We start from the raw sequence: 111,921 nt of genomic DNA on the forward strand, positions 1-111,921 counted from the left end.
CGATGCGGACGCCGAAGCTCCAGCGGCAAGGACGGGCACCATCTATGGCTCCGATGTCGAATCCGAAGTGGCGCTGAAGACCGTCGACTTTCCGCTGAAGGGATCAGGCTTGGCCTTCGGCCCATCCATGTCGCTCGACGAGGTGGAGGAAAACGTCCGCACCAATGGCTCGGTCCTGACGGAGGGCAATACGCAGGTTGCTTCGCTCTTCTACGTCGACCCGCAACGCTTCGCTTCGGATGCAGGGGATCTCGATCTGATCCAGGGGCTGTCCGCCCGGATCGTCGAGGAGAACATGAGCGTTTCGGCCTACGAGAACATCACCAAGCAGAGCACCGAATATGCCGACGACGTCATCCCCGTGCGCCGACCGACGCCGATCGCAACCGTGATGGTGAATGCCGGCTACGCCAAGGCGCAAGCCGAGGATGCCGGAAACTATATCGCAGAAGCACTCGGCGCCAAGGAACTGGCCGCCGGCGACGTCCTGCGCATCGGCATCATTCAGAAGGGTGAAGAGGCGCGCATCGTGCGCGCCACCATCTACTCGCGCAACCGTCACGTGCTCACCATGGCCGTCGACGACCGGGGCCATTTCGTTCCGGGTGCCGAGCCGCCGAAACTCGATGCCGTCGCGACCGCCTTCGACGACAACGGCACGCCGGTCGTCACCAGCGGCCATGATCTGCCGCGCGTCTACGACGGTATCTATCGAGCCGCCCTCTCTTACGGCATGAATTCCGACATGGTGGCCCTGGTCGTCAAGCTGCTGGCAAGCAATGTCGATTTCCAGGCGCAGTTGAAGCCGACGGACTCGCTCGAGGCGTTCTTCTCGGTCACCGACGAAAGCGGGCTCGCGACGGATGACTCCGAACTTCTCTATGTGAATGCCAAGTTCGGCGACGCCGAAACCCGGTTCTACCGCTTCCAGGATCCGGACGACAATTCGATCGACTACTTCGACAAGGACGGCAAGAGCATCCGCCAGTTCCTCTTGCGCAATCCCGTTCCGAACGGCCATTTCCGTTCCGGTTTCGGTATGCGCCGCCACCCGATCCTCGGCTTCTCCCGCATGCATACGGGTGTTGACTGGTCGGCGCCGCGTGGCACGCCGATCATCGCCGCCGGCAATGGTACGGTCGAGAAAGCCGGCTGGGACTCCGGCGGCTACGGCAACCAGACGCTGATCCGCCATGCCAACGGCTACGTCTCGTCCTACAATCACCAGAGCGCGATCTCCAAGAGCGTCAAGCCGGGCGCCAAGGTCGTCCAGGGCCAGGTGATCGGCTGGGTCGGCACGACCGGACTTTCGACCGGCCCGCATCTCCACTACGAGCTGATCGTCAACGGCAACAAGGTGGACCCCCTGCGCATCCGCTTGCCCGGCGGCAAGTCGCTCAAAGGGGAAGCGTTGGCGACGTTCGAAAAGGAGCGCGAACGGATCGATGAACTCCTCGGCAAGGACGAGGGCAACGAAGTGGCGAGCAAGTAACGCGCATCGCCGCACGGTCCACGCAAAAAGGCCGCCTTCCGGCGGCCTCTTCTTTCTTGATCCTCTTCCTTATGCGGCTTCCTTCGCGGCGGAGGTCCCCCGCTTGAAGTTCAGCCGGTCGGAGCCGGCGATGACCTTCACCACCGAGCCGTCCGGGAACTCGCCCTGCAGCATCTTTTCGGCCAACGGATCCTGAACATATTTCTGGATCGCCCGCTTCAAAGGCCGAGCGCCGTAGGCGGGGTCATAGCCCTTGTCAGCCAGGAAGGCACGCGCATCGTCTTCCAGGTCGATGGTGATCTTGCGATCGGCAAGCAGCTTGCGCAGCCTTTCGAGCTGGATGTCGACAATCGCGCCCATTTCCGAGCGGTGCAGGCGGTGGAACAGGATGATCTCGTCGACGCGGTTCAGGAATTCAGGACGGAAGGCGGCTCTCACCACGTCCATCACCTGGTCGCGAACCGCATCGCTGTCCTCGTTCTCGCCGAGCGCGGTCAGGTATTCCGCACCGAGGTTCGAGGTCATGATGATCATCGTGTTCTTGAAGTCGACCGTGCGACCCTGACCATCGGTCAACCGTCCGTCGTCAAGCACCTGCAAAAGCACGTTGAAGACATCCGGGTGAGCCTTCTCTATCTCGTCGAAGAGAACGACCTGGTAGGGCCGGCGGCGAACGGATTCGGTCAGTGCGCCGCCCTCCTCGTAGCCGACATAGCCCGGAGGCGCACCGATCAGTCTGGCCACGGAGTGCTTCTCCATGTACTCCGACATGTCGATTCGCATCAGCGCCGTCTCGTCATCGAAGAGGAACCGGGCAAGCGCCTTGGTCAGCTCCGTCTTGCCGACGCCGGTAGGCCCAAGGAAGATGAACGAGCCGATCGGCCGGTTCGGATCCTGGAGCCCGGCGCGCGAACGCCGGACCGCCCGCGACACGGCCTGCACCGCATCGCCCTGGCCGACGACCCATTTTGCCAGTTCGTCCTCCATCCTGAGCAGCTTCTCGCGCTCGCCTTCGAGCATCTTGTCGACGGGAATGCCGGTCCAGCGCGAAACGATATGGGCGATGTTGTCGGGGGTGACGACCTCCTGCACCATCGCATCGGCGCTCGAACCGTCCTGGCTTTCCGCTTCGGCAAGCGCCTTCTCGAGCGTCGGGATCACACCGTAGGCAAGCTCACCCGCGCGCTGAAACTCACCTTTGCGCTGAACGATCTGAAGCTCGTTGCGCGCCTCGTCGAGCTGTTTCTTGAGATCGGCAGCTTGCCCGAGTTTCTGCTTTTCAGCCTGCCAGCGCGCCGTCAGCGCGGCAGCCTCCTCTTCAAGAGAAGCCAGGTCGAGCTCAAGCTTCGCGAGACGATCCCTGGAGGACGCGTCGGTCTCTTTCTTCAGGGCCTCGCGCTCGATCTTCAACTGAATGACACGCCGGTCGAGTTCGTCGAGTTCCTCCGGCTTGGAGTCGACCTGCATCCTGAGGCGCGACGCCGCCTCGTCCATCAGATCGATCGCCTTGTCCGGCAGGAAACGGTCGGTGATGTAGCGGTTGGAAAGCGTTGCGGCGGCCACCAGCGCGGAATCCGAGATCCGCACCTTGTGGTGCTGTTCGTACTTCTCCTTGAGACCGCGCAGGATCGAGATCGTATCCTCGACCGTCGGCTCGTCCACCATCACCGGTTGGAAACGGCGGGCAAGGGCGGCATCCTTCTCGACATGCTTGCGATACTCGTCGAGCGTCGTCGCGCCGACGCAGTGCAGTTCGCCGCGAGCAAGCGCGGGCTTCAAGAGGTTTGAGGCATCCATCGCCCCGTCCGCTTTGCCAGCGCCGACGAGCGTGTGCATCTCGTCGATGAAGAGAATGATTTCACCGTTTTCCGATTGGACCTCGTTGAGCACCGCCTTCAGCCGCTCCTCGAATTCACCGCGGAATTTTGCGCCGGCGATCAGCGCGCCCATATCGAGCGCCATCAGCCGCTTATCCTTGAGGCTCTCGGGCACGTCACCGTTGACGATGCGTAGCGCCAGGCCTTCGGCGATCGCCGTCTTGCCGACGCCCGGCTCACCGATCAGCACCGGGTTGTTCTTGGTCCGGCGCGAAAGTACCTGGATCGTGCGACGGATTTCGTCGTCGCGGCCGATCACCGGGTCGAGCTTGCCCTCCCGCGCTTCCGCGGTCAGATCGCGCGCGTATTTCTTCAGCGAATCGAAGCCCTGCTCGGCATTGGCGCTGTCAGCGGTTCGACCCTTACGGATTTCGTTGATGACCTGGTTGAGCTTGGTCGGTGTGACGCCCGCCTTCGACAGGATCGACGCGGTTGCAGCCGAGCTTTCGATCGCCAGCGCCAGGAGCAGGCGCTCGACGGTCACGAAGCTGTCGCCGGCCTTCTTCGCGGCCTGTTCGGCTGCGGTGAAAACCTTGGCGAGCGGCTGCGACAGGTAGACGGAACCATTGCCGCCGGAAACTTTCGGGAGCTTGGCCAGAGCGGCAGCCGTGCCAGCTCGCGCCTCGCGTGCATCACCGCCGGCGCGTTCGATCAAAGATGCGGCCATGCCCTGATCATCGTCGAGCAAGACTTTGAGGACGTGCTCGGGCGTGAACTGCTGGTGTCCTTCTGCCAGTGCATAGGTCTGCGCCGATTGCAGGAAACCACGGACACGCTCCGAATATTTCTCAATATTCATTCTCTACCTCCATAGCCCGGCGAGCCCATCTTCGTGGCACTGGCCGGTGTTTCAGGATCAGGCTCCCGCATTCGGCAAGCCTGTCATTCCAGCGCCGCGCGTCTTATCAGACGCGCAAAGGTCGCTGACACTTTGAAATGCTGCATAATTTTATCCTTAGATCGATTTCGATCTAAGGAATTATGCAGTGAGAGCTCGTCCTCGCATTGCGCGTGATCAAGTCCTCGAACCGGAATATGGGACAGCATTTTCAGAAATTAAAGGGCCATGACGGAAGCCGCTTGGGATTGTCGACGGGTACATGGAGCGACCAGATTCCGGCAAAAAGCATCGCGGCCCGGCGCGCAAGCAGCTGACATAAAAAAACCCGGCCGCCAAGCAGCCGGGTTTTCAACAATCCGTGGGCAGACGCCCGTGGGCGCAACCGTGAACGAGCTTATTCCGAGGTAGCAAGCGCCGGCGCATCGCCGGAAGCTTCTCCGCCCGCCGATGCTTCGTCCTGCGTGCGGCGCGGCTGACGGCGCGGGCGGCTCGCGCTGCGACGGCGAGAGGCCGGGCGGCTGGACGCGGACGCAGGCGTTTCCTCCTCCATTGCAACTTCGGCAGGTGTGCCTTCGATCACCGGCTGCGGACCGGAACCGTCGATAACCGGCTGAGGCGCACTCACCGAGGGCGAGGCAGCAACAGAGGCGGGCGTTTCCTCGGCATAGACCTGATCCAGATCGTCCTGATCGCGATCGATCACGTCCCTTTCCTGATAGTCCTGGCGCTCTTCACGCTGGAACCGATCCTGCATCTGCGCCTGCGCCGCCGCGATGATGCGGTTGTAGTGCTCGGCGTGCTGCAGGTAGTTTTCGGCCATGACGCGGTCGCCGGAGCTCTGGGCGTCGCGCGCAAGGGCGGCGTACTTCTCGGCGATGTGCTGGGCCGTACCGCGAATCTTCACGTCGGGGCCGGAGCTGTCGTAAGTCCGCGTAAGCGGATTGGATCCCTTACGATTGTGATTGTTGTTTCCGTTATTGTTGTTATTCCGCCCACGGCCGCGCTTGTTTTGCTGTCCTGGCCTCATAGTACATTCACCCGAATTTTCTTGATAATGATGATCATATGGTTCCGCATCCCGGCCGGATCTGTCCGCGCCCGAGAAAACACGCGCCGCAACAGACCGCATATCGCGATCTCGGCGCCGGCTGACGTCAAATTAACAGGTACCCGCACGAGGCACTGTCGAACCCTAGCAACTCTTTCTTGAGAGCAATCCCCGTGGCCAGGTCATACCGGAGCGAATCTTTGGTCGATGACCTTACTGCCCAGTGCGCGGGGGCAAACTAGCCCGCTTCCTTTAGGATTCCAAGCCCTTTCTTTGCCCTTCGAGAAAAGAGATGCGCCGATGCAGCATTTTTTCAACGATCACTGCCGCATTCTCTGTCCGCTTGAACACGAGGACCCGGTCGTTGCCGCCAAGATCCTTCGCGCTGTCGTGCAAACGCAACCCTTGCGCCGCGAAAAGCGCCGTTACCGCCTGCTTTTGATCGAAACCGATTTCCAAGCCTATTACGCCGTCTGCTTCAAGATGACGATCAGCGTGAAGGGCGATGGCACGATAGGCATTCAGCCCGTCGTCTCCGCCATCGAGAGCAGCGGCCGGATCATGGTATTTCACTTCCGGCTCAAGCTCATCAACGACTCTGGACCGGATATAAGGCGGATTTGAGACGATTACGTCGAACCGCCCCTCCACCTTCCCGAACCAGTTGCTCCGAAGCGTCTGGAACCGTCCAGCTAGACCATTGCGCTCCGCGTTGTCGCGCGCAGTTGCCAAGGCATCTTCGGATATATCGGTACCAAGGCCGCGCGCTTCAAGTATCTGAGCGAGGAGAGCGAGACAGATCGCCCCTGTTCCAGTGCCGAGATCGACGATCCGGCAGGCGCCCTTGCTGGCGACAATCCGCCGCATATGCGGGACCATGCAATCGACCAGCGTCTCCGTGTCCGGTCGCGGTTCGAGCGTGTCCTTCGAGAGCTTGAAGGTCAGTCCGTAGAACTCTCTTTCGCCCAGGATACGGTAGACCGGCTCTCGCGCTGCGCGACGGTCGATGGCGGCACGGACGCGCGCCGCGACGGTGTCGTCGACCGCCTCCCCTCCTTGCGCCATCAAGGCGGCGAGCGAAAGCCCGAGCAGCCCCGAAATCAGATGCCGCGCATCGAGCGCCGCAGTCTCGATACCGGCGGCCTTCAACCTGTCGCGGCTTTCTGCAAGAAGGCGGTCAAGCGTCTCGGACATTACGGCTCAGCCCTGCTGCTCGCCGAGAAGCGCGAGTTGGCTCGCCTGATAATCCGCCAGCAGCGCATCCACAACCTCGTCGATCTCTCCTTCCATCATCCGGTCGAGCTTGTAGACCGTCAGGTTGATGCGATGATCCGTGATGCGCCCTTGCGGGAAATTATAGGTGCGAATGCGCTCCGAGCGATCGCCGGAACCCACCTGGCTCTTGCGATCCGCCGACCGCTCGCTGTCGGCACGCTGGCGCTCCATGTCAAAGAGCCGCGAGCGCAGCACCTGCATCGCCTTGGCGCGGTTCTGATGCTGCGATTTCTCCGAACTCGTGACGACGATGCCTGTCGGAATATGGGTGATACGGACCGCCGAGTCGGTCGTGTTGACGTGCTGGCCGCCAGCGCCCGAAGACCGCATCGTATCGATGCGGATATCCTCGGGGCGGATTTCGATATCGATCTCCTCAGCCTCGGGCAGTACCGCAACGGTCGCAGCGGAGGTATGGATGCGACCGCTCGCCTCGGTCTCCGGCACGCGCTGCACCCGGTGGACGCCGGATTCGAACTTCAATCGCGAGAAAACACCACGACCCGACACGGTGGCGATGATTTCCTTGTAACCGCCGGCCTCGCCTTCGCTCGCTGATAGGACCTCGACGCGCCAGCCCTTTGTCGAAGCATAGCGTTCGTACATTCGGAAGAGGTCGCCGGCAAAGAGTGCCGCCTCCGAGCCGCCCGTGCCGGCGCGGATTTCAAGGATCGCACTTTTTTCGTCAGCCGCGTCCTTCGGCAGGAGCAGGATCTGAATTTCCTGCTCGAGCGCCTCGATCTGCTCCTCGACCTCGGGCTTTTCCATCTCCGCGAGGTCGCGCATCTCCTTATCCGTCGTCCGGTCGGAGAGCATTGCGTCGATGTCGGCAAGCTCGGCCGTCGCCTTCTCGTAGGCACGGATCTTCGTCACGACCGGTTGCAACTCGGAATATTCCGAGGCCAGTTTCACATAGACGTCCGCCGCCGGTCCGGCCGACATGCGAGCTTCGATTTCACCGAACCTGCGCTCCAGTTCGCGCATCTTTTCAACGGGAAGCTTTGCCAAATGTAACTCCAAATGCGTTCGCCCCGCCCGGTTCCATCCGGGCGTGCCTACTGCATGATTCCTTAGATCGGAAGCGATTTAAGGACAAAATCATGCAGCAACTCAAAGCTCTACAGCGACCTTCGCGCGTCTGATTAGACGCGCGGCGCTGTAAGGACGCTTCAATCTTGTCTAAACCGGTATGCCGTTCGCCGCTGCGAAATCGACAAGGAGCTGCCGAACCGACGTTTGGCACTTCACGTCGTCGAGCGCAGCTTCCAGGATCTCGGCCAACTTGCCGGCATCGAGGGCCAAAAGCATCGCCTTGACCGGCCCGACTGCGGTCGGCGACATCGACACCGAGCGGAAACCGAGGCCGAGCAGCGCCATCGCCGACAACGGCTTGCTCGCCATTTCGCCGCAGAGCGTGACCGGCGTGTCGTTGCGCTCGCCGGCCCTGACGATATCGCGCAGGATACGCAGGAATGGCCGGTCGAGAATGTCGAAACGATCGGACACGCGGGCGTTGCCGCGGTCGACGGCCATCGCGAACTGGAAGAGATCATTCGAGCCGACCGAAACGAAATCCACCTCGGCCATCAGTTCGTCGAGCTGCCACATCAGCGCCGGAACTTCCAGCATCGCACCGAACTGCAGCTTGCGCGGCAACTGCTCGCCAAGCTTCGACTGGCGCTCGATCTCCTTCTGCAAAAGTTCGCGCGCGATCTTGAGCTCGGAGACTTCCGTCACCATCGGCAGCATCAGCTTGAGCTCGGCGCCGGCCGCCGCCCTCAGCATCGCCCTCAACTGCGTGCGCAGCAGCCCGGGCCGGTCGAGGGAAAGCCGGATCGCGCGCCAGCCGAGCGCCGGGTTTTCCTCTTCCGCCGCGCGGAAATAGGGTACGACCTTGTCACCACCGATGTCGAGCGTGCGGAAGGTTACCGGCTTGCCACCCGTCTGCTTCAGCACGCTGCGATAGAAGGCCTCCTGTTCCTCTGCCTTCGGCATGGTCGAAGCGATCATGAATTGCAGCTCTGTGCGGAAAAGGCCGATGCCTTCGGCTCCCGCCTCGTTCAGATGCGGCAGATCGACAAGCAGGCCGGCGTTCATCTGCAGCGTGATGCGCTCGCCATCCTTCGTCAGCGGCTCGACATCTTTCAGCGCGCGAAACTGGGCTTGCCGGCGGGCACGGAACCGCACCTTCTCCTCATAGGCCCGCTGCAGGTCGGCCAATGGCCGCAAATGCACCTTCGCATCGTCGCCGTCGACGATGATCGCGTCACGGTTTTCCGCAAGCGCCACGGCACCTGCCGCCTGGCCCACGACAGGAATCCCCATGGCGCGGGCGACAATCACCACGTGGCTCGTGACCGCGCCCTCTTCAAGGACCAGGCCGCGCACTCTCTCTCGCGGATAGTCGAGCAGCTCGGCCGCACCCATAGCGCGGGCGACGATGATCGCGTCGTTGGGGAAATCGGCTGCCGAAAGCCGGGCGCCGTAGCCGGAAAGCTGGCGCAACAGCCGGTTGGCAAGGTCGTCGAAATCGTGCATGCGCTCGCGGAGATAGGGATCCGTGAGCCGGATCATTCGCGCCTTGGTTTCGCTCTGGACGCGTTCGACGGCCGCTTCCGCCGTCAGACCGTTGCGGATCGCTTCCTCAAGCTTCCTCACCCAGCCGCGGTCGTGAGCGAACATCCGATAGGTTTCCAGCACCGCCCGATGCTCGCCCTCCATCGACACGTCACGGCGCGACAGCATATCGTCGATCGAGATGCGGAGTGACCCGAGCGCCTCTGCGAGGCGCTGCAGTTCCTGTTCGGTGTCCTCGTTGAGCAGGTTCGTGACGACGATTCTCGGCTCGTGCAGCACGACGTAACCGAGGCCTATGCCTTCGCCAAAGCTGTTGCCTTCGATCGAGACCGGGCGCGAAAGATCGAGTTCGAGCCCCGGCTTGGTGATCTTCTTCAATTCGCCGGTCGCCACCATCTCGGCGAGAACCATCGCCGTCGTTTCCAGCGCCTCGACCTCGTCCTCGCGATAGTTGCGCATCGCCTTGTTCTGGACGACGAGAACGCCGAGCGCGCGTCCCGTGCGCAGAATCGGCACGCCGAGGAAGGAGTGGTAGATCTCTTCGCCCGTCTCCGGCAGGTAGGTGAAGGCCGGATGCGACTGCGCATCGGAAAGATTGAGCGGTCGCGCCGAGGCGGCGATCGTACCGACGAGACCTTGCCCCATCTTCAACTGCGCCAGGTGGACCGCGGTCTTGTTCAGACCTTCGGTGGCGTAAAGTTCGAGCACGCCATCCGAACGCAGCACGTAGACGGAGCACACTTCCGCGACCATGTTCTGTGCGATCTGGCGCACGATCCGGTCCAGGCGCTCCTGCGGCTCAAGCGGTTCCGCCATGAGCTCGCGCAACCGCTTGAGGAGAACGCGCGGACCTGCGGAAAGGTCTCTCATCGCGTAAGGTCTCCAGAATAAGAATTACCGACGACATACATCCGGACCCACGGCCCTTCGAGCCGCGAATCCCAAATCGAAATGTCTACTGTTTAACTCTTATCCAGACCGTAGGCGGAATGCAAAGTGCGAACCGCCAATTCAGCGTATGGACCGTCGATCAGGATGGATATCTTGATCTCCGACGTGGTGATCGCCTTGATGTTGATTCCCTTGTCGGCAAGCGCCCGGAAGGCGGATGCGGCGACGCCGGCATGGCTGCGCATGCCGATGCCGATCACCGAGACCTTGACGAGGCCGGATTCCGACTGCGCGACGTCGTAGCCGATCTTTTCCTTGTTGTCGGAAAGCACCTTCAACGCCTTGTCGACATCGCCGGAGGGAACGGTGAAGGTCATGTCCGTCTTCGAGCCGTCTTCCGAGATGTTCTGTACGATCATGTCGACGTTGATATGGGCTTCCGCCAGCGGACCGAAGATTGCGGCGGAAACGCCCGGCCGGTCTGCCAGACGGCGCAGCGAAATCTGGGCTTCATCCTTGGCATAGGCAATGCCGGTTACGACTTCCTGTTCCACGATCTCATCCTCATCACAAATCAGCGTTCCGGGCGGGTTCAGAAGGTCACCCATGCCCGGCGCATCGGGATCCTCGAAAGAAGAGCGCACGAAGGTGCGAACCTTGTGCACCATGGCGAGCTCGACCGAGCGCACCTGCAGCACTTTCGCGCCGAGCGAGGCCATTTCCAGCATTTCCTCGAAGGCGATTTTCTTCAGCCGGCGCGCCTTGGGCTCGATCCGCGGGTCGGTCGTGTAGACGCCATCGACATCCGTGTAGATGTCGCAGCGGTCGGCCCTGACGGCGGCGGCGATCGCGACCGCCGAAGTGTCGGACCCACCGCGCCCGAGCGTCGCCATCCGATTGTCCGGACCGAGGCCCTGGAAGCCGGCGATCACCGCCACCTGGCCCTCGCCCATGCGGCGAATGATGTCGGCGCCTTCGATGTCGAGGATGCGGGCAGCGCCGTGGGCGCTGTCGGTCTTGATCGGAATCTGCCAACCCTGCCAGGAGCGCGCGTTGATGTTCATCGATTGCAGCGCGATCGCGAGCAGCCCGGAGGTCACCTGCTCGCCGGAGGCGACGACGGCATCGTATTCACGCGCGTCGTAGAACGGGGCGTTCGAACCGGCGACCTTCGGCATGTTTTCCACCCAGCCGACCAGTTCGTTGGTCTTGCCGGACATGGCGGAAACGACGACGGCAACCTCGTGGCCGGCATCGACTTCACGTTTCACATGGCGGGCGACATTGTAGATGCGTTCCAAATTTGCGACGGACGTTCCGCCGAATTTCATCACGATGCGTGCCATTTCGCCTCTACCGGTACCGATGTTTGCGCGCGAGCGCGCGACAGGGAAAGCGTCCCCGCCGGCGCCTGACGATCAAAAAGCTTGGGACTTCTCGGACATCGGCCAGTCACCGCTTCGGGGAGCGGAAAGTCGCGGCGTCTCTTAGCGGATCAACGGACGACGTGCAATGGCAAGGCGACGGAATGGCGAGGTTCCAGGAGGTGTTGGAACCGGCCCCCCGACCCCTCGTCGCGCCCAGGTTGAAAATCTTTGTCGGCGGTGCTAACAAGGCGCCGCAACTCAATTGATGAAGGGAGGGCTGCGCGTGATCACTTATTTCCGGCACCACCGCCAGCGTGGCCCCGTCTCAGCCCTGCAAACGCGTTTGCAGGGCTGACCAGAGACTGAATCTCATTCTCATCGCTTCCTGGTCTGCCCAGTCGTCGTGCGGCGCCGAACGATATGGTTCGTGGCACCGCTCATCGTCACCAAACCGAGCCGTGTGGCCCCAAGTAACGCGCTGACGTTCGTATCCGGCCACCCACTTTCCTCTCCAGCATTGCCGGAAGCGGGAGCACAGCTCGGCCAGTCCAGAGAACGACAATGGCCTTGATCAATGTAAAGAACCTCGGCGTCACCTTGGGCGCGCCGCTCTTCTCGAACCTCAACCTTTCGGTCGCAGCCGGCGACCGCATCGGCATCGTCGCCGCCAACGGCCGGGGAAAGTCCACGCTTTTGAAATGCATCGCGGGCGGGCTTGATCCGACCGCAGGCGAAATCACGCGCTCGCGTGGCCTCACTGTCGGCCACGTCGAGCAGGCGGTACCGGCCGCAATCTTGGACAAGCCATTCTACGAAGCCGTCCGCCAGGCGTTGCCGGAAGAACAGGCGGAAACCGAAGGCTGGCGGGTCGACGTCATGCTGGATTCGCTCGAAGTCCCGCCGGAGCTTCGCGAACGGCCGATCGCACAGCTCAGCGGCGGCTGGCAGCGGCTTGCGCTTCTCGCCCGCGTCTCGGTCACCGATCCGGACGCGCTGCTGCTCGACGAACCGACGAACCATCTCGACCTCTCCAAGATCATGCAGCTGGAAAATTGGCTCAACAGCCTGCCCCGCGATGTTCCGGTGCTGATCTCCAGCCATGACCGCGCCTTTCTCGATGCAACGACGAACCGCACGCTGTTTCTGCGGCCTGACCAGTCTCAGGTGTTTTCGCTGCCCTATTCGCGCGCCCGCGGCGCCTTGGACGAGATCGATGCCTCGGACGAGCGGCGCTATCAGAAGGAGATGAAGACCGCCCAGCAGCTGCGCCGGCAAGCGGCCAAGCTCAACAATATCGGCATCAACTCCGGCAGCGATCTCCTGACCGTCAAGACGAAGCAGCTGCGGCAACGGGCGGAGCGTCTGGAAGACGCGGCGCGGCCGGGCTTTCAAGAACGATCATCCGGGGCGATCCGGCTTGCCAACCGCGGCACGCATGCCAAGACGCTGGTGACGCTCGACGATGTGTCCGTGGAAACGCCTGACGGACGCCTGCTCTTCAAGACGGGCAAGCTCTGGATCTGCCAGGGCGACCGCATCGTGCTGCTCGGGCGCAACGGCGCCGGAAAATCGCGCCTCATCAACCTGATCAGGACGGCGATATCCGAACCGGGCCACGCATCGGAAAGCATCAAGACAACGCCGTCTCTCGTGCTCGGCTACAGTGACCAGGATCTCGCTGGCCTGCCGGATGAGGACACTCCCCTTGCGGCCCTCGGTCGGCGTTTCGAGATCGGCGGTCAAAGGGCGCGCGCCCTGCTGGCGGGCGCCGGCCTCGGCATCGACCTCCAGATGCGCCCGATCGGTGTTCTTTCAGGTGGCCAGAAGTCAAGGCTGGCCATGCTTGTCCTGAGGCTCACAAATCCGAATTTCTACCTGCTCGACGAGCCGACCAACCATCTCGACATCGAAGGACAGGAAGCGCTGGAATCGGAACTAATGGCCAACCAGGCGACCTGCCTCCTCGTCTCGCACGATCGCAGCTTCGTGCGCTCCGTCGGTAATCGCTTCTGGCTGGTCGAAAACCGACGGCTCGTCGAGGTCGAAGGACCGGAGGACTTCTTTGCCTCCGCGGCAGCAACTCCGATGTAAAGCACAAAACCTCGGCGGCGATCCTATCCTGCTTAGTCTGTTTCTAGCTCTTCGTCGCCGATCGGGGCGCCTCGAGGGCGTGCGTGACGGTTGAGGGCGCCCCTTGACATCGCCCTTCGATCGTCCGACTTCACGATCAGAATGAAAAACTGTCGAGCGGGTCGAACCTTATCCGCCGACTGCGAGGAGGCTCTGATGAGCGAGACGGCACGTACCACGATCGACCAGAGCGAAGTGGACCGGTTTTCCGCGATGGCCGCGGAATGGTGGGATCCGACCGGCAAGTTCCGTCCGCTGCACAAGTTCAATCCGGTGCGCCTTGCCTATATCCGCGACAAGGTATCGGAACATCTCGGCCGTGACCCCAAGGCTCCGCAGCCGCTCAAAGGCCTGCGGCTGCTCGATATCGGCTGCGGCGGCGGGCTTCTCTCCGAGCCGATGGCGCGCATGGGCGCAGATGTCCTCGGCGCCGACGCATCGGAAAAGAATATCGGCATCGCCAAGACCCACGCGGCCGGGAGCGGCGTTTCCGTCGACTACCGCGCAGTCACCGCGGAGGCGCTTGCCGAAGCCGGCGAAAGCTTCGACGTCGTCCTCAACATGGAGGTGGTGGAACATGTCGCCGACGTCGATTTCTTCGTCACCACCTGCGCCCACATGGTGCGTCCGGGTGGGCTGATGTTCATAGCCACCATCAACCGCACGGTGAAAGCCGCCGCGCTCGCGATCTTCGCCGCGGAAAACCTGTTGCGCTGGCTCCCACGCGGCACCCACCAATACGAGAAGCTGGTTCGTCCGGAGGAGCTGGAAAGGCCGCTGGAGGCGAGCGGCCTGGAAATCACCGACCGCACAGGCGTGTTCTTCAACCCGCTCGCCAATCAATGGAACCTGTCGAAGGATATGGACGTCAACTACATGATCGTCGCCAGACGGCCACGCTGAGTATTGAACCCTCGCATTCCAGAGCGCCGTGCGTTTAAGCGAACGCACAAAGGACGCTCTAGCACTTTGATTCTAGAGCATCTTATCCGCTTTCAGTGATTCCACTTGAAAACGGGAGGCTCTAGACGAAAACCGCTACGCACTTTCCGGAATTACTTGAGCCGGAGGCTCAGTTCGCATCATCCGGCAGCACCGGCAGGGGTGCGATCTCGATACCTTCCTCCAGAAGCGCGATCGCCTCGTCTGCGCTTGCCTTGCCGATCAGCCCGCGCTGCTCGGCCTCGCCATAGTGGATCTTGCGCGCTTCTTCCGGAAAACGTTCGCCGACGTCCTCGGCATTCTCGCGGATCGAGTTGACCAGTTCGCGGATCTTGGCGATCGTTTCCTTCTGGGCCCGATCCATCACCAGCGCGCGCGTCGCCTCCTTCTTGCGCGCGGTCGATACCGAAGGCGCCATCAGCTGCTTGCTGACGGAGTGAGAGCCGCAGGTCGGACAGGCGACCAGACGCCGCTCGACCTGGGAATCGAAGTCGCCGCTCGACGCGAACCAGCCTTCGAAGTCATGGCCATCGTCACACGAAAGGTTGTAACGGATCACGCTGCAACGCCCCCTTTCCCGGTCGGCGTCACCTCGTCCAGCACGAAACTGCGGGCATTCTTGAGATTGGGTATTTTCGCACGTGCGCCGTGAACTGCGGCGGTGTCGATATCGGCAACGATAATCTCCTCACCAGCCGGGCCCGCCTCGGCGAGCACGCGACCCCACGGGTCGACAATCATCGAATGACCGAAGGTTTCACGACCATCCTCGTGCTTTCCGGCCTGCGCAGCGGCGACGACGAAGAGGCCGTTTTCGATGGCGCGGGCGCGCAGCAGAACCTCCCAGTGCGCCTCGCCGGTCTGCTTGGTGAAGGCCGCAGGTATCGACATGATCTCGGCACCGGCAACGGCCTGCTGACGGAAGAGCTCGGGGAAGCGGACGTCGTAGCAGATGGAAAAGCCCAGCTTGCCGAAGCCAAGATCGGCGATGCGCGCTGTCGCGCCTGGTTGGTACGCTGCACTCTCTCGCCAGCTTTCGCCATTCTCCAGATCCACGTCGAACATATGGATCTTGTCGTAGTCGCAGATCTTCACCCCCTCCGGCCCGAAGAGGAAGCCGCGGTTGGCGATTTTGCCGTCGGAAAGCGCTATCGGCGTCGAGCCGATATGGAGATAGACGCCGAGCTCGCCGGCAAGGGTCGCGGCCTCGCGCACGACGATGTCGTTCGCCTCGTCCTTCAGCACGGATCGAAGTCCTGTCCGATCGCGCTGGATGGCACCGGTCATTTCCGGGGTCTGGATGTAGGTCGCGCCTTGAGCGGCCGCCTCACGCACGAGCTTCGCCATCGTCTCCACGTTTCTTGCGGGATCGACGCCGGAGCACATCTGGACGGCAGCAGCTTTGAAACTCATCTTCTTCTCTCCGTAGCCATCCGCGCGCGCAGGGCCTCACACGTTCGCAATGGCTGCGCGCCGAACCTTCAGGCGACGAGCAGGGCGTCGAGCTTGCCGGCGCGGTCGAGCGCATGCAGGTCGTCGCAGCCACCGACGTGGAGGTCGTTGATGAAGATCTGCGGGAAAGTCGTGCCGCCGTTGGACTTTTCGATCATCGTCTGGCGCAGACCCGGATCATAGGTCGCATCATGTTCGACAAAGTTGACGCCTTTGGTTTCGAGAAGTTTCTTCGCTGCCGAGCAATAGCCACAGAACTGACGCGTATAAATGACGACCGAAGCCATATTGTTGAACCGCTCCTTCACCGGCACGACGCCGGACACTTGATTGTCATATAGGACCGGACATGGCTCTTGCAAAGGTCAAAACCGTGACGTCTCCAGCCCCCGCCCGCTTCAGCGCACGGGTGGCGGCCGAGACGGTTGCACCGGTCGTATATACATCGTCGACGAGTATAATTCTTTTCCCGCTGAGACCCTGTCTGCCGCTTTCAGGGACGACAAAAGCGCCGCGGACATTCTCCTCACGCGCGCGGGCTCCGAGTCCGACTTGCCGGCTGGTGCGTTTGATGCGGCGAAGCACGTCTGGTCGGTAGGGTTTTCCCGCACGCCCCGCGATGACACGGGCGAGCTCGGCCGCCTGGTTGAACTTTCGCCGCCACAGGCGAAATGCATGGAGCGGAACCGGCACGATCATGTCGGCAGCGGCGACCGCGCCGTCGCTCGCGCGGATCATCCATTCACCCATCATCGGCGCAAGATCGGTGCGGTCGCGGTATTTCAAACCGTGGACGAGATCGCGCACAACACCGTCGTGGATCGCCACCGAGCGAAGCCGGTCGAAGACGGGCGGATCAGCGATGGCTTCGGGGGAGACGGAACCCGGCCCGGGATCAAAGGCAAAGGGCAGCCCGAGGATCTCGCAATAGGGGCGCTCGATCAGCCGCAGACCGGACCAGCAGGCCGGGCATACGGCATGATGATCGCCGGTCAGCCGTCCGCAGCCGCAGCAGACTGGCGGATAGACGATGCCGACCGCTTCGCGCCCGAAGCGGCGCAACAGCGCCGCCCAACGCGAGGCCAGATTTCGCCATCCTTCCGGCTCCATATGGTTGACTTTGTCCACGTCAGGGTTTCTTTGCATCCGTGATTTCGGAGAGAGTACCGTGGAAATCATCTTTGACCAGAGCCTCGTCGAGGCGCGCCGCCACAGGGCCCTCATCAACGGCGACCAGAAGGCAACCTTCCTGCTCGATATCGTGGCGCGGGAGCTCGCCGAGCGCGTCAGTGTCGTTGAAAGGCATTTCGACCGGGCAATGGAGTTGCATGGCTACACCGGTCCCACGGCGCGCTGCCTTGCCGCGACGGGCAAGGTCGGAACCATCGAGCGGGTGGAAACGGAGGACGGCTTCGGTTCCGGCGACCGACCCGTTACGGTCGCCCCACTGGAGCGGATTCCCGCCGCACCGGAGTCGCTCAATCTCCTCGTGTCGCCGCTTTCGCTGCATCTGACCAACGATACGCCAGGCGTCTTCATCCAGGCCCGTCGTGTATTGAAGCCGGATGGCCTCTTCCTTGCCGCGATCCCGGGCAACGGCACATTGCAGGAGCTTCGCGATTCGCTTCTTACGGCCGAGGCCGAACTGACGGGTGGGGCGAGCCCAAGGGTCATTCCCTTTGCCGACGTTCGTGAAATGGGTGCCCTCCTGCAGCGGGCGGGTTTTGCCCTGCCGGTCGCGGATGCCGAAACCTACACGGTCCGCTACGATTCACTTTTCGGCTTGCTGAGGGACCTCAGAGCCATGGGCATGGCCAACCCGCTGGCAGCCCGCAGTCGCGTGCCGGTTTCCCGGCGGTTCTTCCTGAGGGCGGCCGAGATCTATGCGGAACGCTTCTCCGATCCCGATGGCCGCATCCGCGCGACGTTCTCGATCATCTATGTTTCCGGTTGGGCGCCGCACGAGAGCCAACAAAAACCGTTGAAACCCGGCTCCGCGAAGCAAAGGCTGTCCGAAGCGCTCGGCGTCAACGAACATCCGTTGAAAGAAAAATAGGCGACACGACAGCGCCGTGCGTCTTCAGACGCGCAAAGGTCGATGTAGCACTTTAAATTGCTGCATGTTTGTATTCGTTAAATCGGCTAGCGCATCCGCCCGAAAATCGGAATCGATTTTCGGAAAGCACGATGCGTAGAATCAAAGACTTACAGCGTCCTTTGTGCGTCCCGAAGGACGCACGGCGCTGTAAGGATACAGGCAGTGGACGCCGGCGTTCCGGCGCCTTCGGTGCATCCTCACCCCCAGGCCGACTCCGCCGTGTCCGCCACAAGATCGAAGAGACCGAGCAGCGCGTCGGAGAAACTCTCCAGACCGACGATGAGACCGACGGAAATAAGCGCGGCGACGAGGCCGTATTCCACGACTGTGGCGCCGTCTCTGCTGCGAATGAAGCCTGCGAACCTGGCCATGCGCCCTTCCCCCGTTTCGACCACCCGGAACGGAAAACGCCGGCCCTGCCGCGGCGTGCGTCTTTTCACACGCACAAAGGTTGCCGCAGCAGGCCTGGCATTTCGTTCAACTCAGCATCCGCTCTTGCTGCCATCCGCATCGATGATGCAGACGGCGCCCGGCATTTCCTGCAGCACGCTGCGGCGTACGGTGTAGCGCTTGCTCGTGCCGTTCGAAGGAATCGAGCCGGTCGAAATATTGTCGTATTCCATCGGCGTATTGGCCAGCACGCGCTTGTCCGCCTTTGACGACAGCATCGGCGTGAGGATCATCGTCAGCGCAATCACCGCCGTTCCGAACAGCAGCGACAGATTGAGCACGCCTGTCCGGCGGGCCTGGCTCGCCGCCAGATCCTTGTCCTGAACTGTCCTCCAGAAATCTTCGTCCACCATCCCAGCCTCGCAAACACGTAAAGAGCGGCGGGCGAAGCACCCTTCCCAAGCCTCGACCTGACCACACCTGCTCGAAACCGGTGCCATTCCAAAACGGAAGGCACCGAAACTGATGGCCCTATCATGGCGCGAGGGTGATAAACTTTTGATTAATAAAGTTCGAGATTTCCGGTAGATTCGCGTCTTCACGGGGAAAACAATGCGGCCAAGCGCAATGGCATGCGGCCGTTTCGGATCAGAGTAAGTCCATCAGAAACGGGATCAGCGGCTCGTCCGCCGGAGGCATCGGATAGTCGCGCAGCGCTTTCGGCCGCACCCACTTGATCGTCTGGCCCTCGCGTCCCTCGGCAAAGCCCTCGTATCGCCGGCATACATAGAGCGGCATCAGCAGGTGGAAATCGTCATAGCTGTGGCTCGCGAAGGTGAGCGGCGCAAGGCATGCGACCTTGGTACGGATGCCGAGTTCCTCCTCCAGCTCGCGGATCAGCGTCGCCTCGGGCGTTTCACCAGGCTCCACCTTGCCGCCCGGAAACTCCCAAAGCCCGGCAAGCGACTTCCCCTCCGGACGCTGCGCCAGGAGAATGCGGCCATCGGAATCGACCAGAGCGCAGGCCGCAACCAGAACGATCTTCTTTCCCTGCACATCCATGCGTCAGGCCCCCGGCGTGCGATAAAGGTAACGATAGACCTCGGCGAAGCCGGCCTTGCGGTAAAGTTCGACCGCCGCTTCGTTTTCGGCCTCCACCTGCAGCCAGGCCTTCTTCGCACCCTTAAGGCGCGCCCAGCGCAGTGATGCATCAAGCAACGCCGAACCGACGCCCTTTCGGCGCACACCTTCGGCGACCGCGAACTGCATGATACCGGCCAGATCGTTGTCCTGGACGACCAGCGACACGGCGGTCGGGCCGATCTCGAGGTCTTCGAACAGGAAGAGACCGCACTCCGGCCTGATGGCATTGATGATTTCGGTGAGCGCCGGCTTGGTCCGCGGCTCCTCCCTGCCGATCAGGATGCGCGCATCGACGAAACGACCGATATCCTTGATGGGGAGGTGGTCTATGCCGTCGCCGAATTCGCGCTCGGCCAGGTCCGCCGTCAGCACCAGGCTGTGTCCGAATGCGTCCCAGCCCTCATTGTCCATATAGGCGATCAGTTGCGGCGGCGTCAGCGGCGTCTGGCGAACGGTGAGTGGACGGCCGTAATCGGCGAAGCGCTTGCCTGCTTTTTCGAGCCGGAGGGGAATGTCGCGGTAATCCGACGGATCAAGTGGGTTGACCGAGTTCAGGCGTTTGGACGCATGTCCCGCCGTAAGGCGGATCAGCCAGCTGCCGTCATAGTGAACGCTCGCGGCCGGCCAGGCGCGGAAGCCGACAGCTTCCAGGCGGCGCACACTCGGAAGATCAACCATGGTCGTTTCCCCAACCGCCGCGTCCGTCATCGGCGGCTGCCCGTCATTCGATGTCATTCGTTCGCAACCTCGGATCGAAGGAACTACAGCGCTGTGCGTCTTTTTAGACGCGCGAAGGACGCTGTAGCACTTTGAATTGCTGCATGTTTTGTCCTTAAATCGGTTACGGTTTAAGGAAACATGCAGTAAAGCGTCAGCTTCTGTAGTCGCCGTTGATCTCGACATATTCCTTGGTCAGATCACAGGTATAGACGGTCGCACGGCCCGAACCGAGGCCTATGTCGACGCGGATCGGAATGTCTTCGCCTTTCATGACGGCACTTGCCGCCGCCTCCGAATAGTCCGGATCCCGCTCGCCCTCGACGGCAACGCGCACATCGCCGAACCAGATCGCGAGCCGGTCTCGTTCGGCCATCTCTCCGGACTTTCCTACGGCCATGACCACCCGACCCCAGTTCGCATCCTCGCCGGCAACTGCCGTCTTGACGAGCGGCGAATTGGCGATCGACAGCGCAATGCGCTTGGCCGCGGCATCGTTTTCGGCACCTTCGACGGTCACCGCGACCATCTTGCGGGCGCCCTCGCCGTCGCGCACCACCTGCAGAGCCAGATCGTGCAGCAGATCGTTGAGGGCGGCACGGAAGGCGTCGAGACGCGGATCGCCGGCGTCCACGACCTTCGCCTGGCCGTCCTTCGCCGCCGCGCTGGTTGCAAACAGCATCAGCGTGTCGGAGGTGGAGGTGTCGCTGTCGACCGTGACGGAGTTGAAGGTCGGGCCGACGCCGGCGGAAAGCAGGGCCTGAAGTGCCGGCGGCGCGATGTCCGCGTCCGTCACCACGAAGGAAAGCATCGTGGCCATATCGGGCGCGATCATGCCGGCGCCCTTGGCGATGCCGTTGATCGTCACCGTAACGCCGCCGATCTCGGCACTGCGGGTCGCGACCTTCGTATAGGTATCCGTGGTCATGATCGCCTTGGCGGCCTCGAACCAGAAATCTTCCTCGGCGGAAACGGCAAGACCATCAAGGACGCCGGCGAATTTGGTCGCATCGAGCGGTTCGCCGATCACGCCGGTCGACGCGAGGAAGATCTCGCTCTCGCTGCATCCGACGGCCTTGGCCGCGGACTGCGCGGTAAGTTCGGTAGCCTCCCGCCCCTTCTTGCCCGTGAACGCATTGGCATTGCCCGAATTGACGACGACGGCGCGTGCAACGCCTCCCGACAGATTCCTGCGGCAGAAATCGACCGGCGCCGACGGGCATTTCGATCGTGTGAAGACGCCAGCGACCGCAGCGGGCTCGTCGAAGATCATCATCAGCACGTCTGTGCGGTTCTTGTACTTGATCCCTGCCGCGGCCGTAGCCATCCGCACACCTCGAAGCGGCGGCATTTCGGCGAAGGTTTTCGGAGCGAGCGGAGAAACTGAGCCGGACATGGGATGAACCTGCTTTGGAGAAGCCTGGATACTGTTGCGACAAATGCCCGAACGGCATCGCGCCGTCGGGCATCGACAATGCGTGAAGCCGGATGTCGCTCGACCTTCGGCCTGGCGGCATCCGGCAAAAGCCTACTTCGTTTCCTGCGGCTTGTTGGCCTCGTCATAGGCCTTCTTGAGCGCCGGATCCAAAATTTCGACGCCGGTTTCCTTTTTCGCGGAAGCCAGAAGCTCAAGATATTTGTCACGCATGACGAGCTGACGAACCTGCGGCTCGACCTGTTCCAGCGTCGGCGGCGCCTGCGGCCGCTTGTCCTCGACGAGGATGACGTGGAAGCCGAACTGGGTCTTCACCGGGGTCTTGGTGTAGGTGCCCTTTTCGAGGGCGAAAGCGGCCGCCTCGAATTCCGGCACCATCCGGCCCTTGGCGAAGTAGCCCAGATCGCCGCCGTCGTCCTTGTTCGGATCGGACGACTTGGCCTTGGCGAGCTCGACGAAGCTCTTGCCGGCGTCGAGCTCCTGGATCACGGCCTTGGCCTCATCCTCGGTCTTCACCAGGATATGGCGTGCCTTGATCTCTTCCTGTGCCGGGATCGCGGCAATTTCCTTGTCGTAGCGTGCCTTGACGTCTTCCTTCGTCACCGCATCCACGACATGCTTCTTGAAGAACGCGTTGTGCAGCTCGCGCTCGGTAAGGTAGGCGATACGCTGCTTGAAGACGGCGTCGTCCTGGAGGCCTTCCTTCTCAGCGTTCTTTGCCAGAAGCTTGACGTCGATGACAGCCGAAAGCGCGGCAGCGCGTTTCTGCTCTTCCGGCATCTGCTGAAGCTGGGGATCAAGACCACCGAGAGCGAGATTGAGCTCGGATTGGCGGACCTCCTGCTCGCCTACCTTGGCGATTACCGGATCGGTTTCTTCGGCGCGCGCTCCGTTGACAGCGATCGCCGCGACGAAAACCGCAGCCACCAAAGTCTTGTATCTGGACATTTCACTAACCTCTCACCATTGGCCGCCGGCGCGATTGCCTCTGGCCGTTGCGGCTGCACAACACCAGAATGTGGCCGTTCTGCAGCCATCCGGCAGTGCAAGTGCGTTGACATAATCCGACCCCCCTCTTATCTGTCACGCAACCTCGCGTCCAGAACAGTTTCCGGGCGTTTCATGGCATTATGTGGTTTTTCAAGCCCAACCTGAAACCCTAGGCGACAAATAAAGAAAGGGCCATTCATATGGTCAGTCTCGGCGGCCTTGCCCGCAAGTTGTTTGGTTCCGCCAATGAGCGCCGCGTCCGTAGTTACAATGGCCGGGTGGACGCCATCAACGCTCTCGAAACCGAAATGAAGGCGCTCAGCGACGAAGCGCTGGCGGCAAAGACCACGGAATTTCGCCAGCAATTGGCCGAAGGCAAGACGCTCGACGACCTCCTCGTGCCGGCCTTCGCCGTCGCGCGCGAAGCCGCGCGCCGCGTCCTCGGCCTGCGTCCCTTCGACGTCCAGCTCATCGGCGGCATGATCCTGCACGAGCGCGCCATTTCCGAGATGAAAACCGGCGAAGGCAAGACGCTTGTCGCGACACTGCCCGTTTATCTCAATGCGCTTGCCGGCAAGGGCGTGCATGTGGTCACCGTCAACGACTACCTTGCCCAACGTGACGCCGGCATGATGGGCCGCGTCTACGGCTTCCTCGGCCTGACGACCGGCGTCATCATTCACGGCCTCACCGACGAGCAGCGCCGCGATGCCTATGCCTGCGACGTCACTTACGCGACCAACAACGAACTCGGCTTCGACTATCTGCGCGACAACATGAAGTATGAGCGCTCGCAGATGGTGCAGCGCGGTCACTTCTTCGCGATCGTCGACGAAGTCGACTCCATCCTGGTCGACGAGGCGCGCACGCCGCTGATCATTTCCGGTCCGCTCGACGACCGCTCCGACCTCTACAATACGATCAACGATTTCATTCCGCTGCTTGCGCCGGAAGACTACGAAATCGATGAGAAGCAGCGCTCTGCCAACTTCTCGGAGGAAGGCACCGAGAAGCTCGAAAACATGCTGCGGCAGGCGGGGCTCTTGAAGGGCGAGTCGCTTTACGACATCGAGAACGTCGCGATCGTCCACCACGTCAACAATGCGCTGAAGGCCCACAAGCTCTTCACGCGCGACAAGGACTACATCGTGCGCAACGGCGAGATCGTCATCATCGACGAGTTTACCGGCCGCATGATGCCGGGGCGCCGCTATTCCGAAGGCCAGCACCAGGCCCTGGAGGCCAAGGAAAAGGTGCAGATCCAGCCCGAGAACCAGACGCTCGCCTCGATCACCTTCCAGAACTACTTCCGCATGTACGAGAAGCTTGCCGGCATGACCGGTACGGCAGCGACGGAAGCAGAGGAATTCGGCAACATCTACGGCCTCGAAGTAATCGAAGTTCCGACCAACCTGCCGATCAAGCGCGCCGATGAGGACGACGAGGTCTATCGGACGGCGGGCGAGAAATACAAGGCGATCATAGACGAGATCAAATCTGCCCACGAGCGTGGCCAACCGATGCTGGTCGGCACCACCTCCATCGAGAAGTCCGAGCTTCTCGCCGAGATGCTGAAGAAGAGCGGCTTCTCCAGGTTCCAGGTCTTGAACGCCCGTTACCACGAACAGGAAGCCTATATCGTCGCCCAGGCCGGCGTCCCTGGCGCCGTGACGATCGCCACCAACATGGCCGGCCGCGGCACCGACATCCAGCTCGGCGGCAACCCCGACATGCGCATCCAGCAGGAACTGGCCGAGATGGAGCCGGGTCCGGAGCGCGAGGCACGCGAAAAGGCGATCCGCGAAGAAGTGCAGAAGCTCAAGGAGACGGCACTCGCGGCCGGCGGGCTCTATGTTCTCGCCACAGAACGCCATGAGAGCCGCCGCATCGACAACCAGCTGCGCGGCCGCTCGGGCCGTCAGGGCGATCCCGGGCGTTCGAAGTTCTACCTGTCGCTGCAGGACGACCTGATGCGCATCTTCGGGTCCGACCGCATGGACGGCATGTTGCAGAAGCTGGGCCTGAAGGAAGGCGAAGCAATCGTCCATCCGTGGATCAACAAGGCGCTCGAGCGGGCACAGAAAAAGGTCGAGGCGCGCAACTTCGACATCCGCAAGAATCTGTTGAAATATGACGACGTGCTCAATGATCAGCGCAAGGTCATCTTCGAACAGCGCATCGAGCTGATGGATGCGGAGAGTGTCACCGAGACAGTCACCGACATGCGCAACGAAGTGATCGAGGATGTCGTCAGCAAGCGGATTCCCGAGCGCGCCTATGCCGAACAGTGGGATGTCGAGGGCCTGAAGGGAGACGTCCAGCAGTATCTCAACCTCGACCTGCCGGTCACCGAGTGGGCGGCCGAAGAAGGCATCGCCGAGGACGATATTATCGAACGCGTCACCGTTGCCGCCGACAAGGCTGCGGCCGACCGGGCGGAACGCTTCGGCCCCGACATCATGCAATATGTCGAGCGCTCCGTCGTGCTGCAGACGCTCGACCATCTCTGGCGCGAACACATCGTCAACCTCGACCATCTTCGTTCGGTCATCGGCTTCCGCGGCTACGCCCAACGCGATCCGCTGCAGGAATACAAGTCCGAGGCGTTCGAACTGTTCCAGGGCCTGCTCGGCAATCTCCGCCAGGCCGTAACCGCACAGTTGATGCGCGTCGAACTGGTTCGCGAGGCGCAGGAAGCACCCCAGCCGCTGCCGCCAATGGAAGGCCATCACATCGATCCGCTGACCGGCGAGGACGACTTCGCCCAGTCTGGTGCGCCGCTGCTGGCCGTTGCGCAGGCCAACCGCAATCCGGCGGACCCCTCGACTTGGGGTAAAGTATCGCGCAATGAGCCCTGCCCTTGCGGCTCGGGCAAGAAATACAAGCATTGCCACGGAATCTACGAGGCGTGACCGGATGCCGGTCTACTGCACGTGTCCTTAAGTCGGAGCCGATTTAAGGACACACATGCAGCCATTCGAAGTGCTACAGCGTCGTTTTGGCGTCTGCCGCATCAGCCTTCGCGTTCGTTCGCGAGGGCGATCAGGTTCTCAAGCGCCCGTATTCCCATCCGGTTGATGTGCCGCCGGCCGAGCGCCACATTGATTCTGAGCGCGAGTTCGGCGGCATCCGCACCCTTCAAATCCGCCAGGCGCTCGATGCCGATCTCTTCCAGATAATCGATCATGCGCGGGCCTATCGAAAAGGCCCGCAGCATGAGCTGCCGCTCACCCTCGCTCAACGGCATGCACCACCTCCTTACCGAAACGTCCCGCTGAACCGTTTGTTAACGCTGATCTGGCAGAAGTGAAGCCCTGTATTGCGTAATGTCAGGGTGTCCTCGTGTTCATGGCGGTATGTCAATCGGCCGGACGAATGCTGCCGTCGGCGCTGAGGCACCGCCTGTCTCCGCTGCTGGGCCGGTTTGCATCGGTCGCGTCCGGCGTCGACCCCAAAAGCCGTGCGCAACGCACAGCCCTGATCGCTTTCGCGATCCGCATCTTCAGTGCAGCCATTGCCCTCGTCTCGCAGATCGTTCTCGCTCGTCTGATGGGCGAGTTCGAATACGGCGTCTTCGTCTTCGTCTGGGTCCTCGCCATCCTGTTCGGCAACCTGTCCTGTCTCGGCCTGCACGCGGCCGTGATCCGCTTCGTACCGGAATATCAAACGGCAGGCGCCATGGCCGAAATCCGTGGGCTGACGACGGTGGCGCGTATCTTTGCACTGCTGTCGGCGACGGCACTCGCCATGGTCGGCGCCATCGGTCTCTGGTTCTTTGCGGACATGATCGAGCACTATCATCTCGTCGCCCTTTATCTCGGCCTTGTCGCCCTGCCGATGATTGCGCTCGGCGACGTGATGGACGGCACGGCCCGCGCGCACAGCTGGCCGCTCGCGGCGATGAGCCCCACCTTCATAGTCCGGCCGCTGCTCATCCTAGCCTTCATGGTGCTGGCCACCGCCGCCGGCTTGCCCAATTCGGCGAAGACCGCAATGGTCGCCGCGTTAGCGGCCACCTACGTCACGACGCTCGGGCAATTTCTCGCAATGACGCGGCGGTTACGCAGACGTTACGTTCGCGGGCCGATGAAGATCGACCTCGGACCATGGCTGCGCCTTTCCGTGCCGATATTTCTCGTCGAAGGTTTCAGTTTCCTGCTGACCAATTCCGACGTCGTGATCGTCGGGCTCTACCTGCCGCCAGACGACGTGGCGATCTACTTCGCCGCTGCTAAGACCATGGCTCTCGTCCATTTCGTCATGTTCGCCGTGAAGGCGGCGGCGGGCCCGCGCTTTTCCGAGGCGATGGCTTCCGGCGAAAGCCGCCAACTCGCCGAAATCGCAACCGAAAGCGCACACTGGTCCTTCTGGCCCTCGCTCGCGATGGGCAGCACGGTGCTTGTCGCCGGTCGTTTCCTGCTGTCGCTGTTCGGCCCGGCCTTTACCGCGGGCGCGCCGTTGATGGCGATCCTGTTTGCCGGGATTCTGGCCAAGGCCTTCGTCGGCCCCGTCGAAACTCTGCTGACCATGACCGGCCGGCAGAAGCTCTGTGCGATCCTTTACGCGACCGCGCTCGCCGTCAACATCGCGCTGAACATTGTCCTCATCCCGGCCTTCGGCCTGATCGGCGCAGCGTTCGCTACCGCCGGCGCGATGTTCTTCGAGGCGGCACTTCTGCACCTTGCTGCAAGACGCACTTTCGCCATCCCTCTCCTCGCTTTCGCGGGCGCAGGAAGCGGCAACGACAAGAACGAGGCGATCCGTCCATGATCGGCAATACACCCTTTCCCGGAGACACGAACGGCAGGGCGAGCCGCCTGCTCGGTGGATTGGCCCAGCCCGGCTTCGATGCGTCGCGACCAGAACAGACCGTCAGCGTGGGGCGGCCTGGCCGCTACCTTTCGATCTATTCCGCAAGGGCCGGCTACGAACTGCAGCGAGAGCTCGATTTTCTCTCCAACCGCGCGATAGAACCGAACATATTCTTCACGGGCCGCTTCCTGGCGCCGGCGATGCCGCGACTCGAGGACCGGATCATCCGGCTCGCCGTGATCCGGGACAACAGTGAGCGCCGCAGCCGAATGCGCTTCCTCATGCCGTTTTCGATCGAGAAGCCGGGTTTCGCGATCGGCGCGTCCATCATTCGTGCCTGGTCCAACCCGTTTGGCCCGCTGGGCGTGCCGCTGCTCGATGCAGAAGATGCGGCCGAAACGATCAGTAATCTTTACGAAGCGCTGGCCACGCCCTCGTCCGGCCTGCCGCCGGTGCTCGTGCTCCCGGATGTGAGGCTCAAGGGCCGGTTCGCACAGCTCGCACGCGCCGTGGCGATCAGCGAAAACCTGCCGCTCACCGTGACCGACACCTTTGAACGGCCGATGCTCGAAAGCCTGCTCGACGGCCCGACCTATTTGCGCAAGGCAATCAAGCGCGCGCATTTCAAGGAATTGCGGCGCCAGTGGAAGAACCTCGAAAAGCACGGACGCCTGATCTACAACGTCGCGCGCCAGCCGGAGGAGATCCGGGTGCGCATGGAGGAGTTCCTGGCGCTGGAGGCTTCCGGCTGGAAGGGACGAGAACGCAGTGCCATGGTCACGGATCGCTTCCGTGCCGCCTTTGCCCGCGAGGCGATCACCAATCTCGCCGAAACGGACAGCGTCCGCATCCACACACTCGATCTCGACGGCAAGGCGATCGCCGCCATGGTCGTTCTGCTCATGGCCGGCGAGGCCTATACGTGGAAGACCGCCTATGACGAGCGATATGCGTTATATTCCCCGGGCAAGCTGCTGCTCGCCGAACTGACGGAATGGCACCTCGACGACGCCAACATCGCCCGCTCCGATTCCTGCGCGGTGCCCGACCATCCGATGATAGGCCGCTTCTGGCAGGAGCGCGAGGAGATGGGAACGCTCGTCATCGGCTTGCAGTCAATCCGTGACCGCGACGTCCGCCAGGTTGCAGCCCAGCTCCACCTCTATCGCAATACCCGAAACATGGCGCGGCTGCTGCGCGAGAAGATACGGGCGCTTGCCGGCCGCTAGAGCGTCCTTTGTGCGTCCTGAAGGACGCACGGCGCTGTAATGCCGCCGCTACCTGCGAAGCGCTTCGGCAGCCGCCCGGTCGCGCAAGAGACGGCGGATCACCTTTCCCGAGGTCGTCAGCGGCAGGCTGTCGACGAACTCGATCTCGCGCGGGTATTCGTGCATGGAGAGCCTGGTTTTCACCCAATCGCGAATCCCCGCCGCGGCCTCCTCATCGGCGGAGACGCCCGGCTTCAGCACCACATAGGCCTTGACGATCTCCGTGCGGACCGGATCGGGCTTGCCGACGACCGCCGCCAGTTGAACGTCGGGATGGCCCGCCAGACAATCCTCGATCTCGCCCGGACCGATGCGGTAACCGGACGAGGTGATGACGTCGTCATCACGGCCGAAGAAGGTGAAGTAACCGTCCGCGTCCATCACGCCCTGGTCCCCGGTCGTCATCCAGTCACCGATGAACTTCGTTTCCGTCGCCCGCTCGTTGCGCCAATAGCCGAGGAACATCACCGGATCCGGGCGCTGCACAGCCACCTGCCCGACCGTGCCCGGCGGCAGGATCGTCCCTTCGCCGTCAATGATCGCCACCCTGTGACCGGGTGCCGCCTTACCCATGGAGCCCGGCTTCAAGACACCGAGATCCGCGGCCGAGGAGACGACGATATTGCACTCCGTCTGGCCGTAGAACTCGCTGACTTCGATCCCGAGCGCTGCCTTTGCCCATTCGAAGGTCTCCCGCCCGAGCGCCTCGCCTGCGGAGCCGATCGTCCGCAGCTTGAGAGCATAATGGTCACGCGGCCGGTCGACGCCCTTCAGGAGCCGAAGCGCCGTCGGCGGAATGAAAGCGTTGCGCACCTCCATCTCTTCCAGGATCCGGAAGGCCATATGCGGATCGAATTTCTGCGCCGGTGAGGAAACAACCGGTACGCCGAGCAGCAGCGACGGCAGCAGCGCGTTCAGAAGCCCGCCAGCCCAGGCCCAGTCGGCCGGAGTCCACATCCGGTCGCCCGGCTGCGGCAGGAAGTGATGATGGAACTGGAAGCCCGGCAGGTGACCGAGCAGGACGCGATGGCCGTGCAGTGCCCCCTTCGGCGGGCCCGTTGTGCCGGAGGTGTAGATCATCAGCGCCGGATCGTCCGGCGTCGTATCGGCGGCCGCAAAACGCTTCCCGCTGTTTGCGAGCCGGTCGAAACGAACCGTGCCTGATTCATCCTCTTCATCCGCCAACACGATGAGACCGAGTTCCGGGAGTTTGTCCCGGATCGCCGCAAGCCGCTGGTAGCCAAACCGGTTGGTGACGATCGCAGTCGCTCCCGCATCCAGTAGCCGGTATTCGAGTGCGTCGACACCGAACAGCAAAGCGAGCGGCAAGGCGATCGCGCCGAGCTTGTAGGTCGCAGCATGCGCGATCGCGGCCTCGAACCCCTGTGGCAGGAAGATGGCGACACGATCACCGCGCTTGACGCCATAGTCTGCCAATCCCGCCGCAAAAGCGGACGAGCGCGCCGCAAACGCACCATAGGTCAGAGACAGATGCCCACCGTCAGGCCTGAAATGCTGAAGGCAGACACGCTCCGGCTCCCGCTCGGCCCAGGCATCGCTGACGGCGACGCCGATGTTGAACTTCTCCGGAATCCACCAACGGAAATCGCGGTAGAGTTCATCGTAGTTTTCGATCTTCGGGAGCATAGGCGACCGCAACAGAGTTTTCCGCCATGCAGCTAGCATTTTCGCACCCGCCTGTTCAATGGAGGTGCGGCTACGGAACCTCTCCGATCGTCTGGGGGGGTGTGGTGGTGCCCCATGCCGGGGTCGAACCAGCACTCCTTTCGGAACTCGATTTTGAGTCGAGCGCGTCTACCAATTCCGCCAATGGGGCTCAGGCTGTGATGTCAGCGGTTTGCGATTTACACGATCGATTTCGCGCCGGTCAACCGCGAAAATGCATTTCGCCATCCGGCGATCACAAAAGCGTGCAACCGGTGTGTCGTGCGGGCAATTTACAGCGCCGCTGATCCTTCCTAAGAAGGCGTCGGTAATTGCCGGCCGGCCGCCAAGCCGTCCACCCTGTCGCTCGACCGCGAGGTATCCATGACCGCAGCTTCCGTCGCCCAACGCCAGCATCTGGTTGGCGCCGTTCTCGTCACGCTCGGCATGGCGGCAACTGTCGGCGGCGCGCTCGGCTTCGAGCATATCGGCGGCTACATCCCCTGTGCGCTCTGCCTGCTGCAGCGCAATCCCTATTACTACGGCATTCCGCTCGGCCTTCTGGCCATCATGTCGAGCGCTCTCAAGTTGCCGGTCTGGATCACGCGAACGCTGCTTCTGCTCGTCGGCATCGTGATGCTCGTCGGCGCGGGCATGGGCGTCTATCACTCGGGCGTCGAATGGCATTTCTGGGAGGGACCGTCGACCTGCGCGACAGCCGCCCAAGGCGTCTCGTCCGATGTCGGGGACCTGCTCGGCGATCTCGATGCGAAGCATGCCCCCTCCTGCACGGATGCGGCACTCCGCGTGCTCGGACTCTCCTTTGCAGGCTGGAACGTGATCGCAAGCCTTATGCTGGCTGCGATCGCATTGCGCGGCGCCGCCAAGGCTTGACCATCACGGCTGCAGTTCGACATCCCAGTAGAGATAGTCCATCCAGCTTTCGTGCAGATGGTTCGGCGGGAAGAGCCGGCCGTTGTTGTGCAGGTCCTGCACTGTCGGCTGGTACGGCCTCTGATGCGGGAACATGTTGGCCTGCCGCGGCAGCTTGCTGCCCTTGCGCAGGTTGCAGGGCGAACAGGCGGCCACGACATTTTCCCAGGTCGTCAGGCCGCCGTGGGCGCGCGGCACCACATGGTCGAAGGTCAAATCGTCAGGCGATCCGCAATACTGGCACTCGAACTTGTCACGGAGGAAGACGTTGAACCGGGTGAACGCCGGATGGCGCGACGGCTGCACGTAACTCTTGAGACAAACGACGCTCGGCAGCCGCATCGAAAAGCTGGGCGAAGAGACGGAATGTTCGTATTCGGCGAGGATCGTGACGCGGTCAAGGAAGACGGCCTTGATCGCGTCCTGCCAGGACCAGAGCGACAAGGGGTAATAACTCAGCGGCCGGTAGTCGGCGTTCAAAACGAGCGCCGGCAGGGCTTGCGGTGAGACTGCAATCGTCAAGCGTATTCTCCTGATCGATTCGGCATCTGCACCTTCTATATTAGTCGTGTTGCGACAGGATTGTGAAGCCACAAAGAAAAACGGCGCGAAGGATTCGCTTTTTTCTTCAAGGCGTCACCGGCAGCGCATCACGCCGCATTTCCTGTGCATAATAGGCCCAGAACAGCCGCGCGGCGACGCTGCGCCACGGTGACCAGGAGGTCGCAAGCGAATCAATCTCGCTCGCCGTCGGGCGCAGGTCGAACTCCAGCGCATGGCCGATGGCGTTCTGCAGCGCAACGTCGCCGGACGGAAAGACGTCCGGATGGCCGGCGCAGAAAAGCAGGTAGACCTCCGCCGTCCAGCGACCGACCCCCTTGATTGCCGTCAATTCGTGGATCGCCACGGCGGCCTCGGCGTTGCAGATGGCGTCAAGGTCGATCTCCCCGGCAACCGCAGCGGCCGCGACGCGCCGCAACGTGTCGGCCTTGGCGCGGGAGAGGCCGAATTGCCGGCAATCTTCGTCGCCGAGAGAAAGGACTGCGCCCGGACTGATCTCGCCGAGAGCGGCCTCCATGCGCCGCCAGATCGCGGCAGCGCTCGCCTTCGAGACCATTTGCGACACGATGATGTTCGCGATACCGCGATAGCCCGGATCCGTTCGCCTGAGTGGCACTGGACCCGCCTTGGCGACCACGTGCTCGAGACGGGCGTCGAGCATTATCAGACCGGCAAGCCCAGCCTCGATATCCTCGTGTGTCCGGATGATCCGCATGCGCCCTCCACTGCATGTTTCCCTAAATCGTAAGCGATTTAACGACAAAAACATGCAGCAATTCAAAGTGCTACAGCGTCCTTTCCGCGTCTGACAAAACGCACGGCGCTGTAGAAAGCGGATGACCTTTATACCGCTTCCATGCCAAAGGGAAACGATGACCATTTCGCCAGAGCAACCCGTTTTTCGTTTCGCGCCGAGCCCGAACGGCCTGCTGCACCTCGGTCATGCTCTGTCCGCCATCCTCAATCATGACATGGCGGCCTCCGCCAATGGACGCTTTCTGCTGCGGATCGAGGATATCGACCGTACACGTTGCCGCCCGGAGCTGGAACAGGCGATTTTCGACGATCTCGGCTGGCTGGGTCTCAGTTGGCAGCACCCGGTACGCCGACAATCCGAGCACCTCGACCTTTATACCGAGATACTTCGGCGCCTGCGGGCAATGGGTGTCGTCTATCCATCCATCATGACCCGCGGAGAGATCAGAGCAGCGGTCGCCGCCGCGGAAGCCGAGGGGTCGGCCTGGCCGCGCGATCCGGACGGAACGCCACTTTATCCGGGCCGCGAGCGCGACCTATCGCTCGGCGAGCAAGCCGCACTTATCGCCGGCGATCGGCCCTTTGCCTGGCGTCTCGACGTCGCGAAGGCGATCGATCTCGTGCCCAGGCCTTTGACGTGGCAGGAAGCCGGCGCAGGCCCCGCCGGGGAAACGGGCCAGATCCCGGCAGATCCCGCAAGCTGGGGCGATGTGATCCTGTCGCGTTCCGACGCGCCATCGAGCTACCATCTCTCCGTCGTCGTCGACGACGCGCTCCAGGGCGTCACCCATGTCGTGCGCGGGCGGGATCTCTACCATGCGACTTCGGTCCATCGCCTGCTCCAGCGGCTTCTCGATCTGCCGGAACCGGTCTACCACCATCACCGCCTTATCCTCGGGCCGGACGGCAGGAAGCTGTCGAAGAGCAGCAAGGACACCGGAATCGCGGCTTTCCGCGCTGCCGGAAAGACGCCAGCGGACATTCGCGAGATGGTGCTATGAACCGTTCTCGCCGGAGACGGGGCGATCGTCGCTCTCGCGCTGGCCCGAGAAACTGCGGATGACGAGGCGCTTGACGCGGAATTTCATGATGGCGGCATTGATCTCGGCGCCGATGATGAAGATCGCGCCGATCATGTACAGAAACACCAGGACGATCACGACCGAGGCGAGACCGGCATAGGTGGTCACATAGCTGGAGAAAGCCGTGAGATAATAGGCAAAGACATAGGCTCCGAGCGACCAGAACACCAGAGTGAGAACGATCCCGGGAAGGACATCGGCAATCTTACGGTGACCGTCCGGAAGCCAGAGATGCGAAACCAGCAGCCCGCCGGTGAGCATCACCAGGGCCAGCGTCAGGCCCCAATCGTCGACCGTTGCGAAGACGGAATCGAGCCAAGGCAGCCATTGGTCGGCATTGCGCACCGCAAGCGGCACCGCAACGAGCAGAATGCTGATGACCGCAAGGATCAACACGCCGGCGATCACGAAGCCGAGGCTCGCGAGCCGCGTCACGTACCACGAGCGGCTCTCCGCGACCCGATAGGCGCGGTTGAGCGCGATCCTGAGCGCCTCTACGCCGTTGGAGGCAAAATAGGCGGCCGCGAGCACGGAAACAGTGAGCACGCCGCCGCGCGGAATTGTCAGAACCCGCACAACCTCATCGGCCACTGGTTGGGCGATCGATTCCGGCCAGGCATCGAAAATCAGATGGACGGCCGTCTCCGCAAACTGGTCGGCGCCGAGGAAGCTGCCGAGTGCCGTGCCGAAGATCAGGAACGGAAAGACGGCCATCAGCGAGGACAGCGCAACGTGGCTAGCCATCGCCCAGCCGTCGTCCTCGCTGAAATGCCAGAGCGCATCGAACAGGACCTTCCAGATGATGCGAACGACGGCCGGCATGCCTTCTCCGAGCTTGCGGTATCCACGGGGCCGGCGGGCGCCCGTGTAACACACGCAATTCAATTGTATCCCACCGATGAATATGGGAAACGGGGGATGGATTTCTACAGGAATCGACCGGATGCCCGATCGCCCCACCATCATTGTCACAGGCTGTTCTTCCGGCATCGGCGCCTATTGTGCCCGCGCGTTGAAGGCGGACGGCTGGCGCGTCTTCGCGACCGTTCGCCGGCCCGAAGATCAGACGGACCTGGAGGCCGAAGGCATCGAGACCTTCATCATGGACTACACCAGGCCGGAAACGATCGTCGCACTGGCGGAGGCGGTGATGGCCCGTTCGGGCGGGCGCATCGACGCCCTCTTCAACAATGGTGCCTATGGCCAGGCGGGTGCCGTCGAGGACCTGCCGGCCGAGGCGCTCAGGCTGCAGCTCGAAACCAATGTCGTCGGCTGGCACGAGCTGACGCGCCGCGTGATACCGGCAATGCGCGCCCGCGGCCACGGCCGCATCGTCCAATGCTCGTCGATCCTCGGCATTGTCCCCTACCGCTGGCGCGGTGCGTACAATGCCTCGAAATTCGCGATCGAGGGACTGTCGCTGACCTTGAGAATGGAGCTTGCCGGCAGCGGCGTCGAGGTCAGCCTGATCGAGCCCGGGCCGATCGCGTCGAAGTTCACGGCCAATGCCATCCCCTATATCGAGCGCTTCATCGATCTTAAGAATTCCGTCCACCGCACGGAGTATGAGCGGCAGATGCGACGCCTGCGCGGCGAAAGCAAACCGGCAGCGGGCAAGCTCGGGCCGGACGCCGTTTATGCTGTTTTGAAACACGCACTGACGTCACGCAGGCCGCGACCGCACTATATAGTAACAAGACCTGCCAAGCAGGGTGCGCTGCTGAAGAAGCTCCTGCCGGCGGCCCTATTTTATCGCATTATCGGCCGCCTCGGCTGACCGAAACGGGAGGATATGCATCATGTCCACTTTCTTCACCGGCCTGACCCTGCTCGTCATGGGCCTCGTCGTCATCGTCCTGATCCGCGGCCTCCTCAACATGGCCACAGGCGGCAGCGGCAATACCTCGAACAAGCTGATGCAGGCGCGCATCGTTCTCCAGGCGATCGCTATACTGCTGATCATGCTGACGCTGTGGATTACCGGCGGCGGACGGCCGGGCTGAGAACAGGCGACTAAACCATGGTAAGGCTCAACAAGATCTACACGAGAACAGGCGACGACGGCACGACCGGACTTGTTTCCGGCCCACGCCGCGCGAAATGCGACCTGCGCGTCGAAGCCTACGGCACGGTCGACGAGACGAACGCTTTGGTCGGCCTTGCACGCCTGCATACCGGCGGCATGCCCGATCTCGACGCGATGCTGATGCGCATCCAGAACGACCTCTTCGACCTCGGAGCGGACCTTGCAACACCCGATACCGGCGAGAAGCTGGACTATGAACCGCTGAGGATTGCCGCCGCCCAGGTCGCAAGGCTCGAGGGCGAGATCGACCGCCTCAATGCCGATCTCGAACCCCTGCGGTCCTTCGTTCTTCCGGCAGGCAGTCCGGCTTCCGCGGCCCTGCACGTTGCCCGCACCGTCGCACGACGCGCCGAACGCCAGATCGTGGCCCTTGCTGCCGGCGAGATCGTCAGCCGCGACGCGATCGCCTATATCAATCGGGTCTCGGACTTCCTTTTCGTGGCCGCTCGCTGGGCAAATGACAAGGGACGTTCCGATGTGCTTTGGGTTCCGGGCAAGAACAGATAACGTTCGTCAGGAATCGCGCTCGGGGGCCGCATGTTCATACCGCTTCACGACAGCAACACGCTTAAGCACATCAGCATGCAGTATGTGACGATCGCACTGATCGCCACGAACATCGCGGTCTGGCTGATTACCGGCCCGATCGCCACGGAAGCATTCGCGAACGCGGCCGTCCTCGGGCTCGGCTACATCCCGGCTGTGATCTTCGACTACGCCGATCTCGATCCGTCGCTCGTCATCGTTCCCGACCAATTCACGTTCGTCACCTATTCGTTCCTGCACGGCGACTTCACGCATCTGGCGATGAACATGCTGTTTCTCTGGGTTTTCGGCGACAATGTCGAGGACGCGCTCGGGCATTTTCGCTTCCTCGTCTTCTACCTGCTGTGCGCCGCCGCGGGCGCGCTTGCGCACGGACTGCTCGATCCTCACTCGGAAGCGCCGCTGATCGGCGCCTCGGGCGCCATCTCGGGCGTTGTCGCCGCCTATTTCCTGCTGCATCCGAAGGTGCGGGTGTGGGTTCTCGTGCTCTTCCGCATTCCGTTGCCGCTGCCTGCAGCGATCCCGCTGGCTTTCTGGATCGGCCAGCAATTCTTCATGCTGGTGGTCGACTCCGGCAGCGGCGTCTCCTGGAGTGCTCATGTCGGCGGCATTGTTGCGGGGCTTCTGCTGGTGGTCGTTTTGCGACGCCGCGGCGTTCCGCTTTTCGATCGCACGATCGTCACTCCGCGTGCCGTCGAGCATCGTGCGGAGCGACCCGAAGCGGTCGACGCAAGCACGGCAAGCGCCCAAAAACCGCCTACTCCATGGGGGCGCCCGACCTGAGGGGTGATGCTGGCGCGCAATGTCCGCGCCAATATGGATCGCAATTTCAATATGTTGTTCGTTTCGTAGGCGGGAAAGTCCGAGTCATTCGACGTTCCCCGCTTCGACCCTTGCTAGGCGCCTACCTGACGTGTACGTAAACGTCACTCGGAATCTCGAGGTTATATCGATTTAGCATCGCGGGCGGCGATTGTAATTGGAGAAAAAACGCGTATCGATGTCGCCAACCGACAATCAGGCAGCTCTGTTAAGGGGCATTTTCCTGCGAAAGCTCTTGGAGGGAATGAATCCATGAAAATCCTAGTCACGGTGAAGCGTGTGGTCGACTACAACGTCAAGATCCGGGTGAAGGCGGACGGGTCGGGCGTCGAGCTGGCCAATGTCAAGATGTCGATGAACCCGTTCGACGAGATCTCGGTCGAAGAGGCGCTGCGCTTGAAGGAAGCCGGCAAGGCGAGCGAAGTGGTGGTCGTCTCGGTCGGCCCGGCCAAGGCCGAGGAGACGCTGCGGACCGCGCTCGCCATGGGCGCCGATCGGGCGATCCTGGTCGAGACCGAGGACCAGGTCGAGCCGCTCACTGTGGCCAAGATCGTCAAGGGTGTGGCGCAAGCGGAACAGCCGGGGCTGATCATCGTCGGCAAGCAGGCGATCGACGACGATTCGAACCAGACCGGCCAGATGCTGTCGGCGCTCTTGGGCTGGGCCCAGGGCACGTTTGCCTCCAAGGTCGAGATCGGCGACGGCAAGGTCGACGTCACCCGCGAGGTCGACGGCGGCCTGCAGACGGTGGAACTGAAGCTGCCGGCGGTGGTGACTACCGACCTCAGGCTGAACGAGCCGCGTTATGCCTCGCTGCCGAACATCATGAAGGCGAAGAAGAAGCCGCTCGACAAGAAGAGCCCGGCCGATTTCGGCGTCGACACGGCGCCGCGGCTGAAGGTGCTGAAGACGGAAGAGCCGTCCGGCCGCAAGGCCGGCATCAAGGTCAAGTCGGTCGCCGAGCTCGTCGAGAAGCTCAAGGGCGAAGCCGGCGTATTGTAAGGTTCAGGAAAGGGAGAACACCACCATGGCCATTCTGCTTCTGGCTGACCACGACACCACCCACCTTTCCGATCAGACCGCGAAGGCGCTGACGGCGGCCACCAAGATCGGCGGCGATGTGCATGTGCTGGTCGCCGGTTCGAACGTCAAAGGTATTGCCGAACAGGCTGCCAAGCTCACCGGCGTATCCAAGGTGCTCGTCGCCGACGACGCGAGCCTCGCCAACAACCTCGCCGAGCCGCTGGCCGCCACGATCGTCGCGCTCGCCGGCTCCTACGACACGCTCATTGCCGCCGCCACCTCGGTCGGCAAGAACGTCATGCCGCGCGTTGCGGCGCTGCTCGACGTCGCACAGGTGTCGGAGATCATCGAGGTGGTTTCGTCTGATACCTTCAAGCGGCCGATCTATGCCGGCAACGCCATCCAGACGGTGCAGACGAGCGAGCCGAAGAAGGTGATCACCGTCAGGACCGCCTCCTTCGCGTCGGCGCCGGACGGCGGCGCGGCATCGGTCGAGACGGTTGCGGCCGCCGCCAATCCGGGCGTTTCGAGCTTCGTTGCCGATGCGCTGTCGTCGTCCGACCGGCCGGAGTTGACCTCGGCGAAGATCATCATCTCCGGTGGCCGCGCGCTCGGCTCGTCGGAGAAGTTCAAGGAAGTGATCCTGCCGGTCGCCGACAAGCTCGGCGCCGCCGTCGGCGCCAGCCGCGCCGCCGTCGATGCCGGTTATGCGCCGAACGACTGGCAGGTCGGCCAGACCGGCAAGGTGGTCGCGCCCGACCTCTACATCGCCTGCGGCATCTCCGGGGCGATCCAGCACCTCGCCGGCATGAAGGATTCCAAGGTGATCGTCGCGATCAACAAGGACGAGGAGGCGCCGATCTTCCAGGTCGCCGACTACGGCCTCGTCGCCGACCTCTTCGACGTCCTGCCGGAACTCGAAAAGGCGCTGTAACCACACGTAAAACGCGTTTACGTCCGGCATGAAAAGGGCTGGAAAAAGCGCGGGCTTGGCATTAACAATCGTACCGGGCCGGCCCAAGCGGCCCGGTATTTTTGTATCTGCGGCTGCAAAGCTGCCGAAATCTCTTGAAGATGGGTGTTCGCTTCGATGATCAAGACGGTCGGAATTATTGGCGCTGGTCAGATGGGCTGCGGCATTGCCCACGTTTCGGCAGCCGCCGGATACAAGGTGCAGCTCTACGATCTTGCTGCGGACCGCATCGAGGCCGGGCTTGCGACCATCAACGGCAATCTCGCCCGTCAGGTTTCCTCCGGCAAGATGACCGACGAGGACCGCAAGAAGGCGCTTTCCCTGATCAAGGGGTCCGCTGACATCAACGACCTCTCTCAGGCCGACCTCGTCATCGAGGCGGTGACGGAAGACGAAACCGTAAAGCGCAAGATTTACGGTCAGGTTTGTCCGATCATGAAGCCGGAAGCGATTCTCGCAACCAACACTTCGTCGCTGTCGATCACGCGGCTCGCGTCCGCGACCGACCGGCCGGAGCACTTCATGGGCATCCACTTCATGAACCCGGTTCCGGTGATGAAGTTGGTGGAACTGGTGCGCGGCATTGCGACCGATGAAGGGACCTTCAAGACGGCGAAGGAGTTCGTCGCTCATCTCGACAAGACCGTCACCGTCGCCGAAGACTTCCCAGCCTTCATCGTCAACCGCATCCTGTTGCCGATGATCAACGAGGCGATCTACACCCTCTATGAGGGCGTTGGCACCGTGGATGCCATCGACACGGCGATGAAGCTCGGCGCCAACCATCCGATGGGGCCGTTGCAGCTGGCCGACTTCATCGGCCTCGACACCTGCCTTTCGATCATGCAGGTGCTGCATGACGGCCTGGCCGACTCGAAGTACCGCCCCTGTCCGCTGCTGGTCAAGTATGTCGAGGCCGGCTGGCTCGGCCGCAAGTCCGGCCGCGGCTTCTACGATTATCGCGGTGACGTTCCCGTTCCGACGCGCTGACGACGGTCAGCTGCCGGCCGTCGCGCCCAACGCTGCCTGGATGAGCCCCTTCGCATCTTCGCTGTCCCAGGCGGCGGGGCCGTTCATCGACCCGATCAGGCAGCCCTTCTCGTCGAGGAGCAGGGTCGCAGGAAGGCCGAAGGCGAGGCCCTCCTTCTTCAGCGTATTGAACACGCCCATCGACGCATCCCGGTAGTAGCCGAGCTCGTGAACCCCGACCTCATGGAGGAAGGCCCTCGGCTTATCGTCGTCGCCGGTGTCGATGTTGATCGCGACGACCTCGAAGCGATCGCTGCCGAGCGCTTTCTGCAGTCCGTTCAACGCCGGCATCTCCTCGCGACAGGGCACGCACCAGGTCGCCCAAAGGTTGACGAGGATGGTCTTGCTGGCAAAGGCGGCAAGGGTCAGCGGTTTTCCATCGGGGCCGTTAAAATCGAGGCCACTGATCGGGCGCGGGTCGGCCGCCGGGGTCATGGCGGCGACCTGGCCCTTCATGAACGGGGTCAGCGAGGCGACCTTTTCCTTGGTTTGTGGACAGCTCCCGCCTTCGGCCGTTTGCGTCGCCGCACGGTCAGCGGATCCTGTGGCATTGCCAGACCCGGTCTCCTTCACGTATACCGCAGCCGCGCCGACGATCACGCCGAAAAGGGCGGCGAGCGCGAACAACCGGACGGCCAGGGGGCTTTTCTTCTGGTCTGGCATTTCATTCTCCAAGGCGGGCATCCTCATGGCTGACGGCAGTTCCGAGACGAAATCCTCCAACCAGATGTGGGGCGGGCGCTTCGCCTCTGGCCCGGATGCGATCATGGAGGAGATAAACGCCTCGATCGGGTTCGACAAGAAGCTCTATGCCCAGGACATCCGCGGCTCAGTGGCGCATGCGACCATGCTGGCGCATCAAGGCATCATTTCAGCCGAGGACAAAGACAAGATCGTTCACGGGCTCGACACGATCCTGTCAGAGATCGAAAGCGGTGCATTCGAATTCTCGCGGCGCCTCGAAGACATTCACATGAATGTCGAAGCGCGGCTGGCAACCCTGATCGGGCCCGCTGCCGGCCGGCTGCACACGGCGCGCTCGCGCAACGACCAGGTCGCGCTCGACTTTCGCCTGTGGGTGAAGGAAGAGCTGCAGAAAACCGAAAGAGCCCTGACAGCGCTGATCTCCGCCTTCCTGGATCGCGCCGAAGAGCATGCCGATACCGTGATGCCCGGATTCACCCATCTGCAGACGGCGCAGCCGGTCACCTTCGGACATCATTGCATGGCCTATGTCGAAATGTTCGGCCGCGACCGCTCACGCGTCCGTCACGCGATCGAGCACATGGACGAAAGCCCGATCGGCGCTGCGGCTCTGGCAGGCACGGGCTTCCCGATCGACCGGCACATGACGGCAAAGGCGCTCGGCTTCCGCGAGCCGACCCGCAACTCGATCGACACGGTCTCCGACCGCGACTTCGCACTGGAGTTCCTTTCGATCGCCTCGATCGCGGCGACACACCTGTCGCGCCTCGCCGAAGAGATCGTCATCTGGTCGACGCCGCAATTCGGCTTCATCCGCCTGTCGGACGCGTTCTCGACCGGCTCGTCGATCATGCCGCAGAAGAAGAACCCTGACGCCGCCGAGCTCGTGCGTGCCAAGACGGGTCGCATCAACGGCTCGCTGATCGCACTGCTGACCGTGATGAAGGGCTTGCCGCTCGCCTATTCGAAGGACATGCAGGAGGACAAGGAGCAGGTCTTCGACGCCGCCGAGAGCCTCGAACTGGCAATCGCGGCAATGACCGGCATGGTGCGCGACATGACCGTGCGCGCCGATCGAATGAAGGCTGCGGCCGGCTCCGGCTATTCGACCGCGACCGACCTTGCCGACTGGCTGGTCAGGGAGGCGGGTCTGCCCTTCCGCGACGCCCACCATGTGACCGGCCGCGCGGTGGCGCTTGCCGAGCAGAAGGGCTGCGATCTCGCCGATCTGTCGCTCGCCGACCTGCAGTCGATCAACCCGGCGATCACCGGGAAGGTCTTCGACGTGCTCACCGTCGAGGCCTCGGTCGCACGCCGCACCAGCTTCGGCGGCACCGCGCCCGCCGAAGTGCGCAAGCAGATCGCCTGGTGGCGGGCCCGCAACTAATGCATGTCGCCCGAAGGTGTGCAGCGGTTTCGGGACAACGACATGCACGCAAGCAAAGACCTAAAGCGCGTCGCCTGGCTCCCATTGAATGCGACGCGCTTTAGGCAGCGCAGAAAGAGGGTGCACAAGGCCCTGAAAAATCGATAAGACATCGCACCAGAGCGGGACAGAAAGACCCGCCTGCTCCAACTCACTCGGCTTCTGTTCCGGCAAAGGAAATTGACGATGACATTGACGAAGGCAGCCCGGCTTGCGCTTGTGCTCGCTATCTCCGGGCTGGTTCTCATCGGTTGTGGGCGCAAGGGCGATCTCGACAGGCCGGGCGCCACGACGCTCAACACCAGAGCGCCGGCAGGAACCGTCGAAGAGAAGGCTACGGTAGAGGACCGGCCCTTCCTGCTTGATCCCCTCCTCTGAACCGAGCGAAACCCGTGAACCATTTCGAATACCGCGACGGAATTCTCTACGCCGAAGACGTCCCCGTAACGGACATCGCAAGAGCCGTCGGAACACCCTTCTATTGCTATTCCACCGCAACGCTGGAACGCCACTACCGGGTCTTCGCGCAGGCCTTTGCCGATGTTGACGCGATGGTCTGCTACGCCATGAAGGCCAATTCGAACCAGGCCGTGCTGAAGACGCTGGCCCGACTTGGCGCGGGGGTCGATGTGGTTTCCGAAGGCGAACTCCGTCGCGCGCTTGCTGCCGGCGTGCCGGCGAACCGGATCATGTTTTCCGGCGTCGGCAAGACCGCACGCGAGATGGATTTCGCGATCGAGGCGGGGATCTATTGCTTCAATGTCGAGTCGGAACCGGAGCTGGAGGTCCTGAACCAGCGGGCACTAAGAGCCGGCAAGCAGGCACATGTCTCCTTCCGCATCAATCCGGACGTTGATGCCCGCACGCATGCGAAGATTTCGACCGGCAAGAAGGAGAACAAATTCGGCATTTCCTGGGAGCGGGCGCGCAGCGTCTACGCCCATGCCGCCACCCTGCCCGGCATCCAGGTCACCGGCATCGACATGCATATCGGCAGCCAGATCACCGAGTTGCAGCCATTCGACGATGCCTTCAAGCTGCTGCGTGAACTCGTAGATACCCTCAGGTCCGATGGCCATGTGATCGACCACGTCGATATCGGCGGAGGTCTCGGCATTCCCTACAGGGAAGACAACAATCCGCCGCCATTGCCCGATGCCTATGCCGACATCGTCAAGAACCAGCTCAAGGGCCTCAATTGCCGGATCGTCACCGAACCCGGCCGGCTGATCGTCGGCAACGCCGGAATTCTCGTGACCGAAGTGGTCTACGTGAAGGATGGCGGTGACAAGACCTTCGTCATCGTCGATGGCGCGATGAATGACCTGATCCGCCCGACCCTCTACGAGGCCTATCACGAAATCCGCCCGGTGAAGATTTCGGCCGCCAACGCACCACGCATCAAGGCCGACGTGGTTGGCCCGGTTTGCGAAACCGGCGACTACCTGGCGCTCGATCGCGAGATGGCGATGCCGAAACCGGGCGATCTGTTCGCAATCGGCTCGGCCGGTGCTTACGGCGCGGTGCAGTCGGGTACCTACAACAGCCGCCTGCTCGTGCCGGAAGTGCTGGTCAAGGGCGACCGCTTCCACGTCGTGCGGCCGCGCCAGGACTATGACAGCCTGATCGGCCTCGATTCGGTGCCGGACTGGCTCGACTGAGCCGCTCAGGTTCGGTTTCTGGCGGAGACGCCGCAGAGCCGTGCGGCGATCACGATTTGTTGTCGCCCTCGTCTTCGCCACAAACGGTGTTATCCTGCGGTCCAAGGATCACTACGCGCCGTGCGTCTATTCAGGCAGGCAAGGACGCTGTAGCACTTTGAATTGCTGCATGTTTTATCCTTGATCGGCTAGGATCTAAGCATACATGCAGAAGGACGACCATGAGCGACCGAAAGGGAACTTGGGCGAATGACGCAATTCCGGCGGGATGACACGCCACAACCGAAGCTGTTTGCCAGGATGCTGGCAACCAAAAGGTTTTTCGCCCGCTTGGTCCTTTTGGCGGAGCAGGTTCTGCCTCGCGCGCTGATACCAGCGTCAATCGTTCTCCTGTTCCTCTCCGCCGGCTGGCTTGGCTTCTTCCGCGTCGCGCCGTTGTGGCTGCACGCCGCGATCCTTCTCGCCTTCTTGGCGGGACTGTTCTTCTCGCTCCTGCCGCTGACCCGGATCCGCTGGCCGGAAAACACCGATGCCGACCGGATGCTCGAAGAGCGCAACGACTTGCCGCATCAGGCCATCCGCGTCCAGGACGACACACCGGCGACAGAGGGAGCGTTCGGGGCAGCTCTGTGGCGGGAGCATCAGGCGCGCATGGCCCGATTGGTCCGCGGATTGGACACCGGCCTTCCGCGCCCCGATATCGCGCGCCATGACCCCTGGGCACTCAGGGCGGTCCCCGTGCTGCTTGCCTGCATCGCATTTGCCTATTCCTATTCGAACCGCGCGGGGCTGGTAACGGACGCCTTCCGGCTGCCCCAGCAACAGGTTGTCGCGGCGGACATCCGCATCGACGCCTGGGTGACGCCGCCGGCCTATACGGGCCGTGCGCCGATTTTCCTGACCGGCCGGCAGGACACGGCAACCGCTCAGGAGCAGGCCCCCGCTCAGGAAAAGACCCTCTTCACCGTGCCGCAGTTCAGCGATTTGACTGTCAGGATAACCGGCGCCGGGCCGGAGGCACGTGTGAGCTATGCCGAAGCCGGTGGAACGGGAGAGATCACCATTCCGGCTTCCGCCGACAAGGCGAAATCGGAGCCGAAGACAGAGCCGCAGGAAACCGCGCAGATGCCGCGAAACGGCGTCCGCAACCATCTCTACAAGATAACCAAGGACGGAACGCTTTCGGTCGGCGGGCAAAGCTGGAACTTCAAGATCACGCCGGACAGCGTCCCCGACATCGCGTTCGATGGCGTGCCGCGCCCGACCGCGAATGCGTCGCTCGAAATGAGCTTCCTTGCGCATGACGACTACGGCATCTCGCAGGCTTGGGCTGAGATCAAGCCGTTGGACGAGCCGCCTGCCGGCGCCCGGTCGCTCTACCCTCCGCCCGAGTACCGCCTCGACCTGCCGCGGCGCAACGCCCGCGAGGCCAAGGGGACCACGAGCCGGAACCTCAGCGAGCATCCGCTCGCCGGAAAGCGTGTGCGCATCACCCTGGTCGCCCGCGATGCCTCCGGCCAGGAAGGCCGAAGTGTGCCGCAGGACATGATCCTTCCGGCACGCCAGTTCTTCGAACCGCTCGCCGCCGCCATTGCCGAGCAAAGGCAGGTCTTCGCGCTCAACGTCAACGATCTTCCGCGCGCGATCGACCTCAGCGACGCGCTGACGCTCTATGCGGAGGAGACGATCCCCAACCTCACGCATTTCCTGCTGATCCAATCGGCACGCACGCGCATGGCGCTCGCACGTAACGACGACATGCTCCGGGACGCAGCCGATCATCTCTGGGAGATTGCACTCGGCATCGAGGACGGAGACCTGTCGCTTGCCGAACGGCGGCTGCGCGACGCTCAGCAGGCGCTTTCCGACGCACTGGACCGCAATGCGTCCGACGAGGAAATCGCCAAGTTGATGCAGGAATTGCGCCAGGCGATGCAGGAATACATGCAGGAACTTGCACGGCAGGCCGCGAAGAATCCGCGCATGGCCAGTCCCGACCAGAACAACGTACTGCGCCAGCAGGACCTGCAGAAGATGATGGACCAGATCGAAAACCTGGCCCGGTCCGGCTCGCGCGATCAGGCGCGCCAACTTCTGTCCGAACTGCAAAGAATGATGAACAACCTGCAGGCCGGACGCATGCAGCAGATGGGCGAGCAGAACAACGCCATGCGTCAGCAGATGGACAAGCTTGGCCAGTTGATGCAGCAGCAGCAACAATTGATGGATGAGACCTTCAAGCTTGACCAGGCGCTTCGCGACCGCATGCAACGTGGCGACCCGCTGCAAGGCGAGGATAACGAGCTTTTCGGTCAGGACATGCCGCAGGACCCGGGGCAGCGAAACGATCCCAACGGCCAGCCCAACCCGCTCGACGACATGACCGCCGAACAGTTGAAGGAAGCGTTGAAGCAACTGAGGCAGCAGCAGGAAGGGCTTGGCAAGCAACTCGGGGAACTGCAGAAGGGCCTCGAGCAGCTTGGCGTAAAGCCCGGCAAGGGCTTCGGCGAGGCGCAGCGCGAGATGAAGGGAGCGGCTGATGCGCTTGGCGAGGGCGAAGGCGAACAGGCTGTCGGCAGTCAGGGCCGGGCGCTGCAGGCGTTGCGCGAAGGCGCGCAGGACATGATGAACCAGATGCAGGCCCAGGGGCAGCAGGGTCCCGGACAGGGCATTCCGCAATACGGCCAGAATGGACGTGACCCGCTTGGCCGTCGTCAGCAGAACATCGGCCCCGACTTCGGCGACCAGGTCAAGGTTCCGGACGAAATCGATACGCAACGCGCCCGCGAAATCCTTGATGCGATCCGCCGCAAGCTCGGCGACAGCCTGTCTCCGGAAGCCGAGCAGCAATATCTCGAGCGCCTGCTCGATATGCGTTGACCACAGCGTAATTCCTTACGGCGACGGGTGTGCGTGCAGAAGGACGCATGGCGCTGGAGCTGGCCGTCGCCGGCAAATCGGCGAAGGCCAGAAACCGGAACGGTTGTCAGGCGACGAGCGCCAGGGCGACCGCCTTGCGGATGTCGGGCAGCGAAAACGGCTTGGAAATCACATCGACGACCTTTCCCGAGAGATCGTCCGCGCGTTCGCGCTGTTCCGCATAGCCGGTCATCAGCAGGATCTTGAGCGCGGGAAACGCGGCAGATGCCTGATGCGCCAATTCGATGCCGTCCATCACCGGCATGCGGATGTCGGATAAAAGCAGATCAAAGGCCTGGCTTTGCAGGCAGGCGAGGCCATCGGCACCGTCTCCCGCCTCGACCGTTTCATGCCCATCGAGTCGCAATGCGCGCGCCACAAATGAGCGCAAGGCATCCTCATCCTCGGTAATCAGGATTCTCGCCATCATGGCCTCCCGTATTCGCTCCCATAGAGCGCCATGCGTCCCCTGGCTTTGCAAAGGACGCTCGTCACGTTGAACTCGAGCATCATGCCTTGTGAAAATCGCTGCCGATTTCGAGCATATGCCGACGCCACGTTTCGGCATGGCCGAAGCCGTGACGCCACTCCAAACAACCAGCTTTTCGTTTGCTTTCGGTAAACGCTGTAACGTCGATTTTCAAAAAAGGCCGCGCATGTCTCCTCGGATCGGTCCGATCCGGGGAAAAAATCATGGAGGATTCAAATGACGGCAGCGGCCTTTGTGCGTCTTGTGAGACGCGCGGCGCTGTAGCATCACTCGGCGTCGCCGGTGACGACGCCGACGAAAGGCAGTTCGCGGAAGGCATAGGCGACATCCATGCCGTAACCGACGACGAAATGGTCCGGGCACTCGAAACCAACATAATCGGCCTCCAGATCGACTCGCCGCTTCATCCGCTTGTCCAACAGAACGGCGATCGTGACATTGCGCGCGCCGCGCTCCAGAAGCAGATCCTTCGCGAAACGCAAGGTGCGGCCGGACTCGAGAATGTCGTCGATCAGCAACACATCGCGACCGTGCACGTCGCTGTCGATATCCTTAGTGATCTTCACGCCCTTGGATTCGGTTCCCGTGCCGTAGCTCGACAGCGTGATGAATTCGACCTCCGGCGCAAGACCGGCGTCATGCATGGCACGGATCAGATCGGCCGCGAAGATGAACGAGCCCTTCAATATTGAAATAACCAGCAGATCCTTGTGCGGGCCGCGAACGATCGCTTCGGCCAGTTCGTGATTGCGGGCGGCGATCGTCCCGGCGCTGTAAAGGACTTCGATGTTCTTGCCGCGGACGACGGGCATGCGGGGCTCTCCAGCACTTCATTGCGGAAGACAAGGACCGCCTTCCTTTCAAGCGCCGCTTAGCACGATCAGAGGCGAGAAACACTGTTTTCGGCGAAAGAAACCGTCACGTCCGGCATTTTTCCGCCCGTATAGGGAAGGCGGGCAGCGAAATGGCGGCTCTCGCCGGGCGCAATCGACGCGCCGTCGGGCATCAGACGCGTTGCCGTGACCTTGCGTCCGTTGCTCCTGACGTCGACCACGACAGGCGGGAGACGCTGTTCGGCGCCGGAGCGGTTGTCGATGCTTCCGTAGACCGAAAGCACACGCATGCCGCCGGCATAGTCGAAGGAGGTCGTGACGCCTCCGATCGACAGAGGTTGGGTATCGATCTGTCCTTCGCTGAAAAGGCCTGCGATCAGAAGGAACGCCCCAAGGCCCAGACCACTGACCAGTCCGGCGAAATGGCGGGTTGGCATGGCGCGCAACCTGGCCTCGACAATCGTCAGAACCTGCCGAGCGGGCTTTCCGCGCCCGCGGCGAGCGGCTTGCCGGTTGTCGTTGAAAACCGGATAAGGGCTTGGCCGCGCCGTGATGCCGATCGTCTCGAATTCAGCATCGACATAGTCGAGGTTTCTGGCCGTGGCGCCGCCTGGACGCGCCTCCCGTTCCGGAGGAATGAGATCGACGTGTGCGGTGGTTCTTGAACGAAATGCCTGCATGGGTTCCCCCTCGGGACCACTCCGTCGCTCCTCGCGGAGCACTGTGCGCACGGATCGGCAGCTCGACCGACGGTAGCCTTGAGCGGAGCTTGCGGGCAATGCCTGTAACCGGCCTGTGCAAGAAACAGGGCATTGCATCAAATCCTGACGACACGTAAACCGAAATGGTTAATGTTTCGGAAAGAAGCCGTGAAAGCGACGCCTTTTCATGGAAAGTTAACCGACGCTTAACCGCCGTGCCGCAAACGGTTTTGCCTTGGCGGACTTGCTGTCCTGTACGGGGCGATCGACTTGGCGGCGGATGTCAAAGGTCGTGACGAGAGACTGGGCTGTCCCATTGATTCACTTTGAGAACGTCGGATTGCGCTATGGCATGGGACCGGAAATCCTCCGGGACCTGACATTCGACATTCCACGCCGGTCGTTTCAGTTTCTCACCGGACCTTCGGGCGCCGGCAAGACGACCTTGTTGCGGCTGCTTTTTCTGTCGCTGCAGCCGACGCGCGGCTTGATCCGCATGTTCGATCGCAACATCTCGTCCATCCCGAGAGACGAATTCCCGATGCTGCGCCGACGCGTCGGCATCGTCTTTCAGGACTTCCGCCTCCTTGACCACCTGACGACCTACGAGAACGTTGCCCTGCCTCTCAGAGTGCGCGGCAAGGAGGAGGCAAGCTACCGCGCAGATGTGCTCGAACTTCTCAAATGGGTGGGCCTCGGCGAGCGTATCAACGTGCTGCCGCCGGTGCTTTCGGGTGGCGAAAAACAACGTGCGGCTATCGCCCGGGCCCTGATCGACCGGCCGGAGATCCTGCTCGCCGACGAGCCGACAGGCAACGTCGACCCGCCGATGGCGCGCCGGCTGCTGAACCTCTTCCTCGAGCTCAATCGGCTTGGAACGGCGGTGGTGATCGCCACCCACGACCTGTCTTTGATGGACCAGGTCGAGGCCCGGCGCATGATCCTGTCACAGGGACGGCTCGACATCTATGAATGAGAACAGCGTCCCCCGCCGCGAACCCGAACAGCAGCAGCGCCGCGCCGAGATGCGCGTGCGCCCGACAGGTCCGATCGTGCCTTCGGCCAATGTTTCCGGTCATGCGCTGATGTGCGTCGTCGCGATCATGTCCTTCCTCGCCTGCCTGACGCTCGGTGGCGTCAGCATGGTGCGGGCGACCGCGCAAAGCTGGCAGTCCCAGATCTCGCGGGAAATCACCATCCAGATCAAGCCCGACGACAATCTCGACATGGATAAGGCGCTCGCCGATGCGCGCGACCTGGCTCTGACCTTCAGCGGCACGACCGGCGGAAAGATCATCGACCGAGCCGCCACGGCCCGGCTGCTCGAGCCGTGGCTCGGCGAGGGTCTCGACCTCGACGAACTGCCTGTGCCGCGGCTGATCGTTATTACGATCGACGAGAACAATCCGCCCGATTTCGCCGCCATGCGCAAGGCGCTGACGGAAACCATCCCGCAGGCCTTCCTCGACGATCATCGCACCTGGGTCGACCGTCTGGTGGCGATGGCCAATACCACTGCGATGATCGGGAGCGGCGTGCTCGCGCTGGTTTTCTCGGCCATGGTCCTCACAGTCGTCTTCGCAACCCGAGGCGCATTGTCCGGCAACCGCCACATCGTCGAGGTGCTGCATTTCGTCGGTGCGGAGGCGGGTTTCGTGGCCTCCGAATTCCAGAAGCACTTCCTGCGAATCAGCCTGAAAGGGGCCGGCGCCGGCGGTCTGCTGGCCGCACTTTCCTTCGCCATGGCCAGTTTCTGGCAATCGCAAACGCTTGCCACCCCCGAATCGGACCAGGCGACCGCACTGTTCGGCCGATTTGCCATCGGCTACACCGGTTATCTCGGCATTTTCGCGATCATAATCGTCATCGCCCTGCTGACGACTCTGACGGCGCGCCTTACAGTCATGCGGACGATCTACGAAATAGATCTCATCCGGTCGGACCCTGGCCGGACGGACACCTATCAAAGCTGACAGCCATGCACCGCCTTCACTCCATCTATTCCCTGCCGCAATCTGCGGCTACTGCATGATTCCTTAGATCGGAATCGATTTAAGGAATCATGCAGCAATTCAAAGTACCACAGCGACCTTTGCGCGTCCGACTGGACGCGTGGCGCTGTAAGTGAAGAGAATCGTGATGGTGCGAGAATTGGGCGAGAGCGGAATGGCCGAGAGGGGCAGATGGCGGGAGCGGGCCGCGCGCCGCCGCCGGTCCCGCAGCCTGTTGCGCAAGCTGCTGCGCCGGACATTTTTCGTACTGCTCGTCTTCCTTGCCGTTTTCATCGCCGGCTTCCTGCAATTTGCAGACACCGTTGCGTCACTGCGGCCGCCCGCTCACCCGAAAGCAGACGCAATCGTCGTCCTGACCGGCGGTTTCCAGCGGATCGATCAGGCAGTGGATCTTCTGAAATCAGGGGCAGGCAAGCGGCTGCTGATCTCAGGCGTCCATCCGACGACAACAGGAACCCAGATACGCCGCAACACGCAGAGTTCGGCCGACCTTTTCAAATGCTGCGTCGACATCGGGCACGAAGCGATCGACACGATCGGCAACGCCACCGAGGCCGCCCAGTGGATCCGCAATCTCGGCTACAAGAGCGTGCTCGTGGTCACCAACAATTATCATATGCCGCGCAGCCTTCTGGAATTGCGCCGCGCCAAGCCTGACACGGAATTCATCGCCTATCCGGTCGTCAATTCCGATCTGAAGACGACCAACTGGCTGCGCAATCCGCTGGTCCTGAAAGCCATTCTGCTCGAATACGGCAAATATTCCGTAGCCTCCCTGCTCGACACGATGGGAGCACGTCCGACGAACGGCCTTAGGGCGGCCATTTCTTCTCGGGTGACCCCGGCCGAAGAATAGCAAGAAAGCCGGGGCCGAGGGTCACGGCGACTTTTGCGCTGGTAAAAGCGTGCCGAGCCGTCGCGGCGGTTTTCCTCGACGATATATTCGTGTAGGCAGCGGAATGGCCGGCCCCGGCCGCCGCCCTGCACCGCATCGAGAGCCACCTGATGATCATCCTGCGTTCGATCCTTTTCAATCTGGTCTTCTATGCCAATCTGATCGCGCAGATGATCGTGCTGACGCCGATCTACTTCATTCTTCCCCGCAAGAAAGCCTGGTTCGTGCCGAAGAATTGGGTGCGCAGCAATCACTGGCTTCAGGAGAAGATCGTCGGCACGACGTTCGAAATCGAAGGCTTGGAGAACATTCCGGAGGGACCCTATATTTTTGCGCCCAAGCACCAGTCCTTCTGGGATGCCTATGCGCTCCTGCCATGGCTCGACGATCCGTTCTACATCCTCAAGCGCGAGCTTACCTGGATACCGCTGTTCGGCTGGTACATCATCAAGCAGCGCATGGTGCCGGTAAACCGCGCGGCACGCGGCAAAGCGATGACCGACGTTATGGAGCGCACCAAGAACGAGATGGCGACTGGGCGGCAGTTAATCATCTATCCGGAAGGCACGCGTCGTCCTCCGGGGGCACCGCCCGAATACAAATATGGAATCGCTCGCCTCTACCGTGATCTCAAAGTCCCGGTCGTGCCCGTTGCCATGCATCCCGGCCTTTTCTGGCCGCGACGCAAATTCCTGCGCTTCCCCGGTCATTTCAAGGTGCGCGTCCTGCCGCCGGTCGAGGCGGGTATGGATCCGGATGCGTTCCTCAAGAAGCTGATCGAGGTGACCGAGGCCGCAAGCGATGAACTGCTTGTCGAAACCGTGAAGGCCAATCCGCAGCTACCGTTGCCGCCGACCGCAAAGCGGCGGTTGCGTGAACTCGGGCAGGCCTCCTGAGCCGCAGCCGCGCCACAGCAAGGCCAGGAAAAGTGTGTAACGGTTTTCCGTCTGGAATTGCTCGATCTAACTGCATGTTTCCTTGACTCGGCGTCGATCGACGAACGTGCAGCAATTCAAGGTGCTACAGCAATCTTCGCGTCTCCGGAAAGACGCGTGGCGCAGTCGTTGCGGTCAATCTTGCAACGACCTCTTCCAGCCACTGGTCACGGATACCCATCTCCTGGAGATGCGCGAGCGTATTGAGGACGTATTCGCTGTTCGGCCCGGACTTGCCGGAGGCGGTCGCGACCGTTTCCGCCGCGTCCGCCGCGCTGAGTGCCCCGGCATATTGGGCGTGGCCGCGGTCGACCACGTAGGCAAGTGCCGGCACGCGGCGTCCGTCGGCAAGCTGGACCGGCATCGTCCTCTCCCTGTAGACATGCGTCACAAGTTCGCGCTCGCGCAGATAGCCGATCACATCGGCTTTTTCGCTTTCCGGCACGCGAAATGCGGTGCCGATGCAGGAGCCGCCATAGTCGAGGCCGAGCACAAGACCGGGCTTCTGCTCCGTGCCGCGATGCACCCAGGAACGCACGCAGAGGGAGCGGCGGTAGCCGAAGGCACGCGCCGTCGACTTCTCCTCAAAACGGAAACCCGGGTTCCACATCAACGAGCCGTAGCCAAAGACCCAAAATTCGTCCATATCCACTGCCATTCAATCCATGCCACCTGCCACGTGTCGCATCATTCGCCAGCACTTTCGTAATTGATCAAGCCGAAACTTCGTAGGCACACGGAAAAGGGGGCCGGCAACCGTATACAGGAATGGAAAATAGTTTGCAGGATCGGCAACCGCCACCCGGAACGGAATGAGAAGCGCCAAGTCGTTTTTCCATCCCTTCCGCCTTCGCTCGCAATGGTCCGAAGCGGTTCCCACCACAGCAGCAATTGGAGTACGCGATTAGAATGACCGTCACCGACGTCGCCAACGGATCACCAGCCGGCAAGAAATTTCTCTGGCTGACGGTGGGTATCGTGCTAGCGGCCGGCATTTATTCTGCCGGCTGGATCTTTGCTGCGGACCAGATCGAAAAGCGGCTGACAACCTACCTTTCGGAAAAGCGGCAAGACGGTCTGGGCGGTGAGTGCACGGACATGGAGGTGCGCGGCTTTCCGTTCCGCATCGGCCTTTTCTGCGACAAGCTGCGGCTCGACGACAACCGTCGCGGCGCTTCCGCATCCTTCGGCGCGTTGAGAACGGCCGCCCAGGTTTATCAGCCGGGGCATGCCGTCGTCGAACTCGACGGTCCCGCCGAGGTCCGTGTCTCGCCGGGACTTTCGGTCTCGGCCGACTGGACGCTGCTGCACGCGAGCCTCAAGGCGACGATGTCGGGCCTCGACCGGACGTCGATCGCCTATGACAATCTCACGGGAACGGCGCGTTGGCCGCTGACGGGCGACAGCGTGGGTTTCGGCGCAAGCCACGGCGAGATCCACCTGCGCCAGAACGGCGAAGACCTTGACGCCGCCCTGAGCGTGGAGAAGCTCGATCTGCGGCCGGAGCAAGGGCCGAGTCTCGCCGCCCCCGTCGATGTCGCAGCGGACGTCACCGTCGTCGGCAAGGCCGGGTGGATGCAGGCAAGTGCTCTTTCAGAGCATATGCTTCGCGGCAGCAGCGGCGAACTGCGTCACTTGACCGTTGATGCGGGCGAGGGAATGAGTGCGAAACTCTCGGGCCCCTTTTCGGTCAATGATCAGGGCCTGATTTCCGGCGAATTCTCCCTGACCATGATGAATATCGATGCCTGGCGGGAAAGCCTCGTAAAGGTGGTTCCGGAAGAAACGGACCTGATCAACAATATCGCCAACATGCTGAAGGCGCTTGCCGGTGGCAAGAATGAGGCAACGGTGAAACTCAACGTCCGCGACGGTACGGCTTTCCTGGCCTTCATTCCGGTCGGCGTATTGCCGCCACTCTGAAGAGCCCCGAAGCGCAGTACCGATTATTTGGGATCCATTGCATGCCGGCCGAAGTCCGGCATGGCCGTATCCTGGCCAGCCTGGATGATCGAGCGGCGGATTGCTCGCGTGCGGGTGAATAGGTCGAACAGCTTGTCGCCGTCGCCCCAGCGGATCGCCCGTTGAAGGTAGGCAAGGTCCTCGGAAAAGCGAGCGAGCATTTCGAGGATCGCATCCTTGTTGTGCAGGCAGACGTCGCGCCACATGGTCGGGTCCGAGGCGGCGAGGCGCGTAAAGTCGCGGAAGCCTGATGCCGAATACTTGATGACTTCGGACTCGGTGACCGTTTCCAGGTCATCTGCCGTGCCGACGATGTTGTACGCGATGATGTGCGGAACGTGCGAGACGATCGCCAGCACCTTGTCGTGATGCTCCGGATCCATCTCATCGACCATCGAGCCCAGCGTCTCCCAGAAAAGCCGAAGCTTCGCGACGGCCTCTTCGTCGGCGCCGGTGGGCGGCGTCAGGATGCACCAGCGCCCGCGGAACAGTCCGACAAACCCGGCGTCGGGGCCGGAATGCTCGGTGCCCGCGATCGGGTGACCGGGGATGAAATGAACCGTGTCAGGCAGATGCGGCGCCATCTGCGCGATGACGGAGCCCTTCGTCGAACCGACATCGGTGACGATCGCACCCGGCTTCAGATGCGCGGCGATTTCCGCGGCGACGGCACCAGAAGCGCCGACCGGCACCGAAACGATGACGAGATCGGCATCCTTGACCGCCTCGGCTGCCGAAAGCGTGTAGCGGTCGCCGAGGCCGAGCTCGCCAGCCCGATTCAGCGTCGCGGCACTCCGCGTCGAAACGACGAGCGTGCCCGCAAGCTGCTTCTCGCGGATTTCCCGGGCGATCGACGATCCGATGAGGCCAATACCGACAAGGGCGATCTTTTCGAACTGTTGAGCCATTATTCTTGTCCCATGAATTCAGTCAGTGCGGCGATGACGCCTTCGTTCGCTTCCGCGGAACCGATGGTCATGCGCAGAGCATTGGGAAAACCGTAAGCACGCACAGCGCGCAGGATAAAGCCGCGAGCCGTCAGGAACGCGTCCGCCTCTTCGGCCGACTTCCCACCGGTCTCCGGAAAATGGATCAGCACGAAGTTGGTGACGGAAGGCGTCACCCGCAAGCCGATTTCCTGCAAGGCCGCGGTGACTTTCGCGAGCCAGGTAAGATTGTGATCGACCGCCGCGGCAACAAAGGCCTGGTCGCGGATCGCTGCCGCGCCGGCAGCGATCGCCGGCGCATTGAGATTGAACGGGCCACGCACGCGATCCACGGCGTCCACGACCTCGCGCGGGGCAAACATCCAGCCGATGCGAAGGCCGGCGAGCCCGTAGATCTTCGAAAACGTCCGCGTCATCACGACGTTGCGATTGGCCGATACCAATTCCAAGCCCGCCTCATAGTCGTTGCGCCGGACATATTCCGCATAGGCGCCATCGAGTACCAGCAACACGCCGGGGGGAAGGCTCGCGTGCAGCCGGCGGACCTCGTCCACGGGGATATAAGTGCCTGTAGGGTTGGCCGGGTTGGCGATGAAGACGATCTTCGTCCGCTCGGTCACCGCTGCGAGGATCGCGTCGACATCGACACGTGCATCCTTTTCCTTGACCGTAACCGCCGTGGCGCCCGCCGCCATGATCTGGATCTTGTAGACGAGGAAGCCGTGCTCGGTAATGATTCCCTCGTCGCCCGGGCCGAGATAGGTGTGGCACAGCAGCCCGAGCAGCTCGTCGGAACCGTTGCCGCAAACGATATTGGCCGGGTTGAGGCCGTGAACCGCAGCGATCGCATCCTTCAGCGCGTGCGCCTGACCGTCCGGATAACGTTCGAGATTGAAAGCCGCCTTCTGGAACGCCTCGATCGCGCGCGGGCTGGCGCCGAGCGGCGTCTCGTTCGACGAGAGCTTGTGGACCTTGGCAACACCCGGCACATGTTCCTTGCCCGGCACATAGGCTGCAATGTCCAGAATACCGGGACGCGGCTGCGGGCTCTTTGAAACAAGATTCATCGGATCGTCTTTCACGGGAGGAAATGTGGCAAAGCCAATAGCCGGACCAACGAAATTTGTCGAGTGCAGCAAGCCCGCGCGACTACAGCACCCTGCAGCGCCGCGCGTCTTTGAGACGCGCGAAGGTCGCTGTGGCACTTTGAATCGCTGCACGATTTTGTCCTCAGATCGATTCCGATTTGAGGAATCATGTTGTGGCGGTCGGGCGCTTGCGCGTGCTCGGCACGCCATGCGGTGCCAGCACCGGAACGAAGACGCGACGCGACGCCCGAACAGCCACCGGAAGCCCCTGGTAGAGCCGCTTTTGCGCCTCGACGATGATCACGCCGGAAAATACCGGCCATAGCGACCGACCGAACCGCTCCAGGCTGCGCCGCAGACGAAGGACGATCTTGCGCTTCGACGGCGGAAAGAACAGTGCCTCGGAGGTTGCGCCGGGCGTGAAATTCGTCTCGCGCAGGAGCGCCGTCAACTGACCCCGGGAATAGGGCCGTCCCGAGCCGAAAGGGGTGTGTTCCATCCGCGCCCAGACACCGCGGCGGTTCGGCACGACGATGACCAGCCGGCCGCCGGGTGCGAGGACCCGCCAGATTTCCTTCATCGTTTCGCGCGGGCTTTCGGCGAACTCCAATGAATGTACCATCAGCACGCGGTCGATCGAAGCGTCGGGCAGCGGCAATTCCTCGTCGAAGACCAGCGCCGTCGAAGACAACTCCGCGACTGGCCAGTTCACCGCACCCTGCCCGGCCGGCATGAAGGCGAAGGTCCGCTCGGTATCGGCGCGGAACCGCTCGAGATAGGGAACCGCGTAGCCGAGGCCGACCAGCCGCTCCTCAGGCAGACGCGCCCAGACCGAGGAGAGCGCCATGCTGACGGAATGTTCCGCCATCCGGCCCAGCTCGGAATGATAAAATTGGCGAAGATCGACGATATCAGTGTGCATGGCCAACATGTTAGCTTTGGAGCGGTAGACTTCAAGGCGAGCGTCGCTACATTCGGCTGGAGCGGGGCGGACGTGGTATCGCCCGCATCCCGCGACACGCCGATCGGAGGATCTCAACATGGCCGCGCTCGAACTCGACCTCTTCCTCTGCCGCACCGATAATTTCGGTGTGCTTCTCCATGATCCGGCAAGCGGTGCGACGGCATCGATCGATGCTCCGGAAGAACGACTGATTCTCGAAACGCTGGAGCGACGGGGCTGGCGCCTCACGCACATCCTGACGACTCATCACCACGGCGACCACGTGGCGGCGAATGTGAGCCTCAAGGAACGCTTTGGTGTCACCATCATCGGGCCAAAAGGCGAGGCATCGAAGATTCCCGGCATCGACAGGAGCGTCGGCCAGGGGGACCGCTTCGATTTCGCCGGTCATCCGGTCGAGGTCATCGAAACGCCCGGACATACCGCGGGCCACATATGCTTCCATTTCCCGAAGGATAAGCTGCTGTTTGCCGCCGACACGCTGTTTGCGCTCGGCTGCGGGCGGCTGTTTGAGGGAACCGCCGAGACGATGTGGCAATCGCTGAACCGGCTGATGGCGCTCCCGGACGACACGTCCGTTTATTTCGGTCACGAGTACACGCTCAGCAATGCGCATTTCGCCGTGACGATCGATCCCGAAAACGCAGCCCTCAAGGCGCGTGCCGCCGAAATCGAGGAGACGCGATCGGACGGCGGGTTCACCGCGCCGACCACGATCGGCCTCGAAAAGCGGACCAATCCGTTCCTTCGCGCGGGCGACCAGAAAATCCGCAAGCATCTTGCCATGGAGAACGCGAGCGACGCGGAGGTGTTTGCAGAGATCCGCAAGCGCAAGGATAATTTCTGATGGACGTCCCACGGGATCTCACGCCAGCCGCAATTGTCGACGCGCTTGGATTGGCGAGACATCCGGAGGGCGGCTGGTATGTCGAGACCTTCCGCGATGACGGTGGCGCGCCGCGCAGCCATTCGACGGCGATCTACTATCTTCTCGAAAGGGGCGAGCGGTCGCACTGGCACCGCGTCCGTGACGCAGCCGAGATCTGGCACCATTACGCGGGCGCCCCTCTCGAACTCAGCATCGCCGAACCGGGCAAGCCGGCTTCGCGCTTCCGCCTCGGTCCGGATCTGCTCGACGGGGAAAGGCCGCAACACGTCGTTCCCGCCAACTGGTGGCAGTCGGCCGCCCCGCTTGGAGACTGGACGCTCGTCGGCTGCACCGTGGCGCCGGGTTTCGATTTCTCCGCATTCGAGATGGCGGCACTCGACTGGCGGCCGCCGGAGAACTGACGCCTATTCCGCTGGCTGCAGGGCAGTACTGCTTTTGCGAAAAATCATGTCCTTCGCCGCCAGCATCGCACCGCCGGTGACGAGCAGGCAGGCGCCGGCAATTCGCCACGAGGGCTCCGCAAAGCCGAACAGGATGAGGATCAGCGTCGAGAGGACCGGTGCGGCATAGCTTGCCACACCGAGAAGCTGGATGTCTCCGTTCTTCACACCGAAGTCCCAGGCATAGAAAGCCGCGCCGACCGGCAGGAGACCAAGTCCGGCGACCGCGAGCCATTCGAAAGCCGTCTGCGGCCAGATCGTCGCTTCGAGACCGAGGTGGCAGAGGAAGGAAAGGATGGAAGTCGCGAGGCAGAAACCCGTGACGACATCGGTCGAAACCGCGTCGAAGCGGCGCGTCAGCAAGGAATAGCCCGACCAGGTGAAGGCGCAGAGCAATGCCGCGCCGTAACCGAGGGTATAGGCTTCGTCGAAGGCGATGCCATTGCGGGCGACGATCAGGATCGTGCCGCCAAGCCCCGCGAGCGCGCCGGCGATGTGATACCAGCGAAGCTTCTCGCCCGGCAGCAGCGCCGAGCCGACCACGATGAGCAGCGGCCAGAGATAGGCGATCAGGCCCGCCTCGACGGCCGGGGCGTTGCGAAGCGCGGTGAAATAGAGAAAGTGATAGCCGAAAAGCCCGACAATTCCGGTGATCCAGACCTTGGCCGGCTGCTTCAGCAGCTTGAATCGCTCCGGCTTCAGCGCAAGCACCACGATGCCTGGCAGGCTGCCGATGAGGAAGCAGATCGCCGACAGTTGGAAAGGCGGCATTTTGCCCGACGCCGCGGTAAAGAGCGCCAGCAGCGACCACATCAGGATCGCGGAAAAACCGATCAGCGTTGCATTGAACTTCATTCCTGTCCCCACGCCCGGCTCACTTTCGTCAAAGCCGCGTCAATTCAATCATGCTTTTGCATAGTTAGCGCCCGTTCGCGACGGGCGAAAGAGAAGATCGGGATCGATCAATCGCCAAACCGCGTCGCGGAAACGGTCACGGGACCGAGCTTCGTCGGGATGCGGACATAGACCGGGGCATAGACGTCGACGGCCTCTGCTCTTGCGAACCAGACCTCCATCGTCTCCAGTCGGCGCAGATATTCGACATCCTCTCGCCCCTTCCTGTATCCCGCTTTCGGAACGAAGCGGACACCACAGACGATGACTTCGCCCTCGAATCCTCTGGTCTTGAAGCTTCGGGTTCCCTTCGGCGAGAGCCTGATATCAAGCCGCGATTCGCCATCGAAGATCGGCAGTGTGTTGGGGCAAACCCTGCTCTTTCCGGGAATGATCAGCCCGGAGAGCGGGTCCAGCACGTTGCGCATGTCGCGGCTCGTCACCGGCACCCAGTTTTTCGGAAGCGGGTTGCGCTTCGGGGTCATGCTCGCACGCACGACATTGCCGTTGCGGAAGGTCACGCTGATCGCACGCGACTTTCTGCCACTGCGATAGGACATCGAATATTGCGAGGCGCGCAGATGATCATTCGCGATCACGCCGGAAACTCGTGTCTGGCCGGACGTGCGGCTGATGATGTCGACGAGTCCCGCGGAATTCAGCGTGCCGGAAATCGTGTAGCGATTCTTTTCAAGTTCGGTGTGGAAAGTGGCGCGTGCCAAAGGCAGGCCGGCAAGCGCAATACTGTAATCTGTCTGATGCTGGATATCCGCAGCCAAGGATGCTGTGGAAAACATCATGGCGGCCAGCAATGCTGACGCCCGGAAGCCATTGCGCCTTTTCATGCCCGAAAGCCCTGTCGTTCCTTAGCCGTTGCAATCCTCTGGGATGCAGGCGGTTTGCGGCTTTTTTTGCGCCAACTGCTCAGATTCCGGCCGCCGCAACGCAGAACGAGCGGCGCCTCTTCATTGCACGGCGTTCAAGACAAATAGCGCAGTGAATAACGGCTTGGAATGGGTATCGGCAGAGATTATTGTAGCAGCGGCGGCGATCGCGTTGCGGTTTTTCGAGAATGCGCATGGTTTGGCTTGACTGGCAGGCCTTCTGTGACTATAGAACCGCGACTTTCCAATAATGGCCAACAGGAACGCGGCCTGGGCTCTGGGCCCGCTACCGCATTGTCCGGCGGCGATAAAGAGAATAGGTGTACCATGTCCCGTAGTTGCGAATTGACCGGCAAGGGCGTCCAGTCGGGCCACAATGTCAGCCACGCCAACAACAAGACCAAGCGCAAGTTCCTCCCGAACCTGTGCAACGTCACGCTGATTTCCGATGCTCTCGGCCAGCGATTCCGCCTGCGCGTTTCCGCAGCGGCTCTCCGCTCGGTCGAACACCGCGGCGGGCTCGACGCTTTCCTGCTGAAGGCTGACGAGAACGAGCTGAGCATGCGCGCTCGCCTGCTGCGCCGCCAGATCGTCAAGAAGACCGCTGAAGCAGCCTGATCGGCGCCAGCTCTTCCGACAAGACTTGAAGGCTTGCCGACTTCGTCCGGCAAGCCTTTTTCTCGTGTCGTGACCTCTTCAGCCGCCGCGCAAGTACCCGGTCACGGTTTCTCCAACTGGTGGCATCACCCAGGATAAAAAAATGCTGATCAACCGCACGTTCTTTATCTATGTCGCACTCATGACCCTCGTGGTCGTGGCATCGAATTTCCTCGTCCAATACCCGCTTCCGGGCTCCATCGCCGGCATGAACCTCGGCGACCTGTGGACCTGGGGCGCTTTCAGCTATCCCTTCGCCTTCCTCGTCACCGATCTTACCAACCGCCATTTCGGACCGCGGATTGCGCGGCGCGTGGTCGTCGCCGGTTTTGTCGTCGGCGTCACTTTCTCGATCTATCTCGCGACGCCGCGCATCGCGATCGCTTCCGGCTCGGCGTTCCTGTTCGGTCAGCTCCTCGACATTTCCGTGTTCAACCGGCTGCGTCGCCAGACCTGGTGGCAAGCACCGCTCGCCGGCTCTCTCATCGGCTCGGCATTGGACACCGCGATGTTCTTCTCCTTCGCCTTCGCGCCGTTCTTCGCGTTCTTCGGACCGAACGACAGCTTTGCGCTGGAGACTGCCCCCCTGCTCGCCGTGCTTGCAGCAGGGGCGCCACGCTGGATTTCCTGGGCGCTCGGCGATCTTCTGGTGAAGATCCTTTGCGGCATCGTGCTGCTCTTGCCCTACGGAGCGCTGATGAGCGTCGTCAAGCCGATGCCGGCGGCCAACGCCACCACCGCATAAGGCAAGCGAGGAACGAAATGACGTTGACGGGGTCGCGGTGCGGCCCCGTTTTCATTTGCGAGCCTGATGCCGTTTCCCGCGCCGACGGTGGGCGCTTCAACTCGAAACCAGCCGGAATTCGAGCATCAGGTTACGTTCGAGAATCGAATGATTGTCATCAGAAACGACGAACACGCGAATCTCGCCGTCGGGCCGAACGACAACATCCAGCCCCTCCATATTGTCGATCTGGTAGCTCATGTCGGCCTTGAGCAACACCTCACCGTCGACCACGGCGCCTGGGCGGATATCGCCCGCGGCGATCCGGCGAATGCGCATGCCGAGACCGGAGGCCAGATTGAAGCGGCGCTCCAAGAGCAGCAGATCGCCGTTTGGCAGGAAGGCACCGTCGGTAACAGCATAAGGATCCTCGCGAACGACCGTGAATGCCCCCTTCATCGGCCCATCGAGAATACCCGCCAGAAGGTTGTCCGACTTGTCGACACTGCGTTCCGCCACGACGACCGCAGCCCCGTGAAGTGGACCGTTCTTCGGCGCGATCGCGATCGTTTCAAGGCCGCCGTTGATGCGCAGTTCCTCGACGGGAAACGGCAGAACCATCTGTCCGACGGGCCTTGATCGCGCGAAACCCGGATCGGGATAGACTTCGATGCGGGCCAACTGCTCGAAACTGACGATCGCCTTACCCTCGCGCAGGGCCAACCCTTCCGAGTCCACCCTCCATTTTTCGAGCTCGGCACCGCCGTCCCCATCGATCATCGATGTCACGGTCAGGTCGCTCAGCCCCAGAAGCCTGCCTCTATCGTCGCGGACAACGGCTCCCTCGACCCAGTGGCCGGTGTCCATCACGGCGACGAAGGAATCGCTGCCCGGATGAAACCTGATCGCCGAAATCGCGCCGAGCAGCGGGTTGCGGGAGGTTATTTCGATGCCGCCGATGAATTCGAGTCTGCCGAACACCCTCTCGTTGGAGCCGGCCTTGAATTGTCTTATCTGCCGCGCCTGAACCGGCACGATCTCGGTCGTCGGCTCCGGCTGCGCGATTGCAGGCGATGCCAGAAGGGAGAGGAGGACAAGGCTTTGACGGAGCATCTAAGAGGGACCTTCGGAGGGCAATGCGAGGGCGTGACAAGCCGCGACGGCATTGCAGCTCTCAAATCGGGCGCAGAAGCCTTCGCAGGCAGAAACTCAATCACTGCGGGGCCGTGGATCGGCTAAACCCTAGCCCGCGCGGCGCATCCGCCCTGGGCGACGATGCAGGCTTTCGTCCTCGAAGAGCGCTGCCAGCTGCTCCGTCATCGCACCCGCCAGTTCGTCCGCGTCGACGATCGTCACCGCACGGCGGTAATAGCGCGTCACGTCGTGGCCGATACCGATCGCCAGAAGCTCGACCGGCGAACGGGTCTCGATCTGCTCGATGACGGCGCGCAAGTGGCGTTCGAGATAGTTTCCGGGGTTCACCGACAAGGTGGAATCATCAACCGGCGCGCCGTCCGAGATCATCATCAGGATGCGCCGTTGCTCCGGCCGCGCCAGCAGCCGGTCGTGCGCCCACATCAGCGCCTCGCCGTCGATATTCTCTTTTAGCAAGCCTTCGCGCATCATCAGCCCGAGATTGCGGCGCGCCCGACGCCAAGGGGCATCGGCGGATTTGTAGACGATGTGCCTCAGATCATTGAGACGGCCGGGCGCCTGCGGCTTGCCACCCGCCAGCCATTTCTCGCGCGACTGTCCGCCCTTCCACGCCTTGGTGGTAAAGCCGAGGATCTCCACCTTGACGCCGCAACGCTCCAGCGTACGGGCGAGAATGTCGGCGCACGTCGCCGCAACCGTGATCGGCCGACCGCGCATCGAGCCGGAATTGTCGATCAGCAGCGTCACCACGGTATCGCGGAAGGTCGTGTCCTTCTCACGTTTGAAGGAAAGCGGCTGCATCGGGTCGATGATGATGCGTTGCAGCCGGGCCGTGTCGAGATAGCCCTCCTCCAGGTCGAACTCCCAGGAGCGATTCTGCTGCGCCATCAGCCGGCGCTGCAGCCGGTTGGCGAGGCGGCCGACCGCTCCCTGCAGGTGCGCCAGCTGCTTGTCGAGGAACGCGCGGAGGCGATCGAGTTCGGCCTCGTCGCAAAGCTCCTCTGCGGTGATCGTCTCGTCGAATTCCCGTGTGTAGACGGTGTAGTCGACCTTCTCGTTGAAATCCGCGAAGGGATGGTTCGGTCGCTTGACCTCGCCGGGCGTCTCGCTCTCCTCTTCGCCCTCGTCCTGAAGGTCGTCGTCGGAAATCTCGGCGCCGTCCATCTCGCCTTCTTCCATCTGCTCCTCGGCAGACTGGTTCTCATCGGCAGGTGCTGCGTCGGAGCCTTCTTCCTCGTCGCTCGCGTTCTCGTCCTGCTCCTGGCTGCGCGGTTGGTCCTCGTCGGTCTCGCTTTCCTGCTCGTCCGGTTCGATATCGTCCTCGCCGTATTGCTCGGCGACATCCATTGACGACAACATGTCGCGCACGACGCGAGCGAAGGCCTGCTGGTCGTTGATCGTGGACGGCAGGTTGCGCATGTCCGCGGCCGCCTTGCTCTCGATGAAATCGCGCCAGAGGTCGAGCACCTTGCCGGCCGATGCCGGTGGCTTCTCTCCGGTCAGCTTCTCGCGCACGAGAAGCGCCACCGCCTCTTCGAGCGGTGCATCCGACTGGCTTTCGATCGCCGCGAAATTCGCCTTGGCGTATTTTTCGTCGAGCATTGTGGAGAGGTTGTCGGCCACCCCGGTCATCCGCAGTGCTCCGATCGCCTCGACGCGCGCCTGCTCAACGGCATCGAAAATCGCCCGCGCGTCCGCTCCCTGCGGCGACATCGTCGCGTGGATGCGGGCGTCGTGGCATGCCTTGCGCAGCGCCATGGAATCACCCAGGCCTCGCGCCACCGCGAGCTCCTGTCGGCTCGGGCGCTTGGAGAGTTCCGGAAGCCGGATGCGCTCGCCCGCCATTCCGGGACGCTCGTTTGCAAAGGCGACCTCGAGCTCGGCATCGCCGGCAATCGACCGGATACAACCGGAAAGCGCCCGCTTGAACGGTTCAGCGGCGTTTTCCCTCGTGTTCGGTTTCGCCTTGGAGTTCGAGCTCACGACAAAATCCTTTTCAGCCAGATACGGTGACATCCGGGCGCTTACAGCGAAGTCTGCGGCAAGGGGCCGACCCCTGTCCGAGGCCGGCGGCGGAAACCACTCAGGCGGTGGCCTCCAGCACGATGTTGGCGGCGCTCTCCTTGAGCTCGACGCCGAAGGCCCGCTGGTAGTGCTCGGCGACCAGCGCCCGCTCCAGCTCGTCGCACTTGTTGAGGAACGTCACGCGGAAGGCGAAGGCGATATCGCCGAAGATATAGGCATTCTCCGCCCAGGTGATGACCGTACGCGGGCTCATGACCGTCGAAAGATCGCCATTGATGAACGCCGCGCGCGTCAGATCCGCGACGCGAACCATCTTCGACACCGTCTCGCGCCCCTTGCCGGCGGTAAAGCCCTTGACCTTGGCGGCGACGATATCGACTTCCTTGTCGTGCGGCAGGTAGTTCAGCGTGGTGACGATCGACCAGCGGTCCATCTGCGCCTGGTTGATCTGCTGCGTGCCGTGATAGAGGCCGGTCGTGTCGCCGAGGCCGACCGTATTGGCGGTCGCAAACAGGCGGAAGGCCGGGTGCGGGCGAATGACGCGGCTCTGGTCGAGCAGGGTCAGCCGGCCCGAGGATTCGAGCACGCGCTGGATGACGAACATGACGTCCGGGCGGCCGGCGTCGTATTCGTCGAAGACGAGCGCGACATTGTGCTGGTAAGCCCAGGGCAGGATGCCGTCCTTGAATTCGGTGACCTGCAGCCCGTCCTTGACGACGATCGCATCCTTGCCGACGAGGTCGATACGGCTGACATGGCTGTCGAGGTTGACGCGTACGCAGGGCCAGTTGAGCCTTGCGGCGACCTGTTCGATATGGGTGGACTTGCCGGTTCCATGGTAGCCGGCAACCATGACGCGGCGGTTGTGGGCGAATCCTGCGAGAATGGCGAGCGTCGTTTCGCGATCGAAGAGATAGTCGGGATCGAGGTCGGGCACATAGGCGTCGCCCTTCGAATAGGCAGGAACGCGCAAATCCGTATCAATGCCGAAAACCTCCCGGACCGAGATCGTCGCGTCGGGGAGGTTGGAAATGTCGAGGTCAATCTTGCTCATCATGTCTCCAGAGCGGCCGCCGGTTGGCACCCGCGCATTCGCCTGCGAAAAGTGCTTTCTGTCATAATCCGCGTTGTTAGCAGAAACCAGCCTGTTTTAACAATTGATAGGCTTGAATAACCGCGCGAAAACGGTCCTCCGATCCCCTGTCTCCGCCATTCGCATCGGGGTGGTGCTTCTTCACGAGCTCCTTGTAAGCCGCCTTGATATCGGCAGCCGTTGCCGAGGCCGCAAGACCAAGCGTTTCGAATGCCTTGGCTTCGAGCGTTTTCAGCTTGCGCAGGCGTGGTTCGTGCCGAGCCGACCGGGCGCGCGCCTCGTTGAAGAAGCCGAAAGGATCCCGCATGCGGGCCTGCGCCCCGGCCGTGCCGGAACGCATTTGCGACTGGGTCGGCCCATTGCGGGCGTTCCTGTTGACGCCGACGGTCCAGGTTGGACGATGACCGGTCACCGCCTCCTTCTGGTAGCGCGCGATCTCGGTGTCGGAGAGGCCTGAGAAGTAGTTATAGCCCTTGTTGTATTCTTTCACATGTTCGAAGCAGAACATGAAATATTCGCCCTCGGCATTGCGGCCGACCGGAGCCCGATGCATCGCCTTCTTGTCGCAGCCGTCCCACTGGCATACCGGCGCAGATGGCTCTGCGCGCGGCTCCACCTTGCGGCGCGTACGGATGCGATCGAAGTATTTTGAATCGAGTTTCATAGCCGACATTATGGGGTTTGGAGGGCCCCACAACAAGAATTGACAAAGACGAATGTTGCTGGCTTTGTGCGAGCATTTTGCGCCGCCAGGGCTCATGCCGAAGGCCGATCCAGGGAAATAGGACGGAAGAATGTCGCTGCAAAGCCGGATCGAACAGAAACTCCTCGAAGCCTTCCATCCGGAGCGCCTCGCGGTGATCAATGAAAGCCATCTGCATGCCGGTCACCAGCCCGGCTTCGACGGCGAAGGTGAGACGCATTTCCGGATCAGGATTGTCTCCAGCGCATTTTCCGGCATGAGCCGAGTGGCGCGTCACCGCGCGATCAACGACCTCCTGAAGCCGGAGCTCGATCAGGGTCTGCATGCGCTCGCCGTCGAGCCGGCCGCACCGGGAGAGCCGACGAGCTGGTGAGCGCGTCACGCTTGCTCCCCCCTCAACCCTTTGAACTAGAGCAATTCCAGGAAAAGTGTGTAACGGTTTTCCGTCCGGAATTGCGTGGTTTCAGAGAGTTAGATCGCTTTAGTGTTTCAGTGAAACAATGAAATGATCTAGAGCGCCGTGGGTTCAAGTGAACGCACAAAGGATGCTCTAGCACTTTGATTCTAGAGCATCTTATCCGCTTTCAGTGATTCCACTTGAAAGCGGGATGCTCTAGCCGATCGACGTTCCATCCTCCGCCGGGCGGATGCGCAGCTTGGTGATCCGGTTCTTGATCCGCTTCATGACGATGAAGCGCTTGCCGTAGAAGGTAAAGGCCTGCCGCTCTTCCGGGATACTCTTCGATTCATGGATGACGAGACCGGCGACCGTGGTCGCCTCCTCGTCCGGCAGCGACCAGTCCAACGCCCGGTTGAGGTCGCGGATCGGCACCGAGCCGTCGACGACGATCGACCCATCCGCCTCCTGCCGCACGCCCTGGATATCGATGTCATGCTCATCGGCGATATCGCCGACGATCTCCTCAAGGATATCCTCGAGCGTCACGAGGCCCTGGACCTGACCGTATTCGTCGACGACGATCGCGAGATGCAGCTTGCGCCGCAGGAAGGCGTTGAGCTGGTCCCTGAGGTTGGTCGTATCCGGGACGAACCAGGGCTTCTGCGCGATCTTGACGATGTCGAGGCTCGCAGGCTCGACATCCGGTTCCGCAAGCGCGCGCAGGAGATCCTTGGAGTGGACAACTCCGATGATGTTGTCCGTCGAGCCCCGCCAGAGCGGCAGGCGCGTGAACGGGGCTTCGAGGATCTCCCGAACGCAGAGCTCCGGCGGCTCGTCCGCGTTGATCGCGCGCATGGCGGTGCGGTGGATCATGATATCGGAAACCTCGAGTTCGCCGAGATCCAGCACCCCACCCAACCGGTCGAGGTCCGCCTTGATCACGGATCCCTCCCGGTGAAGCAGATCGACGGCGCCGCGCAGTTCCTCCTGCGCCGACAGCATCGGCATGTCGGACGAAAGGTTCACGCCGAAGAGGTTCAGCAGGCGTCGGACGATCGTATTGATGAGCGCCGATACAGGACCGGCGATCGCCACGAACGGTCTCACGAGGGGCGCCACGACGAGCGCGAACCGGTCGGGAGAGGCAATTGCCCAGCTCTTCGGCAACACTTCGGCAAAGACCACGAGCAGCACGGTCATGCCGAGTGTGGCGACTGCCACGGCGGAACTGCCAACGAGGCTGATCAGGAGGCTTGTTGCCAGGGAGGTCGCGAGAATGGTGACGAGGTTGTTGCCCAGCAGCAGCGTTCCAACGAGGCGATCACGACGCTCGATCAGCCGACTGACGACGCCCGCCCGGCGATCGCCATTGCTCTCGAGCGTGTGCATCCGCGCCCGGGAGGCCGCGGTCAAGGCAGCCTCCGATCCGGAGAAGAACGCGGAGAGCAACAGAAGGCAAATAACCGAAACGAGAGACAGCCAGTGTTCCGCCAGAAAGGCCAGAAACGCGTCGCCGGTCATTGGGGGTGCTTCTCCTTAAGGAAGCTCAGCACTTCTGAGAACGGAACATCATCGGCGACAAAGGACTGACCGATACCCCTGGTGAGGATGAAGGTGAGCTTTCCGCCCTTCACCTTCTTGTCCTGGGCGATCGCGTCCATCAGCCGTTCGGCTGGCGGCAGGCTGCCGGGTATGTCGGCCATCCGCGTCGGCAGGCCGACCGCTTTGAGATGGGTTTCCACGCGCCGTGCATCGTCCGGGCTCGCGAGGTTCATGCGAGCCGAAAACTCGTGTGCCAGCACCATGCCGATCGCAACGCCCTCGCCATGCACAAGGCGTGCGCCGTCATATTCCGTCGCGGCCTCCAGGGCATGGCCGAACGTGTGTCCGAGATTGAGAAGCGCGCGCAAGCCGTTCTCGCGTTCGTCCGCAGCCACGACGTCGGCCTTCGCCTGGCAACTGACGGCAATGGCCTCGATCCGAGCAGCTCCCCCGGCGAAGACGGCCTGCCAGTTCCGTTCGAGCCAATCGAAAAAGTCCGGCTTGTCGATCAGGCCGTATTTGGCAACCTCGGCGTAGCCCGCGCGAAATTCGCGCGGACTCAAGGTATCGAGGACGTCCGTGTCGGCGAGAACGAGATCCGGCTGATGAAAGACACCGATCAGGTTCTTGCCATGCGGCGAATTGATCCCGGTCTTTCCGCCGACGGAAGAATCCACCTGTGCCAGCAGCGACGTTGGAATCTGGATAAAGCGCGAGCCGCGGCGGACGATGCCCGCCGCACAGCCAGTGAGATCGCCGATGACGCCACCGCCGAGCGCGATCACCGCATCGTTCCGCTCGATCCTGGCGCCGAGCACGGTTTCGCAGACAGGAATGAGATGGTCGAAGCTCTTGGTCTTTTCGCCGGCAGGCAGCACGAGCGAGACGCCCTCGATGCCGTTTTCACTGAGGCTTGCCATCAGCGGCTGAAGATAGCGTGGCGCGACATTCTCGTCGGTAATGACCGCCATCTTCCGGCCCTTGAGGCGCGACGCGATTTCCTTGCCCGCCGCGGCGATGAGGCCGGGGCCGATGAGGATGTCGTAGGAGCGATCTCCTAGGTTCACGCGGACCTTGCGTTCGGCGGCGGGCGTCACATGGCTATTCATGGCTTTGAGCTTTCTGGCGATCGGCGATGGCGGTGAGAACCTCCTCGACGATCATCTCCTTCTTCACATCGCGCGAAAGGACGGTCAGATCCGCCTCCGCGTAGATCGGGTAACGCGCGCGCATCAGGTTTTCGAGCGTCTGCTTCGGGTTCTCGGTTTTAAGAAGCGGTCGCGTATCGCGCTTGTTCACGCGCTCCCACAGCACGTCGAGATCCGCATTGAGCCAGATCGTCACGCCGCCCTTCTTGATCTGTCGACGCGAGCGTTCGTTGATGTAAGCGCCGCCACCGGTGGAGACCACCCGGGGGCCGGATCTCAGCAGGCGTTTTAGCACGCGGGCCTCGAGCGCTCGAAATTCTTCCTCGCCATAGGCCGCGAAAAGCTCGCTGATCGTCATGCGGGAAACCCGCTCGATCTCATGATCGGAATCGATGAAGGGAATGCCGAGCGCCTGCGCGGTCAGTCGACCGATTGCCGATTTTCCCGCTCCCATCAGTCCGATGAAAACGAGGTTGCGCTTACCGAGGGCGAGCTTCGCCCGTTCGGCAAGCGTCGCGGAAACCGTTTCGGTCACGTCGTTCATTGCGCTTCATTTTCCCCATTCCCCTCCGATATCGACAAATCGACGGGGAGCGTCAAGTCGTCGCGCGCGCCGCGCGACGCTTCTTGAACTCGGCGTCGGGGCCGTTCATATAGTTCACGCATCCGCCGCAGACGCGCAAAGGTCGCTGCAGCACTTTGAAGAACGACTGCATGATTTTAACGAGCTCCGATTAGGGATCATGCAGAGGAGACCGAAATGCCGACCCTTTTCCGCTTCCTGTTCTTCTTGGCCGTCTTTGCCGCCATCGTCTATGGCACAATGGTTGCCCTCGTTACTTTCGTCGAGCCGGTCGAGCGGGATGTAACCGTGCGCATTCCATCGGAACGGGTCAACAAACCGCAATGACCGACCGATCCGCCGCCTACGTCGAATCCTTTCTGGAAATGATGAGCGCCGAGCGCGGGGCGGCGACCAACACGCTGCAATCCTATGAGCACGATCTCGAAGACGCGCTCTCCTTCTTGCGGAGCCGTGGCACGCGGTTGACCGATGCCTCGGCCGACGACTTGAGAAGCTACCTTTCGCATCTCGCCGGCGAGGGCTTCAAATCCTCGTCCCAGGCGCGCCGCCTGTCCGCGTTGCGGCAATTCTACAAGTTTCTGTACGCCGAAGGGCTTAGGGGCGACGATCCGACCGGGATCCTCGACGCGCCGAAGAAGGCGCGCGCGCTGCCGAAGACGCTCAGCATCGACGACGTGACCAGGCTGATCGGCCAGGCGGAAACCGAAGCTGCCACCGGCTGTGAAGACGCATTCGCCCAACTGCGCATGCATGCGCTGATCGAGCTCCTCTACGCAACGGGGATGCGTGTCAGCGAACTCGTGTCGCTGCCGGCAACCGTGCTCTCGCAGAACGGTCGCTTCCTCGTCGTTCGGGGCAAGGGCAACAAGGAAAGGCTTGTCCCGTTGTCGCAGGCCGCCATGCGCGCCCTGCGCGCCTATGGCGACGCGCTCAGATCGAAGAACGCGGAGGCCGACCGGCCCGAGGAGAGCCCCTGGCTCTTCCCCTCCTACGGCAAGACCGGCTATCTGCCGCGCCAGGTTTTTGCACGTGACCTCAAGGGTCTCGCGGCGCGCGCCGGCATAAGAGTCGCAACGATCTCGCCGCACGTGCTGCGCCATGCCTTCGCCAGCCACCTGCTCGCCAACGGCGCCGACCTTCGCGCCGTGCAGGAACTGCTCGGCCATTCGGACATTTCAACGACACAAATCTATACGCATGTGCTTGAAGAACGGCTGCATGACCTCGTGCAAAACCATCACCCCCTTGCCAAACAGGCGAAAAAACAGGATTAGGACCGCCGGGCAGGCTGGCTTCGACCGGACAGCCCTGTCGCAAATTGATCGGAAACGCATCTCATGCACAACTATCTCGACTTCGAAAAACCCATCTCTGATCTCGAAGGCAAGATTCTGGAACTGAAGAAGCTCGCCAGCGAAGATGAGAGTGTGAACACATCCGACGAGATCGCGCGGCTTGAGGTGCGTGTGCGCGACGCGATGGCCGAGATCTATTCGAAGCTGTCGCCGTGGCAGAAGACCCAGGTCGCCCGTCACCCGCAGCGCCCGCATTTCCTCGACTACGCGGGCGAACTCTTCACCGAATTCACGCCGCTTGCCGGCGACCGCAACTTCGCCAACGACGATGCGATCCAGGCGGGGCTCGCCCGCTTTCGCGGCATGCCTGTCGCCGTCCTCGGTCAGGAAAAGGGCAACGACACCAAGTCGCGCATCAAGCACAATTTTGGCAGCCCGCGCCCGGAAGGTTATCGCAAGGCGATCCGCATCATGGAAATGGCCGACCGCTTCAGCCTGCCGCTGATCACGCTGGTCGATACGGCGGGCGCCTATCCGGGCGTCGGCGCCGAGGAGCGCGGCCAGGCCGAGGCGATCGCCCGCTCGACCGAAATGTGCCTCAACGTCAAGGTGCCGATCGTGACCGTGGTCATCGGTGAAGGCGGCTCCGGCGGGGCGATCGCGATCGCAACTGGCAACCGCGTCTATATGCTTGAGCACGCGATCTACAGCGTCATTTCGCCGGAGGGAGCGGCTTCGATCCTGTGGCGCGATTCAACGCGCGCCAAGGAGGCCGCCAGCAGCATGAAGATCACCGCCGAGGACCTGAAATCGCTCGGCATCATCGACGGTATCATTCCCGAACCGGTCGGCGGCGCGCATCGCGACCCGGCGTCGGTGATCAGCCGCACGGGGACCGTGATCGCGGACGCGCTCAAGGACCTGTCCGGCCGCAACGGTGACGAATTGCGGACGGACCGCCGGCAGAAATACCTCAACATCGGCCGAAATCTCTGAACCATTGCGATTAAAAACGCCGGCAACGGCAACCGGAAATCAAACTGTGGCCAAATCTTGGCCATATTCATGCGGTCAAGAAAGACGGCGTGCGCAGGGGGATCCTGCAGGGTTAAGATTTCGTGAAGAATAATCGCTTACTGATTCGTCGAGGGCGCCCCTCGACGAGACGGCGCTCAATGACGGATTGTGTTTTTTAACGGGCCTCTGCCGATGCGTTTCAGGAACCTTGTCGCCACCGCCGCTATAGCAGCCGCGCTCGCCGGCTGTACCAACGAGACGCTGGACTCGGTCAATCTCTCCTCGGTCAAGAGCAAGACCGAGTATCAGCTTTCGAGCAAGATGACCGCGAAGATGCGCGAACTGGGGATGCAGAAGACCTCTCCGATCGCGCTACGGATCTTCAAGGAAGAAGGCACGCTCGAGGTGTGGAAGGCGAACGCGGCCAACCGCTTTCAGCTGCTGAAGAGCTACAAGATCTGCGCGTGGTCCGGAAAGCTCGGTCCCAAGGTGAAGGAAGGCGACCGGCAGGCCCCGGAAGGGTTCTATCCGCTGTTCCCGCACCAGATGAACCCCAATTCCAACTATTACCTCGCTATCAATACGGGTTTCCCCAATACCTACGACAAGGCCAACGGCCGCTCCGGCACGCATCTGATGATTCACGGCGCCTGCTCTTCGTCGGGCTGCTACTCGATGACCGACGAGCAGATCATCGAGATCTTCGCGCTGGCACGCGACGCCTTCAGGGGCGGGCAGCAAAGCGTCCAGTTGCAGGCGTTTCCGTTCCGCATGACCGCGGAGAACATGGCCCGCCATCGCAACAACCCGAACATCGAGTTCTGGAAGATGCTGAAGATGGGCTACGACCAGTTCGAGGTGACCAAGCGCCCGCCGGAAGTGAATGTCTGCGAGAGGAAGTACGTCTTCAATCAGCAGAGCGACGGCACGTTCAATCCGATGGGCCAATGCCCGGCCATGTCGACGCCGCCGGCTCTGCAGGTCGCGATGACAAGCTTCGAGAAGGACTATCAGCGCGACTACGACAAGGCGCTGAAGAAGTACGAAGGCATGGTCTGGTATGAGCCGAGCGAAGCCGAGCGCAAGGCGATCGTCGCCGACCAGCGCAAGGGCCGTGAACTCGCCTATGCGCCGACCGGCAATTCTTTCGACGCCGGCAAGCTGATGAAGGTGAGCGACCTCGAAAAGAAGGTTGCAGACGAGAAGGCGGCCGAGGAAGCCAAGCAGGCGGCGCTGATCCAGAAGGAGGCGCTTGAGAAAGCGACCCGGGGCGGCGCGAGCGTGCCGGTGCCGCAGGCAAGCCCGATCGAGCGCCCTGTTCTGCAGGCTGCCGTCCAGCCGGCGCCCGCCAGGAAATCCTTCTGGAACCTGTTCTCGGCAAGCGAGCCGGAAGCCGCGCCCCCCGCGCCGACGGTCCAGGCACCCGAGCAGCCGGCCGCCGTTCAATCGGGCGCACCGCAGCCCGCGGCAAACCAGCAGCCAGCGGCAGCCGACCAGAAGCAGGCGCCCGCCCCGGCCGGAAGCAACGCGCAAGTTGCCGCGACCCCGGCGGAAAACCCGCAAGCGGCAGCCGAACAGCCCCCCGCCGAACAGCCGAAGAAGCGCCCGTTCTGGAAGATCTGGGGCAATTGATGCCGGACGAACCCAGGACCGTCTATGATCTGAGGGGGCTGAAATGCCCCCTTCCCGTTTTGAAGACGCGCAAGCGCATGCAGACGCTCGCTCCGGGCACCCTGCTCGAAATCGAGACCACGGATCCGCTCGCCGTGATCGACATCCCGCATTTCTGCAGCGAGGATGGACACCGGCTCGAGGAAGCGGCGCCGACAGAAGGCGGCCATCGCTTCCTCATCCGCAAGAAAACGTAGCGGTCCAGCGGAATGTCGCTGCTTCGGCCATCATGCATTCCGGCTCCCGGTTCCGGCGGCTGCCTCCGCTGCGTCTGATGAGACTCGCGACATTGAAGGCCCGCCTTCCAGCACCCCATCGAGAGGCTCCAATGCGGTCGGAATTCTTGCTATGATCCCGGCGAAATACGATGGGGCTGCACAATGAACGATGCGGGCGGCAATTTCCAAGACAGTTCCGGCGCGGCGGTGCGGCCGCCGATCGTCTGGGCACTGGCGGCCGTGGCGGGGCGCGTGATTGACGCACTCTACCCGCTGCCTTTCCTCCCGGCGGCAGTGCCGGCCGGTTGGTTGGGCACCATCGTATTCCTCTCCGGCCTCGCACTGTTGATCTGGGCGGCGACGACCTTCCGCCGGGCAGGAACACACATCCCAACCACCCAGCCGACGACGACGATCGTCGAAGATGGACCTTATCGCTTCAGCCGTAACCCGATCTACATCGGCATGTTTCTCGGCCTGATCGGCCTCGCCGTCGGCTTCGACAGCCTGTGGCTGCTCATTCTGCTGGTGCCATTTTACTTCGTCATCCGCTACCTGGTGGTCGCCCGAGAGGAAGCCTATCTCGAAGTCAAGTTCGGTGATGCCTATCGCGGCTACAAAAGCCGCGTCCGCCGCTGGCTGTAGGGGTGGGCAAAGAAGACGGCTTCCGGCGGAGGCTTGCATCTCGCTCGCGCGCGCCCTTCACCGGCAGGGGTATCAAACCGGCCTATTTGAAAGCTTCGGCGCTGATCTAGAATTTCATGCCGGGAACTGCGAGCGGGTTGTCGGAGAGAGCTTGCGCATCCGGCCGATCGATGCGGGGCGTGCCGGTGAAGGCATCGAAGAGGTCGCGCACGAAAGCTTCCTCGAGGCCCTTCGTGATCAGCACCATGCGCGTGCGCCGGTCGGCAGGATCCGGCCACGCCGCCAGCCGCTCCGGCGCATGAAAAACGGTCTGCACGCCGTGCAGAACAAGCGGCCGTTCGGGTTTGTCGGCCACGGAAACGACTGCCTTCATCCGCAGCAGCTTTTCGCCATGGGCCGAACGTAGAAGATCGATGAACATTTCAAGCGCCATCGGTTCGATCGGACGATCGTGGACGATGCTGAACGACCGGATGTCCGAATCGTGGCGCGTGACATCGTGATCGTGATGATCATCATGATGGTCATGGTCGTGATTATGGTGGTCATGATCATGATCGGCCTGCGCCTCGTCCTGAAGCCAGCGGCCGACATCGGCGACCTTGGTCGACGCGTCATAGAGACCGCAGGCGAACAGATCCGCACGGCCAGCCTCTTCCGTGTCGCCGTCGATCACCGGAGCGCGCGGGTTGAGGTCCCGGAGCCGTTCCAGGAGCGCATCGCGCTCTGCGTCATCCGCAAGCTTGGTCTTGCTGACAACGAGCCGGTCGGCGACCGCGACCTGCTTCAAGGCTTCCACGTGGTTCGCGATCGTCTGCAGTCCGTTGACTGCGTCCACGACCGCGACGACACCGTCCAGCCGGAAGTTCTGCGCGATGACCGGATTGCCGAGCACGGATTGCAGCACCGGCGCCGGATCGGCAAGCCCGGTCGTTTCGATGACAACGCGTCTCAGCGGCTTGATGCGGCCGGTCTGCATCCGATCCATGAGGTCGGCAAGCGTGTCGACAAGCTCTCCGCGCACCGTGCAGCAAAGGCACCCGTCGGAAAGTTCTATCACACCATCGCTCGACGCCTCGACCAGCAGGTGGTCGATCGAGACATCGCCGAATTCGTTGATGATGACCGCGGTGTCGGAGAGGTCGGGATCTTTGAGCAAGCGATTGAGAAGCGTCGTCTTGCCCGCACCGAGAAAGCCGGTGAGGATCGATACCGACACCACCGGCAATGAACCGTTCATGGCGGACTCCGTCTTAGATCACGCTGGTTTCGGATCGGATCGTCCGAAATCCAATTGAGACACGGGATGCAGCCGAAGGCCGCGCATATTATCCCGCTCAAAAACTCGGGCGAGGAACCGGAATCGGCACGTTGGCGATCTCGGTAACATCACCCTGCGCCGCGACATCGGTGCCGGCCTTGGCAGTCTTTTCGCCGCTGCCGGGAATAAGCCCCGCAAAAGCGAGCTTCAGCGGGCGATTGATTTCGTGGATATAAGGCGAAAGCAGCTTCTGGCGACCGGCTTCGTCCCGGCCCTCGCTGCGCACCTTCGCCGCGGCCTTGGAGCAGATCTCCTTGCTGACATCGGCAACCATGTCGCGGCCCTCTCCATAGGGCGCGATCTGCGTCAGGGACTGCTTGCCTGCGTCGGCGGTCGTCAGCGCCATCTGCAACAGCCGGGCGGACTCGTCGGCCCGGGCGCCAAGACTGTCTTCCCCGAGGACAACCGAAACGACGCTGCGGCCACCGCGCGTCGCCGACGAGACCTGGTTGAAGCCAGAGGCACAGATAAAGCCGGTCTTCATGCCGTCCGCGCCCTCGAAGCGGCCGATCAGCATGTTGTAGTTGGCATAGTCCTTCTTGCCGGTGGTGAAGCCCTCCAGCGAGAAATAGGACGCATATTCGGGGAACTCCCGCTTCAAGGTGATCGCGAGCACGGCCAGATCGCGCGCCGTCGTGTACTGACCTTCACCGGGCAGTCCGTTGGCATTGATGAAATGCGACGAAGTCATCCCGATACGGCGCGCCTCGGCATTCATCCGCTCGATGAAGGCTGCTTCCGATCCGCCGACCGCTTCCCCGATGGCAACGGCGACGTCATTTGCCGATTTCACCAGCATCATCTTGAGGGCGCTGTCGAGCGTCATCGCCTGGCCGGGCTTGTAGAACATCTTGCTCGGCGGCTCGGATGCGGCATTCTTCGTCATCACGACCGGGCTTTCCAACGTCAACTGCCCCGTCTTGATCGCCCGAAAAGTCGTGTAGGCCGTCATCAGCTTGGTCAGCGACGCCGGGTACCATCTCTTGAAGATGTCCTGATGCTCATAGACCTTGAGCGAGTTGACGTCGACGACCAGCCTCGGATTGGCAGATGCGGGAAGCACCGCCGCCAGGAATGCCGCACAGGCTCCCGCGAGAACGCCCATCGCCCTCGCCCCGTCACGCCCCAAGAATCCACCTGTCACCACAATCCGACCTCGAATTTCCGCAGTTGCCTCGCCTCGTCCCGGTATTTAGCCTATATGGCGAGGAGATGGCAAAGCCCAATCCATGGCTGCCGCGCCAATCCACCGTGACTGAACCGACCGACAGGACGACCCTATGCCGATTCTCAACCGCGCCGCCGAACTCCAGAGCGAAGTCACCGAGTGGCGGCGCCACCTGCACATGAACCCCGAACTCCTGTTCGCGGTGGAAAATACGGCAGCCTTTGTGGAAAGGAAACTGAAGGAATTCGGCGTTGACGAAATCGTGACCGGCCTCGGTCGGACCGGCGTCGTCGGCATCATCCGCGGCAATCTCGGCACCGGCCGCACCATCGGGCTGAGGGCCGACATGGACGCCCTGCCGATCAACGAGGCGAGCGGCAAAGCCTGGGCATCGACAACCGCCGGCAAGATGCACGCCTGTGGCCATGATGGCCATACGGCCATGCTGCTCGGTGCGGCGAAATACCTCGCCGAGACGCGCAATTTCGCGGGCTCCGTCGCGGTCATCTTCCAACCGGCGGAAGAAGGCGGCGGCGGCGGCAACGAGATGGTCAAGGACGGCATGATGGAGCGTTTCGCGATCGAGGAGGTCTACGGCATGCACAACATGCCGGGCATGCCGGTCGGTCATTTCGGCAGCCGCGTCGGCCCGATCATGGCCTCCACCGACGAGTTCACCATCACCATCAACGGCCGCGGCGGGCACGCGGCGCAGCCGCACAAGACGATCGATCCGATTGTTATCGGCGCGCAGATCGTCAACGCGCTCCAGACGATCGCCTCGCGCACTGTCGATCCTCTCGGATCCGTCGTCGTCTCGGTCACCAAGTTCAACGCCGGCTTCGCCCACAACGTCATTCCCGAGCAGGCGGTTCTCGCCGGGACCGTCCGCACCCTGATGCCAGAGGTGCGCGACACCGGCGAGGCGCGCATCCGCCAGATCGCCGAAAGCATCGCCGGCGCCTACGGCGCGACGGTCAACGTCTGGTACGGCCGCAACTATCCGGTGACGGTCAACCACGCCGAAGAAACCGGCCACGCGCTTGCGGCAGCCGCGACGGTCGCCGGTGCCGCCCAGGTCAATGCTTCGCTCGACCCGATGATGGGCGGGGAGGATTTCTCCTACATGCTGCTTGCCCGCCCTGGCGCCTTTATCTTCATGGGCAACGGCGACACGGCCGGCCTCCACCATCCGGCCTACGACTTTAACGACGAGGCGATCCCCCACGGGATTTCCTATTGGGTGAAGCTCGCTGAAACGCGACTGGCCGCCTGAGAGACGCGAGCGGGAGGCGGCGGCAATGCACCAGATCGACAAGACGGATCGCAGAATCCTGAACATTCTGCAGGCGGACGGGCGGATCACCAATCTCGAACTGGCGGACCGCATCGGCCTGTCGCCGACCGCAACCAGCGAACGGCTGCGCCGTCTGCTGAAGGAAGGATATGTCTCCGGCTTCGGTGCGCGCCTCGATCCGCACAAGCTCGGCTTCGGTCTGCTCGTCTTCATAGAAGTCATGCTGGACAAGACGACGCCGGAAGTCTTCGACCAGTTTGCGATTGCCATCAAGCAGGCTCCCGCCGTGCTCGAATGCCACATGGTCGCCGGCGGCTTCGACTATCTCGTCAAGACGCGTTTCGAGGACATGACCGCCTACCGCAATTTCCTCGGGCAGGTGCTTTGGACGCTGCCCGGCGTCAAGGAAACCCGCACCTACGCGGTCATGGAAGAGATCAAAAACGACGGTCCGCTGCCGCTCGTCTGAAGGCGACAGCGGACCTCTGTTTCAAAGTGAGGCCATGTCGATCACGAAGCGATAGCGCACGTCGCTCTTGATCACCCGTTCGTAGGCCTCGTTGATCTGACCAATCTCAATCATCTCGATCTCGGAAACGATGCCGTGCTCACCGCAGAAATCCAGCATCTCCTGGGTTTCCTTGATCGAGCCGATCATGGAGCCGGAAATGCTGCGGCGTGCCGGAACCAGCGAAAAGGCGTGGACCGGCACTGGATTCTCCGGAATGCCGACGAGCACGAGGTCGCCGTCGACCTTCAGGAGATTGAGATAGGCGTTCCAGTCGATCTCGGCGGCGACGGTGCAGATGATCAGGTCGAAACTCCCGGCAAGAACCTGGAATGTCTCCGGATCGTTGGTCGCGTAATAATGGTCCGCACCGAGCTTCAGCCCGTCCTCCTTCTTCGAGAGGCTCTGGCTCAGCACCGTTACTTCGGCGCCCATCGCATGGGCGAGCTTCACGCCCATGTGCCCGAGGCCACCCATGCCGACGATTGCGACCTTCTTGCCGGGTCCCGCCTTCCAGTGGCGCAGCGGCGAGTAAAGCGTGATGCCGGCGCAAAGCAGCGGGGCGGCTGCATCGAGCGGCAGGTTCTCGGGAATCGAAAGCACGTAGCCTTCCTTGACGACGATATGATCCGAGTAACCGCCCTGGGTCGGGGTCTTTCCGTCGGCTTCGACGCCGTTGTAGGTCACGACCAACCCGGGCAGATAATGCTCCAGATCGAGATCGCGGCTGGCGCAGGTCGTACAGGAGTCGACAAAGCAGCCGACGCCGGCACGGTCGCCGACCTTGAACTTCGTGACCTTTGATCCGACCGCCGAAACGATGCCGACGATCTCGTGCCCCGGCACCATGGGAAAAGCGGAGTTGCCCCATTCGTTGCGGGCCTGATGGATATCGGAATGGCAGACGCCGCAATATTTGATGTCGATGACCACATCGTCGTCACGCGGTTCGCGGCGCTCGAATGTGAAAGGTACCAGGGGCTTCGACGCATCGGTCGCCGCATATCCTCTTGCTATAGCCATGGGTCTGTCCTTGATGTCTGGGAAATGACGCGCTCTGAGGCATGGACCTCCAGCGACAGGGTGGACTATGCTGTCCCTGATCGATGATGCGTTAGTGCGATCCTGCAAAGTTTTTGCACAATCCTGCAAGAATGCCGGGACCGTCGTGGCGAGGCCGTGCGCGGAGCCTATCTGAACGGCGTACCGCGCAGACCTAAGATACTGGAAAGGCCGATGAATATGACAATGACACAACAGACGCCACGCCAGGAGATGATCGATATCATTGCCCGTATCGCCGAAAAGGATGGAGACCACGCAACGATCGTGCCGGGTCTCAGCATCCACCGGCATTCAAGCACGGCGAAACCGAATTGCGCAGCTTACAAGCCGAGCCTCGCTATCATCGTGCAGGGCGCCAAGCGCGTGGTACTCGGCGACGAGACCCTCGTCTACGGCGCTTCGGACTATCTGTTGACCTCGATCGACCTGCCGGTCCTCTCCCAAGTGTCGCAGGCGTCGCCGGAAGAGCCGTACATGAGCCTGGCGTTCCAGATCGATACCGGAAAGATCTCTGCACTGCTCGATCTGGTCGGCGACCACCGGGTGAAGCCGGCGGCCTCCGCGCGCGGAATGACGGTGAGCAAGATAACACCCGATCTCGAAGACGCGGCGCTCCGCCTGCTGCGGCTGCTCGAGCGCCCGGACGACATTGCCGCCCTTCTGCCGTTGATCGAGCAGGAACTCCTCTACCGCCTGCTCATCGGGCCGCACGGCACGAGGCTCAGGCAGATGACGACGGCGGAAAGTCAGCCGCACCAGATCGGTCGCGCCGTCGCATGGCTGAAGGAGCACTATGCGCACCCATTGCGCATCGACGATCTCGCAAGCCGCGTCAGTATGAGCGTTTCCTCGCTTCATCATCATTTCAAGGCGATCACGGCGATGAGTCCGCTGCAGTATCAGAAACAGCTCCGGCTGCAGGAGGCGCGGCGCCTGATGCTGGAGGAGCGCCTCGATGCCGGCGATGCCGGCCATCAGGTCGGCTATGAGAGCCAGTCACAGTTCAGCCGCGAATATTCCCGTCAGTTCGGCGAGCCGCCGGCGCGCGATATCGGCCGCGTTCGCCGCAGCCTCGTCGGACTATTGAGCGGCGAGACGGAGATGCTGAGCGAGGGGTAGAAAGCCGAAGATACTTCGCTCATTACCGCGCCCGTGCGTCTTTTCAGACGCACAAGGGACGCTGTAGCACTTTGAATTGCTGCATGTTTTGTCCTTAATCCGGCTACGATTTAAGGAAACATGCAGGAGGCTCCTGTCTGCTGCTGCCCGCGCAGGGGTCTCGTTCACCAGCCCTCTTCCAGCACCCGCTCCAGCATCTCGGCAAAGAAGTCGGCGCTCTCGCGGCTGAGGCAGAGCGGCGGCTTGATCTTCAATACATTCAGGTGATCGCCGGTCGGCTGCATGATGACGCCGAGTTCAAGGAGACGGTTACAGATCGCCGCCGTCTCCTGGGTCGCAGGTTCCAGCGTTTCGCGGTCGCGGACGAACTCGACGCCGAGATAAAGCCCCATGCCGTGGACCGCGCCGACGATCGGAAAGCGCTCGCCAAGTGCCTGCAGCCGCACCTTGAGGTGGTCGCCGACCGTGCGGGCATTCTCCTGCAGCGCCTCGTCATGGAGAATGTCGAGCACGGTGAGGCCGACGACGGAGCTCACCGGACTGCCGCCGGCGGACGAGAAGAAGTAGCCTTCCTTCTCCAGTGCCTCGGCGATCTCGCGCCGCGTGATGACTGCGCCGAGCGGGTGGCCGTTGCCCATTCCCTTGGCGACCGTGATGATGTCCGGAACGACGCCCTGCTCTTCGAACCCCCAGAAGTGATGGCCGAGGCGGCCGTAACCCACCTGTATTTCATCGGCGATGCAGACGCCGCCTCTTGCCCTGACCATGGCGTAGACGGCCTTGAGATAACCGGGCGGCAGCGGGATGCCGCCGGCGTTTCCATAGACCGCCTCGCAGATGAAGCCTGCAAGGCCCTCCCGGCGCTCGTCGAGTTCCTCCAGTTTCTCGGTAACGGCGCGAACATAGTCGTCGGTCGAGCCTTCTCCGCGAAAAGGTCCGCGATAGGTGTTCGGGGAAAGCACCGGATGCACCCAGTCGGGTCGCGTCGTCAGCGCTTGCGGGTTGTCGGCGATCGAAGTCGAGACCGCATCACTCGCGACCGTCCAGCCGTGATAGGCTTCGAGCAGCGAGAGGACGTGACGCGCGCCGGAATAGGCCCAGGCGACGCGGATCGCGAGGTCGTTCGCTTCCGATCCGCTGTTGACGAGAAAGACCGTGTCCAGCCCTCCCGGAGCAAGCCCGGCGAGCCGCTCCGAAAACTCTGCCACGGATGCATAGTGGAAGCGCGAATTGGTGTTAAGCAGCGACCATTGGCGCCCAACCGCTGCCGAAAGGCGCGGATGGCCGTGGCCTACGATCGTGACGTTGTTGACCATGTCGAGATAGGCGCGGCCCTCGACATCGAAGAGATGTTCCTTCCAGCCCCGCTCGATCTGCGGCGGTTGCAGGTAATAACTTTTCTGGAGCGGCGCGAAATGGCGTTGCCGGCGCCGAAGCAGCTCGCCCGCTGCCGGTAAGGGCGCGTCACAATCGAAACCGAGCATTTGGGCAGGTGACGGGCAGAGCGCCCGCCAAGCTTCCGCCTGGCTCGCTGTCGCAAAGGGCGGGGGGTCGATGTCCGCTTCCGTCAAGAGTTGCACGCGGATGAAGCGCAGCGCTGACGGATCTCCGGGAACGGCGCCGATCGGCGCTCCGGTTTCGATCGCGCCTTCGGCGGCGTCGACCGGTTCAACGCCGTGCAGATGGAGATGCAGTCCATCGCTCGACAGAACCAGTCTTTCGCCGCGCCGCCCGAGGTGCCCCGCAAACGGCGCATGGACGGCCGTTTGTCCCTGCACGCAGAGATCGACGTGCAGAGCGAAGGTCGCGGGCGACCTTGCCTGGAGAAGCCGTGTTTCGGTCAACCGGAATTCGCCGTGGCGCGTGGCGGAAGCGCCGGCCGCCCGAGCCGCCGACTGCAAGAGCAGCGCTTCGGTGTCGTCATAATGCCAGCGGTCGGCCGGAAGGTGAGCCCCAAGGAGCGAAAGATCGACGATACCGACGCGGGTTGGCTCGATATCCGGCAGCAGTCGGCCGGCCGTCAACGGCACGGTCACTGCCGCCCCCTTCCCTACAGCCTGGCGGATCGCCTGCTCCATCAGGCCGAAAGGCACGGAGAGCGCGACATCGAGGATTTCACGCTCGTGAGCAGCATTTCCACGCACATAGGCGTTGTCGGGATCGATCTCCAACTGCTGTTCCGTACTTGCGACCAGAATGCCCGCTCGTGCCACGATGAGCGGCCAGAGAGCCTTCAGCTCGACATCCGTCAGTGGGCACGCCGCATTGAACGCCTGGACAGCCGGCAGGATGAAGAAGGGGTCGCCGTCCGCGTGGTGAAGCAGCGACGCACAGGTGACAGCGAGCTCGGCGACAAGCCACCCTTTGAGGACGTCACCGAAGTCGATCACGCCCTCGGGCACAAGCCTGCCGCCTGGCTCCATCCGGCACACGACGTTGTCGTCGGTGACGTCCTGATGGATCGCCTGGACCCGCAGTTCGGGCATGAGCGGCTGCACGCGCCGCATGGCGGCGACCATCGCCTCGGCGACGCGCTTGCGCAAGTCCACGTCGGCCATGGTCTGCAGCAGTTGTAGAGCGACCGGTCCCGCCCGCTGCAGGTCCCACTGCACTTCGCGCTCGAGTCCGGGATGATCGAACTCCTTAAGCGCCGAAGCCAGCCGTCCGGCGAGATCGCCGAGCTCGGCGACCGTTTGCGCCGGAAGATGCTTGCGGCGGGTCAAAGGCGCGCCATCGAGATAGGTGAGCAGCCGGAACTGATAGGACACGTCCCGTACGGTGGCGACGACAATCTCCTCGCCATCCAGCGCCGAAACGACGGTCGGCACCTTCGGAGCGCCCGGCGCGGGGCCAAGATGATGCAGCGCTGCATTCTGCGCCTCAAGTTCGGCCCGCGTATATTCCATCCGGCAGATTTTCAGGACGAAACGGCCGTCATCCGTATCCACGCGGTAGTTTCGATCCTGCTGGCTGCCGAGCTCGGTCAGCGCGCCGGAAAGGTCGTACTCATCCGACAAAATGCGTTTCGTCTCCTCGGCGGACACATCCGGTCGTGCGAGTTGCGTGCGGACCTTGAGCGTTTCTCCGTCCATCCTTCCATTCCCGTCTATTCGCGGGACCGCCTCACTGCGAGACGCCCTCAAGGCGATAGCGCGTGCCCGGATAAAGCAGCCGGGCGGTCGTCACGCTCGCCGTTTCCGACCAGGTCCGGCGGCGGATCATCAGGCACGGTTCGTTGCGGCCGATCGCGAGAAGCTTGCATTCCCACGGCTTGGGCAACACAGCCTCGACGATCTGCTCGGTGCGGGTGATCGGCGCCACCAGGGTCAGATAGGCGTTTGGGGTCATGGCGCTAAAATCCTGCGCCACGTAGTTAGGGCAGACCGCCGGGTTGACGAACCGATCCTCGATCTGGATCGGTACCTCGTCCTCGCAGTGGACCATGATCGAATGGAACACCCTTGCGCCGGTCGGAAGCCCGAGCGCATCGCCGATCTCGGGACTCGCCGGCTCCTCCTGCAAAAGGTTGAGCCGGGAGATGTGCCGATGACCACGCGCCCGGATTTCGTCCGCGATGTTGCGGACCTCAAGCAGCGCTGTGCTGCCCTTATTGGCCGCGACAAAGGAACCGACCCCCTGCACCCGGGTGATCGCGCCCTCGCTCGCAAGCTCGCGCAGGGCCCTGTTCGCAGTCATTCGGCTGACGCCGAGATCCGCGACGATATCGTTTTCCGACGGAATCCGGTGATTGGCGGGCCACTCGCCGCTCTCGATCCGGCTGCGAATGAACTGCTTGACCGCTTCGTAGCGCGGCACTGGCCCTGGCGCGAAGGTCGCCATGTCATTCGTCCACCCCGGTGCCGTCATCACCTACTCCCATCTAATGCCCATGAAGGCAGAGACCACCTCGGCAACGACTCTTTTCGTCGATTTTGGCCTTGCGCGCCACCATAAAATATCTATAGTTCCATATACAACCACGTACAGGAAAAACGCGGCATGGCAACTTTTCCCGTCCATCGGCTCTTCGCAGAGCGTGCTCTTCTTCCAGGCGGTTGGGCCGAAAACGTGGCCATCGCCCTTGACGCCAAGGGCAGCATCGCATCGGTCACGCCCGGCCAGTCCATTGCGGATGGCGATCAGCGACTTTCAGGCCCGGTGGTTCCGGCGATTGCCAACCTTCACTCCCACGCGTTTCAGCGCGCCATGGCCGGCCTCGCCGAAGTGGCGGGCACGGGAGACGACAGCTTCTGGACCTGGCGCGAGGAAATGTACCGCACTGTCAGCCTCGTAGACCCTGACGATGTCGAGGCCATCGCGGCCAAGCTTTACATGGAGATGCTGAAGGGCGGCTTCGGCCGCGTGGTCGAGTTCCACTATCTTCATCATCAGGCAGACGGCAGCCCTTATGCCGATCCGGCCGAAATGTCGCTCCGGATATTGAGCGCGGCTGAGGCGACGGGCATCGGCCTGACCCATCTGCCCGTCTTCTATGCCCATGCCAATTTCGGCGGCGTGGCGCCCAATTCCGGCCAACGTCCGTTCCTGCACGATCCGGATCGCTTTCTCGCCCTTCTCGATCGCCTCGTTCCCGCCTGTGCGAGCGCCGGCGCCGAGCTCGGCTATGCCATCCATTCACTGCGCGCTGCGACGCCGGACGAGATGCGGGCAATTCTTGGCGCGGCCCCGGTCACCGGTCCCATTCACATTCACGTTGCCGAGCAGACGCGGGAAGTCGAAGACTGCCTTGCCTGGAGCGGCCGGCGGCCGGTCGAATGGCTGCTTGACGAGATGCCCGTCGATGCGCGCTGGTGCGCCATTCACGCGACGCACATGACGGCCGAGGAAACGAAGCGGCTGGCTCGCTCGGGGGCGGTTGCCGGCCTCTGCCCTGCGACCGAGGCCAATCTCGGCGACGGCATCTTTCCCGCAGTCGACTTCATCGCCGAGAGCGGCCGCGTCGGCATCGGCACCGACAGCCATGTCGCCACCAGCATCGCGGAAGAACTACGGCTGCTCGAATACGGCCAGCGGCTGCGCGATCGCCGCCGCAACCGGCTCGCCGCCGGTCCCGGCGCGTCCGTCGGTCGATCGATCTTCGAGGCTGCGCTTGCCGGCGGGGCGCAAGCCGCCGGCCTCGACGCACCCGGCATCAAAGCCGGCGCGCGCACGGATCTCGTCGTCCTCGACGGCGCCAATCCCTATATCGCCGCCGCCACTGGCAACCAGATTCTCGACCGCTGGCTCTTCGCGCTCGGTGGCGAGACCGTCCGCGATGTCATGGTCGCAGGCCAATGGAAGATCCGCAACGGACGCCATGATCGGCAGGACGACATCGACCGCGCCTTCGCACGGGTTCTGACGAAGCTGAAATAGTCGTCGAAGCGACGATCAAGGGCCGACGACCGACGATTGCAGGCCGTGCACAATGGAACACCGGGTGATATTCTGTGCAATCTGGCTAACGGTCTTTGTCGCGCCTGTTTGGCGCCGGCCCTGTTTCGCGATGCAGTCTGGACCCATGCCGACGACAAAGCCTGCGAATGACGTCGACCGGATGCGCAATCTGATGCAAGGAGCTACGCCATGAAGATCCTGCGCTCGAACGAATACCGGCGCATGCCGTGGAAGAACGGCGGCGGCGAGACCGTGGAAATTGCCGTCTCTCCGGAACGCGCGTCGTTTTCCGATTTCGACTGGCGCATCAGCATGGCGACGGTCGCGAGCGACGGCTCTTTCTCCAGCTTCCCCGGCATCGACCGCACGCTCTCGATCCTCGAAGGCGCCGGCATGACGCTCGCAATCGAAGGCCGGCCGCCGAAGCTTCTGACGGTCGCCGATCCGCCGCTCTCCTTCCCCGCCGAGGCGCCGACATCGGCAACGCTTCGTGACGGCCCGGTGATCGACCTTAATGTCATGACGCGGCGCGGTGTGCTGAAGCACCGCGTGCGGCGGCTTCACGTCGAGGGCTCGCAATCGCTCGAATCCCACGCCCGGGAACTCATCGTCTTCTGCCACCGCGGAAGCGTCACGCTGGCGACGGAAGGCGTGACCGCGACGCTTCACGCGCTCGACGCGGCGATCCTCGTCCAGCCACTTCCTCTCACCCTGACGGCGGACATCGCCTCCGGACTCTTCCTCGTCGAGATCGTGCCCGGCGGCGCGGCGTGAGGTCCAGCGGGGCGATCTCGCAGTCCCGCGGTCGACGACATGCCCTCGGGCGCTGCGGCCTGCCTCGTGAAGCCGATCTGCTGCATGATTCCTTAAATCTGAATCGATTTAAGGACATGCAGCAATTCAAAATGCTGCAGCGACCTTTGCGGGTCCGATTGGACGCGCGGCGCTGTAGTGCACGGCAATTTCAGCGGCGATCCAATCCGCAGCGGGTATTGCCACTTGACCGCGACCGGCACGCTCGCCTGACCGCCCATACTCCCTTTTGGCGGGCGCCCTAATTCTTGACTGCAACCCGGGCTGTGAGAGCCTACTGCATGATTCCTCAAATCGGAATCGATTTGAGGACAAAATCATGCAGCGATTCAAAGTGCTACAGCGACCGTTTGCGCGTCTCAGAAGACGCGCGGCGCTGTGGGACGTCTCGGTTGCAGTCGAGGAACGGTGCTACGATGCCTCAACAAGACAAAAAACGTCGTGCCGCCCAGATCCCCTCCGGTAGTTGGCCGCCACGCATGATGGCTGAAATGGCGGCCGGTTACGTTGGCGAGAAGCACGTCGAGGACTTCCTCGAACGTATTGGAAAAGCTTACCCGCAGCCGCGCGTAGTTGAAGGCCCCAGGCGCAAATTCTGGTACAGGGAAGATCTGGACAAGGCCATGAACATGGCACTGCCGAGCTCGCCGCGGCTGGCCGAAAAATTCCAGGCAAAAATAGTGGAACGGAGAGCCGCGCGGCGAGCCCGCGTCAAAGCTTGATGATTCCAGCGACCCAATATTCCACCCGATCCTGGAGGGCGTTGCCTTGCGCTTTCGCTTCGCTCCAGGCCGCGCGGCGATACCGGCCGTCGGTCGCGATCTGATCGATCGCCAAGAGGCCACATAATCCAACAATGAGGAGTAGCAAGCCGCGCATTCTGGAATCTTAGTGCTAAATGATTTAGCAAATTCTAAATTTTATCGAGCAAATGCAGCGGATCGCCGAACCGGCTTTATTTGCAGAGGCGTACCGGAATCGCGGAATCGGACCTTCCTCTCTCTCCACTCCATGGATAGCGTCGCACGGTAGTTTCCACTGGAGCTACATCTTTCCCCCGCATCCCTTGAAGGCAACGGGATGCGAAACTTGCCCCGCCATCGCGCGGGGCTTTTTCTTCCGCGCACCGTCGTTAGCCCTCGCATGAACAACACTTACACGTTCGGTCGGACGCGCAGGAACAGCGCCGAACAAGCGCTTCCACCCGAGAGTATCGTTCAGATCAGGACAGACGAGGCAAACTGACGTCTCAAAAGACGGGACTACAGCGCCGTGCGTCTTTTTAGACGCACAAAGGTCGCTGTAGCACTTTGAATCACTGCATGTATCCTTAAATCGTATTCGATTTAAGGATACATGCAGTAGCGCAAAGGCTTCATTGTTCGCGAGAGCTTAACCTTGAAAGCACGGGAGCCGTGGACCGTGGGGCGAGAGTCCGATACCTGTATGCGCGAGGGGTTTTTCATAGGCGGGGGAATCAAGGATAATGTCCGACGTATCGATACCAGTCGCCCGCGCGAACTGGGCCTGGCTGCGCAATCCGCGCTTCGATCTCTCATTCATCGTTGGGATACCTGCATTCGCCATCCTCACCGGGCTTGTGACCGTGTGGCAGCCGCACCTCTTCTACCCGATCCTGATTTTCGACCTGTGGTTCCTCGGCTACCACCACGTGATTTCGACCTATACGCGGCTCTGCTTCGACCGAAAGAGCTTCTCGGAGCACTGGCCGCTCCTGGTCGTGTTTCTGCCCCTGGTCACCGCCGGAACGCTCGCAGCCGCCTATGCGTTGGGACTTTGGGTCATCGTCTCGATCTATTTCTATTGGCAATGGTTTCACTATACCCGCCAAAGCTGGGGTATCTCGCGCGCCTACCGGGGCAAGGAACGCACTGCTCTCTATGAGGACGGCTGGCTGGATCAGGCAATATTCTACGCCCTGCCGGTGCTTGGCATTCTCTATCGCTCGCATCAGGATCCCGGCACCTTCATCGGCCTTGAACTGCGGGTCGTCCCGGTCATGTCGGCAATGGTCGACGTCGCCGCCGCCGCGACCGCCGCCCTGCTGGCCTTCTGGACATATCGGCGCTTTCAGGCATGGCGGGAGGGTAGGCTTGCGGCGGCTCACACGCTCTACATGCTGACGCATTTCGCGATCTTCGTCGTCGGATACCTGGCGATCGCCGATATCACCTACGGCTGGCTGGTGATCAATATTTGGCACAACGCGCAGTACATCCTCTTTGTCTGGATGTTCAATACGCGCCGATTCAAGGACGGGATCGATCCCGAAGCACCGTTCCTCTCCTACATCAGCCAGCCGGGCAGGATTTGGCTCTACCTCGCTACCTGCGTCCTAATCACTGGCGCCATCTATTGGGGGGTGCTGCGCACCGTTGACTGGCTGTTCTTCGCGGGACTGTCGGCCACAATCGTGCTCTACCAGATCGTGAATTTTCACCATTACATTGTGGACTCGAGAATCTGGAAGGTTAGGAAGGAGCCGATCCGAAAGACCCTCGGCCTCCAGGATTAGGGGATGCAGGCTTACGCACGCAGCGGTGACAGCCAGAACAACCCCTGGCTCGATCTTGTCCGGGCATTGGCTATCTTGCTGGTGATGCTGCGCCACGGCGAACGCGCGCTGCACACAGAGACAGGCAGCCCACAAGGCTTCCTGCAGATGATCTTCATGAACGGCTGGATAGGCGTTGATCTGTTCTTCGTGCTCTCCGGCTACCTGATTGCGCGCCATCTCATCCGGGCAGGAATCGGCAGGGGCGAGTTTCGTTTAGGCCGCTATATCGCGATGCGCGCCCTCCGCATCTTCCCTGCTTACTACGCGGTCCTGCTGTTGACCGCAGCCGGCGCATTCCCGCTCGTCCAGGTCTCAACTGACGCGCTGGGCCTGCGTGTTGCCTATCATCTGCTCTTCCTCCAGGACTACCTGCCATCGGACATCAACGTTGTCTTCTGGTCTCTCGGCGTGGAAGAGAAGTTCTACGTCCTGGCGCCGCTGCTGATCCTTACTCTTCTCCACTGCCGGAACGTACACAGCCGCCTGGCCGTGCTGTTGTCGCTTTTCGCGCTCCCGATAGCACTTCGGGCGGCGATCTTCCTTCCAGCAGCACGCGTGTTCGATTACCCGGAATTCTGGAGGATCTTCAGAAGCCCCTTCCACATGGCGCTGGAGGGCCTCATAGTCGGGGTTGGCATCGCGCTGGCAGAGCACGCGGGCCTTGTGCGGCGCGCGCGGGTCGCCGGGCTGGCGGTGCTGGCGTGCTCGATCCTGGCGCTCACCATCTGGACCGGTTCGCACGAATTTATGGCGGAGATCGGCCTGGCTGATGCCGTCTTCCAGCCGCCGCTGATAGCTTTTCTTGCGGGGATGGTCACGCTTGGCGGCGTGCTACTCGCCGGAACACCGATGCCGTTCTCTGCTCCGGTGCAACTGGTGGCGCGCCTCAGCTACAGCCTCTACCTCATCCACTATCCGCTGCTTCCCATGGCGGTAGCCGTCGCTCTCCCGTACGGGTCGGGGGCCTTCTGGATCTTCTTTTTTGCCGTGAGCCTGCTCGGTGGGGGTATCCTCCATCTCGCCATTGAGAGACCGTTCCTGCGTTGGAAGGATCGGCTCGCCCACAAGCGCAGCCCGACGGGTGAACCGGCCATCGACAGACCTGCGAAAGCGGCAGGCTGATTGTCGCCGGCTTCCGGCTGCGGGGGAACGCGGGATAAAGTGGTCGTTGATCGGCCGTCAAATGGGATCTGAGAACGCTTTGAAACGAGATCCGGATGGTGGCTTTTGAAGCCGGTCCCTGGGCGCGTTTTTGACAAATAAGCCGGAAAACTCATTTTTCCGATTTTCGCTGTCAAAATTCCGGAAACTCGCGGCGCGCTACAGCCAATGCTGAAAAACTGGGGGGAAGCATGGTAGCGGAGGAGGGATTCGAACCCCCGACACAAGGATTATGATTCCTCTGCTCTAACCTACTGAGCTACTCCGCCGCCGGTGCCGTGGAAGCTTCCTTCAGGAAGCCCGTCTCGGCTGGACGGGCGGCTTATAAGGTGCTGTTCCGGCTAGTGTCAAGCAAAGTCTGCGGGAAAATGTGAACTTTTCCTGACGTTCCTGATCACGCCTTCTCAAGCCGCCGCCGGCGCCTGCAAAAGCGCCTTGAGTGCCGCTTCCGCGCCGGGCTCGCGCTCGGATTTGCGGATGAAGCCGCCGCCATAGACGCGCGCGTCTTCGCCGGTGCCGGAATAGAGGGCGCAGGCCTGGCCGGGCGCCACGCCCGCCTCCCCTTCGGCAAGTTCGACATAAAGGCCCTCGGCGTCGCTTTTGAGGACCGCCGGCATCGGCTGGCGGGTGGAGCGCACCTTGGCGAAGCAGTCGAAGCCGCGGGCGGCGGCCCGCTCGAGCTCATCGTCACCCAGCCAGTTGACGTCGCGCAGATAGACACGGCGCGTCTCCAGCGCCTCCTTCGGGCCGACAATAACGCGGCGCGAGCGGGCGTCGAGATAGACGACATATAGCGGCTCGCCGGTGGCGACCCCGATGCCGCGCCGCTGGCCGATCGTATAGTGCAGGATGCCATCGTGACTGCCGAGCACCCGGCCGTCGAGATGGACGATCTCTCCGGCAAGGGACGCATTCGGCTTCAGCTTCGAAACAATGTCGCTGTATTTGCCCTGCGGCACGAAGCAGATGTCCTGGCTGTCGGCCTTCTTGGCGACGATCAGGCCCATGTCTTCGGCAAGCGCTCGCGTCTCGGCCTTGGAGAGTCCGCCCAAGGGGAAGCGCAGGTAGTCGATCTGTTCCTGCGTGGTCGCGAACAGGAAATAGCTCTGGTCGCGCTCGGCGTCCGTCGGCCGGTAGAGTGCGCGCTGCCCCGCATAACGCGGGTTCGGGCTCGGCCGGGAACGGATGTAGTGGCCAGTGGCAAGCGCATCGGCACCGAGTTCCTTCGCGGTCGCAAGCAGATCGGCGAACTTGACTGTCTGGTTGCAGGCAACGCAGGGGATCGGCGTCTCGCCGGCGATATAGCTTTCGGCGAAGGGATTGATCACCGTCTCGCGGAAGCGCGCCTCGTAATCGAGCACATAATGCGGAATGCCGAGCGTCTCGCAGACGCGCCGCGCGTCATCGATGTCCTGGCCGGCGCAGCAGGAACCGGCGCGATGGACCGCCGCACCATGATCATAGAGCTGCAGCGTGATGCCGAGTACGTCGTAGCCTTCGCGCTTGAGCAGCCCGGCCACGACGGAAGAATCGACGCCGCCGGACATGGCGACGACGACGCGCGTATTTTCAGGCTTGCGGTCAAAATCGAGACTGTTCACGGGATCCAATCCGGCATAGCGGCGCACGCGCCGATCGCTTGCGCCGCCCTGTTTCACGCTTTTGCCGTGGGCCTTCCGCAAAATGCGGCGCCGGCGGCATTTTCAAAGTTTTCTGTGCCGCGACATATAGAAACTTGTCCGCCTTGCGGCAAGGGCGGAGGTTTGGCGGCCGATCGACCCGGTCAGATCAGCTTCATCCGCATTGCACGGGCGATCGCCTGCATGCGGTTGACGGCATCGAGCTTGCGGGTCGCACTCTTGAAATAGCTGCTGACCGTATAGGCGGAAATGCCGAGGATGATGGCGATCTCGTCGCTGCTCTTGCCGGCCGCCGCCCAGCGCAGGCACTCTATCTCGCGGCCGGACAGTTTTTCACGCACCGTGCTCCCCGTATCAAAGGTGCGCTCGAGGCACTCGAAAAGCTGCACCAGCGTCAGATAGAGCATCGCGCATTCGGCGCCGACCGGCTCCTCCCGAGCGCCCGAAAGGATGACCACGAACGGCTCCCCGTAGGTCGTATGCAACAGCAAGGCAAAATGACGCGCCATGTCGGGATCGGCCTGGAGGTGGCGGACAGACTCGTCTCCTCCATCCGTGCGTGCCACGTCCAGAAGCTCGGCGCCGCCTGCGAGCGGCAGCTTCGTCTGGCGCAGGCGTTCGACAAGGACGCTCGCGTGAAAGGCGCCGGAGGCATCGTACTGGCGAACCAGCTCGGCCGGCCAATTGCTGAGCACCAGGCTTTCGGAAAACCGCTGCTGTTCGGCGAGCGGCAGCCGCGCGATCAGGAAGCGCTGAAAGCGATAGCGCGCGATCAATCTGCGCATCAGGTGCAGAAGCTCGTATTCCGTGCGCACCGATGCCGGATCGAACTCGAAAAACATGTCCTCGTCAGCCTCGCCCCGCAAGGCCGGTTCACTCGATTCCTTCATATCTTGTCACCACGTTGCCGGCGCGTTGGCCTGGCAGGAATGAATGCTCCCTTACACCCAGGTACAGTCTTCAACTACCGGCTGAAATACAACCAGCCCCGCTCCGCTGACCGTGCAAGCAACGCGGCTGACCAGCAAAATATGTTGTACCCAGGAGATATTTCCAGGAGCGTACATGCGGACGCTCGTTCTTTAGTTGGGCGCCTCGCTATCAAAAATTTTAGTTGAAGTGAAATGTGGTAATTGCATGGCTCCCATGTGAAATCCGCGCGAAACTTGGGTTTTCCACGCAGCGCGTAGCAAATGCGGAGTAATGGGATGATGCGCCCTGTTCTGATCTTCTGAACGCTCCGGAGCGCTACGGCAAGCTTCGAAGTGTCTCAAATTATGAGCAAATTGTTACCTGCTGCTTAGGCAAATGTTAAATGTGGCAGGCTAAGGTCGCGATCATATGGTCTTGAGTTTGTGTAGAGAGTCCCATGACCGAAATGATGCGACCACGCGTAAAGTATGTCATCGGCCCCGATGGCAGCCCTCTGACGATTGCGGATCTCCCGCCGGCGAACACCCGGCGCTGGGTTATCCGCCGGAAGGCTGAAGTCGTCGCCGCCGTGCGCGGTGGGCTTTTGAGCCTTGAAGAGGCATGCGAACGGTACACGCTGACCGTCGAGGAGTTCCTTTCCTGGCAATCCTCCATCAACGACCACGGTCTCGCCGGGCTGCGGACCACGCGCATCCAACAGTATCGCCACTGATTTCACCCGACAGGGCCATAGTTCGATACCGGCGGCTCGGGATCTGCCCGCAGCCGCCGGTGTCGTTTTGATCGCATGTCGCTTGGACTGCGCATGCGATTCCGATCTCGGAAAATATGCTGTAGCATCCCGGCCGACAGCAACAGATGCGGAGCGAAGCTCGATGGAAATCGTCCACGAGGAAATCAATGCGAAGGGCCGCTATTCGGCGACCGTGGAGGGCTATACCGGCGAGATGACCTATTCTCGGTCCTCGCCGCGCTTGATCATCATCGATCACACGCTGGTGCCGGATGAGTTGCGCGGCAAGGGTGTCGGGCAAGCGCTCGCAAAGCACGCGGTCGAGGAAGCACGTAACGGTGGCTGGAAGATTATTCCGCTCTGCCCCTTCATGCGCGCGCAGGCCATGCGCTATCCGGAGTGGCAGGACGTGATCCAGGCGTAAGCGGGCCTGCGCGAGCACAGCAGATTGCGAAAACGCGTTCTTCCGCCCCTGCTCCCTTTCCATTTCGACGAACGGCTCGTCCAGCCAACACCTCGACCCGCCTTGCGTCGGACATGTTACTGCCTGTTTCCTTAAATCGTAGCCGATTTAAGGGCAAAAACATGCAGCAATTCAAAGTGCTACAGCGTCATTTGTGCGTCTGAAAAGACGCACGACGCTGTAGGCGGGTTCGCTTCAGGTCGTAACAAGCTGCCTTCCGGTTAATCCGAAGGCCACAGCGCTGTCATCTGATCAGGCACGCATCCGGGCGCCCGCGTCTCGTTCTTCGAGCGCCGCCGCTTTCGCGTACTCGGCCTGAACCTCCTCGAGCGCAAGTTCGGCCGCATCCTGCTGCGCCTTCAGCTCGCGAATCGACACCTGGAGATTGTCGGCTCTTTGGCGGGCGGCTTTGGCGAAGGTGGGATAGGCAAAATGCGCGGGATCGGAAATCCCCGATTTCTTCTCTTCGAATATAATCTGACTTTCCAGATCCTTGGTCATTCGCTCGAACTCAGACATCATCATCTGAAGCTGGTTCAACTGACGCTGCTTTTCCCGGACCTGAAACTCCTTCAGGCGGACAAGGCTCTCACGTGCTTTCATACGCAATACTCCCGTGGATACCGAGACCCCGGTTACTGATCCTGACCCGTCGTGCCGGCCCCGTGGCGGCCGGAAACAAAAAATCGAAGCGACATTAACAAAGGCCTACCGCTGGTAACCTTTCGTTTACGGGCATCGTTAATCATAGGCGTGATGATTTAAGGCTCCGTAAATGCTGAAGCACGAAATGTGGCACTTCGCCATTAACGAGTCGGAAGAGTCAGATAACGGCGTTTCCTCATGTATCACATGAGAAGTGCCATTTGAGATTCACGTTTGGAATCAGGAGACTGCAAAAAATATTTAACAATCTCGATACACCTTGCCAGAGTGAATCAGAATTTGTTAACCATTTGATGGCAGCCTCCAAATCAGGCAACGACTGGATCCGTATCGCGTAAGGGGGCCACGACGACCTTGGGCGGCGGAAAAGGGGAAAATTATGCGGGTTCTACTGATCGAAGACGATAGCGCGACAGCTCAAAGCATCGAGCTGATGCTTAAGTCCGAGAGTTTCAACGTTTATACGACCGATCTCGGTGAAGAAGGCGTCGATCTCGGCAAGCTTTATGACTACGATATCATTCTGCTCGACCTGAACCTGCCGGACATGTCCGGTTATGAGGTCCTGAGGACGCTGCGCTTGTCGAAGGTGAAAACCCCGATTCTCATCCTGTCGGGCATGGCGGGCATCGAAGACAAGGTGCGCGGCCTCGGTTTCGGCGCCGACGACTACATGACCAAGCCGTTCCACAAGGACGAACTGGTCGCGCGCATCCACGCGATCGTCCGTCGCTCCAAGGGCCATGCCCAGTCGGTCATCTCGACCGGCGAGCTGATCGTCAACCTCGACGCCAAGACCGTGGAAGTCGGCGGCCAGCGCGTGCATCTGACCGGCAAGGAATATCAGATGCTGGAGCTCCTGTCGCTCCGCAAGGGCACGACGCTCACCAAGGAAATGTTCCTCAACCATCTCTATGGCGGCATGGACGAGCCGGAGCTGAAGATCATCGACGTCTTCATCTGCAAGCTGCGCAAGAAGCTCGCAAATGCCGCCGGCGGCGCCAACTATATCGAGACTGTCTGGGGGCGCGGCTATGTCCTGCGCGAGCCGGACGGCAACGACTACCTGGAAACGGCCTGATTTCAGTAGCCCCGCAGCCGAGACCCCGCATTTCCTCGTCCGACGACGGCTATCACCGGATCGAAGAACCCGCCCGCCTCTCGGGCGGGTTTTTCTTTGGGCCGACCTTCACGCGCGATGCAATGAAGAGGAACGACGACGCCACTGTTCCCTCGTCGGATCGACGTTGGGTATGCCGCAGGGCGCAGCAAAAAGGCCGCGGCATGCCGCGGCCCGTGCAGATCGTGATGCTCTACAGCGCCGCGCGTCTTATCAGACGCGCAAATGACGCTGTAGCACTTTGAAGTGCTGCATGTTTTATCCCTAAATCGGCTACGATTTAGGGAAGCATGCAGCAGAGGCCCGTCAGGCGGCCATCGACTGGCTGGCGAAAACGCTCGTCAGAATCTTGCGGTCGAAGGGCTTCAGCAGGAAGTCGTCGGCACCGGCGCGCTTGCCTGCCATCATCTTCTTCAGGTCCGCCTCGACAACGCAATAGTAGATGCGCACCGACGTGCCGTTCGGCAGGTGCCGGATATTGGCGATCAGATCGAGCGCGCCGTCCAGCGCCGCATCGACGATCAGAATGTTCGGCAACTCGGCTTCGCAGCGCACCAATGCATCAAGGCTGCTTGGCGCCTCGAGCACCAGGAATCCCATGCCCGAAAGGATGCGCTTTCCAACTTTCCTAACGGCCTCCGAGCCATCAGCAATCATCAAGCGCCGCATGTCCAAACTCCTTCACGCTCTACTTGCACGCGCACCCGTATCCATGAAACAAATCTTATACAGATTTGGCAAAGAAACCGTTACGGCGATTGCTTAATACTTTCTTTCGGCGGGAACGCGCGGAAGCCTGACGCGTCTCAATCGCACGAGAGACGAGTGCGGCCCCAGGGCCGCATATGAAAGACCCTCCGGCAGGCTGAAGCCGAAGGGTCGGTTGCGTGTCGATGTACATCGCCCGGCGATTGGGACGAAGAGGATGCCCTAGGCGGCCTCGGACTTCGCCGTGTACACGATCTCCTCGCCGGTCGAAACGACATCGATCGTCATTCCGGCCTCCTCGCCCAACAGGACGGTGTAGTAGGGCTGGATCGAATGCGCGTCGACAGCCTCTTCCGGGTTGCCGGAAAGCAGTTCCACAAGCTTCGGGTTGACCCGCATCAGCCGCCCCTTGGCGACAAGCGTGAAGGTCGCGTCGAATTCGGGGTTTTCGAGCGTGACATCGATCGAACCGCCGCGCGGGATCGAGCCATAGGCGATCAGGAAGAGATTGAGGAGAAGCTTGACTCGGTTCTTGGCGATGATCGCGCGCGGGCCGCTCCAATTGATCTCGGTCTTCTTTTCCGCTGCGGCGAAGTCCTTCGCCGCCTTTTCGGCTTCGCCCGTGTCGATCGACGCGCCAACCGATCCGGAGGCACCGAAGGCAAGACGCGCGAACTTCAGGCGGACGGAGGCGTTGAGCGCGCTGGTACGGATCAGGTCCATCGCGTCCGCATCTGCTCCCCCTTCGTCCAAGAGTTCGAGGCCGTTGTTGATGGCGCCGACCGGCGAGATGATGTCGTGGCAAACCCGGCTGCAGAGCAGTGCGGCCAGATCGGGTCCCGTCAGTGTCAGGTTCGGATTCTTTGCCATCATTCTTCCTTGTTCGCTATCCGTCTACCGGCGCCACCGCCGCACGTTCCTGCCCCGCAACCAAAGCTTCCGCACGACCATGGCACGGGCCATGAATCGCGCGGGCGCGGCCGGTAATCAATAGGCCATAATGACATCACATTTGGTAAACCGATTGTTAAGATGATCGGTTCAAATTGCTGGAGCATCCCGAATTCAGCTCGAATCGCTGGAGGATGCGCGGCCGGAACCAGTTTTCACACTTTCCGCACCCGCCCCTGGAAATGGACAAGACCCGCGCCGGATGCGCAACCGATGCAAATGCCGGCCATGACAGCCGGCGCAGGTCACTTTCGTGCCTGACGGAGGAAACGATGCAGCCGTTCATGAAGGCAACCACAGTGGTTGTCCGCGCTATCCTGACGATGATGCTGATAGCCGGCGCCATGTCTGCCGCCCACGCCCAGTCCCCGAACAACAGCCAGTACACGATGCAGGAAATCGTCGATGCCGGCCACAGCTTCTTCGGGGAGACCTCGGGCGGACTTGCCAAGGTCGTCGAGCGCGCCTTCGAGCGCTACGGCCTGCCGAATGGCTACATTCTCGGCCAGGAAGGCTCCGGCGCCTTCATCGCCGGTCTCACCTACGGCGAGGGCGAGCTCTATACGAAGAACGTAGGAAAGCACACGGTCTTCTGGCAGGGTCCCTCGCTCGGCCTCGATTGGGGCGGCCAAGGCAGCCGCGCCATGATGCTCGTCTACAACCTGCCCAGCGTTCCGGCACTTTACAAGCGCTTCGGCGGTGTTTCCGGCTCGGCTTACGTCGTCGCCGGCGTCGGCATGACCGTATTGACGGACGAGCAGGTTGTCGTCGTGCCGATCCGCACCGGCATCGGCGCAAGGCTCGGCCTTAACGTCGGCTACCTCAAGCTGACGCAGCAGCCGACGTGGAACCCCTTCTGAGGCGCTTCAAGCGGCGGCTTGTTCCAGGGCGCCGCTGATCGTGCCTCGACGAATATAACACCCCCCGTCTCACCGAAATTGGCGCGTCTGAAAAGGCGCGCTTTCCTGTTGCAGCACTTGCAGCATTCCAGCCATCATGTTTACTGCGGGAAAAGCACTGAGATGGCGCCCGGGCTTCGCAGCGGGCAGCGCATCCGGTCCAGATCGAAACGGCCAGCTCGTGATTGAATATGCGCTCCTCTTTGCCCTAGGCTTTCTGACGGCGGTTGTCATCGGCCTGATGATTGCCCCCGCCATTCAGAGGCGCATCGTGCGCTTTGCCGAGGATCGCCTCAAGGCGACCATGCCGCTCAGCCCGCAGGAAGTGCGCGCACAGAGGGATGCGGCCCGCGCCACTTATGCTGCCGAAAATGCCAAGGCCCAGCAAGCGCTCCGGCGCGAACGCGACAAGACCGTCACGCTGATGCTGCAAAACGAAAATACCCTCCGTGAGGCGCGCAGGCTTGCCGGAGAGAACGCCGATCTGCAGGCCCAATTGGCCGACATGAACGTGGAAGCCGCCGACATGCGTTCCACGGTCCGTCAACTCGAACAACGTATCGAGCACATGAAGTCTACGTTCGAGACCTCGGAAAAGGACAACGGTGCCAAGAGCGATACGATCCGCACGCTTAACGGCCAGATGGACAAACATGCGGCAGATATCGACAACCTCCGGATAGACCTCGCCGCACGCGAAACCGAGATCGAGCATCTGAAGAGCCGGGTTGCCGCGCTGCATGACGAGCGCCAGGCGCTGCGCGGCGATCTCAAGGCCGAGAATGCGCGCGCACGGGAGTTGGAATTGCGGCTCAGCCGCGACGAGAGCCGGATACGCCAGCTCGAAGCCGCGGTCGCGCGCGAGGCCGCCACCAATGCGGAGCGTGAAAAGGCACTGACGCGACGGGCGGAAGAGATCGAAAAATTAAAGGCGCGCGTGAGAGAGCTGAATCAGGAGATGCGCGAAGCGACGAAGGCCCTTCACGCGGCCGGCCTGGCCACTCCCAGAAAAGCCACCGCCGCGGGCACCGTGAACAGCAAGGGTGCCGAGCCACCTGCAAAGGCGATGCAAGAGCCTGACACGACCATGTTGTCTGAAGATCTGCGCAATCGCGCCACAGCGCTTTCGGAGCGCCTGATAAACACCAAGTCCGCCGCGCATGACGAGGCGCTGCGGCAGGAGATCGCCGATATCGCAGCGGGCATGATTGCGCTGACGGCAGCAGGCGAAGGCAAGGCGTCGCCGATCCGCGGCCTGCTCGCCGGCGAGGAGACAGGCCGCGCGCCAACCCGCAAGAGCCTCGCAAGCCGCGCCAAGGATATCCTGCCACCGGAGTGAGCGCGCTGGGAGCGGAAGCTCCCTCGCGGCGTCGTCAGCAGGCTTGATCGCCGGAAGGCACGTGCTTCAAAGCCGCGCGTTGATCAGTACAACCTGATGCAGTGCTATGCCGGCAGCCATGGCGACGTTCAGGCTGTCGAGGCCCGGCCGCTGGCGGATGCGCGCGGTGTGAATCGCAGACAGGATAGCCTCCGGCAGCCCTTCGCCTTCGGTGCCGACGAGAAGCGCCGTGCGTGGCGCCGGCGGAATGTCGCTGATGTCGACCGTGCCGCGCGGCGACAGCCCCCAGATCGCGAAACCGGCGGCCTGAAGTTGTTCAATCAGTGCAGCCCCCGTCCCTTCCCGTGCGAACGGCGTCGTCAGCACCGATCCGACCGACACCCGGATCGCCTTGCGGTACATCGGATCGCAGCTCGATGCATCGATCAGGACGGCATCGACGCCGAAGGCGGCCGCGTTGCGAAACAACGAGCCCATGTTGTCGTGGTTCGAAATCCCGCAGGCGGCGAGGACGAGGCTCTCTGCCGGAAGGCTGGCGATCAGCGAATCCCGATCCGGCGACGCATCACGCCGCCCCAGCGCCAGCACGCCGCGATGCATGTTGAAGCCGGCGATCGTGTCGAAAACCCGACCATCCGCCACGTAGACGGGAATATCGGCCGGAAACTCCGCAAGCAGCTCGGTCAAACCGGCAACGCGGCTCTCGAGCAACAGGATCGCCTCGGCGGCGATGCCACGGCGGGCGCGGTGAGCGGCAGCCAGCATGCGGAGCACGACCGTGCCCTCGGCGATGAAGCGACCCTGCCGCCCCGTGAGATCCCGCTCCTTGATCGCGACGAACCCGGCGATCCGGGCATCGGACGGATCATCGATGCGGATGAGGGAGGGCAGCGTCATGGCGATGCCGTCAATTGGTCCTGACGGTAATGTCGGCGACGATGCGTCCGGCAGGAATGTCGAACACGATCGCACGCGGCTCGGCGCCCGGCAGGCTGCCATAGAAAAGCACCTGCGACCCGGAGAGCGCGACATTGCTCACGGAAAAACCGGGCGGCAGCGCGGCGATCGCGCTTACCGGGGCGTCGCTCGGCACGCTCACGGCCACCGGCGCTGCCTCCGCGCCACCATTCGTTCGGGTCACCTTGTAGACAATCGTCCCGAGGACAGCCATAAGCATGACGAGCATCACGCCGGCCGAGACGAGCTGCAGGCGCACCATCTTGCGACGGACATTCTCCATCGCGGGATCAAGCGGCTTTTCTTCCTGTTCATCGGGCTCGATTGCAGTCATGGCTGGCTTTCTGTCGGAATTGAAACGGAATGAACGATCCCTTTAAACAAGCGGCCGGCAATAGGAAAGTCCTGAAAGCCAACGAGGACGCGGCTGGAAGGCTGGATGCCTTTCTGACGGCCGCGCTATCGGGCGAGTTTTCCCGCAATCGCATCAAGAGCCTGATCGAGAAGGGCGCCGTCTCGATCAACGGCAAGATGATCACCGAGCCGAAGCGGAAAGTGCATCCCGGCGACGTGTTCGAGATTGTCTTGCCTGAGCCCGAGGATCCCGAACCGAGGGGCGAGGCGATCCCCCTCGACGTGCTCTATGAGGACGATGACCTGATCGTCCTTGTGAAACCGGCCGGCCTGGTCGTGCACCCCGGTGCCGGTAACTGGACAGGCACGCTCGTCAACGCGCTTATCCACCATTGCGGCGACAGCCTCTCCGGCATCGGCGGCGTCAGGCGGCCGGGTATCGTTCACCGGCTCGACAAGGAAACGAGCGGCGTCATGGTCGTGGCAAAGAACGATGCCGCCCACCGTCACCTTTCGGACCAGTTTGCCGACCACGGGCGCACCGGGCCACTCGAGCGCGCCTATCAGGCGGTGGTCTGGGGACGTCCCCGGCAATTGAAGGGGACGATCAACGCCTCGCTGGGACGGGCCGGGGACCGCACGAAGCGGGCCGTCAAGCACGAGGAGAGCGACGACGCGCGCGAAGCCATCACCCACTATGAGGTGGTCGAGCGTTACCATGAAAAACCGGATGGCACCTGCCTCGCCTCGACCGTGACCTGTCACCTCGAAACGGGACGCACTCACCAGATCCGCGTCCACATGGCCCATATAGGCCACCCGCTGATCGGCGACCCTGAATATGGTGCAGCCTTCCGGACCAAAGCCAATCTGCTGCCCGAGCTGGCGAAAGCCGTGGTCAACCGCTTTCACCGGCAGGCGCTTCACGCCTTCATGCTGCAATTCGAGCACCCGACGACTGGCGAGACGATGCATTTCGAGGCACCCATGCCCGCGGACATGGAGACTCTGGTTGCGGCCTTGCGGGCGGAAGGGTGATCCTAAAGCGCCGCGCGTCTTATCAGACACGCATATGAAGTTGCAGCAGCCCTTGAATTCCCGGTTCCGGATTCCAATCTTATAGAAGCTTCAACCTGCGCCATTCCCTTCCCCGGTCTCACAACAGCGTGAAACCGGAGTCCTTGAATCATGCTTTCGCCGTACTTATCTTCTAGCCTCGTGGGGTCTTGACGAAGACCCACATGCCCGGTCTGCCGTCCCGGAGACCGGTGACGCAAAAAGGGGGTGCTTCATGGCCCGCAATACTTTGCCGACCATTACCGCTGGAGAGGGCGGTCTCAACCGTTATCTCGACGAAATCCGCAAATTTCCGATGCTCGAGCCGCAGGAAGAGTACATGCTCGCCAAGCGGTATCAGGAGCATGACGACCGCAACGCCGCGCACAAGCTGGTGACGAGCCATCTTCGCCTCGTCGCCAAGATCGCGATGGGCTATCGCGGCTATGGCCTGCCGATCGGCGAAGTCGTGTCGGAAGGCAACGTCGGCCTGATGCAGGCCGTCAAGAAATTCGAGCCCGATCGCGGCTTCCGGCTCGCCACCTACGCGATGTGGTGGATCAAGGCAGCGATCCAGGAATACATCCTGCGCTCCTGGTCGCTCGTAAAAATGGGCACGACCGCCAACCAGAAACGGTTGTTCTTCAACCTGCGGCGGCTGAAAGGCCGCATTCAGGCGCTCGATGAGGGAGATCTCAAGCCCGAGCAGGTAAAGGAAATCGCGACGACCCTGAAGGTCAGCGAGGACGAGGTCGTTTCGATGAATCGCCGCCTTTCGGGCGATGCCTCGCTGAACGCGCCGATCAAGGCAAGCGAGGGCGATTCTGGGCAGTGGCAGGATTGGCTTGTCGATGACCACGACAACCAGGAAGAGATCCTGATCGAACAGGACGAACTCGACAATCGCCGGGCCTTGCTCGCCAGCGCGATGAAGGTACTGAACGATCGCGAGCGTCGCATTTTCGAGGCCCGGCGCTTGTCCGAGGAACCGGTAACGCTGGAGGATCTCTCCGCCGAGTTCGACATCAGCCGGGAACGTGTCCGGCAGATCGAAGTCCGCGCTTTCGAGAAGGTGCAGGATGCCGTCCGCAAGGCAGCGCTGGAGCGCTCGAGCGCCTTGCGTGTCGTTGAGGGCGCGTAAAGGGTCGTTCCAAGCGGCGCGGAACAAACGAAAAATCCCGGCCGGGTTGCCCCTGCCGGGATTTTTTTGTCGCTGTCTCGTTACGGGCTATTGGCTGCTTGCGGCCGTGTTGCCGAGCGTGCTCCACGCCTGCATAGCCTTGCTGAAGGCCTCGGCTCCGGCCGCCCCTTTCTCCAGCGTCAGCAGGGCACGGCGTCCGTTCCGATAGGTGATCGGGATATCGATCCAGCTGCGGCTGCGCAGCAGTTCCATGTTGTTGCCGACCGCTTCGGCGAAGTCGTTGAGCGCGATCATATGGAAATCGTCGGTGATCTTCGCTGGGACGGCGATCAGCGGATCGCCGCGATCCTGCTCGGTGCGCTTCATCGAAACGCGCTGGACGCCGTCGATCGCGCCGCCCTCGAAGTTCTCCGGAAGCGAGAACACAAATTCTATCACGTGGCTTGCCGGCAGTGACGGATCGGCATTGCGCTTGATCGTCATCAGCGCGGTCAAACCTCGATCGGGAACGGTGATCTGGGCCTGGATGGCGGGCTCGGGCTTGGCGTCGCCGCCCGGCGACTCATCCTTCATCGACCACGCGACGGTCCCCGGTATCGCTGTCGGCGACGACTGGCCGAGCCGCTCCTCGTAAAGGAACATCTTCTCGCCATCGGCGACGGAGATCTCCGCCTGAGTCGCCTGACCGGCATTCTGGGCCTGTCCGGTGTTCTGGCCCGTTGCCGTCGCGGCGGCTTGCTCTCCCGTCGGCTGCTGTGCGGCGGCGCCCGTTTGCACCTGTCCAGCCTCCGTCTGAGGAGCGACGGATTTGCCCTCCTGTGAGACTTCTGTGCCGTTCGCGCCCGCTGGACCGTCATCCAGTTCCGAGCCATCGGCAAGCAAACGCTGGGTGAATTTGGTGGAGCTGTCCTCGGGCCGCGCCGTTTCGTCAGGAGCACCGGGCTGTCCACTTGACGGACCGGCAGGGGCGCTCTGACCGTCCGGCGTTTCAGGGGCCTCCGGTGCTTCCGGCATGATCTTCGCGATCAGCCCTGAAAGCCAGGCGTTGCCCGCTTCCCTGTTCTGCCAATAGGCATAACCACCGCCGCCAAGCAGAAGCGCGAGCACGGCGCCGATCGCCAGGCGCTTGAAGTTGAACCGGGAAAGCTTGGGCGTCGCGCGATAGGACGATGGCCGGGCTGGCGCAGCAACCGCAGACTCGCTGCCGTTCTCCTTGGTCGCGCCGTTGGCAGCAGCCCCTGCCCCGCCGTTCTCACCGAAGCCGAGCAAGTCGTCGATGTGGTCCCAGGCGGTGCTGGCGCGCTCTTCCTGGCTCGCGGGCACAGGCGCCTTTTCCACCGGCCACGACCATTCGGAAATATCGGCTTCGGCAGTCTTGTCCTTCTTGCTCTCCGTTGTGACCGCGAAAGGATCGCCTTCGTCAAAGGACCAGGATCGCGACGGTTCTGCCTCGCCGGCACGCTGCGCCGGCCCGGTCTCTTCCGGTTCCACCGGATGAATCCCCAGCAGCTCGGGTGCCGGCGAAGACGAATCCTCGGGCGACACTCGGACGTCGTCGGCCGCCGTCGTCGGAGTCGTATCCTCCCACTCCGGCAAGGCCCATTCCGACGTGGCCGATTTCTTCGTCTCTTCCTCGCCCGGCTGAGGGTCGGACTGTGCCGGCTCCACATGATCGGGCTGAGGCTCGGCCTGCTCGCCGTGGAGCGCGTCCGCGCGCGGTTCAGGTTCCCCGATATGTTCAACCGACGGCGCCTGCTCGGCTTCGTATTCGCGTGCGGCCGGCTGCTCCTCGGTCGAAGAAGGCCATTGCGCCGCCGCTGCTTCCTCCGCGGGCACTTCGGTCTCTGCTTCGCGCGCCGGTTCGGACGGAGCGCCATCGTCATAGGCGGCGATCGGTTCGTATGACGTAACCTCGTCTACCGGCCCAGTGTGCGGCTGCTCGTCGGCGGCCTCGGCGTCAGCCGGAGGCGGCGACACCGGTTCTTCGACGTTCGTCTCCTCGCCCGCAGGTTCCTCGATCGGCTCTTCCGACGGCGCTTGTTCCGGCTCTGCAGCGGCGCGCGCGGTAGTCTCCGGCTCGGCCGAGGCAGGCGGCTCGTGCTCGATCGGCGTATCCGCTACGCCCGGCGCGGCCGTGTCGGTTTCCTCGACCGCGGCGAGCGCCTCCGCATGTTCGCTTTCGACTTCGCCTATTGCCTGTTCCAGCTTGTTGAGCTGGCGATTGATCATGTCGTCCGATGGCCGCGGGCTCATGTTTTCGAGTTGTCGGCGCACAGCACTGCGCGCCTTCTCGTAAACCTTGCCTCGCATTTCCGGTGTGTTTTCCGACAGGCCGTCAACGGTCCTGCGAATAACTGCAACAAAATCTGCCATCAGAACTTTCTCATACTCCCAGGCGTGCGCCCGCAATCACGACGCCACTGTCGTTGCGCGACACTAGTCCTCAAAAGGATCCGTCACAAGTATTGTGTCGTCGCGCTCCGGGCTCGTCGAAAGAAGTGCAACCGGCGCCCCAATCAGTTCCTCGACCTGGCGAACATACTTGATCGCTTGTGCCGGAAGATCGGCCCAACTGCGCGCGCCAACCGTCGATTCCTTCCAGCCTTCAAGCGTAATGTAGACTGGCTTTACCGAAGCTTGCTGCGCCTGACTTGCCGGAAGGTGGTCGATCTCTTGCCCGTCAAGAGTATAGCCGACGCAGATCTTCAACTCATCGAGGCCATCAAGCACGTCAAGCTTGGTCAGCGCAATGCCGGTGATGCCGTTGGCGGCAACCGACTGGCGCACGAGCGCGGCGTCGAACCAGCCGCAGCGGCGCTTGCGCCCCGTCACGGTCCCGAATTCATGACCGCGTTCGCCAAGGAACTGGCCGATCCCGTCGTTGAGCTCGGTCGGAAACGGTCCTTCACCAACGCGCGTCGTATAGGCCTTGGTGATGCCGAGGATGTAGCCGAGCGACCCGGGTCCCATGCCGGAACCGGCGGCGGCCTGGCCCGCAACCGTGTTGGACGAGGTGACGAAGGGATAGGTGCCGTGGTCGATGTCGAGCAGCGTGCCCTGCGCGCCCTCGAAGAGGATGCGCGCGCCCTTGCGGCGATGCCTGTCGAGGAGCAGCCAGACCGTATCCATGAACGGCAGCACGCGCGCTGCGACGGAGGAGAGCTCGTCCATGATCGCCTTGTGGCTGATCTCCGCTTCGCCCAGCCCGCGGCGAAGCGCGTTGTGATGCGTCAGCAATCGATCGACCTTGGCCGGCAGCGTATCGAGATCGGCGAGATCCATGACACGGATGGCGCGGCGGCCCACCTTGTCCTCGTACGCCGGGCCGATGCCGCGGCGCGTCGTGCCGATCTTGGTGCCGCTGTTCGAGGCGGCGTCCTCACGGAATCCGTCGAGCTCCCGGTGCAGCGATAGAATGAGCGTCGCATTGTCGGCGATGCGCAGGTTGTCCGGCGTGACCTTCACGCCCTGGTTGGCGAGCTTGTCGATTTCCGCAATCAGCGCATGGGGATCGATGACGACGCCATTGCCGATGACGGCAAGCTTGCCGGGACGAACGACGCCGGAGGGAAGCAGGGACAGCTTATAGCTGACGCCGTCGATCACGAGGGTATGGCCGGCATTGTGGCCGCCCTGGAAACGCACGACGATGTCCGCGCGCTCCGAGAGCCAGTCCACGATCTTGCCTTTGCCTTCGTCGCCCCACTGGGATCCGACCACCACGACATTCGTCATAATTTTCTTCCTGTTCGCACGCGCACAAGGGATTGCGCCATTCTGAAACCCGCGCATCTATACTGTGTTGTCTTGCGGAAAGCGACCCCGTTGTGACCCGCGCGGCGCCCTTTTTGCATGACAAGCGATGGATTTAGCGCCTATATCTCTGCTGCTCTCCCGCCTCTCCGGCACTCCATTCCCCGTCCCACATGGATCGCAGCATCGTGAACGCCAGGGCCTATTTCTATCTCGCAATAACTTCGCTTTTTTGGGGCGGCAATTCAGTCGCGGGCAAGATGGCCGTCGGGCACATCAGCCCGATGATGCTGACGACGCTGCGCTGGATGGTCGCCCTCGCCGTCATCCTGGCATTGATGACGCCGCAGATCCGTCGCGACTGGGACAAGATCCGGGAGCACTGGCTGCAGCTGCTGGCCTATGGCGCGGTCGGCTTTACCATGTTCAATGCATTCCTCTACTCCGCGGTGCAATATACGAGCGCCATCAACGCCGTGATCCTGCAGGCCGGCATTCCGATGCTGATCTTTCTCTTCAATTTCGCGCTGTTTCGGACGAAAGCTTCCGTCGCGCAGATCGTCGGCTTCACCGTGACGCTGATCGGCGTCTTGATCACCGCCGCGCATGGCGATCTCGCCAGCCTCCTGCAGTTGCAGTTCAATTTCGGCGACGCACTGATGATCCTCGCCTGTATCGTCTATGCCGCCTATACCGTCGCGCTGCGCTGGAAACCGACCATGCACTGGCAGAGCTTCATCGCGGCGCCAGCCTTCGGGGCGCTCCTAAGCGCCATCCCGCTTCTCATCTGGGAATTCTCAAACGGCAGCGCGATCGCGCCCGATGCCAGCGGCTGGGCGATCGTCATCTATGCCGCGATTTTCCCGTCGCTGATGTCGCAGGTTCTGTACGTGCGCGGCGTGGAAATGATCGGCGCCAATCGCGCCGGGCTGTTCATCAACGCCATCCCGGTTTTCGGAACGCTACTTTCCGTGCTTCTTGTCGGCGAGACGTTTCATCCCTTTCACCTGGTGGCATTGCTGCTGGTGCTTGGCGGCATTGCGATCGCTGAACGCGGCCGCCCCAAGCTGCCGCGTTGACAGAAACGCCGCCGGCGCCCCTACAGCATGTTTCCTTAAGTCCTAGCCGATTTAAGGACAAAACATGCAGCGATTCAAAGTGCTACAGCGTCCTTTGCGCGTCTGATAAGACGCGCGGCGCTGTAGGCTCTCTCGGAATGAATGCAGTCTTGAAATGCCACAGTGCAGCGCATCGGAAGAAGCGCGGCACTGGTTAGAGCAATTCCAAGAAAAGTGTGTAACGGTTTTCCGTCCGGAATTGCGTAATTTCAAAGAGTTAGATCGTTTCACTGTTTCAAAGAAACAATGAAACGATCTAGCCGAGTTCTATGCCGTTCAATCGATATTGAACACCAGTTGCTTCGCCTGGCGGATTGCCGCATTCGCGCGCAGTTTGTCGAGCACCGTCTCCGAAACAGGACCGTCGACGTAAAGCAGCGCGATGGCATCGCCGCCTTCCTTCTCGCGGCCGAGCTGGAAGTTGGCGATATTGACGCCGGCGTCACCGAGCGTCGTGCCGATGAAGCCGATCATGCCGGGGACGTCGGTGTTGGTCAGATAGACCATGTGCTTGCCGACATCGGCGTCGAGATTGATGCCCTTGATCTGGATGAAACGCGGCTTGCCGTCGGAGAAGACCGTACCGGCGACCGAACGGGTCTGGTTCGCTGTCGTCACCGTCAGCTTGATATAACCGTCGAAGACGCCGGACTTATCGCGCTTCACTTCGGAAAGGATCACGCCCTTTTCCTTGATCATGACCGGTGCGGAAACCATGTTGACGTCCGCCACCTGCGGGCGGATCAGACCCGCCAGAACCGCGCTCGTCAGCGCCTTGGTGTTCATGGCCGCCGTGGAGCCGTCATAGAGGATTTCGATTTCCTTGATCGCGCTTTCCGTGACCTGGCCGACGAAGGCGCCGAGAACGTCGGCGAGCCGGATGAACGGTTTCAGGATCGGCGCTTCCTCCGCCGTGATCGACGGCATGTTTATGGCGTTCGAGACGGCGCCGTTGACCAGGTAGTCGGACATCTGCTCGGCAATCTGCAGCGCCACGTTCTCCTGCGCTTCCGTGGTGGAAGCGCCGAGATGCGGCGTGCAGACGACGTTCGGCAGGCCGAAGAGCGGGCTTTCGTTGGCGGGCTCCACCTCGAAGACATCGAAGCCGGCGCCGGCGACATGACCCGATTTCAACGCCTCGGCAAGCGCACTTTCAACGACAAGACCGCCACGCGCGCAGTTGATGATGCGCACGCCCGGCTTCATCTTGGCGATTGCTTCTGCGTCGATGATGTTGCGGGTCTTGTCGGTCAGCGGCACGTGCAGGGTGATGAAATCCGCCCGCGCAAAGAGTTCGTCGAGCTCGACCTTGACGACGCCCATCTCCTCGGCGCGCTCCTTCGACAGGAAAGGATCGTAGGCGACGACGTGCATCTTCAGGCCGATGGCGCGGGCGCAAACGATGGAGCCGATATTGCCGGCACCGATAACGCCGAGAACCTTGCCGGTGATCTCGACTCCCATGAACTTCGATTTTTCCCACTTGCCGGCCTGGGTGGAACCGTCGGCTGCGGGAAGCTGCCGGGCGACCGCAAACATCAGCGCGATCGCATGCTCGGCCGTGGTGATCGAATTGCCAAAGGGCGTGTTCATCACGATAATGCCGCGGCGCGAAGCAGCCGGGATGTCGACATTGTCCACGCCGATGCCGGCGCGGCCGACGACCTTGAGATTGGTGGCGGCGCCGATCAGCTTTTCCGTCACCTTGGTGGCGGAGCGGATGGCTAGACCGTCATAGTTGCCGATGATCTCGGCGAGCTTTTCCTTGTCCTTGCCGAGCTTTGGCTGGAAATCCACTTCAACACCGCGGTCGCGGAAGATCTGGACGGCGGTTTCCGACAGTTCATCGGATACGAGAACGCGAGGTGCCATGAGAGGCCTCCTTAAGGATCAGTTCTGAAAGGGGTGCGGGATTGGC

The 111,921-nt window shown here is 62.1% G+C and carries 106 protein-coding genes and 2 tRNA genes (1 of these 108 only partly in view); 52 read left to right on the plus strand and 56 right to left on the minus strand.

What is annotated here, in order from left to right; all coding sequences use genetic code 11:
- A protein-coding gene (locus RB548_RS14790) for a M23 family metallopeptidase (RefSeq protein WP_331372033.1) crosses the window boundary here: on the plus strand, positions 1 to 1,492 show its 3' portion. The gene continues 461 nt to the left of window position 1, outside the view; 1,492 of the gene's 1,953 nt are visible here — the last part of the coding sequence; the start codon falls outside the window, past its left edge; its stop codon occupies positions 1,490 to 1,492.
- Positions 1,493 to 1,561: 69 nt separating this feature from the next.
- Here RB548_RS14790 and clpB read toward each other — a convergent pair whose 3' ends face one another.
- From clpB to RB548_RS14820, 6 genes are all read right to left on the minus strand, one after another.
- Positions 1,562 to 4,168 carry an ATP-dependent chaperone ClpB gene (gene clpB, locus RB548_RS14795; RefSeq protein ID WP_331372034.1) on the minus strand — a complete coding sequence of 869 codons (2,607 nt, stop codon included), beginning with the start codon at positions 4,166 to 4,168 and terminating at the stop codon, positions 1,562 to 1,564.
- A 436-nt stretch (positions 4,169 to 4,604) separates the two neighbouring features.
- Positions 4,605 to 5,237 (minus strand): DUF4167 domain-containing protein, encoded by a 633-nt coding sequence (locus tag RB548_RS14800; RefSeq protein WP_331372035.1) that lies wholly within the window; start codon positions 5,235 to 5,237, stop codon positions 4,605 to 4,607.
- A gap of 273 nt (positions 5,238 to 5,510) precedes the next feature.
- On the minus strand, positions 5,511 to 6,452 hold the full coding sequence (gene prmC, locus RB548_RS14805) for a peptide chain release factor N(5)-glutamine methyltransferase (protein WP_331372036.1): 942 nt from the start codon (positions 6,450 to 6,452) through the stop codon (positions 5,511 to 5,513).
- A 6-nt stretch (positions 6,453 to 6,458) separates the two neighbouring features.
- Entirely contained in the window at positions 6,459 to 7,541 is a 1,083-nt protein-coding gene (prfA, locus tag RB548_RS14810) for a peptide chain release factor 1 (RefSeq protein ID WP_331372037.1), read from the minus strand.
- A 171-nt stretch (positions 7,542 to 7,712) separates the two neighbouring features.
- The gene (ptsP, locus tag RB548_RS14815; RefSeq protein WP_331372038.1) at positions 7,713 to 9,980 is read right to left on the minus strand and encodes a phosphoenolpyruvate--protein phosphotransferase; all 2,268 of its coding nucleotides are present in this window, start codon (positions 9,978 to 9,980) and stop codon (positions 7,713 to 7,715) included.
- Between the two features lie 92 nt (positions 9,981 to 10,072).
- On the minus strand, positions 10,073 to 11,347 hold the full coding sequence (locus RB548_RS14820; protein ID WP_331372039.1) for an aspartate kinase: 1,275 nt from the start codon (positions 11,345 to 11,347) through the stop codon (positions 10,073 to 10,075).
- A 582-nt stretch (positions 11,348 to 11,929) separates the two neighbouring features.
- On the opposite strand from RB548_RS14820, the gene RB548_RS14825 reads away from it, so the two are divergent.
- Together RB548_RS14825 and ubiG are read left to right on the plus strand one after the other, a co-directional pair.
- Positions 11,930 to 13,459 carry an ABC-F family ATP-binding cassette domain-containing protein gene (locus RB548_RS14825; RefSeq protein ID WP_331372040.1) on the plus strand — a complete coding sequence of 510 codons (1,530 nt, stop codon included), beginning with the start codon at positions 11,930 to 11,932 and terminating at the stop codon, positions 13,457 to 13,459.
- A gap of 195 nt (positions 13,460 to 13,654) precedes the next feature.
- A complete protein-coding gene (ubiG, locus tag RB548_RS14830; protein ID WP_331372041.1) occupies positions 13,655 to 14,401 on the plus strand; it encodes a bifunctional 2-polyprenyl-6-hydroxyphenol methylase/3-demethylubiquinol 3-O-methyltransferase UbiG in 747 nt (248 codons plus the stop codon).
- Between the two features lie 169 nt (positions 14,402 to 14,570).
- On the opposite strand, the gene RB548_RS14835 is transcribed toward ubiG, so the two are convergent.
- The 4 genes from RB548_RS14835 to RB548_RS14850 all read right to left on the minus strand — a co-directional run bounded on the left by RB548_RS14835 (position 14,571) and on the right by RB548_RS14850 (position 17,002).
- Positions 14,571 to 14,999, minus strand: coding sequence for a DUF1178 family protein (locus RB548_RS14835; protein ID WP_331372042.1), 429 nt, complete (start codon positions 14,997 to 14,999; stop codon positions 14,571 to 14,573).
- A complete protein-coding gene (locus tag RB548_RS14840; protein WP_331372043.1) occupies positions 14,996 to 15,853 on the minus strand; it encodes a carbon-nitrogen hydrolase family protein in 858 nt (285 codons plus the stop codon). Before RB548_RS14840 ends, RB548_RS14835 begins: the two co-directional genes overlap by 4 nt.
- A gap of 68 nt (positions 15,854 to 15,921) precedes the next feature.
- On the minus strand, positions 15,922 to 16,179 hold the full coding sequence (gene grxC, locus RB548_RS14845) for a glutaredoxin 3 (RefSeq protein ID WP_331374976.1): 258 nt from the start codon (positions 16,177 to 16,179) through the stop codon (positions 15,922 to 15,924).
- A gap of 46 nt (positions 16,180 to 16,225) precedes the next feature.
- On the minus strand, positions 16,226 to 17,002 hold the full coding sequence (locus RB548_RS14850) for a ComF family protein (protein WP_331374977.1): 777 nt from the start codon (positions 17,000 to 17,002) through the stop codon (positions 16,226 to 16,228).
- Between the two features lie 58 nt (positions 17,003 to 17,060).
- Between RB548_RS14850 and RB548_RS14855 the strand changes: the two genes are divergently transcribed.
- A complete protein-coding gene (locus tag RB548_RS14855; protein ID WP_331372044.1) occupies positions 17,061 to 17,948 on the plus strand; it encodes a methyltransferase domain-containing protein in 888 nt (295 codons plus the stop codon).
- Between the two features lie 239 nt (positions 17,949 to 18,187).
- Here RB548_RS14855 and RB548_RS14860 read toward each other — a convergent pair whose 3' ends face one another.
- The 6 genes from RB548_RS14860 to RB548_RS14885 all read right to left on the minus strand — a co-directional run bounded on the left by RB548_RS14860 (position 18,188) and on the right by RB548_RS14885 (position 22,623).
- A complete protein-coding gene (locus RB548_RS14860) occupies positions 18,188 to 18,361 on the minus strand; it encodes a Flp family type IVb pilin (protein ID WP_331372045.1) in 174 nt (57 codons plus the stop codon).
- Between the two features lie 111 nt (positions 18,362 to 18,472).
- Positions 18,473 to 18,793, minus strand: coding sequence for a hypothetical protein (locus tag RB548_RS14865; protein WP_331372046.1), 321 nt, complete (start codon positions 18,791 to 18,793; stop codon positions 18,473 to 18,475).
- Positions 18,794 to 19,028: 235 nt separating this feature from the next.
- Complete coding sequence (gene mutT, locus RB548_RS14870; protein ID WP_331372047.1) at positions 19,029 to 19,442, minus strand: 8-oxo-dGTP diphosphatase MutT; 414 nt, start codon at positions 19,440 to 19,442, stop codon at positions 19,029 to 19,031.
- A gap of 3 nt (positions 19,443 to 19,445) precedes the next feature.
- A complete protein-coding gene (locus tag RB548_RS14875) occupies positions 19,446 to 20,258 on the minus strand; it encodes a GNAT family N-acetyltransferase (RefSeq protein ID WP_331372048.1) in 813 nt (270 codons plus the stop codon).
- A 136-nt stretch (positions 20,259 to 20,394) separates the two neighbouring features.
- Positions 20,395 to 21,636, minus strand: a complete 1,242-nt coding sequence (gene argJ, locus RB548_RS14880) for a bifunctional glutamate N-acetyltransferase/amino-acid acetyltransferase ArgJ (RefSeq protein WP_331372049.1) — start codon at positions 21,634 to 21,636, stop codon at positions 20,395 to 20,397.
- Positions 21,637 to 21,768: 132 nt separating this feature from the next.
- Positions 21,769 to 22,623 (minus strand): peptidylprolyl isomerase, encoded by an 855-nt coding sequence (locus RB548_RS14885; protein ID WP_331372050.1) that lies wholly within the window; start codon positions 22,621 to 22,623, stop codon positions 21,769 to 21,771.
- 242 nt (positions 22,624 to 22,865) lie between these two features.
- Here RB548_RS14885 and secA point away from each other — a divergent pair, with 242 nt between their 5' ends.
- Positions 22,866 to 25,577, plus strand: coding sequence for a preprotein translocase subunit SecA (secA, locus tag RB548_RS14890; protein ID WP_331372051.1), 2,712 nt, complete (start codon positions 22,866 to 22,868; stop codon positions 25,575 to 25,577).
- 101 nt (positions 25,578 to 25,678) lie between these two features.
- Here secA and RB548_RS14895 read toward each other — a convergent pair whose 3' ends face one another.
- Positions 25,679 to 25,912 carry a hypothetical protein gene (locus RB548_RS14895; protein ID WP_331372052.1) on the minus strand — a complete coding sequence of 78 codons (234 nt, stop codon included), beginning with the start codon at positions 25,910 to 25,912 and terminating at the stop codon, positions 25,679 to 25,681.
- Positions 25,913 to 26,040: 128 nt separating this feature from the next.
- Between RB548_RS14895 and RB548_RS14900 the strand changes: the two genes are divergently transcribed.
- Positions 26,041 to 27,435 carry an oligosaccharide flippase family protein gene (locus tag RB548_RS14900; protein ID WP_331374978.1) on the plus strand — a complete coding sequence of 465 codons (1,395 nt, stop codon included), beginning with the start codon at positions 26,041 to 26,043 and terminating at the stop codon, positions 27,433 to 27,435.
- Positions 27,432 to 28,706: a GNAT family N-acetyltransferase gene (locus tag RB548_RS14905; protein ID WP_331372053.1), complete on the plus strand. Its 1,275-nt coding sequence runs from the start codon at positions 27,432 to 27,434 to the stop codon at positions 28,704 to 28,706. The genes RB548_RS14900 and RB548_RS14905 overlap by 4 nt, the downstream gene beginning before the upstream one ends.
- Positions 28,707 to 28,754: 48 nt before the next feature.
- Here the strand turns inward: RB548_RS14905 and RB548_RS14910 are convergent, their stop codons facing one another.
- Both RB548_RS14910 and RB548_RS14915 read right to left on the minus strand, forming a co-directional pair.
- Complete coding sequence (locus RB548_RS14910) at positions 28,755 to 30,392, minus strand: AMP-binding protein (protein ID WP_331374979.1); 1,638 nt, start codon at positions 30,390 to 30,392, stop codon at positions 28,755 to 28,757.
- 105 nt (positions 30,393 to 30,497) lie between these two features.
- Positions 30,498 to 30,582, minus strand: a tRNA-Leu gene (locus tag RB548_RS14915).
- 212 nt (positions 30,583 to 30,794) lie between these two features.
- Here RB548_RS14915 and RB548_RS14920 point away from each other — a divergent pair.
- Complete coding sequence (locus RB548_RS14920; RefSeq protein WP_331372054.1) at positions 30,795 to 31,304, plus strand: disulfide bond formation protein B; 510 nt, start codon at positions 30,795 to 30,797, stop codon at positions 31,302 to 31,304.
- 3 nt (positions 31,305 to 31,307) lie between these two features.
- Here the strand turns inward: RB548_RS14920 and RB548_RS14925 are convergent, their stop codons facing one another.
- Together RB548_RS14925 and RB548_RS14930 are read right to left on the minus strand one after the other, a co-directional pair.
- Complete coding sequence (locus RB548_RS14925; protein WP_331372055.1) at positions 31,308 to 31,865, minus strand: HNH endonuclease; 558 nt, start codon at positions 31,863 to 31,865, stop codon at positions 31,308 to 31,310.
- A 106-nt stretch (positions 31,866 to 31,971) separates the two neighbouring features.
- The gene (locus RB548_RS14930) at positions 31,972 to 32,619 is read right to left on the minus strand and encodes a DNA-3-methyladenine glycosylase family protein (protein WP_331372056.1); all 648 of its coding nucleotides are present in this window, start codon (positions 32,617 to 32,619) and stop codon (positions 31,972 to 31,974) included.
- A 157-nt stretch (positions 32,620 to 32,776) separates the two neighbouring features.
- On the opposite strand from RB548_RS14930, the gene gluQRS reads away from it, so the two are divergent.
- Positions 32,777 to 33,661 (plus strand): tRNA glutamyl-Q(34) synthetase GluQRS, encoded by an 885-nt coding sequence (gene gluQRS, locus RB548_RS14935; protein WP_331372057.1) that lies wholly within the window; start codon positions 32,777 to 32,779, stop codon positions 33,659 to 33,661.
- Here the strand turns inward: gluQRS and RB548_RS14940 are convergent.
- Positions 33,656 to 34,564, minus strand: coding sequence for a YihY/virulence factor BrkB family protein (locus RB548_RS14940; RefSeq protein ID WP_331372058.1), 909 nt, complete (start codon positions 34,562 to 34,564; stop codon positions 33,656 to 33,658). The two genes, gluQRS and RB548_RS14940, sit on opposite strands and share 6 nt — an antisense overlap.
- Before the next feature lie 121 nt (positions 34,565 to 34,685).
- Here RB548_RS14940 and RB548_RS14945 point away from each other — a divergent pair, with 121 nt between their 5' ends.
- The 7 genes from RB548_RS14945 to RB548_RS14975 all read left to right on the plus strand — a co-directional run bounded on the left by RB548_RS14945 (position 34,686) and on the right by RB548_RS14975 (position 40,182).
- Positions 34,686 to 35,519, plus strand: coding sequence for an SDR family oxidoreductase (locus RB548_RS14945; RefSeq protein ID WP_331372059.1), 834 nt, complete (start codon positions 34,686 to 34,688; stop codon positions 35,517 to 35,519).
- Between the two features lie 22 nt (positions 35,520 to 35,541).
- Positions 35,542 to 35,745, plus strand: coding sequence for a twin transmembrane helix small protein (locus RB548_RS14950; RefSeq protein ID WP_331372060.1), 204 nt, complete (start codon positions 35,542 to 35,544; stop codon positions 35,743 to 35,745).
- A gap of 17 nt (positions 35,746 to 35,762) precedes the next feature.
- Positions 35,763 to 36,335 (plus strand): cob(I)yrinic acid a,c-diamide adenosyltransferase, encoded by a 573-nt coding sequence (locus tag RB548_RS14955; RefSeq protein ID WP_331372061.1) that lies wholly within the window; start codon positions 35,763 to 35,765, stop codon positions 36,333 to 36,335.
- A 30-nt stretch (positions 36,336 to 36,365) separates the two neighbouring features.
- On the plus strand, positions 36,366 to 37,157 hold the full coding sequence (locus tag RB548_RS14960; RefSeq protein WP_331372062.1) for a rhomboid family intramembrane serine protease: 792 nt from the start codon (positions 36,366 to 36,368) through the stop codon (positions 37,155 to 37,157).
- Between the two features lie 291 nt (positions 37,158 to 37,448).
- Entirely contained in the window at positions 37,449 to 38,198 is a 750-nt protein-coding gene (locus RB548_RS14965; protein ID WP_331372063.1) for an electron transfer flavoprotein subunit beta/FixA family protein, read from the plus strand.
- A gap of 25 nt (positions 38,199 to 38,223) precedes the next feature.
- Positions 38,224 to 39,153 carry an electron transfer flavoprotein subunit alpha/FixB family protein gene (locus RB548_RS14970; RefSeq protein ID WP_331372064.1) on the plus strand — a complete coding sequence of 310 codons (930 nt, stop codon included), beginning with the start codon at positions 38,224 to 38,226 and terminating at the stop codon, positions 39,151 to 39,153.
- A 156-nt stretch (positions 39,154 to 39,309) separates the two neighbouring features.
- Positions 39,310 to 40,182 carry a 3-hydroxybutyryl-CoA dehydrogenase gene (locus RB548_RS14975; protein WP_331372065.1) on the plus strand — a complete coding sequence of 291 codons (873 nt, stop codon included), beginning with the start codon at positions 39,310 to 39,312 and terminating at the stop codon, positions 40,180 to 40,182.
- 6 nt (positions 40,183 to 40,188) lie between these two features.
- Here the strand turns inward: RB548_RS14975 and tlpA are convergent, their stop codons facing one another.
- Positions 40,189 to 40,884, minus strand: a complete 696-nt coding sequence (gene tlpA / locus RB548_RS14980) for a thiol:disulfide interchange protein TlpA (protein ID WP_331372066.1) — start codon at positions 40,882 to 40,884, stop codon at positions 40,189 to 40,191.
- Between the two features lie 25 nt (positions 40,885 to 40,909).
- Between tlpA and argH the strand changes: the two genes are divergently transcribed.
- The 4 genes from argH (at position 40,910) to RB548_RS15000 (ending at position 46,893) form a co-directional block, all read left to right on the plus strand.
- Positions 40,910 to 42,313: an argininosuccinate lyase gene (gene argH, locus RB548_RS14985; RefSeq protein ID WP_331372067.1), complete on the plus strand. Its 1,404-nt coding sequence runs from the start codon at positions 40,910 to 40,912 to the stop codon at positions 42,311 to 42,313.
- A gap of 225 nt (positions 42,314 to 42,538) precedes the next feature.
- Complete coding sequence (gene lptM, locus RB548_RS14990) at positions 42,539 to 42,730, plus strand: LPS translocon maturation chaperone LptM (RefSeq protein ID WP_331372068.1); 192 nt, start codon at positions 42,539 to 42,541, stop codon at positions 42,728 to 42,730.
- Between the two features lie 14 nt (positions 42,731 to 42,744).
- The gene (gene lysA / locus RB548_RS14995) at positions 42,745 to 44,013 is read left to right on the plus strand and encodes a diaminopimelate decarboxylase (protein WP_331372069.1); all 1,269 of its coding nucleotides are present in this window, start codon (positions 42,745 to 42,747) and stop codon (positions 44,011 to 44,013) included.
- Positions 44,014 to 44,262: 249 nt separating this feature from the next.
- The gene (locus tag RB548_RS15000) at positions 44,263 to 46,893 is read left to right on the plus strand and encodes a TIGR02302 family protein (RefSeq protein ID WP_331372070.1); all 2,631 of its coding nucleotides are present in this window, start codon (positions 44,263 to 44,265) and stop codon (positions 46,891 to 46,893) included.
- A 106-nt stretch (positions 46,894 to 46,999) separates the two neighbouring features.
- Here the strand turns inward: RB548_RS15000 and RB548_RS15005 are convergent, their stop codons facing one another.
- The 3 genes from RB548_RS15005 to RB548_RS15015 form a co-directional block, all read right to left on the minus strand.
- A complete protein-coding gene (locus RB548_RS15005) occupies positions 47,000 to 47,359 on the minus strand; it encodes a response regulator (RefSeq protein WP_136508849.1) in 360 nt (119 codons plus the stop codon).
- Between the two features lie 329 nt (positions 47,360 to 47,688).
- The gene (gene hpt / locus RB548_RS15010; RefSeq protein WP_331372071.1) at positions 47,689 to 48,234 is read right to left on the minus strand and encodes a hypoxanthine phosphoribosyltransferase; all 546 of its coding nucleotides are present in this window, start codon (positions 48,232 to 48,234) and stop codon (positions 47,689 to 47,691) included.
- Between the two features lie 68 nt (positions 48,235 to 48,302).
- Entirely contained in the window at positions 48,303 to 48,935 is a 633-nt protein-coding gene (locus RB548_RS15015) for a hypothetical protein (protein ID WP_331372072.1), read from the minus strand.
- Between the two features lie 373 nt (positions 48,936 to 49,308).
- On the opposite strand from RB548_RS15015, the gene ftsE reads away from it, so the two are divergent.
- The 4 genes from ftsE to RB548_RS15035 all read left to right on the plus strand — a co-directional run bounded on the left by ftsE (position 49,309) and on the right by RB548_RS15035 (position 52,759).
- Entirely contained in the window at positions 49,309 to 49,932 is a 624-nt protein-coding gene (ftsE, locus tag RB548_RS15020) for a cell division ATP-binding protein FtsE (RefSeq protein ID WP_234887029.1), read from the plus strand.
- Positions 49,925 to 50,929 carry a cell division protein FtsX gene (locus RB548_RS15025; protein ID WP_331372073.1) on the plus strand — a complete coding sequence of 335 codons (1,005 nt, stop codon included), beginning with the start codon at positions 49,925 to 49,927 and terminating at the stop codon, positions 50,927 to 50,929. The genes ftsE and RB548_RS15025 overlap by 8 nt, the downstream gene beginning before the upstream one ends.
- Before the next feature lie 193 nt (positions 50,930 to 51,122).
- Positions 51,123 to 51,824, plus strand: coding sequence for a YdcF family protein (locus RB548_RS15030; protein WP_331374980.1), 702 nt, complete (start codon positions 51,123 to 51,125; stop codon positions 51,822 to 51,824).
- Positions 51,825 to 51,973: 149 nt separating this feature from the next.
- On the plus strand, positions 51,974 to 52,759 hold the full coding sequence (locus RB548_RS15035; RefSeq protein WP_331372074.1) for a lysophospholipid acyltransferase family protein: 786 nt from the start codon (positions 51,974 to 51,976) through the stop codon (positions 52,757 to 52,759).
- 124 nt (positions 52,760 to 52,883) lie between these two features.
- Here RB548_RS15035 and RB548_RS15040 read toward each other — a convergent pair whose 3' ends face one another.
- Positions 52,884 to 53,456 carry a gamma-glutamylcyclotransferase gene (locus RB548_RS15040; RefSeq protein WP_331372075.1) on the minus strand — a complete coding sequence of 191 codons (573 nt, stop codon included), beginning with the start codon at positions 53,454 to 53,456 and terminating at the stop codon, positions 52,884 to 52,886.
- Between the two features lie 251 nt (positions 53,457 to 53,707).
- Between RB548_RS15040 and RB548_RS15045 the strand changes: the two genes are divergently transcribed.
- Complete coding sequence (locus RB548_RS15045) at positions 53,708 to 54,721, plus strand: DUF2125 domain-containing protein (RefSeq protein ID WP_331372076.1); 1,014 nt, start codon at positions 53,708 to 53,710, stop codon at positions 54,719 to 54,721.
- 23 nt (positions 54,722 to 54,744) lie between these two features.
- Here RB548_RS15045 and RB548_RS15050 read toward each other — a convergent pair whose 3' ends face one another.
- From RB548_RS15050 to RB548_RS15060, 3 genes are all read right to left on the minus strand, one after another.
- The gene (locus tag RB548_RS15050) at positions 54,745 to 55,668 is read right to left on the minus strand and encodes a prephenate/arogenate dehydrogenase family protein (protein WP_331372077.1); all 924 of its coding nucleotides are present in this window, start codon (positions 55,666 to 55,668) and stop codon (positions 54,745 to 54,747) included.
- The gene (gene hisC, locus RB548_RS15055) at positions 55,668 to 56,774 is read right to left on the minus strand and encodes a histidinol-phosphate transaminase (RefSeq protein ID WP_331372078.1); all 1,107 of its coding nucleotides are present in this window, start codon (positions 56,772 to 56,774) and stop codon (positions 55,668 to 55,670) included. The genes RB548_RS15050 and hisC overlap by 1 nt, the downstream gene beginning before the upstream one ends.
- Positions 56,775 to 56,961: 187 nt before the next feature.
- A complete protein-coding gene (locus RB548_RS15060; protein ID WP_331372079.1) occupies positions 56,962 to 57,726 on the minus strand; it encodes a class I SAM-dependent methyltransferase in 765 nt (254 codons plus the stop codon).
- 109 nt (positions 57,727 to 57,835) lie between these two features.
- Between RB548_RS15060 and gloB the strand changes: the two genes are divergently transcribed.
- Complete coding sequence (gene gloB, locus RB548_RS15065; RefSeq protein WP_331372080.1) at positions 57,836 to 58,606, plus strand: hydroxyacylglutathione hydrolase; 771 nt, start codon at positions 57,836 to 57,838, stop codon at positions 58,604 to 58,606.
- Positions 58,606 to 59,049 (plus strand): cupin domain-containing protein, encoded by a 444-nt coding sequence (locus RB548_RS15070; RefSeq protein ID WP_331372081.1) that lies wholly within the window; start codon positions 58,606 to 58,608, stop codon positions 59,047 to 59,049. The genes gloB and RB548_RS15070 overlap by 1 nt, the downstream gene beginning before the upstream one ends.
- A gap of 3 nt (positions 59,050 to 59,052) precedes the next feature.
- Here RB548_RS15070 and yddG read toward each other — a convergent pair whose 3' ends face one another.
- A complete protein-coding gene (yddG, locus tag RB548_RS15075) occupies positions 59,053 to 59,943 on the minus strand; it encodes an aromatic amino acid exporter YddG (RefSeq protein WP_331372082.1) in 891 nt (296 codons plus the stop codon).
- Positions 59,944 to 60,050: 107 nt separating this feature from the next.
- Positions 60,051 to 60,827 carry a DUF3108 domain-containing protein gene (locus RB548_RS15080; RefSeq protein ID WP_331372083.1) on the minus strand — a complete coding sequence of 259 codons (777 nt, stop codon included), beginning with the start codon at positions 60,825 to 60,827 and terminating at the stop codon, positions 60,051 to 60,053.
- A gap of 366 nt (positions 60,828 to 61,193) precedes the next feature.
- Here RB548_RS15080 and rpmB point away from each other — a divergent pair, with 366 nt between their 5' ends.
- The gene (gene rpmB, locus RB548_RS15085) at positions 61,194 to 61,484 is read left to right on the plus strand and encodes a 50S ribosomal protein L28 (protein WP_136508834.1); all 291 of its coding nucleotides are present in this window, start codon (positions 61,194 to 61,196) and stop codon (positions 61,482 to 61,484) included.
- A gap of 142 nt (positions 61,485 to 61,626) precedes the next feature.
- The gene (locus RB548_RS15090) at positions 61,627 to 62,268 is read left to right on the plus strand and encodes a VUT family protein (protein ID WP_331372084.1); all 642 of its coding nucleotides are present in this window, start codon (positions 61,627 to 61,629) and stop codon (positions 62,266 to 62,268) included.
- Between the two features lie 96 nt (positions 62,269 to 62,364).
- Here RB548_RS15090 and RB548_RS15095 read toward each other — a convergent pair whose 3' ends face one another.
- The 4 genes from RB548_RS15095 to RB548_RS15110 all read right to left on the minus strand — a co-directional run bounded on the left by RB548_RS15095 (position 62,365) and on the right by RB548_RS15110 (position 67,193).
- Positions 62,365 to 63,360, minus strand: coding sequence for an esterase-like activity of phytase family protein (locus RB548_RS15095; RefSeq protein WP_331372085.1), 996 nt, complete (start codon positions 63,358 to 63,360; stop codon positions 62,365 to 62,367).
- Between the two features lie 129 nt (positions 63,361 to 63,489).
- Positions 63,490 to 65,385: a cobaltochelatase subunit CobT gene (gene cobT, locus RB548_RS15100; RefSeq protein ID WP_331372086.1), complete on the minus strand. Its 1,896-nt coding sequence runs from the start codon at positions 65,383 to 65,385 to the stop codon at positions 63,490 to 63,492.
- Between the two features lie 100 nt (positions 65,386 to 65,485).
- Positions 65,486 to 66,481 (minus strand): cobaltochelatase subunit CobS, encoded by a 996-nt coding sequence (cobS, locus tag RB548_RS15105; protein ID WP_331372087.1) that lies wholly within the window; start codon positions 66,479 to 66,481, stop codon positions 65,486 to 65,488.
- A 76-nt stretch (positions 66,482 to 66,557) separates the two neighbouring features.
- Positions 66,558 to 67,193 (minus strand): J domain-containing protein, encoded by a 636-nt coding sequence (locus RB548_RS15110; protein ID WP_331372088.1) that lies wholly within the window; start codon positions 67,191 to 67,193, stop codon positions 66,558 to 66,560.
- A 121-nt stretch (positions 67,194 to 67,314) separates the two neighbouring features.
- On the opposite strand from RB548_RS15110, the gene RB548_RS15115 reads away from it, so the two are divergent.
- Positions 67,315 to 67,596 carry a BolA family protein gene (locus RB548_RS15115; RefSeq protein WP_331372089.1) on the plus strand — a complete coding sequence of 94 codons (282 nt, stop codon included), beginning with the start codon at positions 67,315 to 67,317 and terminating at the stop codon, positions 67,594 to 67,596.
- A gap of 240 nt (positions 67,597 to 67,836) precedes the next feature.
- Here RB548_RS15115 and RB548_RS15120 read toward each other — a convergent pair whose 3' ends face one another.
- From RB548_RS15120 to RB548_RS15130, 3 genes are read right to left on the minus strand one after another with little or no spacing between them, the layout of a single operon-like run.
- Entirely contained in the window at positions 67,837 to 69,144 is a 1,308-nt protein-coding gene (locus RB548_RS15120; RefSeq protein WP_331372090.1) for an HlyC/CorC family transporter, read from the minus strand.
- Complete coding sequence (aroB, locus tag RB548_RS15125) at positions 69,141 to 70,274, minus strand: 3-dehydroquinate synthase (RefSeq protein WP_331372091.1); 1,134 nt, start codon at positions 70,272 to 70,274, stop codon at positions 69,141 to 69,143. Before aroB ends, RB548_RS15120 begins: the two co-directional genes overlap by 4 nt.
- Positions 70,267 to 70,857 (minus strand): shikimate kinase, encoded by a 591-nt coding sequence (locus tag RB548_RS15130; protein ID WP_331372092.1) that lies wholly within the window; start codon positions 70,855 to 70,857, stop codon positions 70,267 to 70,269. Before RB548_RS15130 ends, aroB begins: the two co-directional genes overlap by 8 nt.
- Positions 70,858 to 71,073: 216 nt before the next feature.
- On the opposite strand from RB548_RS15130, the gene RB548_RS15135 reads away from it, so the two are divergent.
- The 6 genes from RB548_RS15135 to RB548_RS15160 all read left to right on the plus strand — a co-directional run bounded on the left by RB548_RS15135 (position 71,074) and on the right by RB548_RS15160 (position 75,745).
- Complete coding sequence (locus RB548_RS15135; protein WP_153441575.1) at positions 71,074 to 71,223, plus strand: hypothetical protein; 150 nt, start codon at positions 71,074 to 71,076, stop codon at positions 71,221 to 71,223.
- Positions 71,220 to 72,173, plus strand: coding sequence for a site-specific tyrosine recombinase XerD (gene xerD, locus RB548_RS15140; RefSeq protein ID WP_331372093.1), 954 nt, complete (start codon positions 71,220 to 71,222; stop codon positions 72,171 to 72,173). Before RB548_RS15135 ends, xerD begins: the two co-directional genes overlap by 4 nt.
- A 63-nt stretch (positions 72,174 to 72,236) precedes the next feature.
- Positions 72,237 to 73,190, plus strand: a complete 954-nt coding sequence (locus tag RB548_RS15145) for an acetyl-CoA carboxylase carboxyltransferase subunit alpha (protein WP_331372094.1) — start codon at positions 72,237 to 72,239, stop codon at positions 73,188 to 73,190.
- 213 nt (positions 73,191 to 73,403) lie between these two features.
- Positions 73,404 to 74,843 carry a L,D-transpeptidase family protein gene (locus RB548_RS15150; protein WP_331372095.1) on the plus strand — a complete coding sequence of 480 codons (1,440 nt, stop codon included), beginning with the start codon at positions 73,404 to 73,406 and terminating at the stop codon, positions 74,841 to 74,843.
- Positions 74,843 to 75,079 (plus strand): sulfurtransferase TusA family protein, encoded by a 237-nt coding sequence (locus RB548_RS15155; protein ID WP_331372096.1) that lies wholly within the window; start codon positions 74,843 to 74,845, stop codon positions 75,077 to 75,079. Before RB548_RS15150 ends, RB548_RS15155 begins: the two co-directional genes overlap by 1 nt.
- Before the next feature lie 183 nt (positions 75,080 to 75,262).
- On the plus strand, positions 75,263 to 75,745 hold the full coding sequence (locus RB548_RS15160) for a methyltransferase family protein (protein ID WP_331372097.1): 483 nt from the start codon (positions 75,263 to 75,265) through the stop codon (positions 75,743 to 75,745).
- 106 nt (positions 75,746 to 75,851) lie between these two features.
- Here RB548_RS15160 and RB548_RS15165 read toward each other — a convergent pair whose 3' ends face one another.
- Positions 75,852 to 76,985: a CobW family GTP-binding protein gene (locus tag RB548_RS15165; protein WP_331372098.1), complete on the minus strand. Its 1,134-nt coding sequence runs from the start codon at positions 76,983 to 76,985 to the stop codon at positions 75,852 to 75,854.
- A gap of 97 nt (positions 76,986 to 77,082) precedes the next feature.
- Positions 77,083 to 78,171 (minus strand): D-alanyl-D-alanine carboxypeptidase family protein, encoded by a 1,089-nt coding sequence (locus tag RB548_RS15170; protein WP_331372099.1) that lies wholly within the window; start codon positions 78,169 to 78,171, stop codon positions 77,083 to 77,085.
- Positions 78,172 to 78,346: 175 nt separating this feature from the next.
- On the opposite strand from RB548_RS15170, the gene RB548_RS15175 reads away from it, so the two are divergent.
- On the plus strand, positions 78,347 to 79,510 hold the full coding sequence (locus tag RB548_RS15175) for a M20 aminoacylase family protein (RefSeq protein WP_331372100.1): 1,164 nt from the start codon (positions 78,347 to 78,349) through the stop codon (positions 79,508 to 79,510).
- 25 nt (positions 79,511 to 79,535) lie between these two features.
- Entirely contained in the window at positions 79,536 to 80,000 is a 465-nt protein-coding gene (locus RB548_RS15180) for an Lrp/AsnC ligand binding domain-containing protein (protein WP_136508815.1), read from the plus strand.
- A gap of 21 nt (positions 80,001 to 80,021) precedes the next feature.
- Here the strand turns inward: RB548_RS15180 and RB548_RS15185 are convergent, their stop codons facing one another.
- On the minus strand, positions 80,022 to 81,062 hold the full coding sequence (locus RB548_RS15185) for an NAD(P)-dependent alcohol dehydrogenase (protein ID WP_331372101.1): 1,041 nt from the start codon (positions 81,060 to 81,062) through the stop codon (positions 80,022 to 80,024).
- Positions 81,063 to 81,281: 219 nt separating this feature from the next.
- Here RB548_RS15185 and RB548_RS15190 point away from each other — a divergent pair, with 219 nt between their 5' ends.
- A complete protein-coding gene (locus RB548_RS15190; protein WP_331374981.1) occupies positions 81,282 to 82,223 on the plus strand; it encodes an AraC family transcriptional regulator in 942 nt (313 codons plus the stop codon).
- 164 nt (positions 82,224 to 82,387) lie between these two features.
- Here the strand turns inward: RB548_RS15190 and RB548_RS15195 are convergent, their stop codons facing one another.
- Both RB548_RS15195 and hutC read right to left on the minus strand, forming a co-directional pair.
- Positions 82,388 to 85,315: an aminotransferase gene (locus RB548_RS15195; RefSeq protein WP_331372102.1), complete on the minus strand. Its 2,928-nt coding sequence runs from the start codon at positions 85,313 to 85,315 to the stop codon at positions 82,388 to 82,390.
- Positions 85,316 to 85,346: 31 nt separating this feature from the next.
- Positions 85,347 to 86,090 (minus strand): histidine utilization repressor, encoded by a 744-nt coding sequence (hutC, locus tag RB548_RS15200; RefSeq protein ID WP_331372103.1) that lies wholly within the window; start codon positions 86,088 to 86,090, stop codon positions 85,347 to 85,349.
- A 132-nt stretch (positions 86,091 to 86,222) separates the two neighbouring features.
- On the opposite strand from hutC, the gene hutF reads away from it, so the two are divergent.
- The 3 genes from hutF (at position 86,223) to RB548_RS15215 (ending at position 89,155) form a co-directional block, all read left to right on the plus strand.
- Entirely contained in the window at positions 86,223 to 87,599 is a 1,377-nt protein-coding gene (hutF, locus tag RB548_RS15205; RefSeq protein WP_331372104.1) for a formimidoylglutamate deiminase, read from the plus strand.
- A gap of 210 nt (positions 87,600 to 87,809) precedes the next feature.
- Entirely contained in the window at positions 87,810 to 88,394 is a 585-nt protein-coding gene (locus tag RB548_RS15210; protein WP_331372105.1) for a HutD/Ves family protein, read from the plus strand.
- Positions 88,395 to 88,849: 455 nt separating this feature from the next.
- Positions 88,850 to 89,155, plus strand: coding sequence for a hypothetical protein (locus RB548_RS15215; protein WP_331372106.1), 306 nt, complete (start codon positions 88,850 to 88,852; stop codon positions 89,153 to 89,155).
- Here the strand turns inward: RB548_RS15215 and RB548_RS15220 are convergent.
- Complete coding sequence (locus RB548_RS15220; protein WP_331372107.1) at positions 89,145 to 89,270, minus strand: hypothetical protein; 126 nt, start codon at positions 89,268 to 89,270, stop codon at positions 89,145 to 89,147. The two genes, RB548_RS15215 and RB548_RS15220, sit on opposite strands and share 11 nt — an antisense overlap.
- Before the next feature lie 649 nt (positions 89,271 to 89,919).
- On the opposite strand from RB548_RS15220, the gene RB548_RS15225 reads away from it, so the two are divergent.
- Positions 89,920 to 90,969, plus strand: a complete 1,050-nt coding sequence (locus RB548_RS15225) for a hypothetical protein (RefSeq protein ID WP_331372108.1) — start codon at positions 89,920 to 89,922, stop codon at positions 90,967 to 90,969.
- A 3-nt stretch (positions 90,970 to 90,972) separates the two neighbouring features.
- Positions 90,973 to 92,133, plus strand: coding sequence for an acyltransferase family protein (locus RB548_RS15230; RefSeq protein ID WP_331372109.1), 1,161 nt, complete (start codon positions 90,973 to 90,975; stop codon positions 92,131 to 92,133).
- Positions 92,134 to 92,364: 231 nt separating this feature from the next.
- On the opposite strand, the gene RB548_RS15235 is transcribed toward RB548_RS15230, so the two are convergent.
- The 3 genes from RB548_RS15235 to RB548_RS15245 all read right to left on the minus strand — a co-directional run bounded on the left by RB548_RS15235 (position 92,365) and on the right by RB548_RS15245 (position 94,702).
- Positions 92,365 to 92,441: transfer RNA gene (locus RB548_RS15235), tRNA-Met, on the minus strand.
- 135 nt (positions 92,442 to 92,576) lie between these two features.
- The gene (gene mnmA / locus RB548_RS15240; RefSeq protein ID WP_331372110.1) at positions 92,577 to 93,773 is read right to left on the minus strand and encodes a tRNA 2-thiouridine(34) synthase MnmA; all 1,197 of its coding nucleotides are present in this window, start codon (positions 93,771 to 93,773) and stop codon (positions 92,577 to 92,579) included.
- A gap of 182 nt (positions 93,774 to 93,955) precedes the next feature.
- Positions 93,956 to 94,702, minus strand: a complete 747-nt coding sequence (locus tag RB548_RS15245; RefSeq protein ID WP_331372111.1) for a helix-turn-helix transcriptional regulator — start codon at positions 94,700 to 94,702, stop codon at positions 93,956 to 93,958.
- A gap of 479 nt (positions 94,703 to 95,181) precedes the next feature.
- Here RB548_RS15245 and sciP point away from each other — a divergent pair, with 479 nt between their 5' ends.
- Positions 95,182 to 95,457 (plus strand): CtrA inhibitor SciP, encoded by a 276-nt coding sequence (sciP, locus tag RB548_RS15250; protein ID WP_003527546.1) that lies wholly within the window; start codon positions 95,182 to 95,184, stop codon positions 95,455 to 95,457.
- Positions 95,458 to 95,620: 163 nt separating this feature from the next.
- Entirely contained in the window at positions 95,621 to 95,902 is a 282-nt protein-coding gene (locus RB548_RS15255) for a GNAT family N-acetyltransferase (protein ID WP_331372112.1), read from the plus strand.
- A gap of 291 nt (positions 95,903 to 96,193) precedes the next feature.
- Here the strand turns inward: RB548_RS15255 and RB548_RS15260 are convergent, their stop codons facing one another.
- The gene (locus tag RB548_RS15260) at positions 96,194 to 96,544 is read right to left on the minus strand and encodes a flagellar export protein FliJ (protein WP_331372113.1); all 351 of its coding nucleotides are present in this window, start codon (positions 96,542 to 96,544) and stop codon (positions 96,194 to 96,196) included.
- A 442-nt stretch (positions 96,545 to 96,986) separates the two neighbouring features.
- On the opposite strand from RB548_RS15260, the gene ctrA reads away from it, so the two are divergent.
- Entirely contained in the window at positions 96,987 to 97,688 is a 702-nt protein-coding gene (gene ctrA, locus RB548_RS15265; protein WP_136508054.1) for a response regulator transcription factor CtrA, read from the plus strand.
- A 345-nt stretch (positions 97,689 to 98,033) separates the two neighbouring features.
- Here ctrA and RB548_RS15270 read toward each other — a convergent pair whose 3' ends face one another.
- Positions 98,034 to 98,396: a response regulator gene (locus tag RB548_RS15270; protein ID WP_153436523.1), complete on the minus strand. Its 363-nt coding sequence runs from the start codon at positions 98,394 to 98,396 to the stop codon at positions 98,034 to 98,036.
- Between the two features lie 261 nt (positions 98,397 to 98,657).
- On the minus strand, positions 98,658 to 99,305 hold the full coding sequence (gene chpT / locus RB548_RS15275) for a histidine phosphotransferase ChpT (protein WP_331372114.1): 648 nt from the start codon (positions 99,303 to 99,305) through the stop codon (positions 98,658 to 98,660).
- A gap of 353 nt (positions 99,306 to 99,658) precedes the next feature.
- Here chpT and RB548_RS15280 point away from each other — a divergent pair, with 353 nt between their 5' ends.
- Positions 99,659 to 100,246 carry a DUF1134 domain-containing protein gene (locus tag RB548_RS15280; RefSeq protein WP_331372115.1) on the plus strand — a complete coding sequence of 196 codons (588 nt, stop codon included), beginning with the start codon at positions 99,659 to 99,661 and terminating at the stop codon, positions 100,244 to 100,246.
- 220 nt (positions 100,247 to 100,466) lie between these two features.
- Positions 100,467 to 101,624, plus strand: a complete 1,158-nt coding sequence (locus RB548_RS15285; protein ID WP_331372116.1) for a coiled-coil domain-containing protein — start codon at positions 100,467 to 100,469, stop codon at positions 101,622 to 101,624.
- A 66-nt stretch (positions 101,625 to 101,690) separates the two neighbouring features.
- Here RB548_RS15285 and RB548_RS15290 read toward each other — a convergent pair whose 3' ends face one another.
- Positions 101,691 to 102,521 carry a TrmH family RNA methyltransferase gene (locus tag RB548_RS15290; RefSeq protein ID WP_331372117.1) on the minus strand — a complete coding sequence of 277 codons (831 nt, stop codon included), beginning with the start codon at positions 102,519 to 102,521 and terminating at the stop codon, positions 101,691 to 101,693.
- Between the two features lie 10 nt (positions 102,522 to 102,531).
- Positions 102,532 to 102,915: a hypothetical protein gene (locus tag RB548_RS15295; RefSeq protein ID WP_331372118.1), complete on the minus strand. Its 384-nt coding sequence runs from the start codon at positions 102,913 to 102,915 to the stop codon at positions 102,532 to 102,534.
- A 29-nt stretch (positions 102,916 to 102,944) separates the two neighbouring features.
- Here RB548_RS15295 and RB548_RS15300 point away from each other — a divergent pair, with 29 nt between their 5' ends.
- Both RB548_RS15300 and rpoH read left to right on the plus strand, forming a co-directional pair.
- A complete protein-coding gene (locus tag RB548_RS15300; RefSeq protein ID WP_331372119.1) occupies positions 102,945 to 103,973 on the plus strand; it encodes an RluA family pseudouridine synthase in 1,029 nt (342 codons plus the stop codon).
- A gap of 253 nt (positions 103,974 to 104,226) precedes the next feature.
- Positions 104,227 to 105,132, plus strand: coding sequence for an RNA polymerase sigma factor RpoH (gene rpoH, locus RB548_RS15305; protein ID WP_331372120.1), 906 nt, complete (start codon positions 104,227 to 104,229; stop codon positions 105,130 to 105,132).
- Between the two features lie 87 nt (positions 105,133 to 105,219).
- On the opposite strand, the gene RB548_RS15310 is transcribed toward rpoH, so the two are convergent.
- A complete protein-coding gene (locus RB548_RS15310) occupies positions 105,220 to 107,505 on the minus strand; it encodes a hypothetical protein (RefSeq protein ID WP_331372121.1) in 2,286 nt (761 codons plus the stop codon).
- A 63-nt stretch (positions 107,506 to 107,568) separates the two neighbouring features.
- Positions 107,569 to 108,867, minus strand: coding sequence for an adenylosuccinate synthase (locus tag RB548_RS15315; protein WP_331372122.1), 1,299 nt, complete (start codon positions 108,865 to 108,867; stop codon positions 107,569 to 107,571).
- A gap of 206 nt (positions 108,868 to 109,073) precedes the next feature.
- On the opposite strand from RB548_RS15315, the gene RB548_RS15320 reads away from it, so the two are divergent.
- Positions 109,074 to 109,964, plus strand: a complete 891-nt coding sequence (locus RB548_RS15320) for a DMT family transporter (protein WP_331372123.1) — start codon at positions 109,074 to 109,076, stop codon at positions 109,962 to 109,964.
- Positions 109,965 to 110,279: 315 nt separating this feature from the next.
- Here the strand turns inward: RB548_RS15320 and serA are convergent, their stop codons facing one another.
- Positions 110,280 to 111,875, minus strand: a complete 1,596-nt coding sequence (gene serA, locus RB548_RS15325) for a phosphoglycerate dehydrogenase (RefSeq protein ID WP_283961304.1) — start codon at positions 111,873 to 111,875, stop codon at positions 110,280 to 110,282.
- Positions 111,876 to 111,921 lie beyond the last annotated feature (46 nt).

It is taken from the genome of Sinorhizobium chiapasense (assembly GCF_036488675.1).
GTDB lineage: Bacteria > Pseudomonadota > Alphaproteobacteria > Rhizobiales > Rhizobiaceae > Sinorhizobium > Sinorhizobium chiapasense.

Excerpts from the sequence above, each read along its gene's own strand:
- clpB (WP_331372034.1), bottom strand. The coding sequence starts at position 4,168 with ATGAATATTGAGAAATATTCGGAGCGTGTCCGTGGTTTCCTGCAATCG.
- RB548_RS14800 (WP_331372035.1), bottom strand. The coding sequence starts at position 5,237 with ATGAGGCCAGGACAGCAAAACAAGCGCGGCCGTGGGCGGAATAACAAC.
- prmC (WP_331372036.1), bottom strand. The coding sequence starts at position 6,452 with ATGTCCGAGACGCTTGACCGCCTTCTTGCAGAAAGCCGCGACAGGTTG.
- ptsP (WP_331372038.1), bottom strand. The coding sequence starts at position 9,980 with ATGAGAGACCTTTCCGCAGGTCCGCGCGTTCTCCTCAAGCGGTTGCGC.
- RB548_RS14820 (WP_331372039.1), bottom strand. The coding sequence starts at position 11,347 with ATGGCACGCATCGTGATGAAATTCGGCGGAACGTCCGTCGCAAATTTG.
- RB548_RS14825 (WP_331372040.1), top strand. The coding sequence starts at position 11,930 with ATGGCCTTGATCAATGTAAAGAACCTCGGCGTCACCTTGGGCGCGCCG.
- ubiG (WP_331372041.1), top strand. The coding sequence starts at position 13,655 with ATGAGCGAGACGGCACGTACCACGATCGACCAGAGCGAAGTGGACCGG.
- RB548_RS14840 (WP_331372043.1), bottom strand. The coding sequence starts at position 15,853 with ATGAGTTTCAAAGCTGCTGCCGTCCAGATGTGCTCCGGCGTCGATCCC.
- grxC (WP_331374976.1), bottom strand. The coding sequence starts at position 16,179 with ATGGCTTCGGTCGTCATTTATACGCGTCAGTTCTGTGGCTATTGCTCG.
- RB548_RS14850 (WP_331374977.1), bottom strand. The coding sequence starts at position 17,002 with ATGGAGCCGGAAGGATGGCGAAATCTGGCCTCGCGTTGGGCGGCGCTG.
- RB548_RS14860 (WP_331372045.1), bottom strand. The coding sequence starts at position 18,361 with ATGGCCAGGTTCGCAGGCTTCATTCGCAGCAGAGACGGCGCCACAGTC.
- RB548_RS14865 (WP_331372046.1), bottom strand. The coding sequence starts at position 18,793 with ATGGTGGACGAAGATTTCTGGAGGACAGTTCAGGACAAGGATCTGGCG.
- mutT (WP_331372047.1), bottom strand. The coding sequence starts at position 19,442 with ATGGATGTGCAGGGAAAGAAGATCGTTCTGGTTGCGGCCTGCGCTCTG.
- RB548_RS14875 (WP_331372048.1), bottom strand. The coding sequence starts at position 20,258 with ATGACATCGAATGACGGGCAGCCGCCGATGACGGACGCGGCGGTTGGG.
- argJ (WP_331372049.1), bottom strand. The coding sequence starts at position 21,636 with ATGTCCGGCTCAGTTTCTCCGCTCGCTCCGAAAACCTTCGCCGAAATG.
- RB548_RS14885 (WP_331372050.1), bottom strand. The coding sequence starts at position 22,623 with ATGTCCAGATACAAGACTTTGGTGGCTGCGGTTTTCGTCGCGGCGATC.
- secA (WP_331372051.1), top strand. The coding sequence starts at position 22,866 with ATGGTCAGTCTCGGCGGCCTTGCCCGCAAGTTGTTTGGTTCCGCCAAT.
- RB548_RS14895 (WP_331372052.1), bottom strand. The coding sequence starts at position 25,912 with ATGCCGTTGAGCGAGGGTGAGCGGCAGCTCATGCTGCGGGCCTTTTCG.
- RB548_RS14900 (WP_331374978.1), top strand. The coding sequence starts at position 26,041 with ATGCTGCCGTCGGCGCTGAGGCACCGCCTGTCTCCGCTGCTGGGCCGG.
- RB548_RS14905 (WP_331372053.1), top strand. The coding sequence starts at position 27,432 with ATGATCGGCAATACACCCTTTCCCGGAGACACGAACGGCAGGGCGAGC.
- RB548_RS14910 (WP_331374979.1), bottom strand. The coding sequence starts at position 30,392 with ATGCTCCCGAAGATCGAAAACTACGATGAACTCTACCGCGATTTCCGT.
- RB548_RS14920 (WP_331372054.1), top strand. The coding sequence starts at position 30,795 with ATGACCGCAGCTTCCGTCGCCCAACGCCAGCATCTGGTTGGCGCCGTT.
- RB548_RS14930 (WP_331372056.1), bottom strand. The coding sequence starts at position 32,619 with ATGCGGATCATCCGGACACACGAGGATATCGAGGCTGGGCTTGCCGGT.
- gluQRS (WP_331372057.1), top strand. The coding sequence starts at position 32,777 with ATGACCATTTCGCCAGAGCAACCCGTTTTTCGTTTCGCGCCGAGCCCG.
- RB548_RS14940 (WP_331372058.1), bottom strand. The coding sequence starts at position 34,564 with ATGCCGGCCGTCGTTCGCATCATCTGGAAGGTCCTGTTCGATGCGCTC.
- RB548_RS14945 (WP_331372059.1), top strand. The coding sequence starts at position 34,686 with ATGCCCGATCGCCCCACCATCATTGTCACAGGCTGTTCTTCCGGCATC.
- RB548_RS14950 (WP_331372060.1), top strand. The coding sequence starts at position 35,542 with ATGTCCACTTTCTTCACCGGCCTGACCCTGCTCGTCATGGGCCTCGTC.
- RB548_RS14955 (WP_331372061.1), top strand. The coding sequence starts at position 35,763 with ATGGTAAGGCTCAACAAGATCTACACGAGAACAGGCGACGACGGCACG.
- RB548_RS14960 (WP_331372062.1), top strand. The coding sequence starts at position 36,366 with ATGTTCATACCGCTTCACGACAGCAACACGCTTAAGCACATCAGCATG.
- RB548_RS14965 (WP_331372063.1), top strand. The coding sequence starts at position 37,449 with ATGAAAATCCTAGTCACGGTGAAGCGTGTGGTCGACTACAACGTCAAG.
- RB548_RS14970 (WP_331372064.1), top strand. The coding sequence starts at position 38,224 with ATGGCCATTCTGCTTCTGGCTGACCACGACACCACCCACCTTTCCGAT.
- RB548_RS14975 (WP_331372065.1), top strand. The coding sequence starts at position 39,310 with ATGATCAAGACGGTCGGAATTATTGGCGCTGGTCAGATGGGCTGCGGC.
- tlpA (WP_331372066.1), bottom strand. The coding sequence starts at position 40,884 with ATGCCAGACCAGAAGAAAAGCCCCCTGGCCGTCCGGTTGTTCGCGCTC.
- argH (WP_331372067.1), top strand. The coding sequence starts at position 40,910 with ATGGCTGACGGCAGTTCCGAGACGAAATCCTCCAACCAGATGTGGGGC.
- lptM (WP_331372068.1), top strand. The coding sequence starts at position 42,539 with ATGACATTGACGAAGGCAGCCCGGCTTGCGCTTGTGCTCGCTATCTCC.
- RB548_RS15000 (WP_331372070.1), top strand. The coding sequence starts at position 44,263 with ATGACGCAATTCCGGCGGGATGACACGCCACAACCGAAGCTGTTTGCC.
- RB548_RS15005 (WP_136508849.1), bottom strand. The coding sequence starts at position 47,359 with ATGGCGAGAATCCTGATTACCGAGGATGAGGATGCCTTGCGCTCATTT.
- hpt (WP_331372071.1), bottom strand. The coding sequence starts at position 48,234 with ATGCCCGTCGTCCGCGGCAAGAACATCGAAGTCCTTTACAGCGCCGGG.
- RB548_RS15015 (WP_331372072.1), bottom strand. The coding sequence starts at position 48,935 with ATGCAGGCATTTCGTTCAAGAACCACCGCACACGTCGATCTCATTCCT.
- ftsE (WP_234887029.1), top strand. The coding sequence starts at position 49,309 with ATGGGACCGGAAATCCTCCGGGACCTGACATTCGACATTCCACGCCGG.
- RB548_RS15025 (WP_331372073.1), top strand. The coding sequence starts at position 49,925 with ATGAATGAGAACAGCGTCCCCCGCCGCGAACCCGAACAGCAGCAGCGC.
- RB548_RS15030 (WP_331374980.1), top strand. The coding sequence starts at position 51,123 with ATGGCCGAGAGGGGCAGATGGCGGGAGCGGGCCGCGCGCCGCCGCCGG.
- RB548_RS15035 (WP_331372074.1), top strand. The coding sequence starts at position 51,974 with ATGATCATCCTGCGTTCGATCCTTTTCAATCTGGTCTTCTATGCCAAT.
- RB548_RS15040 (WP_331372075.1), bottom strand. The coding sequence starts at position 53,456 with ATGGCAGTGGATATGGACGAATTTTGGGTCTTTGGCTACGGCTCGTTG.
- RB548_RS15045 (WP_331372076.1), top strand. The coding sequence starts at position 53,708 with ATGACCGTCACCGACGTCGCCAACGGATCACCAGCCGGCAAGAAATTT.
- RB548_RS15050 (WP_331372077.1), bottom strand. The coding sequence starts at position 55,668 with ATGGCTCAACAGTTCGAAAAGATCGCCCTTGTCGGTATTGGCCTCATC.
- hisC (WP_331372078.1), bottom strand. The coding sequence starts at position 56,774 with ATGAATCTTGTTTCAAAGAGCCCGCAGCCGCGTCCCGGTATTCTGGAC.
- RB548_RS15060 (WP_331372079.1), bottom strand. The coding sequence starts at position 57,726 with ATGTTGGCCATGCACACTGATATCGTCGATCTTCGCCAATTTTATCAT.
- gloB (WP_331372080.1), top strand. The coding sequence starts at position 57,836 with ATGGCCGCGCTCGAACTCGACCTCTTCCTCTGCCGCACCGATAATTTC.
- RB548_RS15070 (WP_331372081.1), top strand. The coding sequence starts at position 58,606 with ATGGACGTCCCACGGGATCTCACGCCAGCCGCAATTGTCGACGCGCTT.
- yddG (WP_331372082.1), bottom strand. The coding sequence starts at position 59,943 with ATGAAGTTCAATGCAACGCTGATCGGTTTTTCCGCGATCCTGATGTGG.
- RB548_RS15080 (WP_331372083.1), bottom strand. The coding sequence starts at position 60,827 with ATGAAAAGGCGCAATGGCTTCCGGGCGTCAGCATTGCTGGCCGCCATG.
- rpmB (WP_136508834.1), top strand. The coding sequence starts at position 61,194 with ATGTCCCGTAGTTGCGAATTGACCGGCAAGGGCGTCCAGTCGGGCCAC.
- RB548_RS15090 (WP_331372084.1), top strand. The coding sequence starts at position 61,627 with ATGCTGATCAACCGCACGTTCTTTATCTATGTCGCACTCATGACCCTC.
- RB548_RS15095 (WP_331372085.1), bottom strand. The coding sequence starts at position 63,360 with ATGCTCCGTCAAAGCCTTGTCCTCCTCTCCCTTCTGGCATCGCCTGCA.
- cobS (WP_331372087.1), bottom strand. The coding sequence starts at position 66,481 with ATGAGCAAGATTGACCTCGACATTTCCAACCTCCCCGACGCGACGATC.
- RB548_RS15110 (WP_331372088.1), bottom strand. The coding sequence starts at position 67,193 with ATGTCGGCTATGAAACTCGATTCAAAATACTTCGATCGCATCCGTACG.
- RB548_RS15115 (WP_331372089.1), top strand. The coding sequence starts at position 67,315 with ATGTCGCTGCAAAGCCGGATCGAACAGAAACTCCTCGAAGCCTTCCAT.
- RB548_RS15120 (WP_331372090.1), bottom strand. The coding sequence starts at position 69,144 with ATGACCGGCGACGCGTTTCTGGCCTTTCTGGCGGAACACTGGCTGTCT.
- aroB (WP_331372091.1), bottom strand. The coding sequence starts at position 70,274 with ATGAATAGCCATGTGACGCCCGCCGCCGAACGCAAGGTCCGCGTGAAC.
- RB548_RS15130 (WP_331372092.1), bottom strand. The coding sequence starts at position 70,857 with ATGAACGACGTGACCGAAACGGTTTCCGCGACGCTTGCCGAACGGGCG.
- RB548_RS15135 (WP_153441575.1), top strand. The coding sequence starts at position 71,074 with ATGCCGACCCTTTTCCGCTTCCTGTTCTTCTTGGCCGTCTTTGCCGCC.
- xerD (WP_331372093.1), top strand. The coding sequence starts at position 71,220 with ATGACCGACCGATCCGCCGCCTACGTCGAATCCTTTCTGGAAATGATG.
- RB548_RS15145 (WP_331372094.1), top strand. The coding sequence starts at position 72,237 with ATGCACAACTATCTCGACTTCGAAAAACCCATCTCTGATCTCGAAGGC.
- RB548_RS15150 (WP_331372095.1), top strand. The coding sequence starts at position 73,404 with ATGCGTTTCAGGAACCTTGTCGCCACCGCCGCTATAGCAGCCGCGCTC.
- RB548_RS15155 (WP_331372096.1), top strand. The coding sequence starts at position 74,843 with ATGCCGGACGAACCCAGGACCGTCTATGATCTGAGGGGGCTGAAATGC.
- RB548_RS15160 (WP_331372097.1), top strand. The coding sequence starts at position 75,263 with ATGAACGATGCGGGCGGCAATTTCCAAGACAGTTCCGGCGCGGCGGTG.
- RB548_RS15165 (WP_331372098.1), bottom strand. The coding sequence starts at position 76,985 with ATGAACGGTTCATTGCCGGTGGTGTCGGTATCGATCCTCACCGGCTTT.
- RB548_RS15170 (WP_331372099.1), bottom strand. The coding sequence starts at position 78,171 with ATGGGCGTTCTCGCGGGAGCCTGTGCGGCATTCCTGGCGGCGGTGCTT.
- RB548_RS15175 (WP_331372100.1), top strand. The coding sequence starts at position 78,347 with ATGCCGATTCTCAACCGCGCCGCCGAACTCCAGAGCGAAGTCACCGAG.
- RB548_RS15180 (WP_136508815.1), top strand. The coding sequence starts at position 79,536 with ATGCACCAGATCGACAAGACGGATCGCAGAATCCTGAACATTCTGCAG.
- RB548_RS15185 (WP_331372101.1), bottom strand. The coding sequence starts at position 81,062 with ATGGCTATAGCAAGAGGATATGCGGCGACCGATGCGTCGAAGCCCCTG.
- RB548_RS15190 (WP_331374981.1), top strand. The coding sequence starts at position 81,282 with ATGACAATGACACAACAGACGCCACGCCAGGAGATGATCGATATCATT.
- RB548_RS15195 (WP_331372102.1), bottom strand. The coding sequence starts at position 85,315 with ATGGACGGAGAAACGCTCAAGGTCCGCACGCAACTCGCACGACCGGAT.
- hutC (WP_331372103.1), bottom strand. The coding sequence starts at position 86,090 with ATGACGGCACCGGGGTGGACGAATGACATGGCGACCTTCGCGCCAGGG.
- hutF (WP_331372104.1), top strand. The coding sequence starts at position 86,223 with ATGGCAACTTTTCCCGTCCATCGGCTCTTCGCAGAGCGTGCTCTTCTT.
- RB548_RS15210 (WP_331372105.1), top strand. The coding sequence starts at position 87,810 with ATGAAGATCCTGCGCTCGAACGAATACCGGCGCATGCCGTGGAAGAAC.
- RB548_RS15215 (WP_331372106.1), top strand. The coding sequence starts at position 88,850 with ATGCCTCAACAAGACAAAAAACGTCGTGCCGCCCAGATCCCCTCCGGT.
- RB548_RS15225 (WP_331372108.1), top strand. The coding sequence starts at position 89,920 with ATGTCCGACGTATCGATACCAGTCGCCCGCGCGAACTGGGCCTGGCTG.
- RB548_RS15230 (WP_331372109.1), top strand. The coding sequence starts at position 90,973 with ATGCAGGCTTACGCACGCAGCGGTGACAGCCAGAACAACCCCTGGCTC.
- RB548_RS15245 (WP_331372111.1), bottom strand. The coding sequence starts at position 94,702 with ATGAAGGAATCGAGTGAACCGGCCTTGCGGGGCGAGGCTGACGAGGAC.
- sciP (WP_003527546.1), top strand. The coding sequence starts at position 95,182 with ATGACCGAAATGATGCGACCACGCGTAAAGTATGTCATCGGCCCCGAT.
- RB548_RS15255 (WP_331372112.1), top strand. The coding sequence starts at position 95,621 with ATGGAAATCGTCCACGAGGAAATCAATGCGAAGGGCCGCTATTCGGCG.
- RB548_RS15260 (WP_331372113.1), bottom strand. The coding sequence starts at position 96,544 with ATGAAAGCACGTGAGAGCCTTGTCCGCCTGAAGGAGTTTCAGGTCCGG.
- ctrA (WP_136508054.1), top strand. The coding sequence starts at position 96,987 with ATGCGGGTTCTACTGATCGAAGACGATAGCGCGACAGCTCAAAGCATC.
- RB548_RS15270 (WP_153436523.1), bottom strand. The coding sequence starts at position 98,396 with ATGCGGCGCTTGATGATTGCTGATGGCTCGGAGGCCGTTAGGAAAGTT.
- chpT (WP_331372114.1), bottom strand. The coding sequence starts at position 99,305 with ATGGCAAAGAATCCGAACCTGACACTGACGGGACCCGATCTGGCCGCA.
- RB548_RS15280 (WP_331372115.1), top strand. The coding sequence starts at position 99,659 with ATGCAGCCGTTCATGAAGGCAACCACAGTGGTTGTCCGCGCTATCCTG.
- RB548_RS15290 (WP_331372117.1), bottom strand. The coding sequence starts at position 102,521 with ATGACGCTGCCCTCCCTCATCCGCATCGATGATCCGTCCGATGCCCGG.
- RB548_RS15295 (WP_331372118.1), bottom strand. The coding sequence starts at position 102,915 with ATGACTGCAATCGAGCCCGATGAACAGGAAGAAAAGCCGCTTGATCCC.
- RB548_RS15300 (WP_331372119.1), top strand. The coding sequence starts at position 102,945 with ATGAACGATCCCTTTAAACAAGCGGCCGGCAATAGGAAAGTCCTGAAA.
- rpoH (WP_331372120.1), top strand. The coding sequence starts at position 104,227 with ATGGCCCGCAATACTTTGCCGACCATTACCGCTGGAGAGGGCGGTCTC.
- RB548_RS15310 (WP_331372121.1), bottom strand. The coding sequence starts at position 107,505 with ATGGCAGATTTTGTTGCAGTTATTCGCAGGACCGTTGACGGCCTGTCG.
- RB548_RS15315 (WP_331372122.1), bottom strand. The coding sequence starts at position 108,867 with ATGACGAATGTCGTGGTGGTCGGATCCCAGTGGGGCGACGAAGGCAAA.
- serA (WP_283961304.1), bottom strand. The coding sequence starts at position 111,875 with ATGGCACCTCGCGTTCTCGTATCCGATGAACTGTCGGAAACCGCCGTC.